Here is a 115,343-nt window from a genome sequence, read left to right on the forward strand (position 1 = left end):
GACAATATTGAAAGGAATAACGTTGCGAACAACTTCCGATATTCAATAGATAGTATTAAGACTAAATAATTTACCCGGCTACAGCAAGGCGTATTTGTTATGGGTAGCCCCCATATCGACAAAAGAGGCGAAAGCGCAATATCAATTACATCTCTAAACAGGTAAAATTTGCCTATAATAGACCAATGCATGAGTTTCCCCTTGTCACGTAAAATCGTATTAGCCACAGGCAACAAAGGCAAAGTAGCTGAGCTTAGTCAGTTGCTCAGCCCACTACACATCAACATCATTCCACAAAGTGAGTTAGACGTACCTGAGGTGGCCGAAACAGGCACCACTTTTGTCGAAAACGCCATCATCAAAGCCCGTCACGCAGCCAAAATCACAGGCTTACCCGCCATCGCTGACGATTCTGGTTTAGCGGTAGATGCCTTAGGCGGAGCACCTGGTGTATATTCAGCGCGCTATGCCGGTTGCCATGCCACCGATAGTGATAATATTGATAAGTTGCTTCACTCACTAAGTGACGTTGAGCCGGCAAAACGCCAAGGGCGCTTCTTATGTGTGTTGGTGTATATGCGCAGCAGTGAAGACCCCACCCCCATTATTTGCCAAGGCGAATGGCATGGCGAAATAACCCTTGAGCGCAGTGGTGAAAGTGGCTTTGGTTACGATCCTGTGTTTTGGGTAGAGCAAAAAAAGTGTACTTCTGCACAACTAACAAAAGAGCAAAAGAACGCCCTAAGTCATCGCGGCCAAGCGTTGCAACAATTATTAGTAAAACTGAGCGCAGATTTTGAAAAAGCAGGTGAATAGCGTAATGGCAAACACGTGCGATATGAATGACGCCGGTGAACCGGATACAACCCTCCCCCCAGTCAAAACTCTGCAGCTCCCCCCTGTTGCCTTGTATATTCACATTCCTTGGTGCGTGCAAAAGTGCCCCTATTGTGACTTTAACTCCCATGGTCAAAAGCAGGACTCGTTGCCAGAAGCTGAATATGTCAGTCATTTACTAGATGATTTAGCCCAAGACGCCAACCTGATTGGCGATCGTCCCGTGCACAGTATTTTTATCGGTGGCGGTACCCCAAGTTTGTTTTCGCCCGATGCCATAGGGCGCTTGTTAACGGGGGTGCGTGAGCGCGTCAATTTAGCAGTCGATGCCGAAATAACCCTTGAAGCTAACCCTGGCACAGTGGAAAGCGAACGTTTTAATGGCTTTGCCCAAGCTGGGGTAAACCGTATATCAATTGGCGTGCAAAGCTTTCAGCAAGAGAAATTGGAAAGACTTGGGCGTATCCACGATGAGCAACAAGCGTTAAATGCTGCCGGTTACGCGCGCAGTGCTGGCCTGAATAGCTTTAACCTTGATTTGATGCATGGCTTGCCTGAGCAGTCCATTGACGATGCCTTGTTTGATTTGCGCCAAGGCATTGCCCAGCAGCCGCCGCATCTTTCTTGGTATCAGCTGACGATTGAACCCAATACTCAGTTTCATTCGAAACCACCGACGTTGCCAGAAGATGACATATTGTGGGACATTCAAGAGCAAGGCCACGACATACTGACCGCAGCAGGGTATGAGCAGTACGAAATATCGGGCTACAGCTTGGCCGGCCAGCAATGTCAGCACAACCTTAACTATTGGCGCTTTGGTGATTATTTAGGGATTGGCTGTGGTGCCCACGGTAAAATCACACTGAAAGACTCGGGCCAGATTTTACGCACGGTTAAAGTAAAACACCCTAAGGGCTATATGGATCTCACGCGCTCTTACATGCACCAGCAACATAATGTGCAAGATGAGGAGTTACCGTTCGAGTTTTTCATGAATCGATTACGCTTACTTGAGCCTTGCCCAAAACAAGACTTTAGCGCTTTCACTGGTTTAGTCTTTGATGAGCAAACAGACTTGAAAGAAAACTTAGCCAGTGCAGTGAACAAGGGCTTACTTGCCGAATCAGACACCCATTGGCAAGTCACACCACTTGGCAGGCGCTACCTTAATTCATTGTTAGAAATGTTGGTGTAATATCCGCAAAATGGCGACACTTTACCCTTTTGTCAGTGTTGCCACCAGCTCTATTGCCCTAACATCCTAAACGTTTAGCCGCTTGAGCGCGTGCTCATGTGCCGAAGATGATAAGTCGGCACCTTGCCACTCTCGATTACAATTTTGAGCAGCCACTAGGGTCGCTCCTGAGCCAAAGAAAGGGTCGATAACCAAATCACCTTCACTCGAGCTTTGTACAATCAGCTTTTCAATCAAGGGCACGGGCTTTTCTGTAGGATAGCCTCGCCATACGCGCTTTTCTTGCAGCACATCAGGCATGCTTAAATCCTGTAATTTACGTTTGCCTTTTTCAAAAAACAGAATGAACTCGTAACGGGCGCGGTAGTGATACCCCATACCAATGGCGCACTTGTCCCACACTAAGGGTTTCCAGAACTTGAACCCCGCAGCCTCTGCTAGCGGCTTGATCACAAACATCGTTTCTTGGTCGCAGAACAAATAAAAATGGCTGTTGTGCTTTAGAACGCGATAAATCTCTGCCACCAGCTCAATGAAGCGCGTATTCGGAAAAATGGCAAACCACTCGTTGCTTGAAGATTTACTGTGTTTTAAACGAGTAGTCGTGCCTTTGGCTCTATGCTTTTCTAACGATTCATAAGGCGGGTCGGTAATGACCAAATCGACGCTGTTGGCTGGTAAGTTTTGCAACCATTCAACGGCATCTTGCTGGAATAAACGCATGGGGAATTTCTTAGGACTGAAAAAACGGCGGCTATCTTAATCGTAAAACATTGGCTAAACCAGCAACTTAATGGCTATGGCCTTGCTCACTGGTGACTACGTTATATTTCGTGAGTTGGGGTATATCACGGCGTAAGCGGTCTTCGACCCGATCTAAGCGTTTAAACTCATTACAAAACCAGTGGGCTTTTTGTTGCAGGGTTTGGCTTTTCGGGCTGATGACGGCGTCAACGGTATTCCCGATGTTGTCAATTTTCTCAGCCAGTTTTGCGATTTTTTCTTCTGTGCTGGTGCTTTCTGACACTAAGCCGCCGATGGCCGATAGAATGCCACCTAATGAGGTATTCATGGCCTCTTCAATTTGCGCTTCTAATTCGCGGTCAACTAAGTCGTCGACGTTCTCTAATGTGCCAGGGCCCATATAGAAATTACTGCCCGCATGAATGAATTTTTCTTTGACTCTGGCCTGCACTCTGGCTAAAGACGAACGCAATTTCTCGTAACTTTCGTGCTCTTCACCGACTAAGCCAATATACACGTGTTCCACAGTTTCTATCGCCAGTTCAACACCTTCACTGGCCAGTAAAATCATTTTAGGTACGACGTGATGCACACCGTCGGCCAGCTCTTTTAATTCAGCTTGTTGCTGCACAGACAAGGATATCCATTGCCCCTGAACAATAAGCTGATCGTCGTTATTAATTTGGTAAACAGTACGGCTATTATCGATAATACGTATCTGATCGTTCGTCACGACCAAACCGTAGTTTAGCTCTACATCACACTTATAATCGGCTTTCACATTCGCGGCGTAAAAACCCAGAAAAAATAACCACAAAAAACGCATATCGGATCGCTAGCTTAAAAAGACCAACACATTCTGACCAGTTAACGGGTAATTTAAAAGCTCGATACGATAATCGAATTAAAATATACGTTAATCGACTGTTCTGACCAGCCGCGTGTATACGAATAAACTTTTTTCTTTCAACGCATTACTGCTGTTGAAAAACGCTACCACCCAGGCACGATCCGCATCGACGACAGAAGGGGTAGAAGTCCAGTAATCATCAGACAAGGTATCAGGAAATACACTTTCATCTATGGCTGGTCGCACGCAAGCTCGCTCTGTTAACGTAGCCAATTCTTTTAAATTCGGTACTCTCCAACCGCTGTATCCTGCATATGTGAAACCGTGGGCTTCACTTAACGCTTGTTGCCAATTCAATTCGTTGGCTTCACCCACACAACTACCAGCGCTATAGGTTTGCCCGATGCTACAGCGCATCCACATCAAACCACTGCTGATATGCGTTGCAGTGCCATCGGTGTTGACCGTAAATTGTTCTTCGTTGGCCGTTTCAGTTACGTCCCCTAGGCATGTTTGGGCAAGGCTATTAAAACTAAGTAACGCCAAAAACAATATCTTTTTCATATTATCGTCCTGCTCTGACTAAACGAACGTTAGCCGCTGTGGATTTGTTTAGAAAGTTGTCATTCCCGCTAGAGAAATCGATCGCCCATGCATTTTGCGCTTCCTCGTTGGTACCATCGACGCTGGTTTGTGATGTCCAGTACCATATATTGCTGGTTTGCCCGTTATCTGCGTAGGGAAAATAATCGGTATCTAACATAGGGCTGGTAGATTTGCCAAAATGCATAATTGAAAGAAGTTCGTTATGACTGGGTAGCTTCCAATCGTAAAAACCACACAGGCCCTGGGCATTGACGGCTTCAACAAAATCCTGCGTATTGCAGTCGCCCAGCGAACAGCTAGGAGTGGCTGGATTCAACGGACCACTATATCCGCCATTGTTCTCTTCTGAATACCAGCTGTAGGTATGGCGTCGGCCATGTAAGTCACCATTGGTGGTTTTAATTTCCCACACTAAACCGGTCACATTATCGCGTACACAGCGCCATGGCTGGCTGGTATCGTCCACTTCATCGCCTATGTCATCTAAGCGGGTAAAGTCAAAGCCACCTTCACCCCGCCCGGCCTTGGTAAGCATATTGTTAGTCGCAATAACGTCCCGCCCCCGTTGCCCGTCTTGCGCAGGGTAATCCCCTTGATGCGAGCTGTTCACTGCGTTCACACTGCCTTGGCGCATCACCCCCGTATCGTTTATTAAACTACGAGGAAACGGTTTTACTGTTACCGAAATACTGTCGTCCACCTCATTACCGTTGGCATCATTAACCTCTAAGCTGAAGGTCAACACCTGGCTCGTGGTGACCATAGGCGCAACAGCGTATGTCTGTAACACATTGGCGTTATTAATTTGTGGCTCTAAGGTAGAGTCAGTTAACCACAAGTAGGTTAATGGCTTTGCAGAGGGAATAGCAGTATCGGCCGATCCTGAAAGTAAAATGCTCTCTCCAGAAAACACTTGATGATCGACACCAGCATCAACAGTGGGCACATTATTACTTGCACTTAATATGGTGATAGTCAGCTCTTCGGTGTCCGTTGCGCCTTCTTGATCAGTGACGGTCAACTCGAAGGTTAACGTGTTGTCTTCATCGACAATCGGTGTGGTAAAGGTAATGTTACTTGCATCTCTACTGACCCCAGAAAGCACATCAACTCCGGCAAGTTGTTGCCATTGATATGCGGCAATAGGGTTATCTGCATCCGTTGTATCGGCGTCTGTGCTGGTGTCGCCATTTAAGGTAACGTCTGTGCCAGCTGGAAAGATATTATTAGAAAAACCGTCAATCGGTTGATAGGAAATGATCGCGCTTGGCGCAGTGTTTAGCGGCAAAACGGTCACCTCTAGACTGTCAGAGCCAACGTTGCCATTACCATCAGTTGCCCGAAGGGTTAGCTGATAGGTCAATGTATCACTGGTGGTTGGCGCCACAAAAGATGCCACACCCGTGGTGGTATCATCATGGGTAATCGTTAATGCCGGCGAGGCAGACCAAGCGTAGGTCAAGGCATCGGTGGTGCCTAGCGCATCACCTTGCAAGTTGACTGTCGTCCCCTCATTAACCGTAGAGCTTGGTCCCGCATTCACAATGACATCAGGCGTGTTATCAGAGTCTGAGTCTGAAGAGCCACCACCGCCGCATGCTGTTAGCACCACACTCGTGAAGAACACGAATAACCAAATGTGAATAGAATCGCCCGCTACTTTACGCATAAATATAATAACCCGTGTGTACCGCCCCATTATAATTATCATGGGGCGTTGCTAACTTAGCGGAAAGTTTGCAGTATTCGTACCACTAGCTGATAAGGAAAAAAATAATCGGCAGAATAATGGCCGTTAGTACCCCATTTATGCACAAGCCTATGGTGGCAAATGCACCTATTTTCTGACTCATCTGAAATCCTTGAGCAGTGCCTATAGCGTGGGCTACAGTACCTAGAGCAAGTCCTTGCGCTTGAGGGGAAGTGACGTGAAATATACGATACGTTATGGAGCCAAATACAGCCCCCACTATGCCGGTAAAAATAACAATCACGACCGCAAGCCCAGGAGTACCGCCAATATGTTGACTGGTCTCAATCGCCAATGGACTTGTAATCGACTTGGTCAACAGGCTTAACTTTACGTCGCTGTCCAAAGGCACAAAATACAAACCGGCCAGAGCCAAAATAGGCGCAATGGCACCACCAATCAAAATCGGCAGCATAATGCCTAGGCCATTTCCGCGAAGACTTCTTATTTGACTGTAGAGCGGAACGGCCAACGCCACTGTCGCTGGGCCTAATAACCACGTCAGCAGGCTCGTATCTCCTTGGTATGATTCAACAGTGACGCCAGCATAGAAGAGCACAACCGCGAGCATGGCAATGCAAAAGATCATTGGATGAAATGCCGGACGTCGGCCTAATAGGCGAAAAACGGTCAATGAAAGCAAATACACGCCCACGGTAATGATCGTCCACATCAACGCAGATACGAGAGGGTATTGCTCGCTATAAGTGTTTAGCATGATGTCACTATCAATTGCATTGGTTTAGCCTTGGCTGAGATGTCAATCTTCATGAGGCGTAGACGGGTGTTGGTTGGTCGGTTGCCATAAGCGTTGGCAAATCCATGCGGTTATTCCAAGACTGAGCACGGTGCTGACAACAATACTCAATATTAGCCACAATAGATTATCCGCTAACTTTTCAGCGTAAAGCAGCACCCCCATGGTCGCCGGCACAAAGAGCACCAGCATATGCCCAAGCACAAACTGCGACACTTTGAGCAAAGCAGAAGGAATGCGCTTAAGCCACATCAAGCCCAGTAGCAATACTAACAAACCTAATAAAGATGCAGGCAAGGGTATAAATGTGCTTAGGCCTAATCCTACAAACCATAAGCCAACCAACGACAACAAAGCTAATGTGTACTTGAGCCACTGCATTTATATATGCTCAAACACAAGGCTTAGCCGAACGTCGGGTAATCCTTCACACACGTTGTTCACATTAGGAACCAGTTTTAATGTCCTCTAGATGGTACTTATCAATCAGCGAATAAAGCGTAGGGCGTGTCACCCCAAGTAATTCAGCAGTGCGCGACATATTGCGCTCGGCCACTTGAAACGCATAACGAATAGCTTTGCTCTCAGCTTCCTCGCGCACTTCACGCAGGTTAAGTGTGCGCATGGTGTTGAGTTCTTCATTTACCTGCAAACCTAAATCATCAGGTTGAATGTAAGCGGACTCAGCCATGATCACCGCAGATTTAAGCTTGTTCTGTAATTCACGAATATTACCCGGCCAGCGATGCTGCAACATGGCTTGTGCTGCGCTGTCACTGAAGCCCTTCACTTTTGTTTTGAAGTCTTCGTTGTATTGATTTAAGAAGGTTTTACCCAGCAAAATCACATCGTTACCACGCTCACGCAGTGGCGGTATCACGATGTTGATTTCCCCTATCCGGTAATACAAATCTTCGCGAAAGGTCTCTTGTGCGACCATGCTGTTTAAATCACGATGGGTCGCGCAAATAACACGAATATCGACTGGGATCTCAGTACGCCCGCCTACTCGCTCGATAACACGCTCTTGTAAAAAACGCAGCATCTTAGCTTGTAAGCCTACAGGCATATCACCGATTTCATCTAGAAAAAGTGTGCCGCCTTGAGCACTTTCAATTTTGCCCGGTGTGGTTTTATTTGCGCCTGTAAACGCGCCTTTCTCATAACCAAACAGTTCACTTTCGAGCAAATTTTCCGGGATCGAGGCACAGTTAATAGCAACGAAGGCTTTGTTTTTGCGTAAGCTGTGTTCGTGAATGCTGCGCGCAAACACTTCTTTACCCGTGCCACTCTCCCCTAATAACAGCGTACTGATGTCAGTTTGGGCAATGCGTTCAGCTTTTTTACTGACCGCTAAAATCTGTTCACTGTTACCTATAATACGATCCATTGAGGGCGCCACCGCAGACAAGTGACGATTTTCTTGCTCTAAATCGTAGAGCTGTGCTGCTCTGCTGACCAATACTTGAATGGTATCTGAATCAATGGGCTTTTGATAAAAGTCATACGCACCAAGCTCAATCGCTTTTAAGGCATTCACTTTGTCGTTGTTGCCAGTTACCACAATTACTTTGGTGTTAGGGGATAACGCAAGTATTTCTTGAAGCGCAGCTAGGCCTTCAGTGGCATTGGCAGGATCTGGCGGCAACCCTAAATCAAGGGTAATCACCTTAGGCTCATGCCGGCGTAACTGAGTGATCGCAGAGGTGCGATCATCTGCAAACACCACATCATAGCCCGAGAAGCTCCACTTCAACTGCTTTTGAATACCTAAGTCGTCATCAACGACTAAAATCTTTTCCATGCCTTTATCCTTGCAACCTATTCTATTAGTTCGCTGGTATGTTCAACGTAAAGACTGTACCAACATTCTCTTCACTTTGAACATGTAAAAAACCACCTATTTTCTCTAAAAACGTTTTAGCATCATAAGCACCTATGCCCATACCGGCATTGCCTTTAGTGGTATCAAAAGGCGTAAATAAGCGCTGCTGAATAAAACTCTTGCTCATGCCCGAGCCATTATCAGAAATAGTCACCACCATATTTTCGTTTTGTGGGGCATGGCAGACATCTACCCGCACAAAACCATCGTCGGCGGTGGCTTGTTGCGCGTTGCTGATCAAGTGATACATCACATTGGCGAACTTTTCTTGGTCAAGCACAACGTCTATTTCACTATCGACCCTCAATTCTGGCTTGGGCAAGTATGTTGCACAGCGCTGTTCAATGACGTTTTCAATACACCCCGACAAATTGACTAACCTGTGCTGACTCGCTGGCTCTGCATTCTTCTCTGACAACTGGCGTAACATTTTATCCATGCGAGCCTTGGTGTGATGCAGCGTTTCAAAGGTATCCTCGATAAATTCGGGGTTATCCTTATGCTGCTCAGCATTACATAAAATTAAGTCAATTTGTGCCAAAACATTTTTCAAATCGTGCAACACGAAAGCCGACATACGGGTGAATGCAGCGAACTGGGCATTTTCAGCCACTTCTTTTGCGGCCTCATGATGAAATAAAAAGTTAGTGATTTGCGCGGTCACCGCAGTAAGGTAATCACGTAATTCCCAATTTAAACTGCGCGATGTGTCATTGGTGTTGCCCATCAACACTAACCCCCACAGCGTATCGCCTCGATAGATAGGGATGACCAATTGGAATGCAATTTTATTCAAGGTCCCGTGATTCACTTTTAAACCCTCGTACACATAGGGCTTGGTGCGCAGCTCCGCCATATCGATGATCCAGTTTTTCTGCTCAAAAAACGCAAAAAATTGCCTCATCACTTCGAGCTGCTCTTCGCATAAAGGTTCAGCGTCTACATCTGCTAGGTATTCTACTTTGCTATCGACTCGCTTAAGTAGCAAGCCAGATTGGTAATCCATCGCCTGCAAAAAAGCGTTTAGCACAGTTTGATAAACAGCCTGCCCAGACTGATTACTTTCTAACGATTTGGTTAACTTGACCCACTCATAACGATAGTCAAACTGATTGGCAAAAAAGTGTTTGGTAATAAACACTTTGACCTTGGTGCGAAAGCTCGTTGACAAAAATACCGTGGCAAGCAACGCCAACGACAGAAATATTAGCGCGACTTGGATTGAAGTACTCCACTCTCCCCCGTAGTATTTCACCACATAGCCGATAAGCGACATGACAAACAAATAACACCCTGCCACCAGTAGCAAAGAGCTGTGCAACACCACCTCTCGACTAACAAATATGTCAACGCCCCAATGCTGTACACGGCGTATAGCAAGCACCAGTAGCGGGATCATAGCGGTATAAATAAAGCCTCTAGCGGCGATATACGTCAAGTCGATTTGCTCGACCATAAGCGCATTAGCGAAGGTGACAAATTCAAACAGGTTTGTGGCGCCTAAGTATAAAATTAGTGGTTTAAACGCCCAACGGTTTTCACCTGATTGGCGGTAGATAATCTCTAATAAAACCAACACTTGTAGTGCCAGAATGGTCTGCAGTAGAAACAACCAACTGTCGTTAACATCTAGAAACAGAGGAATAATTATGCCAGTAATTGGCAACGCCAGAATTAACCATGTTTCAGGGCGCTTAAGCACGCCCACCAAGCTGGTAAAGTTATCTTTTAAACACGCCGCCAGAAATAGCAGCCAGAACAATTGTTTGACGTTATCAAAAACGATGAGACGCTCTACGGTCAATTCGCCAATGAAAAAAGGTGAAAGGGACCACACACACGTAGCAGCGGTGGCCAATATTAATAAATATTTAGCTAAGCCCGACTTGCGCGATGTTAACAATAACAGCAGCAACAGTGCGTAACCCAAAGCACTGGCTGCATATCCCCAAACTGCTAGCATAATGGTGTTGTCCCTGACGTGATTGCTATTGTGTTTTTCAAGCGTCTTAGCGTAACAAGATTACCTTTTTCTGACTAACAAACTGCCGATTGAATATCCTGCGCCAAATGAACACAGTAACCCGTAATCCCCGGCCTGTAAGTCTTTGTGGTGTAGATTGAACGCAATGATTGAGCCAGCAGATGCCGTATTGGCGTACCTGTCTAATACAATCGGTGCTTCTTCAACAGTCGCTTCACGGCCTAGTAGTCTTTTACTAATAAGCGTGTTCATGTTGATGTTTGCTTGGTGTAACCACCAACGCTTTACATCAGCACTGGTTAACTGATGTCGCTCTAAGTGCTCGCTAATATGCTCAGCCGCCATAGGGCACACCTCTTTAAAAACTTTACGTCCTTCTTGATGAAACAGCTTATCTGCTCCATAGGGGTCAACATCGTTAGCCCGGCTAACATAACCAAAGTTTGAGCGAATATTATTTGAATATTGAGTAATCGCTTTGGTACTTAAAATATCAAACACATGCTCAGATGTCGCGGTATCTGCATGCTCCACCACCACAGCGGTTGCCACGTCTCCGAAGATAAAGTGGCTGTCACGGTCACAATAATTGACTTGTGGTGAAGTCAATTCAGGGTTTATCACTAATACCCCCTTTGCCGTTCCAGCACTGATCATTTCATAAGCACGATGCAAAGCGAATGTTGCTGCTGAACACGCCACTAGCATATCAAAACCAAAACCTTTGATCCCCAAAGCGCCTTGCACTTCGATGGCTAACGCGGGATAAGAGCGCTGCGTATATGCACAAGATACAATCACTACATCGATATCTTCAGCGGTTTTATTTGCCGCTTCAAGGGCCAGTTTAGCCGCATTGATCGCCATTTCGGCCTGATCAGATAATTCTTCTTCACCGCGCTCAGGAATGATGGGACGCATACGGTTAATATCCAGTACCCCATCTTTCATATAGCAATAACGGCTGCGTATACCGGATGCTTTTTGAATAAATTCAGCGCTAGAGAAAGGTTTCGCTGTTATCGCACCTGATTCAATCTCATCGGCATTTTGCTCATTAAACTGCTGAGCATACGCATTGTACGCATCTACTAACTCTTCGTTCGAGATGCTATGTGGTGGATTCCATAATCCTGAACCACTGATCACTACAGAATTTGTCATGTTTGTTTTTCCACTTGAAATATCCCCTTAGCTTATCGCTTTGAAGAGGAAATGTCATGAGCGTTCAAACGTTTACCTCTTCTATCATGCGTATAATCAGCTCATAAATAGATTTGTAAGCGCCCATCGCCCTTAGATTAGGGGCTCTAGAAGGTAAAGAGAACACAGGAGTTCTGTAACAATTATCGACAACGAACTGACGATATTAGGTTTTTTGGATCTTAAAGGAAGTGCCTAGTCTTGATGTATGCTTAGCAAGTTCACGCTGCGCGAGAGCTGCCTGCAAAGCTCTCCCATCTCTAGTCTCAACAGGGTTGAAACAGAGAGGGGCAGACTCTGAGCTAGTAGAAACTATAAGTTGAGTGCTAAAGGCTAGCACCCAACTAACGGCTTAAGCCTAACGCTGATGGTCTAAGGCTCTTACTATTGACTTTCTTGGAGTTGAGCGCCTTCTTCCCGCTGATGGCTTTCATGTGCGACTTCGTGTTTTAAGGTTAACGCGATAAGTAAAATAGCGCCTATGCAACCGCCAACCAATAATACAAAGCCACCGTCCCAGCCGAAATGGTCAACCGTATAGCCAAGCGCAATATTGGCTACAACGGCTCCACCTAAATAGCCAAATAACCCGGTTAAGCCAGCGGCAGTGCCAGCAGCTTTTTTAGGTACCAGCTCAAGAGCGAATAAACCGATCAGCATGACAGGCCCATAAATCAAGAAGCCAATTGCCATGAGAGCAGCGATATCGATGGTCGGATTACCTGCTGGGTTCAACCAGTAAACCACAACTGCCACCAATACCAATAACATATACAATATGGCCGCAGGTGCTCGTCGACCTTTAAACCATCGGTCGCTTATCCAGCCACATAGTAGGGTGCCGGGAATACCTGCCCACTCGTAAAGAAAGTAAGCCCATGAGCTTTTATCAAATGAAAAGTCTTTTACTTCATACAAGTAGGTAGGCGCCCAATCAAGCACGCCGTAACGTATTAAATAGACAAACGCATTCGCCACAGCGATGAACCACAACAATTTGTTATTCAGTACAAACTGCATAAATATTTGCTTTGCCGTTAATTCTTCTTCATGGCTTTGAGAATACTGAGCAGGGTAATCGTTTCGATACTCTTCTATTGGCGGCAAACCACATGACTGGGGTGTATCGCGCATTACAAAATAAATAAACACGGCAATTAAGCTTGCTGCAGCAGCTGGCATATAAAAAGCACTGTGCCAGTCATTGAACCACGCCATACCTAAAATAAATATTGGACCAATCAAGCCACCGCCAACATTGTGCGCAATATTCCAAAACGAGACCGTTCGGCCCCGTTCATTTCCTGAATACCAGTGAACCATGGTCCGCCCACATGCTGGCCATCCCATGCCTTGTGCCCAACCATTGATAAACAGCAACACAAAGATACTAGCAACACTTTGGGTAGCCCAGTCGGCGAAACCAAATAGAAACATTACGCCGGAGGATACTAGTAATCCTGTCATCAAAAAATAACGGGGGTTACTGCGGTCAGACACACTGCCCATTAAAAATTTGCTCAGGCCATAAGCAATAGAGACCGCCGATAATGCAATCCCCAACTGGCCCTTGGTAAAACCTTGTTCTTCAATCAGAAAAGGCATTGCCAAAGAAAAGTTTTTGCGCACTAAATAATAACCAGCGTAGCCCACAAAAATACCGATAAACACTTGCCAACGCAGGGCTTTGTATTCTTTGTCTATTTCTTCTTTGGGGAGTCGAGGTTGGTGTGAAGCAGGTTTAAAAATACCAAACATAGATTTACTTTTTACTTATAATTTTGCTAATTAAAACAGATGTTAAGCGTTAATGATATGTGGCGAATATGACATTTTGACGTCCCTTAGCGACACAGCAACATTTCGACGACCTCAATAGCGCCTTCATAATGTTGACGACGGGTCTTATTTTTTAGGGCTTGCAGCCGATGCCGAGCGCAGTTTCTTGACCTTTTTGGCCAATAGCAAAGCGCAAAAACAGCCAACAAACATAATCGCGGCAATAAATAAAAAATAATACGCAAAGCCATTTTGTCCGGCATCCAGCATACGACCGGAGATAGATGCAAAGAAAATATCAGGCGTAAACCCCAGTACTGAGATGACCCCGACAGCAGTGCCGGTCGCCCCCATACGAATTTGACTCTCGTCTACTAGCGCGAAGTAAATTCCACGCAAAGCGAATACTGCAAAAAAGGTAAACAGCAACATGGCTAACACCAGTGTCACTCCTGCATTGAAATGCGTCATCCACGCAATCGCCGCAAAGATCGCCCCCAGTGCGGCAAACAGTAAGTAAGTCATTTTACTCGTACGTAAGCGATCGGCGAGTAACCCTGCCCCAATCGCGGCTACGGGGCGCATATAACTGGCAAACGTAATAAACTTGGCACCTTCCACTTGTGACCAACCATAGTGCTGCACGACGAAAAGGCTGTAATTGTCCAGCGCTTTATAGCCACAATAAGCGCAAATAACGATCCCTCCTTGCAGCCATACCAAGGGATTAATAAGCGTCGAAGCGAATGACAAACCAGGTGCTTGTTGCTGCTGTTGAACGTACGCGTCAGATGGGTTATCAGCTTGAGAACTGACAAAAAACCAAGTTAACCCAGCTGCTAATGCTGTTAACGTGCTGTAGTAGATAATCAGCATGCCCATAGCATCGAACGCTTCAGTTGAGCTGTTGAAATCGCCTTGCGAGCTGAATGTCCCAAGGCTCAATAACAATATGCCTACACTGGCAAACAGACTTGCCGCTAACCCACGCCCCCCATCGAGCAAACCAAATGCGAACCCTTGACGATGGGGCGGAGCCGAAAGCCGAGTGGCTTTAATCATCGCCGCCCAAAAAACCAAAACAGTGGTTGCGCCCCAATAAGCAAAAAGCAGTGTAAGTCCCAAATGACTCGGCCTGCTGAGTAAATATAAGCCCCCCGCCGCTGTCGCCAACAGTGAAATGCTCATAAGGCGATTTGGGGGGTACTTGTCAGCAATTATGCCTCCGGGGAAGTATGACAGCATAGCCACAACGCCATAGACAGCGAAAATATCTCCTAATTGGGTGTTCGTTAGCTCGAACGCTTGTAGAAACGTTGGTCGAAAAAAGCGTGCTAGATGAAAAGGTAAAGCGAAAATCAACTCTCCCGCCAGTATAATAATGAGGATATGACCGAATACCGATGTCACCTTTTCGTCGCGCTGCATAAATTATCGAATGTCTGTCAAAGAGTTCACGGTAGGGTTCCTGCTTTGTGTATCACTGTCAAGTAAGTAGATAATTGCCCCCCTGGTAATGTGCAATTGGCACAGAGATAAATAAACCTCAAAGCACTCAAATTGAGTGTTTCTCGGTTGAGTCGATACCCGCTAAAGGGTAAACTGCGCGGCAAACACACACCCTACCCCACACCGCTCGGTTTTAAATAAACACAGAGTGACTGCCTTAGTTGGACTCTTTATGCAAAATACACATTCCAGATGGATTAAAATATTCATCGCCGTCATTCTTGTCTGTTCGGGTTGCGCGACCATTGCCAATCTTGATTTCAACAAGCTTTATGGCCACGAAGCCCCAGTGAACCGCGCACCAGCCAGTGTCACGCAAGCGTTATTAGAAAGCCCTGCCACCGCATTCTACCAAACCAAAGTAGCACCCGTAATTGAAGGGCGTTGTGTTGTGTGCCATGCCTGCTACGACGCCCCTTGCCAGCTTAAGATGAGCTCGCCAGAAGGAATAGATCGCGGCGCGAGTAAAGAAGTTGTCTACCATGGCTCGCGTATACTTGCCGCCACGCCAAATCGATTATTTTTAGACGCATTAGATTCTCCCGACTGGCGCGAGCGTGGCTTTTATCCTGTGCTAAATGAGCGAGAACAAACCCCTAATGCCAACACGCAGGCGTCAGTTTTAGCAAAAATGCTGATGCTTAAACAGCAACACCCTTTACCTGCCGACAAATTATTAGACGAACGCTTCGATGTCTCTATCGATCGCAGCCAACAATGTCCTACCATTTCGGAATTTGATGGCTATGCCACAAGCCAAGCCTTTGGTGGTATGCCCTACGCTCTCCCAGAATTAACCGGTGAGGAGCACAATATACTCATGAGTTGGATAGAGAGCGGCGCTTATATGCCTGCTCGCGCACCACTGTCTGAAGCCCAAGAGACAGCGATAAACTCGTTAGAAGACTTTTTTAATGCTGACGATTTGAAAATGCAGTTAAGCGCTCGCTACATTTATGAACACTTGTTTAGCTCTCATTTGTACTTTAGTGAGATAACCGCGCCTAATACCCAACCACAGTTTTTTAATCTTGTACGTTCAAGAACGCCATCAGGGCAAGCTATTGATATCATTCCGAGTCGCCGCCCTTTTGATGAGCCAGGGGTAAAACGCGTTTATTACCGCTTGCAGCCTGTTATGTCGACCATAGTCAACAAAACTCACCAGCCTTATGCTATTCACAAAGCACTCACCGACAAATGGCAGAAGTGGTTTGTAGACGCTGACTACACAGTGACCGAGTTACCTAGCTATCAGCCAAAAGTAGCGGCAAACCCACTAACGGCTTTCACTCAGTTACCAGAAAATGCGCGCTACCGCTTTATGCTCGAGCGTGCACAGAACACCATTATGGGTTACATCAAAGGGCCCGTTTGTCGTGGTCAGGTGGCGTTGAATGTCATCAATGATCGTTTTTGGGTTTACTTTGTAAAACCAGAAGTGGCAGATTCACCCAAGATACACGCCTTCTACGAATCACAAAAAGACAACCTTCGCCTCCCTGCGGAACACGAGAGCACCGCATTTGCGGTAACTTGGCTTGAATATGCCTCACGACAAGGTGATTACATGCGTGCACGGCATGATTTCATGGCAACCGCCTTGGAAGATGGCCAGCATTTCACTGCTAACGATATATGGGATGGTGACGGTGAAAATGACAACGCCACGCTGACGGTGTTTCGTCACTTTGACAATGCCACCGTCATTAAAGGCTTAGTGGGTAAACCTCCCAAAACCGCTTGGGTTATCGACTACGCATTACTAGAGCGTATTCACTACCTGTTAGTCGCTGGGTTTGATGTGTATGGCAATTATGGCCATCAATTGATGACGCGCCTGTACATGGACTTTCTGCGCATGGAAGGTGAATCAAACTTTTTGGCCTTTTTACCGCCTGAAACGCGTCACGAAGAGTTGGCCTCTTGGTATCAAAAGGCTGGGCCAGAGCTAACCGAATTTGTTGAGGGTAAAATCAACCCGTTCGACCAACCTAGTGGCATGCAGTTTAAAACCCAGCACCACAAGAAAGAATTATATGATATTTTTGCTGAACATGTGAAAGACGTGCAACCCAGCCGTTACCGATTACAAGACAGCGAATTAGGTCAAAATAGCAAAGCCCTGCTCGGACAATTAGCCAACATCAAAGGCCAAAGCGCCTCAATATTGCCCGAGCTGAGCATGATCATGGTTGAGCCCACAAACGGTGATAAACCAGAGATTTTCACCTTGGTAAGAAACAGTGCGCATTTCAATGTGAACAGCTTGTTTTCTGAAGATGCTAATCGCGACCATGCCAATGATGACGTGACGTTAGTACATGGGTTACTCGGTAGTTATCCCGATGTATTCTGGCGGGTAAAAGAAGCAGATCTGGCCAAATTAGTGGCGAAAGCTCAGCAAATTGAAAACGAACAAGATTATGAAGCCTTCTTGGATCTATTTGCGGTAAGGCGCACAACCAAAGATTTTTGGGCATTCAGCGATAAACTCAATCAAACCTTCATGGAGCACAATCCGATCGAAGGTGGACTGCTGGATTACAATCGATTAGAAAACCGTTAGAGATTAAATTAAGTAAAAAGGGCAGCTACCTCAATCATCTCATTGAGGTAGCTGCCCTTTTAATTAGCTTTTTAGTGACTCTTTAGCCGTTATCTATTTTGTTTTCTACGTTTGCGCATTCCTGCAAAACTAAGCGCAAATACACCTGCAAATAAGCATGCAAAAGTCGATGGTGCTGACACCGGGACACTTCCAACCACAATATCAATTGAACTGGTGGCCAATTCTCCACCATTTGCATCTAGTACCGTCAAGTTATAAGTAAACATGCCCTCAGTGGCCGCATCAAGCAGGCCAGAATAGCCAAAGCCGCGATTCTGAGAATTCTGCGCAACACTATAATTACTTAAATTAGAGGCGTAGTTAGCAACATCCACTATCCCATCACCATTCGCAGTGCCGCTATCGCCCAGTTCGTTGTCAGTCTTTAAGGTAATGATATCGAAACTGACAAAGTCAGTGCCGGCTGTGGGGTCTACATCAAACTCAAACAGATAAGTAAAATCATCTAACATCGCGCCCGATGCGTTAGCGCCCGCGTCAACATTCACCGCGTACTCGAAATTAAATACTGAACGATTTGCAGGTAATAAGCTTAAGGTAGGGTCAAATGTATAAGTACGATCGCCGTCGTAGTTAAAGGTATTTTCAGGACTTCCGGAAGCGTTATATCTTAGCTTTCCTCGCAGGGCTACTTCAACGCCATTCAATGCTTCCCCTGTCCACGAGCCGTTTGCATTACCATCGCCAAAAATGACGTCAGGCGTAATATTGCCTGTACCATTGATGGGTGTCGCTAAAGCATTAAAAGACAAACTGAGTACAGCGGTTAAACTCAGCAGTTTGGCCATCTTAGTGATCAAGTTAGAACGTATTTTTTTGCTATTATTCTTCTGCATGTGACATTCCTTTTAGTAAAATCACAGCCTTACCAGCAAGAACAACACCACTTTAATTTTAACTTATGTATCAGACATTTAAAAAATCACAAAATACGAACGGCAGGCAAATGTAAATTAATTTGACAGAAAATTAACATAAATCACTATTTATAGCTTGAAAAGCAGTGAAATGGCACTGGGTCAAAATATACTCATCCTGAACTAAAGTACAAATACTTCACCGCGCGCCACTTTAAGGTTTACTGGTTTCAAGCGTCTCTTGGCGCTCACGTTCATACTCTTCAAAACGCTTGGCCTCCACATTTTCACACTCTCTAAATTGCACGTCAGAAAGTGCTGAACGCTCGCATTCACTCTTCTGATAAGACTGCCCTGCTTTGTAGAGTTGCTTATTCGTACAGGCAGATATCATCATCAATATCGCAACTGACACTGTCACCTGAGGTAAATAGCGCGATGTATTCTTCTTTTGAGTGAGCATATAAAACCTTTTTTGATAAATTTTAAAGAATTCTATCTATTGATATACTCAATCCTATAAAAGTTCATATTTCAATATTCATCAATTTGTAACCCGCACTATATCCGCTTGCCAACGCTCGACGAGAAAATCAATAAAAGCCCGCACCACATTTTGCTGGTGGTCACGAGACAAATACACCGCCCACAGATTACTGCCAGGTGTGTTGTAATCAGGCAGCACTTGAACCAGTTCCCGGTTCAGCAAATAATGATTGGCCAAATCACTTGGTAAACACGCAATGCCTAACCCGCGCAGCGCCGCCTTTAAAATAACGCCCATTTCATTGGCTTGTATGTTGCCTGATACAGGGACTTTCTCGTCGCTTGTTGCACTGACCACCCGCCAATGAGGGTTACTACTGTGAACAAGACAATTATGCGCGAGCAAATCACTGGGTTGATTTAATTTGGCGTGCTCCGCAATATAGCCAGGAGTTGCACACAGAACGCTATCGATGTGCATTAGTCTTCTAGCAATTAACTGCTGATGTGGTTGTTCAATATAGCGCAGTGCAATATCAACTCGCTCATCCACTAGCTGTGACAGCCCATCAGATAACACCATTTGAATATGGGTTTTGGGGTGAATAGCCACAAACGCTTGAATGGCATCAAACAGCATATTTTGACCAAGGCCAATTGGGGTCGCAACTCGAATGGTCCCAACGAGTTCGTGGTTGTGACTATGAGCACGGCTTTCCAGATCCGAAACCGAACTGAGTATTTGCTTAGCAAACCCCAACGCTTCTTCGCCTTGTATAGTCAAACTTACTTTACGTGTGGTGCGATGAAACAAGCGTAAACCTAACCATTGTTCGATATCTTGAACGTGGCGAGTCACTTGCAAACGACTTAATCCAATACTATCTGCCGCCTTAGTAAAGCTGCTACAACGCGCCACTTCCATAAAGCTCTGCAATGATGTGATCCGGTCCATTAGCATCTCAAAATGAAACAATGTTAATCATTAATCTGTATTTATCACTTTTTTCAACACAAGTAAACTGGCTTCACTTTCTTAACGCAACACAGTAAACAGTTGGAGAAACAATATGAAAATCGCAGTTTTAGGTGCAACAGGTTGGGTTGGTAGCACAGTAGTCACAGAAGCGAAAAGTCGAGGACATGAAGTAGTGGCAATCGTACGTGATGCTGCAAAGTTAAACGCTCAAGACGTTACCTCCCGGATTTATGATTTACGAAGCACTGCAGATTTCGCGCCTGTCGTTGCCGATGCGGATGTGGTTATCGCGTCTGTTGGTGGGCGCGCAGCAGGTAACCATGAAATAGTCGCAAAAGCAGCTGAGCGCCTACTGGCATCTCTTGCCAATAGCAGTAAACGTTTAATATGGGTAGGCGGCGCCGGTAGTTTAGAAATAGCGCCGGGTGTAGCGCTTGTTACCTCACCTGACTTCCCTGCTGAATATAAAGATGAGGCCATCGCCCAAGGTGAAGCCCTCGATGTATTTCGCAGCACTAAATCGAAAACACCCTGGACCTTCGTTAGCCCTGCCGCTGTGCTCTACCCGGGTGATAGCGAAGGACAATTTCGTATTGGCGGTGATGCATTTTTCACCAACAGTGACGGTGAGAGTAAAATATCGGTCACTGATTACGCCAAAGCCTTAGTGGATGAAGCAGAAAATGCTGAGCATGTAAATCAGCGCATTAGCGTCGCTTACTAATTCGTACTCTGTGACTAGCAAAAATAAAATAGCTCAACGTTGTTGGCGTTGAGCTATTTTCAGGTAAATTACAGCCTCGAAGTCAAACTCGGCAGTTGAGTATATTACTCCTGTAATGTGTCTTTCTTCGGCCCTAAATTTTCTGTCACTTGCGTCGCGTCAAAACTGGTACCTGAATTAGGTTGTGCCCCCTTACCCATCTCAATATTTAAAATACTCTCAATTTCACTTTGCTCAGAGCCGCCAATAAACACGCCTGTCTCGAATTGACTGCGGGGAAAGCGAGAGGTCCGGCAGGTCAACGCCCCACAGTCGGTTACTGTGGCGTAGCGGCGGCTAAAACCAACCTGCGGGCTAAGTTGCACGTTTTCTTTATCCACTAAGGTTTCCCTGTCTGTGACTACGAACCAGTCGTAACCTTGCTCTAAGGTCAGTTCCGCGGCGCGCAACATGGCGTAATCCATTGCTTTTGATTTGTCCGTGCCTCGGCCTTTAAAGTTCACGCGATATTGAGTGTCAGTAAATTTGCTTTCGGTATAGCCAAAACCCCCTTTGGTCGCTTCACGATAGTCAGGCTGACTTTCACAGCCACCTAGCAGAATCGCAGTGAGTAATAGCACTATATTCGTTTTCATTTTTGTGTCCCTCTTTTGGCCGGAGCCACCCAGCGTCTCATGATTGCCTGATGGTTTAGTTTGATGTATTGCACGCGACGTTATGAATTACTTTACCTTGTCGTTTTCGTTTTTTCGCCTTTCTATTTACCGTTTTGGTTTGTGTTTTGTAAAATGCAAAACCAGCGTGAAACTGAGTATAACATCCAGTGAACAACAAAATGTGTACCCCAAAAAGCTGAAGTCAATTGTGTTGTTTCGAACGACCTCAATCATGCACACTCCCATTTCACAGATCCAAAACCCCTTACGGTTTAAAGCATCTACGCTCTGCGTTCCAAGGGATTTAATCGTCTAGATGCTTCGCTCTTTGAACCTTGACGCTACGGGCGAACCGGAAAATGCAGAAATTCATCAAGGATAAAATCAGCGCGATTTCGTAGTTTTGATAGGCCACTGCCACACCTATCGCCCCTGTATTCCATATGCCCGCTGCGGTTGCTGTGCCACTGGCGCCATTTTCTTGCTTAAAAATAGCGCCACCACCAATAAAGCCGATCCCCGTGACGATACCATACATCACTCTTGCTTCTGCCTCGCCGTCACCTTCAGCATAAGCATTCATAGCAATGAGCATAAACGCGCACGACGCTAGTGCCACTAAAGGAAAGGTACGCAACCCCGCGCCTTTTGAACCACTTTCTCGGTTCAAGGCAATGGGCAACGCAAATAGAAATGCCAGACCTAGCTGGAACAAGTGATACACCACCAACTGAAGATCGATTTCAAAATTAATAAGATGCTCAGGAATAATATCCATTTTAATGCCCTGCTTTGTGTATAAATGCTTGTTGTCTAATGCTTTACGTTGCAACGCCTTGTATTTCAAAGAAGCGTATTACTGTGTAGTAAAGCGTTTGTAGTAGAGAGCAAAGCAAAAGCAGCGCCAGATAAATATTAATTAAAAATCATGAGCTTATGAAAAAAAGAAGGCTTCAATCAAGCGAATAGGTAGGAGGTTGTGTAAATTTTACCGTGACATTTAACCGTATTATTTAACCATGCGTGTTCCCATGACAAGTGAATCAAGAAGGATGAGATAGAAAATGAGAAAAACGAAGAAGCAGATGAAAGCGGTAGATAAGAAGCTGAAAAAAATAGCGTTTACAGTAAACGCGGAACCACCATTGTAAACACAGCGCCGTGTTTACAATGGCAAAACAAATCTACCATCCCACTTACCAATCCATAGCGTAAGGGAGTTACTATCGTTGTTATTTTTTAGGCGCTAGGGTCTCGAAGTGCAGTCCTTTGGCCGTGCGGTTTCCAAAGCCTTTCCAATAAGTATGTTCTGGTTTGGGCTCACCTTCTTCGTCAAGGGCGTAAACACCGCCGTTTGAATCGGGCACAATATCCAAATACGCTTCTTTAGACGTATCGTTTTTCAAGTATTTATCTAGCCATGCAGTCACAAAATGCTGTGCAATATTGTTCATGCGCGCATTATCCCAAACAGCATCGATATAATGCTCACTGATATTAAACCCTAATTCTTTATCAAACATATAGGACTCTTCTGGTGCCGGCATCACCGCACCCGCATTATGATTGGCATTATCATAAGTCAGAAGTGAGCGATTCACGTTGCTAGCCCCCTGCCAGATGGCACGAACGCCGTTCTCATAACCCGATACGTCGTCCTGAGAGCCTGCAATGAGCAACATAGGTACACTGATTTCTTTAAGGGTATCATTGCTAAACATGTGGTAATTCATACCCCATGGCGCAAACGCTATAACGGTCTTTAAACGCTTGTCTGCACCTGACTTAATGCCTGACTGATGACGTTTCAGCGTACCAAACGGCGGGCTTTGCTTGCTCGCTACCACTTGTTCAGTTACCCCAGCCCCGGCGTTAATCACCGCGCCGTAGCCTCCCATTGAATACCCGATTAGACCGGTATCAGAGGTATCAACTAAACCGTACAAAAATGAATCTTTGTCTTTCGCCATGCCCTCTATTTGTGATAACACGAAAAGCTGATCCACTGGGCGATTAACTAAAGTCGAAGAAAACGCCGCTTTAGTGCGATAAGTTGAGTCGGTGTGATCGATAGACACCACTACATAACCCTTCGAAGCAATATTTTCAGCTAAGTGCGCGAGCAAAAAACGATTCCCCGGGTATCCATGTGAAATAAGCACCAACGGAAAAGCGCTGTCAGTCATTTCAGGCTTAGCATCTCGCACAGCCTTACCCTGTAAATCCACTTCGGTTTTACCATCACGTATATAAGCTCTAAGAGTAGTATTGCCCGTACTGCCTTTTTGCGCTGGGTACCAAACTTCTAATGTAAGCGGCCGATCGTAACGGGGCAACGTTGCGGGCTCTGGTTTAGTGGGGTCGAGTTTTAGCATCTCAATCTGATTCGGGTTCGCCACTTCAAGCTGGCGTACGCCAATGCTGTGCTCACCATACGCAGCAAGCTCAGGGGCATCGGGGCGCTGGGTATCAATTCTATTTTCGGCAAATGCAGTTACATTTACCCCTAACGCTAATACGACGACGGCACCTTTGAGCCATATATTTTTCGCCAAGTGACTAGTTACACCCTTAAAACCCATTACCTACTCCAAAAAATAAAAAGGCGATTATGCCCACAAAAAATGACACTTTGCAGACAATTAGCATGCTGCTGTGCAAAGCATCTACAAAAAGAAAAAACTGGCTAGGACGCCCTAGGTCGCATAATCATACAAGTCGCGGACGCATAAGCATAAACTTTCCCCGATTCATCAATTAGCTTACCTTGTGATACGCCGAGTGAATTTGACATACTGATGACCCTGCCTTCTGCTTTTAACGGTGTGTCTTTAGGCACGGCCTTAAGCATTTTCACATTCAAATCAATTGTCCCGTAACCGACGCCCGCGTCCAACATACTATGCACGGCACATCCGGTAACCGAATCCATTACTGTTGCAGCGAAGCCGCCATGAACGCCACCTAATGGATTAATATGTCTATCATCGGCGGTAGCCTCAAAAATGGCCACGCCCTTTTCCACCGAAATAAATTTCATTGGGATAGTGCTCGCCATATTGGGATGCGGCAAATCGCCCCTGGCAACGGCCTGCATCATTTCAAGACCCGTCATGTTTGCAATATTCATCTTGATACCCTTTTCAAATTAATACTTATGCTCGAATTAATAACCACATTAGCGGCTGGCGAAAATCAAGGCTCCATCATGCTTGAAAGCATCGACAGCTATAAACGAACAACAATTTATGAAACGAGCAGGACAATTACCAATAAGTGTCGGTGATAAAGGGTTATATAGGGATTGAGATAAAAAGATTATATAAAGCTATTTACAGAAAACGGCGGTCGTATTTTTAGCTATACACAGAGAGGCCGCTAAATTTAGGTTATAGCCGCCTCTTTGAAAGCATTTCATTACCGATGAAAATGAGCGAAATGCAATAACGCTCTAGTGATAATACTAAACCTAAAAAGCATACACTTGGCTATTGTTCAGCAGTGCCTCGTGATTGATTTTATCTTTTACACAAGCCTGAATGTCGCTGTGCTTGAAGACGTAGACTCGGTCTTGATTACTGTTACCAGTCGATGAAGCAAAATTGCTAAGTACAAAATTTACATGTTCTTTATCATCAAGGGCGTTAAGCCCAGCACCATAGCGGCATAACACCTGGCCTAAATTCTGTTCGAAGTTGGCTAAAAAGCGCTTACGTTCTTGTTCGGCGGCCTCTTTTCGTTGCTGTAATTGCGCTTGGCGCTCGGTCTCGATTTTAGTTTTGTATCTTTCGACTTCTGTGCGTTTTGTTTGAAGCTTTTTGAGCTCAGCGTTTAACTCACCTAACTGCTCTTCGATGCGAGCTTTACGTTCGCTGTTACTGTTGCTTTTTTCAAACTCAAGATCTCGACTACGGCGTTCATACTCGCGCTGTTCCCGTGAGAACTCCCGCAGTTTTTCACCGAGAGACCGCAATTTACTGCTGGACTCCCGGGATAAATACTTAGCTCGCTCCATGGCGTCTTCTACTGCATCCTCTATTTCATCTTCGTCCATGTGAATGTCGATATCGAGGTCTTGCATGTCAAAAACGTTAGGCGCAAGCGGCGCGACAGGCACTGACGGATGACCGTCAGTAAAGAACATTTGCCTACTACCGTAGCGATTTAAATCCAGTTTAAATACCACACCTTGATTTTGCAGATAGGTATAGCCGATATCTCGTATACTCAAACTTCCTCTCTGGTTATCTTGCTTGAGTGCGGTTTGCAAAATACTGCTCATTATTTCCAGCTCGCCAGTCAATTCCTGCTTATTCGTGTCAGCTAAAACGGGGGATGACCACATGGCGACAAGCACTGTGCTGAGAGCGAAAATACGTTTAGACATGTTCATAGGGCTACCTCTACTGTTGAATACTTTCTAATGCGACGCCTGTCGCATCATGATAAACGTCTTGTTGTAATTGATTGAGTTGGCGCGCATAAAAGAGTTGATCATCGCTGCGCTGCTGATTAACAAACTTAATCAGTTCGGCAAAGTCTTCGCGGCGCTCCTTGCGACTTGAACTCAACAAATAGTTCGTCAGTTGGCTTGCGCTTTCTAACTGCTGTTGCTGTAACGTTTGTGCATACAAAGTAAATGCGTCTTGTTGATTTTGTCTAAACGCATCTAACTTGCTATCAACTAATTTCACTAATGCCTGTTCTGACTGTCCTGAACCGAAGCGAATACGCAGTTCCCCCTCAGAAGTGGTGACTTGCGTACCCGTTAACACCAGCACAATAGCCAGCGCTGACGTCACCAAAGATACACCGGATAACCAGGACCCACTGTTATTGGCTTGCTGGGGCTCGAAGGTAGCGGCTTTATTCCACTGTGGAACCTCAGACGAGGAGTAATCATCAGCCCCTATTTTAACCATAGCGGCCGCATCTACCTGCTCAGCAAATTGACTATCTTGGATACAGCGCTGTTCAAATTCGTCCCGTTGTTTTGGGGTCAGTTTGCCCTCTAGCCACAAGGCCAGAAGTTCGGCGTTGTCATAGTTCGACATAATCCACCTCCATTAAGGTTTTCATTTTAGATAACGCGCTGTACAAACGAGACTTTGCCGTATTAACCGACATGCCCGTTTGTTCAGCGATTTCTTCAAAGGTAAAATGCCCAAAAAATTTCAGCTCTATCACTGATTTTTGTGCCAAAGGCAATTGCTGCATCGCACTGACCAATTGCGCATTACGCTGTGTGTTCTCTATATGTTGGTCAACGGGTGCGGTGTCGCAGGGTATGTCAGGTGCATCATCAAGCCCTTGCATCGGGCGCTTACGGCGATAAAACTCGATGCAACGATAGTGAGCAATTCTAAATAACCAGCCTTTAAAACTCCCATCGCCCCGGTAAGTGGCTAGATTGCGAAATACCGAAATAAACACATCTTGCAGCAGATCTAGCGCGTCAGCGTTATTCCCGGTCATGCGCAGCCCGTAATGATAAACAGGCTTTTCGTAGCGTTTGAGTAGACTAAACCAGGATTTTTTATGTCCTTTCAGTGCTTTCTCTATTAACTGTTCGTCACTCTTCTCAAACACCAAATCGATTCCCTATTGTGTTGACTATAAATAAAGTCGAAAGGCCGGTTTAAAAAGTTTGAATAAAAGAAAATTTATTTTTTCAAGGTGGGAATTGGTGTCAAAGGCGCTAGCAATTCAGCTAAATAGCGAAACAAGCGAACACGTGTGGTTGCATTGCGCCACACAAGGCCAATTTCACGATATGCACTGTCTTCTGCCGGTAGCGAGACCAATTTTGAAGTACTCAGAATATGATTCTGTATGGCTAATTCAGGCATAAAGGTAAAGCCCAGCTTACTGTTGGCAAGCTGCACTAAGGTGTACAAACTGCTGGCGGCAAGTGTATTGACTTGCTCTTTATGGCGTAAGTTGCACGCACTTACCGCGTGACCGGTCATACAATGCTCTTGCTGCAGCAAAAAGACACTTTTGGCTGGCAATGCAGAAACATCCATGGGCATTGGCAAAGTATCCACTAAATCAGAATGGGCAATCAGATGAAACGGGTCATGGCCAATCACCAACTGTTTGCAGCCTGGGGTTTCCATGGGCAAGGCTAAAATCAGTAAGTCCAAAATACCTTCATTTAACTGGCTGAGTAAATTAGTGGTGGTGTCTTCCTGAAGCTGCAACGTGATACCAGGTAAGTTTTGTTGCACTGCACTGATCAAACCCTCGAAAAAAAACGGCGCAATGGTAGGGATCACGCCTATTTTCAAATTACCAGATTGCCAATCCCCGGCCGTTTGGGCGAAATCTACCAGCTCATTGGCATCATTTAACAACCGGCGGCTGCGCTCAACTAGCTCTAATCCAAAAGGCGTAAAAACAAAGGTTTTGTGTTCACGCTCAAGTAATTGACAGCCAAACTGCTCTTCTAAATTCTGAATGGCAGTGCTTAATGTGGATTGGCTTACATGGCAATGATCAGCAGCTCGGTGAAAATGCTGCTCTTGGTGCAAGGTAACAAGATAATGCAGGTGTTTAAGATTAGGCCACTTCATGTGAGACTCATTAATAAAAACGATTGATAAGCCAAGTTTAAATCAAATATGCAGGCGTTTCTTGTTGATTTTGCATTCTTTTTTATTGCTCAAAGGTGAAAGTGAGGCGGTAAATGCTAAAGCCGCTCCTGACAACAGCATTGCCCGCGTTTGTTGACGTTAATTCGACAAGTTGCAGGCATTTCGCGAGTGCAATCTAGCGTCACAGATGACAATAGGCGGTGTCCGTATCGGCTTAAAACCCTAGTTGTCCTCTTAAGCCAATAACATTCACAGAAAAGTCGTTTGGTGCCCCTTCTGCAATATTAAGGGCATCTGAGTAGGAGAGATGAGCATAATTAAATAAGAAGCGTACTTCATTTATGGGGGTCCAAATCAGCGATGCCATGTAGGCATCCTGTGCACCGCCCACTATACCGGCATCAACCAAGTCGAGTCGGTCAAAGCGAACGTTAATCTGCCACGCCCCTGTTCCACCATTGCTAACAGGGTCGTTTACTTTCACACCTTTAAACACGCCGCCTTTGTATTCGCGCGTGTCTTGGGTTAAGTAGTAGCCAGCTTCTATAGAGCCACCAAAAAAGGTCGGGTCAGCAAATTCTGAACGAGTTACTTGAGCCCAATGAGTTTCAGCTACGACATGAAGACGCCCAGCAATGACCGCCGCTTCAAGACCATAACTGAATTCGTCCGTTGCGCCAGAAATGTCATCTGTATTAATAAAACGGGTATCAACACTGTGAACAAACGGACGCTGACGGTATCGAATACTGTCAATTTCATTACCTAAGTCGCGCACATGTACTGAGCTACCCAAGTGAATAAAAGTATCGTCGACAACGGTAGTGTAACCAACTCGACCATCCACGCTGAACGAATTATTACCATCGTTTAAATCATCTATGTTATCAGTAAACACGCCACCTTCGAGGAGAAAGTCGTTGAGCTTATAAGTAGCAGAAAGGCCCACTCGACGTTCAAAACCGAAGGCATCCGTGTAAGCTGCACGCTCTACAAAACTCGTATCATTACTGCTTGATAACTCTTCAAGCCCTTGGAAGGTATTGTGCTGACCGAGCGTAAGCTTTAAAGGACCATCTTCATAGGTAAAGTAGGCATCCGTTAGCTTTACGCCATCTAGATAATCAGCGATAAGTTTGTAACCGAAGCCCCCTGGCATCGTACCCTGAATCCCAAATCGAAGACGCCTGGCTTCACTGGAAAAACCTTCTCCTGGTATATCAATGCTTGAAGGCACAGACGAAAGGGTATTGAAATCATAAAGCACGCGCCCCTTGGGTTTTACACTCCACCCACCATCGCCTTTAATCTCAGGCGCACCTTTCCACTTAATAGAGACAGGTGCTGCATCTTCATTAGCAACCACACTAGTATTCTGGTCTTGTTTCTGTTCTTTTTGCGCTAAGTCAACCTGCTCGGAGCCAACAGAGTCCAGTTCGCTGCGCAATGAGCGTACTTCTTGCTCTAACTGATTGATGCGTTTAATGAGCGAGGCTAAATCTTCGTCACTAATAGTTTGTGCATCGGCACTAATGGGCAATAAGGCGACTAACGAAAAATAGGCAATTAGGGGAGATTTAATCTTCATATAAACGAATTCCAATTATACAGCCGTAACCTTATGCAAAGGGCAATGGTATCTAGCAATCAAATTATTAATGACTTCTTGTCTGATTGTCCCTGATTGCAACCTGCCATTGGCTAACACTATGGGTATCGAGATTACGACTTACTGTGCTTTATCAATGCTAAAAAACATACGATATTTGTTCGCATGTTCAGTATATGGTGCATTGTACTGAATTGCGCGCAATGTATGACACTTTTGTGACGATTGAATGACAAAATGACAGTTATGTGAATAATTTATGAAAAGTTGGCAGCGTGCGGAGAAAGCGACTCCAGCGAACGAAAGACAGAAACAACGTAGAACCACTGAAAAACGCGTTTCAGGCGCGCGTTTCAGCCACGATAAGAGGGATTAAGACTTGTTTAGTCTCTTTTCTATTTCATGCACACTGGTGTGACGCACGTCATACCCTTTGACCAGATATATAATGTGCTCAGCGATATTACGCGCATGATCGCCAATTCGCTCAATTGAGCGAAGCGCCCATAAAATATTCATAACGCGGCCAATCGAGCGTGGGTCTTCCATCATATAGGTGACAATTTCACGCATAGCGGATTTATATTCTCTGTCTACTTGGGTATCGGCCCGAGCGACATCTAAGGCTTTGGCCGCATCAAAACGAGCAAACGCATCCAGCACTGAATTCACCATTTTTTGTACTAGTGCGCCCATGTGACGAATTTCTTCGTAACCACCTGGCGCTGCACCATCATCACTTAACGCAATGGCCATTTGAGCGATTTTTTGCGCTTCGTCTCCCATTCTTTCTAAATCACGGGTCATTTTGGTGACCGATAGCACCATGCGTAGATCTGACGCTGCGGGTTGGCGACACGCTAAGATCATGGTGCAATTCTCATCGAGTAGTACCTCACGGCGATCGACATCGTCTTCCACTTCCAGAACGTGTTCGGCTAGCGGCCTATTAACAGATTCTATGGCTTTAACTGAATCGATAATCTGTTGCTCAACTATGCCGCCCATTTCTAGGACTTGGCTTTTCAGTGCTTCTAAATCAGAGTCAAAGCGCTGAGAAATATGGCGTTCCATATTATGCTCCTTAGGTTAACCGAATCGGCCGGTAATGTAGGCTTCGGTAAGCTCATGCTCTGGATTGGTAAATACGCGGCGTGTGTCGTTTACTTCGATAAGCCGCCCCATGTGGAAATAAGCCGTTCGACTCGACACCCTAGCGGCTTGTTGCATAGAGTGCGTGACTATGGCGATGGTAAAGTTTTGGCTTAATTCCGCCATCAGCTCTTCTATTCTAGCCGTTGCAATGGGGTCAAGCGCTGAACAGGGCTCGTCCATTAAAATAACTTCTGGGCTTACCGCTATTGTACGGGCAATACACAAACGTTGTTGTTGCCCGCCGGATAGGCCGGTGCCAGGAGAAAACAAGCGGTCTTTTACCTCATCCCACAGGCTAGCTTTACGCAAACTGTCTTCGACAATCTCATCTAACTGGGCACGTCGTGAAACCAATCCATGCACTTTTGGCCCGTAGGCCACATTTTCGTATATCGATTTAGGAAACGGATTGGGCTTTTGAAACACAATACCGACTCTCGCACGCAGCGGTACAACATCTTGCTTTTTATGATAAATATCCTGTTCATCAAGCGTGACTTCACCATTAACACTGCAGTTTTCTATGGTGTCATTCATGCGATTAAGGCAGCGCAAAAAAGTGGATTTACCGCAACCTGATGGGCCAATCATCGCCATCACTTCATTGCGATTAATATCTAAACTCACGTCGTGGATGGCCTGCTTGTCATCGTAATACACATTCAAATTACGCACCGACATTTTAGCCTTCGCTGAAAAAGGGTTACCGACGGTTTTTTGCCCCAGGCCATGCTGAGAAAAATCTAAGGCCTGGCCTGTCTCAGCCATAGGGTCAAACAAACGGTTGTATCCTGACTTTGAATTCACTACCTATTCCTACTATTGATGACTGCGACCAAGACGATGGCGCAACCAAACCGCTAAGCCATTCATCGAAATTAAAAAAGCGAGTAACACCATGATTGCCGCTGAGGTACGCTCAACAAAGGCACGCTCTGGGCTATCTGACCAAAGAAAAATCTGTACGGGTAAAGCACTAGACGGATCCAATAAATCCGCGGGCACATCCACAATAAATGCCACCATGCCTATCATGAGTAATGGGGCCGTTTCACCTAATGCTTGGGCGAAACCAATAATAGCGCCGGTTAACACGCCGGGCATCGCAAGCGGTAAAACATGATGCAGCACAACCTGCATTTTCGATGCGCCAAGTCCATAGGCTGCATCTCTTATAGAGGAGGGTACCGCTTTAATCGCCGCGCGACTTGAAATAATAATGGTTGGCAAGGTCATCAAGGTCAATACCAATCCGCCGACCAATGGAACTGAGCGCGGCATATCGAAAAACCCGATGAAAATAGCTAACCCCAACAGCCCAAAAATAATTGAGGGCACTGCGGCTAAGTTGTTGATATTCACTTCAATGAAATCAGTGGCTCTATTTTTAGGCGCGTATTCCTCTAAGTACACCGCAGCGGCAATACCTATGGGAAACGACAAGCCAATGGTGACCAGCAACATATATAAAGAGCCCATTAGTGCGCTGCGAATACCCGCTTGCTCTGGCTCTCGGGAGTCACCTGACGTAAAAAAAGTGGTATTGAACGTTTGCCTTACTTGCCCGTTTTCAATCCAGCGGTTTACCCAGCTTTGCTGCTGCTGACTCAAACGGCCAGTGTACCCCTTTCCGCCATGGGCAAGACTTTTGACGTAATTATCCACATCATCATCGACCGTTAGCCATATCCCCACGGATTGGTTAAATACGCTAGGTGAATCAGTCAAGATTTCCCTCAGGCTGTACACCGCCCCGGTACTGATCAAACTCAGCAATTGTCGCTTATCCACAGCACTCAATGATGCGGGCGATATACGTGCATTGTCTGCAAATAGCGCGTCCTGAACAATATTATCGTAGTTAGCATTATTGAATTGCTCGATAGCACCGGGCTGTGATACCTGCAAACGCTGGGGGGTAAAATGAACCTGTAAATAAATCTGGGTCTTAAAAAAAGCACCATGTCCTTTGCTGATAATATCGCTAAACAGAATGAGCAAACAGACAAAGCCAAATAGGATGGCCCCGATGCCGTACACACGAAAACGCCATTCAGCGCGCTTACGTTTAGCAAGATTCCGGTTAACTAAGTCGATGGTGCTAGGTATCTTAGTAAAGGGCAATTTGTGACTGGCTTTACCCATGATTATTCGTACTCTTCACGATATTGGCGCACCACGTACAAGGCCACATAATTGAGGGCTAACGTCACGGTAAACAGCATTAAGCCCAAAGCAAATGCAGACAAGGTTTTAGGGCTATCAAATTCTTGATCGCCTACTAATAGCGTGACGATTTGCACGGTAATAGTAGTCACTGACTCAAGTGGATTTGCCGTAAGATGCGCGGCCAAACCAGCCGCCATCACGACTATCATGGTTTCACCAATCGCCCGTGATGCCGCCAATAACACTCCACTGACGATACCCGGCAACGCCGCGGGAATCACCACCCGCTTGATGGTCTCAGACTGTGTTGCCCCTAATCCTAATGACCCATCACGTAGTGACTGAGGCACCGCTTTTAAAACATCATCGGATAAAGATGAGACAAATGGGATGATCATCACGCCCATCACTAAGCCTGCAGCCAGCGCACTTTCAGAGGATACCTCTAAGCCGAGAAAGCCTCCGGATTGACGAATAAACGGTGCCACGGTCAGTGCCGCGAAAAAACCATACACAACCGAGGGTATACCCGCCAAAATTTCAAGCATAGGTTTGACGATGGCGCGCAATCTTGGGGTAGCGTATTCTGATAGATAAATCGCTGACATCAACCCCACTGGTACGGCAATCAGCATGGCAATAAAGGAAATAAGCAGTGTTCCTACAAACAAGGGAACCGCCCCAAAAGCACCGGAGGCGCCTACTTGATCAACACGCAATGCCGTCTGAGGGCTCCAATGTGTGCCGAATATAAATTCAAAAAAGCCCACAGATTGGAAAAACCGCAAGGATTCAAATAATACCGACACCACAATACCGATCGTCGTCAAAATAGCGATGCTAGCGCACAGTAGGAGTGTCCATTTGAATATGCGCTCTACTTGTTGACGCGCCTTCACTTTGGGTTTTATTCGCGCCCAACATAACGAAAAAGCCAAAAACAAAGTAACCAACACCACGACCGATAGACTAAGCTGGCTAAGTTGCTGCCATCGCAAGTAATCTTGCCCTGCTTGAATGAGGTAATCAGGCGTGCTGCTGCTCAGTAACGCATTAGGATACAAGGCTAGATTAATCACGGTATTGACCATCAAATCAATTTCGCTTGCGGGCAAGGCTTGCACCGATTCTGGTAACAAGTTCACAATAGCGGCGTGAACTGCGTAATCATCGAGGACAGTCCAAGCAAACACGATCAACAAGCAAGGCAAGGCGCACCAAAGCGCGCTAAGCATGCCGTAGTAATAAGGTAACGAGTGGAGCGCAGGCTTTTTGCCAGCTCGATAGGCGATATCAGACGCACGATTACGCACTAAAATATAAGCGCCTGCAGCACATAGAAGGGTCAGAATGATGAGTGTCGGGGTCTTCATAGCGCGTATATCTTATCTATTGATGCATAGTTGGGTGCAAGGCGTTGATTCGATATTCGATGGCTTGGCGTTCTGATTTGGTCAGTGGGATCATACCCTTGCGCGGCAAATAGCCACTTTCGCCGGACGCATTATCACTGATAAATTCGCGTATAAACGCCTCTATTCCTGGGATCATACCAATATGTGCTTTTTTAACATAAAAGTAGAGTGGTCTTGAAATAGGGTAATCACCATTGGCAATAGAGCTAAAGCTCGGAAGAAATCCATCGATTTTAGCGCTTTTAATGCGGTCTCTATTCTGATCAAGAAAGCTGAAGCCCAATAAACCCAGCGCATTTGGATTGGCATTTAATTTTTGCACAACCAGATTATCATTCTCCCCCGCATCAATGTAAGCGCCGTCTTCCCGTAACATCCGGCATAAGCGTCTTTGCTGGCTTTTTCGGATTCTGGCTTCTTTTGACGTTGCCTGTGCCTGGCTTTGTGGCTCACTCATCTGAGCTAACCAAGTAAAGGTATGACAGCCATAATCGAGTACCAATTCAGAAAAAGCATCTCTTGTGCCTGAAGTCGGGGGAGGACCAAACACTTCGATTTCGATGTTCGGCAATCTAGGGTTGATGTCTTGCCACGTTATGAACGGATTATCGATGGTGGTTGCACTACCATCTGGATTTGGCACGCTTTTAGCCAATGCTAGGTAGAGTTCGCGGCGTGTTAGCGGGATACTTTCAGCCAATTTACTTTGCGCAAGCACGATCCCATCAAAGCCGATCAAGATTTCAATCACTTCGTGAACACCGTTTCGCTGGCATAGATCAATTTCTGATGGTTTGATCCGCCGGGATGAATTGGCAATATCAGGAAACTTCATTCCCACACCTTGGCAGAATAATTTCAACCCTCCACCAGAGCCAGTCGATTCAATTTTGGGTGTATGAAACGGTGAGGTTTTGCCGAAACGTTCAGCAACGACCGTGGAGAAGGCATACACAGTTGAAGAGCCGACAACATCGATATAGTCGCGCATAGCGTTAGCTGGAGCGCTGATTAGCGTCCACACACATGCACAAATTATCGATAAAGTACTTGGTTTCATTCAACTATTTTCATAAGAGACTCAAATTAGCTGCCCATAATATGACAGTTTTATAACGGTTATATTACAGTCGCGCCAAAGGGCTAAATTTTCTTCGATACCAACGCCATTAGGTGAATTTCACATATAAAAAAACAGAACCTGTACCTAGCCCTAAGGCTGAGAGTACACGGGTTCTGTTTTTATTTGGCGGCTGCCCGCCAACTTGTGTCCCTATGGAGCGAAAATACCTTTAAGGACAAAGAAGAACAATATTGACAAGCCAGCGCCTGCGGGCAAGGTTACCACCCAAGACACCACTATGTTGCGCACTACACCTAAGTTAATCGCGGCGATACCACGCGCCATGCCTACACCTAATACGGCCCCCACTAAGGTTTGCGTGGTTGAAATAGGCAAGCCAGTACCAGACGCTATTACCACGGTGCATGCTGCAGCAAGCTCTGCCGCAAAACCACGACTAGGAGTAAGGTGAGTAATACCATTTCCTATGGTAGCGATAACTCGGTGACCGAAAAGCGCTAAACCTGCAACAATACCTAAGCCACCTAACGGTAAAATCCACCAGACCAACCCGGCTTTGCTGGTTATTTCACCATCATTGTGAATGATACTAACGACGGCAGCCAGGGGCCCAATCGCATTGGCTACATCGTTTGAACCATGGGCAAATGCCATGCAGCATGCCGTCACGACCATCAGAATAGCAAACACTTTTTCAACGTTAGCGAAATGGGTACGCTTGTCTGCTTTCTCATCGTATTTAATGCGATTTATTGCGTACTTACCGACAATCCCTACCAAAATAGCGATGGCGATAGAGACGTAATATCCCTCGGCGGCTCCAATTTCAAAACCAATATGCTTCAAGCCTTTTTTGATCGTCACCAACGACATTACAAAGCCCGCTGCGGCCATGTAAAAAGGCACATAACGTTTAGCGTTGTTAAATGGCTTATCAGTATCAAAAATGAGTTTTTGCGCACTTTGGAAAATAAGGAAAGCAATGAAACCCGATATAGCAGGGGTTATCACCCAACTCCCCACTATGCCACCGACTTTATTCCAAGCAACAGCATCAGCACTTACTCCTACAGCGGCGAAGCCCACTAGTGCGCCCACAATTGAATGTGTAGTCGACACCGGCCAGCCTAGATAAGAAGCAAAGCCCAACCAAATACCAGCCGCAAGTAACGCGGATATCATTCCGTATACTAATAACTCGGGACTTTCAATAAAGTAGGACGAATCTAAAATACCTTTACGAATGGTGGACGTTACCTCACCGCCCGCCAAATAAGCCCCGGCAAACTCAAATACCATAGCAATCAAAATCGCTTGCTTGATAGTCAAAGCTTTAGAGCCAACAGATGTGCCCATGGCATTTGCTACATCATTTGCACCAATACCCCATGCCATGAGGAAACCGACCAAAGCAGCTACAACAATGAGTGTGAAGCCGTATGTTTGTAAAATATCCATTAATGCTTTCTCTTAATTGGCTAACATGAGTTCGAGTCTTGAACCAACTCGCTCTGAAATATCAGCCAACTCCCCAACCCATTCGATGATGCTGTATAAAAACATGACATCAATCGGGTTAAGCTGTGACTCTAATTCCAATAACTCCCTACGTACAGCAACTTGCATGACGTCGGTATCATCTTCAATTTTATCTAGATCGACGATCATATCTTCCACTAGGCGCACTTCACGTCCACGAAACCCAGTTTCAAGTAAATCCTCTAGCTCGTTTATCACACGTTTTGCTTGTTTCGTTGCATCTAGGCAACGCTCCAAGTAAGCCATGAAGCTTTCACGCATGATCACTGGAATATCCATGTGTCGACCTAACACACGACCAGAAATATCTTTCGCTTTGTTAGCAATTTTGTCCTGCTGGGTTAACAACTCAAGAACGTCTTGACGCTGAATGGGCATAAAAATACCGCGAGGCAAACTGATGCGAAGATCTCGCTTAAGCGTGTCAGCTTGCTTTTCTAAATTAGAAATTTCTTTCTGAAATAGTGCTGCTTTTTCCCAATCGCCGGCGAAAACAGAATTAAAAAATGGAAGCAGCCCTTGGCTACATTTGTTCACCACTTTAATGTGATCTTCAAGCGGCTTCAGGGGAGATTTTGCGAAAACCCCAAGAAATGTGTTTGTTGGCATACGTTAAGTATCTCTATGGTTTAAATACTACAATTCGAATTTAATCGTCGCGCATGATACCTGAAGAAAAATGACAGTAACATGACAGTGACGTGCTTTTCGTATCAGTTTTACAACACATGGTAATAATAGCGCTCAATTGGCATTTCAATAAACTGTCACATTTGCTCGGCAATCAGAGCTAAATTTGGAAGGTCTATATTATACTATCAATTGATTATTAAGGAAAAATTACACACATTCAGCATGATTCTACGCTATGCTGAATCTCAATACCTAGAGCATCACTTTAACGCGAGGTTCATTAATATGAAATCATTGATTTTTACACTTGTTGGTAAGGATAAGCGTGGCTTGGTCGACTCACTTGCTCAATCAGTGTTCAAATTGGGCGGAAATTGGCTTGGCAGTAACTTGTCGTATATGGCAGGTCACTTCGCTGGCTTTGTTGAAATTCAATTGCCTGAGGAGAAAAAAGCAGCATTAATAGAGCAATTCTCTACCCATCCGGATCTCTCTATCAATTTGGTCGAAGGGGATAACAACCTTGCCGCCCACACTCAAACAGTTCAAATAGATATAATGGGCAATGACAAGCCTGGGATCGTGCAAGAACTTACAACGATTTTGAATCGCTTTAACCTCAACATTGTTAAATTTGACTCCACCTGCGACAGCGCACCTAATTGGGGTGGTTTACTGTTTAAAGCTAACGCATTAGTCGCCATAGAAGAGGGTTTCGATTTAGATGAGTTGAGTGATGCATTAGAGTCCATCGCCGACGACTTGGTGGTTGATATCAGCTCAACACCAGCAAAATAGATTTACATCTGGCTTGGCTGTTTTGTAAAGCCTAAGTCTACGATGAGCAAGGCGTACAAGGCTGCGATATAGCTGTCATAAATTCGTCATACACAATTGACACTATATCGCTCAAATTTTGTTTATTTTGACAATTAAGACGTAATGACTTCTCAACCCAATATCTACTTTTCTCGTGAAATCAGTTGGCTGGCGTTTAATCAACGCGTTCTTCAAGAAGCAGCAGATCGCAAAAATCCTATCGTTGAACGAATTCGATTTCTAGGTATTTACTCAAGTAATATGGACGAGTTCTATCGCGTTCGTGTCGCTGATGTTAAACGTAAAATCTATATTCACTTGGACGAAGGTGATAATGAAAAGGCTGAGCAAACTAAAATACTCATGGAGCAGATCCAAGAGAAAGTCTTAGGCATGACAGAAGACTTTGAACGTGTGCGCGAAGACGTTGTGGCCCGACTCGCTCGCTATAATATTTTCTTACTTGATAATGAAAAGTTGTCCGATTACCAAACTACTTGGCTAAAGAACTACTTCAAAAATAAAATATTACGTCACATTGCCCCCATTTTATTACATGGCAAAGTAAACCTTGTATCTCGCTTAAATGACTCAGCCACCTATTTATATGTAGCGATTAACAATAGCGGCAAGAATACTCAGTACGCCACAATTGAAGTGCCCAGCAAGGCGCTGTCACGTTTTGTGGTGATCCCTCCTGAGAATAGCCGTAAAAAGAAATACATCATATTGCTCGATGACATTATACGGCTCAATCTTGAAAGCATATTTAAAGGTTTTGTTGATTTTGAATCAGGTGAAGCCTACTCCTTCAAAATGACTCGAGATTCTGAATACTCTATAAATGATGAAATTGAAGAAAGTTACGTTGAAAAAATGTCAGAAAGCATGAAACAACGTTTGATTGCCGAGCCGGTGCGCGTGGTGTATGACGAGCAAATGCCCAGTGACATGGTACGTAACCTGAAGAAACGCTTAAAGATATCGTCTTACGATAGCCTCATTGCTGGCGGTACTTACCGAAACTTTAAAGATTTTATTGGCTTTCCAAATGTCGGCCGTGACTACTTAGAAAATCCAAAACTACCGGCCATAACCTCGAGCGATTTCGCCCGCCACAACACGGTGTTTGATGCGATCAGCGAAAAAGATATTCTGCTTTACTATCCTTACCATCGCTTCTTGCATGTGACTGAGTTTGTCCGCCAAGCTGCATTCGATCCCAAGGTGAAACAGATAAAGCTCAATATCTATCGAGTAGCAAAGAACTCGCGCATCATAGACTCGCTTATTGATGCAGTCGATAACGGAAAAAAAGTCACTGTGGTGGTTGAGTTAAGAGCGCGTTTTGACGAAGAAGCCAACATTGGCTGGTCAAAAACCATGACCGATGCGGGTATTAAAGTCGTATTTGGTATGCATGCGCTGAAAATTCACAGCAAACTGTGTTTGGTTAGCCGTGAAGAGAAAGGGGAATTAATCCACTATGCACATTTCGGCACGGGGAACTTCAACGAGAAAACCGCAAAAATCTATACCGATTTTAGTTTGTTTACCCGTAATCAAGAGCTTGCCCTGGAGGCAGAAAACGTTTTTAACTTTATTCAGCAACCCTATCGACGCCAAAAGTTTCAACATTTACAGATCTCGCCAATTAACGCACGTACCAAAATACAACTGTTGATCAGGCAAGAAATACAAAACGTCAAAGAAGGCTTAAGTGCGGGCATTACCCTTAAACTGAATAACTTGGATGACCAACTGCTTATCGACGACCTGTATAAAGCCAGTCAGGCAGGGGTAGAAGTACGTTTAATCATTCGCGGGATGTGCTCACTGGTTCCTGGCGTAAAAGGGTTGAGCGAAAATATATCGGTTATCAGCATCGTCGATCGATTCTTGGAGCATCCTCGGGTGATGGTATTTGAGAATGCCGGCGAGAAACGCGTGTTTATCTCATCCGCGGATTGGATGACCCGCAACATGGATTTTCGTATCGAAGTGGGTTGCCCCATATACGAACCCAAGCTCATCAAGCAAATTTTGGATATTCTCGAAATTCAATTTCAAGATACCCTCAAAGCCCGTATTATTGACCAACACCAATCGAACAAATACGTACGTCGTGGTAATCGCAAAAAGCTGCGCTCCCAAATAGAGACGTATGAGTACATTAAACAGCAGGAAAAAAAGAACGATGCCCAATGACAATGCGCCATTTGATGGTGTAGAAGTAAGAGACACCAGCAAAATTGCCGCATTAGACATTGGCTCTAACAGCTTTCATTTAGTGGTCGCCCGGGTAGTCGCAGGATCAGTTCAGATCCTGCACAGGGTTAAACAAAAAGTGCGTTTAGCTCAAGGCTTAAGCAGTGATTATCACCTTGATGACGAGGCCCAACAACGCGGCTTAGATGCCCTCAACGTCGTAGCAGAAAGCCTGCGAGACTTTCCACCAGAGAATGTGCGCATCGTCGCCACATATACCTTACGCAAAGCCAGCAACGCCAAAACATTTATCCGCGCAGCACGTAATATTCTTCCCTACCCGATTGAAGTCATAGGAGGCGCCGAAGAGGCTCGCTTAATTTATTTGGGCGTCGCTCATACTAACCACGACAACGGTCAACGGTTAGTGGTCGATATCGGTGGCGGCTCAACTGAATTTATTATTGGCCAAGGGTTTGAGCCTAAAATGTTGCGCAGCTTACAAATGGGCTGTGTCAGTTACACTAAGAAGTTTTTCAAAAACAATGAGCTGAAAAACAAGTCTTTCGAGCGTGCTATTACCGCCGCTCAGCAAGAACTAGAAATGATCGACAAAGCGTACTTACGCGCGGGCTGGAAAAGCTGTATTGGCACCTCTGGCACCATCCGCAACATCATTCAGATCGCGCAAAATGACAGTGTGAAATCCACCGAAGGTAAAGTTACCTTGTCACAACTTACCCGTTTAGTGAAAATCAGCTGTGATGCAGGCACGCTAGATAAACTTAACATCAGCCAAATGAGTGAAGATCGTAAGCCTGTTTTTGCGGCGGGTTTGGCAATCTTGATTGCCATATTCAAGAGCTTGAATATAGACCATATGGTGTTCTCTTCAGCGGCATTGCGCGAAGGGGTCTTATATGAAATGGAAACCCAGTTGACCCACCCTGACGTACGCCAGCGCTCTGCTGAGAGTCTTGCGACGCGTTACGATGTTGATATTGAACAAGCTAGACGAGTTCACAGTGTCACTATGGACATTTATCAACAATGTAAAGACAGCTGGAATATTGCCACCAAAGAGCTCAAAAGCATGTTAGGTTGGTCGGCACTGCTTCACGAAGTGGGCCTGCAAATCAACACTCACGGTACCCAGCGCCATTCTGCCTATATTTTGCAGCACATAGACCTACCTGGCTTTAATCAAGAGCAACAAACATTGATAGCCACATTAGTGCGTTACTACCGTAAAAAAATTCGCCCAAGCGAGATTGCAGATTTCACCCAACATCCAGCAGAGCAAGTGCACAAATTAATCGCCATTTTACGCTTAGCAGTGCTGCTAAACATTAAGCGTCAAGACGACATACTTCCCCCCATTAACGTAAAAGTGAAAGCAAACAGCATACGGCTAACCTTCCCCGAAGGTTGGCTTGAGAATAAGCCTATTTTTAGTGCGGATCTGGCAACCGAAGAGCGCTATCTACACGCTGTAGACCTACAATTGCGCTACGAATAACACCTGCTTGAATATCAGTGGTTTAGGTAAGATGCTGACCTATCAGGCATAACCTATTGTATTAGTTAATAAAAATATCTTATAGTATTGCTGTCACATTGTGAGAGCAATGTGGAACTTCGCAGTTGAACTGCGTTTCTAATATACATAACAAGGAAGCTATACAATGAAAGATCTTTTTTTCTTCGACTCCATGCTCACCCCAAAAATCATCACCGTTGTTTACTGGTTGATGCTGCTTGCAGCTGTAGTATCAGGCGTAGGCACCATGTTTAATTCTTACGGCGGTGGTTTTTTCGCTGGTGCTGGGATACTCATCGCGGGCGCAGTGGGTGCCCGAATCTGGTGCGAACTACTGATCGTGCTGTTTAAAATTCACGAAAACTTGAAAAAAATCGCAGATCGAAACGACACCAGCGAACTTTAAGTACCAACAAGGCAACACGCATTTCGCTGTTGCCGCTTTCCATATTTAGGATCTCCCAAAACATGCACGACCTTTCTGCTCAAATCTCTTTTATGCTCGAAATAGACAAACTTAAAGCGGTGTATCGCAAGACGGTTGTTGAAGCCGACGATAATCGTCAAGAAAATAGCGCCGAGCACAGTTGGCACATTGCACTGTTAGCAAACGTTATGGTGGAATACGCGGACGAGCCCGTAGATATATTACGCGTGACTAAAATGCTGCTTATTCACGATATTGTTGAAATAGACGCTGGGGATTTATTTGCCTTTGCAGACGAGCAAGATCATCAAGCGCAAGAACAAAAAGAACAGGAAGCTGCCAAACGTATCTTCGGCCTGTTACCCAAGCATATAGGGCAAAGCATGTTAGATATGTGGCTCGAATTTGAGCAAGCCCAAACCGCAGATGCAAGATTCGCCAAAGGCATGGACAGAGTCTTGCCTGTGTTGCAGAACATGAGTAATCAAGGTGGCAGTTGGAAGGTAAATCACGTTAAGAAAAGCCAAGTGCTTAAACGAAATACCTATTTGCAAGATATTGCGCCTAAGCTATGGGAGTATGTATTAAGCCAAGTGGATATAGCGGTGGAAAAACAGTGGCTACTGGACGCTTAACGCCCCAAATATTGATCAATCAACTCGGCTAGTTTGTCGTGAAAGTGCTCTTCAAACGTCTCTAACTCTTGCTCAAAAACCCGTAAATATTGGGTCGCTTTTTTGTGATCAAGACGCTTATTATTGGTTTTATATTCGGTTTCAGGCAAACTTTTGTCGTATCGAGGTATGATACGCCAGCGCACAAAGTCACTATGCAATTTAGCCACTTGCTGCTTAGCAAACTGACAAAAACCCTCAATATGCTCAACCCCATCAGGCCCTAAACAACCAGGCTCTACCCTGAATGTAACTGACAATTTTTTATATAATGGCAGAGGCAACGTTACTTGCATATAACGCGCACCATTTTCTGTAAGCGGTTGATAAACATAATTTTATCTTTAATTAACAAAACGAAGATAGGCTACCCATATAATAGCAAGTGTAGAGGGTAAATCTACTAGGCAAAGGTATAGACACTATTTTGCTATATAGAAACAATTCAAATACAAAAAAACCAAGCACTAAGCTTGGTTTTCATAAACACATTCAGCACGTTATCAGCTAACTGATGCTTGATAAATACCTTCAATAGCGTCATCTAGCGTCGCGTTAAACTCTTCGTCTGATTGCTTAGCACTCACGCCTTCTGTTAGTGCGCGCGAGAAGCTAGCAATAATGCCTTTATTCTCTGACAAACGACGGTTGGCTTCTTGACGATTGTAACCACCTGAGAGGGCTACCACTTTCAACACTTTAGGGTGCTCAACTAACTCACTGTAAAAATTAGTTTCTTCAGGTAGAGTCAGCTTGAGCATCACCGTTTGATCGGCATTCAAGCCATCAAGTTCGGCTAAGATAGCCGCTTTCAACAATGCTTCTGCTTGTGCTTTTTCTGGGCTGTTAATATCAACTTCTGGTTCGATTATCGGCATTAACCCGGCAGCTAAAATTTGCTTACCCACTTCAAACTGTTGAGCAACAATGGCATCAATACCTGCTTTGTTAGCCAGCTTGACCACTGAGCGCATTTTGGTGCCAAACACATCTTGTGCATTTGCTTTAGCCAACAAGTTGTCTAAATCAGCGATAGGCTTCATTAACTGAACGCCGTTCTCTTCATCCAGTAAGCCTTTATCTACTTTCAAAAACGGAACAACGTTCTTTTCCTGCCATAAAAAATGCGCAGATGATTTACCGTCAATTTCACGATCTAATGTATTTTCAAATAATATAGCGCCCAGTACACGCTTACCATTAAAGGCAGGGCTCGTGACTATGCGAGTTCGCATCAAGTGAACTTGAGTGAACATCTCATCATCATTGCTATATTCAGTTTCTTCAACACCATATAAACGCAAAGCTTTAGGCGTACTGCCTCCACTTTGGTCAAGGGCCGCGATAAATCCATTGTCGCTTTTTATTTTTTTTAGCATATCCAATTGTGCTTGTGATGCCATGAGCAACACTCCTTAATTGTGTTGTGAGCCGGGGGTAAACCGGCTAGTAGGTTACAAAGGTTAATGAAAGCTTTTGCTTTTCTTATTATTGAATTTCTTGCTCTTAAATTTCTTGTTCGCGCTCTTTGTTTACGCGCTGATCAAATTATCAAGTAAATTACGCGCCGCGCGCTTCTAACATAGTCACAGCCGGTAGCGCTTTACCTTCTAAAAATTCTAAAAATGCGCCACCACCGGTAGAGATATACGATATCTTATCTTCGATACCATATTTGTCTACTGCTGCTAACGTATCACCACCGCCAGCAATAGAAAATGCATTACTTTGTGCAATTGCCATAGCAATGGCTTTTGTGCCCTCTCCAAACTGGTCAAATTCGAATACCCCTACAGGGCCATTCCAGACGATTGTTCCGGCGTTTTTGATCAACTCTGCCAGCTCAGTGGCAGTCTGTGGCCCGATATCAAAAATCATATCATCGTCTGCTACGTCACTAACGGCCTTGAGTGTTGCTTGTGCTTGCTCTGAGAACTCCTTGCCCGTGACAACATCAACAGGCACAGGGATATTCCCACCTGCATCTTTTGCCGCCGCTAATAAACGATTCGCTTCAGGGATTAAATCAGCTTCATACAAGGATTTACCCACGTTGTTGCCAGTGGCGGCAATAAAGGTATTGGCGATGCCGCCACCCACAATAAGCTGGTCCACTTTATTAGATAAAGATTCAAGTACGGTTAACTTGGTTGACACTTTAGAGCCGCCAACAATCGCCAGCATTGGACGCGCAGGATTGTGCAATGCTTTACCTAGTGCTTCTAGTTCACCCGCTAGTAGCGGGCCAGCGCAGGCAACAGGAGCGAATTTGCCCGCGCCATGAGTTGAGGCTTGTGCACGATGCGCAGTGCCAAAAGCGTCCATTACGTATACATCACATAACGCGGCGTATTGCTTAGAAAGCGCTTCATCGTCTTTCTTTTCGCCTACATTGAAACGTACATTTTCAAGAACGACCAGTTCGCCGGCTTTCACATCAACACCGTTTAAATAATCAGTCGCTAGGCTTACTGAGCACTCTAGAACGTCATTAAGATAATCAACCACGGGCTGCAATGAGAATGCACTGTCGTACTCACCTTCTGTGGGGCGACCTAAATGAGACATAACCATGACCTTGGCACCGGCTTCAAGTGCATGTTTAAGTGTGCCTAAAGACGCCTTAATACGCGCATCGGAAGTGACTTTTCCGCCCTTGACAGGTACGTTCAGATCCTGACGAATAAGTACGCGCTTTCCTGCTAAATCTAAATCAGTCATGTTAATTATTGACATATTTTCCCCATTTGATGTGTTAAACGTGAATTGCTAATTAAAAAATGTAATCTGTAAACTCGTTGTGTTCCGGGTTACGCGTGCTAGGTGCAAAAATGCACTCTCAATTGCCGCGACCAAAATCATTTGCCCGTCTTGCCCAGCGATAAGGTGTTCATGACGAGTACAATATCAATCATTCGGTTTGAAAACCCCCATTCGTTATCACACCACACCAGTAATTTAACCAGTTGCTTGTGGCTCACTCGCGTTTGAGTGCCATCCACGATGCAAGAATGTGCGTCGTGGTTGAAATCCACTGACACCAAAGGCTCTTCAGTAAAATCTAAAATACCATTCAAACGCCCATTTTTTACCGTTTTTAACGCTTGGTTCACGTCATCGATAGTCACTTTGGCATCAAGGGTTACGCTTAAATCCATTGCAGAAACGTTAATGGTCGGCACGCGCACAGCGATTGCTTCGAATTTGCCTGCAAACTTAGGTAAAACCCGCTCTATTCCCCGGGCTAATTTGGTGTCCACTGGGATAATTGATTGGCTAGCGGCACGAGTTCGGCGTAAATCTGGGTGGTAAGCATCTATCACTTGTTGATCGTGCATGGATGAATGGATAGTCGTGATGGTGCCACTTGAAACTGAAAATGCTTCATCGAGTACTTGAATGACAGGGACGATGCAGTTGGTCGTACATGAACCCGCAGATACTATGCTGTCGCTAGCTTTAAGAGATTCCTCGTTGATCCCCATAATAATCGTTGCATCAACATCTGGGCCACAGGGCTGAGAAAACAACACTTTTTTCGCCCCTTGAGCGATATGTTGTTCGCCGTGAACCCGCTCATTATTGACACCGGTACACTCAAGAACTACATCAATATCAAGTTGCGCCCAAGGCAGGTCGTGAATATTTTCTTGCTGCAATAAAGTGATATGGTCACCAGCAACCACAAGCTGTTGGTTGTCTAGCACCACAGGAAAACGGAAACGCCCATGCGCAGTATCATATTTTAATAGATGTGCGACGCCCTCGGGCTCGGCGAGTTCATTGATCGCCACAATTTGTATTTGCTTGTTTTGCCCTGTTTCGTATAACGCACGTAATACGTTGCGACCAACACGACCAAAACCGTTAATTGCTACTCGTATCATTTGGCTCTTACTGAAATTTAAAACACTATTTGCAACATGATTTAAAACGCAATTTAAAACGCAATTTAAAACGTAAAAAGTGCGTCACTAAAATAGCTAAGGCGCTCGAAAGCGCCTTAGATTATAGTTTTATTGTTTCAACTGGAAGCCATTTCCTAAGAATTCAATAAACCTTGTGCTTTCTCAGCCACGGCATCAGCTGTGATACCGAAGTGCTTGAGTAGTACGCCACCCGGTGCAGACTCACCAAAAGTAGACATTCCGACGACTGCACCATCAAGACCAACATACTTGCTCCAGTAATCGACGTGAGCAGCTTCAACGGCTACACGTGCAGTCACTGCGCGCGGCAATACAGATTCGCGATAAGCCGCATCTTGTTGGTCAAACACCGAGGTACTTGGCATAGACACAACGCGCACAGCAACGCCTTTGGCAGCTAATTGCTCAGCTGCATCCATAGCAACACCGACTTCAGAACCGGTACCAATCAAAATGACTTGAGGCTCGCCATCGCTATCTTTGAGGATGTAACCCCCTTTAGCTACGTTAGCGAGTTGTTCAGCGTTACGCGTTTGACCAGGCAAACCTTGACGGCTAAACACCAATGCACTTGGGCCATCTTTACGCTCTAGCGCAGATTTCCATGCAACGGCTGTTTCAGCACCGTCACAAGGGCGCCATGTGGCTAAATTAGGCGTTAAACGCAAGTTTGCTAATTGCTCGATAGGCTGGTGAGTTGGGCCATCTTCGCCCTGACCAATCGAGTCATGGGTATAAACAAAGATATTTGGAATCCCCATCAAAGAAGCCATACGCACTGCATTGCGTGCATATTCCATAAACATCAGGAAGGTGGCACCAAATGGACGGAAACCACCGTGCAAACCAATACCATTCATGATGCCGCTCATGCCGAATTCGCGCACACCGTAGTATAAATAGTTACCGCTGGCATCGTCCGCTGTGACGCCTTTAGATTTTGACCAAAGCGTTAGATTTGAACCAGCCAAATCTGCCGAGCCACCTAAAATTTCAGGCATGATCCCAGCGAATGCTTCGATAGAGTTTTGTGACGACTTACGACTCGCTACGTTTTCAGCTTTCTCTTGAGATTGCTCAACGAATGCTTGGGCTTTTTCAGCGAAATCAGCTGGTAAATCACCGTTTAGACGACGTGTTAATTCAGCGGCTAATTCAGGATGGGCTTTCCCGTAAGCAGCGAATTTTTCATTCCATGCTTGCTCTAAATCAGAACCTGACGCTTTTGCATCCCAACCTGCGTAGATGTCTGCCGGAATTTCAAATGCCCCATATGGCCATTTTAAGAATTCGCGGGTCGCAGTGATTTCATCTGCACCTAATGGTGAGCCGTGTGAATCATGGCTACCTGATTTATTTGGAGAACCGAAACCGATAACGGTTTTACAGCATATCAACGTCGGTTGAGTGGTATTGGCTTTCGCCGTTTCAACTGCCGCTTTAATCGCTTGTGGGTCGTGGCCATCAACATCGGCAATAACATGCCAACCATAAGCTTCAAAACGTGCAGGGGTATTATCAGTAAACCAACCCTCTACGTGACCATCGATAGAAATACCGTTGTCATCCCAAAATGCCACTAACTTGCCAAGACCTAATGTTCCAGCAAGTGAGCAGGCTTCATGAGAAATACCTTCCATCAAACAGCCATCACCTAAGAAGCAATAAGTGAAATGGTCAACGATATCGAATTTTTCTTGGTTGAATTGCGCTGCCAACATTTTCTCAGCAATCGCCATACCGACTGCATTACTGATGCCTTGACCTAGTGGGCCAGTGGTTGTTTCAACGCCTGGCGCGTAGCCATACTCTGGGTGGCCTGGTGTTTTAGAATGCAATTGACGGAAGTTTTTCAACTCTTCAATGGGTAACTCATAACCGGTCAAATGCAACAATGAGTAAACTAACATCGAACCGTGGCCGTTAGACATAATAAAGCGATCGCGGTTAGCCCAGTTTGGATTCGCCGGATTGTGCTTTAAAAAATCGTTCCACAATACTTCGGCTATATCCGCCATGCCCATTGGGGCGCCTGGGTGTCCTGAATTAGCCTGTTGTACTGCATCCATACTAAGCGCACGTATTGCGTTAGCGAGTTGTTGACGTGAAGGCATGTGGTCTCCTGATTATTAATGACTGGTTGACGCTCGCTGTTAAAAACTCATCGAAAATGTAAAATAGCGACCGATATAGCGCTACATTCTGGCTTACGCCTCGCCTAACTGCAACGACAAAACCTAACGAAACTCCATTTGCGGTTGACTTTTTTTACTGGAACGGTTCGTTTACGCCCAGCCGTTTGGACGTCTAGAAGTAAAGACTGGTATTTTTGATCTTAATCAGTAAAATGTCACTATATTCGTTAAACCATTTTCATTTGATAAGGATCCAACATGGCTAAGCATCTTTTTACCTCCGAGTCGGTTTCCGAAGGGCACCCAGATAAAATCGCGGATCAAATCTCTGACGCGGTACTCGATGCAATTCTAAAGCAAGACCCGAAGGCTCGCGTAGCCTGTGAAACCTACGTAAAAACCGGCATGGTCATGGTGGGCGGTGAAGTCACCACTAATGCTTGGGTGGATATTGAAGAGCTAACACGCAATACCGTTCGTGAAATAGGCTACACCCATTCAGATATGGGTTTTGACGCCGACTCATGTGCGGTATTGAACGCTATTGGTAAACAATCACCTGATATTAATCAAGGTGTTGACCGCATTCGCCCAGAAGATCAAGGCGCTGGCGACCAAGGACTTATGTTTGGTTACGCCAGTGATGAAACTGACGTACTGATGCCAGCTCCAGTCACTTACGCTCATCGTTTAGTGAAACGCCAAGCTGAAATTCGTAAAAGCGGCCAATTGGATTGGCTACGCCCTGATGCAAAAAGCCAAGTTACTTTCGTGTACGAAGATAACGTCCCCGTGGGTATAGATGCCGTTGTGCTATCAACCCAGCACTGTGATTCCGTGACCACTGAGCAATTACGTGAAGCGGTGATGGAAGAGATCATTAAGCCGGTTTTACCTGCTAAATGGTTAACAGCGCAAACTAAATACTTTATTAACCCAACAGGCCGTTTTGTGATTGGTGGCCCAATGGGTGATTGTGGGCTAACAGGACGTAAAATTATCGTTGATACCTACGGCGGTATGGCACGTCACGGTGGCGGTGCGTTCTCTGGTAAAGATCCGTCAAAAGTTGACCGCAGTGCTGCATACGCCGGGCGCTACGTGGCCAAAAACATAGTGGCGGCTGGTTTAGCAAAGCGTTGTGAAATTCAAATTTCTTACGCAATTGGTGTTGCCGAGCCAACATCCATTAATGTTGAAACCTTTGGAACAGGGCAAGTCTCTGATGAAGTGTTAACCTCCTTGGTGCGCGAACACTTTGAACTTCGCCCATACGGCCTAATTAAAATGCTTGATTTGGAACGTCCAATTTATCAAGCCACCGCCGCCTACGGTCACTTTGGCCGTGAAGAGTTCCCTTGGGAGAAAACAGATAAAGCGAACGCTTTGCGCGCTGCTGCAAACCTATAATTGAAAAGATCAGGTGCTGACTAGCATCTTGAGGACTAATCCAGTGACACAAAAAACGTATCGGCAAGTGCTTGATACGTTTTTTTTTGGCTATCGTCGCCCTAAACTAGGGACATCTATTAACCCTGTCGATATAACAAGGTAGTATCACCCTATTCCCTTTACATTACTTTACAGGAAGTACGCCATGACATTTTCACTTAGCAAAGTGTTCACCGCCGTCTGTGTATCCACGTTACTATTGACGAGCTGTGCTAAATCACCATTAGGGCGCAACCAACTTAAGCTTTATTCCTCTGATCAGCTAGCTAACATGGGCCAGCAGACATTTGATGGCATGAAATCAGAGCAGAAAGTCTCTAATACCCAAGTCACCAATAAATTTGTGTCTTGCGTAGCGGATGCCATCACCAAGCATGTACCGAAATCAGTATTCTCTGGTGAATGGGAATTGGTGGTTTTCGATGACCCGCAAGTCAACGCATTCGCGCTTCCAGGGGGCAAGATTGGTGTGTACACGGGATTACTTGATGTCGCTGAAAATCAAGATCAGTTAGCTGCGGTAATTGGCCATGAAGTGGGACACGTTATCGCTGACCATGGTAATGAGCGGATGTCGAGCAGTACCTTGATAGGTATTGGCATGGAAGCAACCAATCAATTATTGCAAGCCAATCAAATCGCCAATAACAATATGATAATGGCCGCTATCGGTATGGGCGTGCAAGTAGGCGTACAACTGCCTTTTAGCCGCACACATGAAACCGAAGCGGACTTAATTGGCTTACAGTTAATGGCACAATCAGGCTTTGACCCAAAGCAATCGGTTAACCTATGGCAGAACATGGATAAAGCGAGTGGTGATAATCGTCAGGCAGAGATGCTGTCTACCCACCCTGCCCCGCAAAGCAGAATCGAAAAGTTAGGTGAAAATATGGGACCGGCCCTTGCGTTATATCAGCAGGCTAAAGACCGTCCCCAATGTAAGACGTAATCAACTTAGTCATACAAATAACAGACAAAAAAAATGCCGCTTTAAAGCGGCATTTTTGTAAGACTTTAGAAATTATTCTGCGTCTTTGTGAAGGTGTACATCCATTTGTGGGAATGGAATTGAAATACCTTCTTGGTCGAAACGTAATTTAACCGCTTCGGTAAAATCGAATTTAACACCCCAGAAATCAGCAGATTTCACCCAAGGACGTACCACAAAGTTAACGCTGCTATCAGCAAGTTCAGCGACAGCAATAGTCGGCGCTGGATCTTGAAGAATGCGTGGGTCAGCAGCTGCTAGCTCTTTCAATACTTCTTTAGCGCGCTTAAGGTCAGCGTCATAGCCGATACCAACAACCATATCTACACGGCGCGTTTCTTTTGCAGAGTAGTTAGTGATGGTGCCACTGTATATTTGGCCGTTAGGTACGATAATTTCTTTGTTATCACCACTGGTCATGATGGTAGTGAAAATACTGATGCTCTTAACCACACCTGCAGCTCCACCCGCTTCAACAAAGTCACCCGCTTTAAATGGACGAAATACAAGTAACATTACGCCTGCAGCAAAGTTTTGTAGTGAACCTTGTAAAGATAAACCAATGGCTAAACCAGCAGCACCTAAAATCGCGACAAGCGAGGTAGTATCAACACCTAGTTCGTTCAATGATGCGATGATAACGAACAACATCAGAATGGCGTTCAATATCGCTTTGATGAAATTTACTAACATATCGTCGTATTTAGAGCGCTTCATTACCTTGCCAAACAAGTTAACGATGATGCCAACAACTATTTTACCAACGATGTAGATCAAGATAGCCATTACGATATTAATTCCCCAAGGAATAACGTAAGTGTCCATCATTTGTGACATTTGTTCTGAGTCGAATTCAAACATGTATTTCTCCATTTATTTCATTATTTTTCGATGGTTACTCCGAATCCTCTACCATCACGCCCAGCATATCTGTGCAGGTACTATTTAATATTACATATTGATTAAATAATACAAAGCCAGTGCTTTTTTACGCTGGCTTAATATACCTGTAATTTTTAATAAATATATTGTTTTTGCTTACAACTTTCGGCTACTACCCTTTAGTTGTAAGACATAAAGGCGAAAAGTTTATTCTTTGAACACACTTTGCTGTTGGTGGTATACTGGCCTCGTCGACTTAATCGATTTGGCATAATATTTTTAAAGGAATTGAAAATGTTGCTACTCGTAATACTCGCGACTATCGTAGCAGTTCTATTTGCTTATTCGTTATTTAAAGACACGGGTAAGAATACTAAATATGCACGCAAGGGGGCTAACGCCATAGCTCAGGCGTCATCAATAGATACTGGTAAGGTAGCAGAAGTAAACTAAATCTAATACTCGATAGGCTTGAACCCCCTATCGAGTATTGTTCTATATGTTAGACACGATTTAATGACCCCAAACTAACTTTACTTCACATTTGTGTTTCCCTCTTCTAGTTCACGTTTCTAATACACTTTCCTAATTCCAAGAGACCTTGATACCATAGCTGCAAACCGACTAATTGTTTGAACTATGCGAATCTCCAGAATTTATCATCCTGATACCCTTCATCCAGACCAAGAATTGTCATTAACCCCTGACGCCAGTAATCATGTCGCCAACGTATTGCGTTCCAAGGTTGGCCAGCCTGTCGTCCTGTTTAACGGTGATGGCAATGAGTACAGCGGTGAATTTATCGATGTTTCCAAGCGTAAGGTGCGTGTACAAATCGACGCTAAGCTCAGCATGAGTCTTGAATCACCTTTAAGCATTCACTTAGGCCAAGGCGTATCACGTGGCGACAGAATGGATTGGGTGCTGCAAAAGTCGGTTGAGTTAGGCGTCACAGAAATAACACCACTCATCACAGAGCGCTGCGGTGTGAAGCTCGATGAGCAACGTTGGCAGAAGAAACATGCACAGTGGCAAAAAATTATTATTGCGGCGTGTGAACAGTGCGGCCGTAACGTCTTGCCCGTTTTGCATATGCCGGTGGATTTTCAAAGCTGGGTTAACCAATCTACGCAAGCATTGCGCTTAACCCTGCACCCTAGAGCCGAGAAAAGCTTTCGTCATACCAGCGTTGGCAAAGATGGCGTACGTTTGCTAATAGGTCCGGAAGGTGGGTTTTCCGATCAGGAGCTTTATCAGACCGAACAAGGCGGGTTTCAAACCGTTCAATTAGGCCCAAGGGTACTGCGTACTGAAACCGCCGCAATCACTGCTATCAGTGCCTTACAAGCAATTTACGGCGATCTATAAACCTGACAACTATATATACTTGGCCAACTTTTGTTGCTATTTTGAGCATCTCAGTTAGGCAAATATTGACTGAAGCTTGAGGCTAAGCAAAAGTCAACGTGACTGTTCCCCCATAATAAAGAGGCTTAAGCCGCCAACATTAAATTGAAGGTGTGCGATAAAAAGCCCAAACGTCGAGGTATGACCCAGTGCATGACAGCACATTTTGCAGAGCGCACACGCTTGAGCATTGATAGCTTTAAGTCAGATGTACTAGCAGCGTTGCTTGGTGAAACATCAAGTGCTGTACATACCCTGGGGACGTTATTTCAAGAAACCTTGAACAGCCAATATCTAGTTCTGTGGCGCACAGAGCTGAACAACAGCGTATCTGTGGCATTGAACTTGTCCACACCTGATACGTTATTAAATGCCATATTAGCCCTAAATGGTACCCAAGCTAAAAGCTTGCCCCACAGCGTATTATCCCACGTGCAGACAGAACTCATCGCTAATATAAGTGCAGATGCGAATTGGGCAGCCTTGCATCAGGATACACAGAAGCTATCAATCGATAATTGCATTGCCCTTCCAGTTGTCACCCATTCAAATGAACTCTTAGCTGTGGTGAGTGCATTTAATATTGCCAATACAACAGTGTCGAAAATGCAACAAGCGCGCATAGATATACTCTGCTCAGCGCTTTGCCAGCTTATGCACAATGAAGCCAATACACGCCAGCTACGCTCACTTAAAAAAACCCAAGCCATGCAAATCGCTCAGCAACAACAAGAGATAGATGAATCGAAGCTCGTGCTACAAAAAGCGCTGTATCAACGGGATCATGTTCAAGAGCAACTCGTCGAAATGGAGAGCGCGACTGCGTTGACCACTATGCTTTCAAGCCTCGCTCATGAAATGAACACCCCTTTAGGCGCTGCTTTGACGGCCGCATCGCATGTGGAAACGGGCAATGAGCGTTGTGAGCAGAAATTAGCAAACAATTTACTGAAAAAATCTGAGCTAAAGCAGTTTCATCAAGACTCTCGCACCGCACTCGGTATCATCAAGCGCAATGTGCTGCGAGCTGACCAACTGATGGGGAGTTTTACCCAATTGGTGCAAGACCAGCACCAACGCAGTAAGCGTGAAATCAACTTTTGTCATTATTTGACTGAAGTATTGCTATCACTCAAGCCCAGATTAAAAACCACCCGCCACAGAGTATGTTTGGATATACCGAGTGATTTGTCTGTTGTTTGTCATGCCGGCGCAATTGGGCAAGTACTGACCCACCTCATTATCAACTCAGTGGAACATGCTTATACAGATAATCAGGCTGGAAAGATTACCATTCATGCGAGCAACACATATATCGAGGATCGGCCATGCTTGCATATTGTCTACATTGATGACGGTCAGGGCATGGAGCCAACGAGCGTTAGCAATTTATACAAGCCCTATTTCAGCCTTGTTGATAAAAATAGTGAAAACGGCCTTGGCATGCATATTTGCTACAACTTAGTCGTCAAGTTTTTAAAAGGGACAATCGATTGCCACACCAGTGTCAACGGCGGCGTGCGCTTTGAATTAACTATTCCTATATAACGCCAAATTGACTCAGGGCTGTGCCAGTTTATGACTATAGCTAAAAAACAGCCCAGCAACCCATCATTAGACTTGTACAGCTCACTCAATCTTAGGCAAAAACCAACTTATTATGCTCCATCGTCACCATGTCTTTCACTGTCATCTGCAGATAGTTATCAGCTTTTACACTCGCTAAAAAAACGTTGACGTTTTCTTTTTCCGAAGCGCTTAACTGCTGGTATGTGTTTAGCACTCTTTGTAACTTGTATTGATGAAAACTTGATATCGCACGGCTTTCCGACACTTGGTTAATTGAAAAACTATGTTGACCAATACTGCGCGGAATAAAATGCTCATGGGGATTAGCCTCTCGCCATTCACTGAGTGCTGAAACCGTGCTCTTAAGTACAGGCCACTGCTGTTCAAACATGTTCTGGATCAGGGGCAGCAAGGTTTTAGGAATGTCATCATCCGGCAGAAACTCACCAAGCTCTACTTCTGGTTTGTTCATTCGCTCTACCCATGCGGCCACATTCGGTGCAATTTTTCTCATTAATTTACCTGGGGCTGGGTCGCGATATAAGTGGGCGTATAATGGCCCCATCAACCCAAAATCTCCCACACATGGGCGAGAGCCGAGCAGGTATTTATGCGTGGCGAAATGCTCATTCAAATGATGCAACACTGTTTTTTCATACCACGCTTCGATACTGGGAATAGAATGAGGTGTAATTCCCAGAACCGGCACAAAACCACTGAACTTTTTAGCCAGTTTTTTACCGAAATACGCTCTAATGAAGCCAGGGGCTTTAGGAGCAACGACCCGCCCGAACTCTTGGTAAATAAAAGGAAAGTTGTCTTTATTCCAACGATAATGCATAGCTGGGATCACTAACCAATCATCTCCCCACAACGCGAACAACTCACTGACCAAGTGCTGTTTTGGTGCTGTAGGTGTAATAGAACGCTCGCTATGCTGCCCCTCTAGATGATCGATAATACGTGCGGTATCTTGTAAGTACTGCCCTTGCGGTGTTTTTACAACAGGAATATACGCCACTTTTGTCTGAGGGCGAATGATATTTTTGTACACCTTGACGGTGGATAGCTCTTCGGTAAAAGGTAATTGCTTAAATTTAAGATACGCGCGAATTTTGCCCGTATACAATGAGACTTCTGAACCATATAAGGTGTACATAATAAGATATCCGCAAGTAAGACCTGTGCTTAGATTAATACGCAGTGTGCTGGCGGATCATTTTGTTCATTGATATTGGGATATAAGCGCGCGAAAGCTATCAATTTATTTTGCTAGCGGCTTTCAGGCCTCATTATCCATAAGGCCTACACTGCGCTATTGTTTGCTTATGAACGCTTGAAGGGCTCCAAGCATTTTTTGGTGTTTCGGATTTGCTTTTGGCACACTGCACGGCAGAATTTCAGTCACTTGGCTTTCATCAAAGTCCATTTGCTGGATTTGCTCGTTATTTACCACCAAATCCGCGTGACAAACATCTAAATCATTCTCAATGGAAAATAAAATGCTCTTACCTTTATTGTATGCTATCAGGTCTTTCACGCCGGAGATGGGCGTGGTGTTATCCGCCTCAGAGTGCGCCGCAAAAAGAGCAATATCCAGCGGCTTTTGTTGTTCTATCAAGTCGCGAACTGAGAATATAACGTCCGTTAACTGAAACGCCGAATAACGCGCCACACTAGGGTATTTAAAAGGATTCGGCCCAACGCTTTGATAATCACCATCTAGCGTTTTGGCCAACCACTTTATGCCCCAAATATTGGCCATGGTCTCAACACTTGGATCTAGCGCTAACGCCCCAGAAAACAGCAGTAATCCTGTTGCTTCATTTGGGTTTTCCAGCACATATTGCGCAGCCAGCGCACCACCAGTAGAGAATCCGCCGATATATAAATCAGTGCCAAACTCCGGTGCTAAGCCAATCATATTTTGTACATTATCATGCCAACGCGCCGCCAATTCAGGATCTTGCATGTCTGCATCAGCCTCTTTTTTACCATGACCAGGCAGTAGAGCAACCAACACGTTGTAGCCCTGATCGTATAGCGACTGGGCAATCGTCGTTAAGAAAAAAGGTGAATCACTGAGTCCATGAAAAAGCACAAACACCTTTTGGGTTTTGTCACCGTGATGCAAAACGAACGGGGCGTTACCTTCATTTTTTAGCAGCGAAGAGCACACCTTATGACGATGCGATGGCTGACTTGAACAAGATATTATCTGGCCTAGTTGGTTTTGATAAAGCTGATCAAACTTGGCTAAACCAGCGGTGACGGTAGCGTTAGCTTGCGATACAGTTAGTAATATAAGAGTGAGAGTTAATAATGGTCTAAATACCAATCGCTTAAATGACATAAAATAGGTGTCTGTCTAATAAATTTTGACCTTATCATAGCTGGCAGTGCCATCGATTACCACGGGTGGCATTTTTCTCGCCCATAAAAAAGGGCTAACATGGTTAGCCCTTACAGTATTTATATTGCGATAAGTTTATTTGTTAAAAAATTCTGCCAATTCATCGCTACCACCGATGTGCTGACCATTGATGAACACCTGCGGCCAAGTATCGTTACCTGAAATAGCTTTCATACCAGTGAAAGTAATTTCTTTGCCCATCACAAGTTCTTCAAACTCGTAACCTTTTTCTGTTAACAAAGCTTTTGCTTTGGTACAGAAAGGACAACCAGGTTTAGTGAAAATTGCTGCAGGAGCGGGTTTAGCCGCATTTGGAGCAATGTACTCAAGCATGGTATCAGCATCAGATACTTCAAACGGGTCGCCTGGTAAATCCGGTTCGATGAACATCTTGTCTACCACACCGTCTTTTACCAGCATAGAGTAACGCCAGCTGCGTTTGCCAAACCCAAGGTCTGCTTTATCAACAAGCAAGCCCATGCCGTCAGTAAATTCACAGTTACCATCTGGTAATAAGCTGATGTTTTGCGCTTCTTGGTCTTGCGCCCATGCGTTCATCACGAATGTATCGTTTACAGAAACACATACTATTTCATCTACACCGTTGGCTTTAAACACTTTCGCCAGTTCGTTGTAACGCGGTAAGTGAGTAGATGAACAAGTCGGCGTAAATGCACCAGGTAAAGAGAACACGACGACGGTTTTTCCTGAGAATATTTCATCTGTAGTACGTTTTTCCCATTCGTCGTTCACACGTACAGGGAAAGTCACATCAGGAACACGTTGGCCTGTTTTATCTGCAAAATTTGGATTAGACATAATATCTCCAGTTAGTTATTGGGTTAATCAATTTGATGTAGCTACTATAGCCCACCACCAAGAACATAAAAAACAATTAAAATCTATCAGCTAAATCTAATTAATCGATTAAAGAAAGAGGTTTTGCCTAAATGCTCCTGCGTTGAAACTCACGCTTTGAAAAAGTCGTCTCCTTGCTGACTCAGCATCGCCTCAATCTCTTCTATATCAGGTAATTGTGACGTTTCTGCGTCTTTTGAGGGGCCGCAGGGTATCGCTTTTTGTTCGTCTGCCCATTCACCTAAATCAATTAGCTGACACTTCTTACTGCAAAAGGGTCGAAATGGACTACTTTCATGCCACTCGACCGATGTCTTACATGACGGACAATTCACCTTCATGACCGGCTCCTCTTTCAAATCGTAAATCGTTGCTGGTCAACAACAGGCCAACTTGCACGTTACGTGTTCGTCCACTGTTGTTGAGCCCTGCATATTCGGTGTGAACAACATAAACCGGATCGCATAGCGATATTTATTGCCGCTTAACATGGGGTAGTAACCTTGATCAGTTGCACTGATAACCCGGATAAGCTCATTTTTATCATCCGCAATGCCTTGGTAAAAACCTTTCGCCGCTTCTATTGGTACAAATCGGCCGCGTTCGCGCAAAAATGCCAGAATGACTTGTAAGCCGCGATCGATTAGATCGATGTCAGACATCCATCCTTTGATATCTCCTTGAATTCGCTCAAAAGGCTGTTGCAGCCAATAATGTAGGCTTGGCAAATCGAAACTGCAGGTGCCTCCAGGTATGGAAAAACGTTGGCGTATCGCTGCAAGAAAGCGGTCTTCTTTTAAATCTGAACCGAATTTTTTGGCACTTTTAAGCTCTTCACGCAAACGCAATATCTGCTGCAAAGCAGACTGTAAAGCGTCGTTATCAATGTTGGGGTGTTGTGACCATAGAACAAGGTTTTTTTCTTGTATTTCAATATCTTTTAGCACGTCTGTGCGAAGATCCAAACGCTCAAGTAAATCTAACAAAGTGAATAATGAAGATAGAAACTGAATATATTGCCAACTCTTGGTGGCTTCTTTCACTTGATTTAATTGTTGAAAAAGTTGCTCTAGGCGCAGATAAGTTCTGACCTTTTCATTGAGCGGAAATTCGTAAATGGCTTGGGGCATTACTCTCTCAAAGTTATGTGAATGTAGGTATGAAAAAAAGCGTAAACAGTTGGACAGCAAAAAGTCCAATTTGTTTATCATTCGATTTAATGCATCGACACAGCTATACAACGTCGATAATCAGCTTAAATCAAGACTGGTCGATAGCGCCAGCGTACTTAAGGTAGCTATGATGAAGATTAGCAACCTGTTTTACCAGCGCGATTTCGTTGCCACTATTATCTATCACGTCATCAGCAACCTCAAGCCGTTGTTGCCTAGTCGCCTGAGACGCCATAATGGACTTGATCAACGTCTCACCTGCTTTATCCCGCGCCATGCTTCGCTGCAATTGCATTTCCTCGGGCACATCGACGATCAGAACCCTATCGACAGTTTTGTAACTACCGTTTTCAACCAGTAGCGGGACGCTTAACATACAGTAGGCTGACGTCGCTTCGATTGTTTGACGCAAGGTTTCTTGTCTTATTAGGGGGTGTAGTAACGCATTGAGCCACGCTTTAGCCTGCTCATCACTGAAAATTATCTCCCGTAGTGCGCGCCGATTAAGGCATTGCCCTTGATCTAAAATCCCTGTACCAAATTTAGTAATTATGGCGCGCAAACCTTTGGTACCCGGGGCTACCACATCTCTGGCAATCACATCCGCATCAATAATATCAACGTCTAACTTGGCGAACTCGTTGGTAACAGTCGTTTTACCGCTGCCAATTCCCCCACTGATCCCAACAACATAGTTACTCATAGCGCTTTCTCGTATCTTTTTATCATGATGTTGCTCATCGTATGCCAACCCACTGCCAGTAATAGTCAGAAATCCAATCTCCGTATAACAAGGTTAGCCAACCAGCAATGGCCAAATACGGTCCAAAGGGAATCGCTTGACCTTTGTCCTTGCCCTGAATCGTCAATATGCTAATTCCAATAACAGCGCCAACCAATGAAGACATGAGGATAACGATAGGCAAATACTGCCATCCTAACCAAGCACCAAGCGCAGCCAGTAGTTTGAAGTCTCCATACCCCATACCTTCCTTACCTGTGAGTAACTTGAATGCCCAATACACAGACCAAAGACTTAAATAGCCTGTGGTCGCCCCTATGATCGAATCTGTGGGTGTTACGTCAGGGTTAATAATACTGAACAGTAATCCCATCCACAGTAACGGTAGCGTGAGCTGGTCAGGCAACAACATGGTATCAATATCGATAAAAATCAGCGCAACTAAGACCCAAGTCAGCACCACGGCTGCAAGCGCTGACCAAGAATAACCAAAATGCCAGGCTATCCACACGGAGCAAAATGCAGTGCCTAGCTCAACAAGAGGGTAACGAACTGAAATAGCGTTTTGACATTGGCTGCATTTCCCTCTAAGCAACAACCAGCTTAGCACCGGGATATTTTCCCACGCCCGAATTTTATGCTGGCAGTTTGGACAGGTCGAATCAGGTTTCACAAGGTTAAAATTTGCAAGCTCAGCAGGTGTCTTGCTAGGCGTATTTTCGAGCGCTGTGTCAGTATCAAAGTGCGCGTGAAAATCCGCTTTCCAGCTGCGCTCCATCATAATGGGTAAGCGATAAATAACCACATTCAAGAAGCTACCTATCATCAAGCTAATGATAAAAACAAAACCGAGGAAAAAAATGAGAGAGTCAGCCATCAGCTGAAAAATTGCATCCATTGTACAGAGCTTTTAAAGGCGATTAATGGTCGCTAGCTTGCCAGAAAAGGCAAGGCGAAACTAGGCCTCAGGACAGATTGTACGGCTGTTGCAGCCTTTTTACTCCTTAAACGACATTACCCATTTCGAATATCGGTAAATACATGGCAACAATCAAACCACCAATCACCACCCCAAGCACGGCCATTATCATAGGCTCTAGTAAGCTGGTTAGGCCATCCACCATATCGTCGACTTCTGCTTCGTATATCGTCGCGATTTTACTCAGCATATCATCTACTGCGCCGGCCTCTTCACCAATAGCAACCATTTGTGTCACCATATCAGGAAATACAGCCGTGGCGCGCATGGCCGTATTCATTTGCGTACCGCCAGCGACTTCTTTTTTAACGAATAAAATAGCATCCCGAAACACCGCATTACCCGACGCTCCTGCGGCAGAATCAAGGGCACCGATTAAGGGAACGCCCGCAGCAAAAGTCGTGGCTAAGGTGCGACTAAAGCGCGCCACCGCGGCTTTTTTTAATATTTCTCCAATCACAGGGATTTTAAGCATTTTGCCATCTAGGCTGTCTCGTAATCGTTTTGATTTTTTATAAGTCTTACTGAATACAATACTCGCTACCACTAAGCCAGCCCCCACGAACAGACCGTAGTCTTGCAAAAAGCGGGAAATAGCCAACACAAACTGAGTAAATGCCGGCAACTCAGCACCAAAGCTACTGAAAATTTCTTCAAATTGCGGTACCACGAATATGAGCAATATGGTGGTGACAATAAAGGCCACTACAATAACGGCCACCGGATAAAACATGGCTTTTTTAATTTTTGATTTTAACGCTTCAGCCTTTTCTTTGTACGTGGCGATCCTGTCGTAAATGGTTTCAAGGGCACCCGATTGCTCTCCGGTCGACACTAAATCGCAATACAAATCATCAAATTGCTCTGGATGTTTGCGCAGCGCACTTGAAAAAGGATTACCCGCTTTTACTTCGCCGCCTATTTCCCCCAACATTTTGCGCATATTCGGGTTGTTATGCCCACCCGCTATCATATCTATGGTCTGAATTAAGGTGACCCCAGCGCTTAACATCGTCGCGATTTGCCGAGAGATAATACTGATGTCCACGGGTTTGATTTTCTGAGCACCAAAGAAAGGCTTTGAGAGCTTTTTGACTTTCTTAGCCGATACGCCTTGGCGACGTAACAGGTTTTTTGCCTCTAATACCGATACCGCACTGATCTCCCCTTTCACAGTTTGACCTTTACGGTTGGCTCCGCTCCATACAAAGGTAGTGGTGGCTTTTGGCATAGGGCGCTCTCTTAAATGAAAAAGCCCAGCAAGAGGCTGGGCAGAAATTCGTTTTATTAGCTAATTAACATAAGTTAGCAGCAATACAACCACCTGAAGTAGCCCAGTTGACCGAGCCAGCAGCAACGGTGCCGGTTAACACATAAGTTTGAGCGGCGGTAACACCAGACTGCACATCAGCGTTAGGAGTGACAGTTACAACGTATCCAGCTGCTTCTGTTCCTGAGATCACCACGGTGTTTACTAGCTCACCTGACGCCCAGCCAGCTTGATCGGCAAGATCATCACAGTTTGCCGGAATACCGGTTTGCACACAGATTTCAACAGCCGTTTTAGCTGGGCCAGCGGCTGACACCACTTCACTGAAGCCGGCTTTTGCGGTGTAAGTTTGATAGGCAGGTAGAGCTATCATGGCTAAGATGCCGATGATGGCCACCACGATCATTAATTCGATTAAGGTAAAACCGCTTTGTTTTTTTGTCGCGACTGTATTGATGTCAGTTGTGTTCATGGAGCTCTCCTGCACTTGCTCGGTGCATGTTTTGTAAGTTGGGCCCTAGTCACAATTTTGTAACAAGGCGTGTTGTTAATTCCAGTTCAGTATAGAACGCCCCGACCAACTGACAAGTATGCAGGGCTATACCTAGGTTTATGAAATTAGTAACTTAACTCATTACCAACCAGATCCTATTGAAAAATAAGGCAGTATCAAAAATTAACCGACCACGCGCAATGATAAATCAATGGCTTGCACATGTTTGGTGAGTGCACCACTTGAAATGTAATCCACTCCCACTTGTGCAAGTTCAGCAATACGCTCTTTGGTGATATTACCGGACACTTCCAATTTACTCGCACCTTGGGTCAATGCGACGGCTTGACGCGTGTCCTGTAATGAGAAATTATCCAGCATAATAATATCCGCTTTCGCATCTAATGCCTGTTTGAGTTCTTCTAGGTTTTCTACTTCCACCTCAACAGGAATATCAGGGTGCATTTCACGCGCTTTTCCTATCGCATTAGCGATAGAGCCACAGGCCAAAATGTGGTTCTCTTTAATCAAATATGCATCAAACAAACCGATACGATGGTTTTTGCCACCGCCACAGGTCACGGCATATTTTTGCGCTAGGCGCATGCCTGGAAGGGTTTTGCGGGTATCCAGCAGCTTGGTGTTACTGTCCCCTAAAGCTTGTACATAATCAGCTACAACGGTGGCAGTACCAGACAAGGTTTGTAAGAAGTTTAACGCTGTTCGCTCGCCGGTCAAAATCACCCGGGCGTTACCGCTGATCTGACACAATACGGTATCTGCTTTAACGTGCTGCGCATCCTCTACATGCCAATTGATGTCAACATTGTCGTCCAACTGCATGAATGTCGCATTCACCCATTCCTTACCCGCAAGCACGCAATCTTCACGCGTGATAATGTTCACCACGATTTGCTGAGGTTCAGGGATGAGGTTGGCAGTAATGTCGCCCATGGTGCAGTCTGGACCGCCTAAATCTTCGAGTAATGCGGCTTTAACGGCCTCTTGAATTGCGTGTTGTAACATGTTGACTCTTTATTTATGAATAGGAAAATTTAACGATGAGCAAAGCGTTAATCGCTTCGCAGTATTAGCTGGTCGCCTCTTTGCGCGAATTCTACTTGTTTCAACGCGCTCATCCCAAGCAATATCTCATTGCCCATCATACCGGGATTTAAATGCGCCGTGACATTGCGTAAAACAATACCGCCAATTTGCAGTTCATCAATACTGGTTTGTGAGACGCGTAAACGCCCATTGGCTGTTTGCACCCAAGCTTGACGACCGGGCGTTAGCCCAAGCGACGGACCGAGCGCGCTGGGGATTGACACATTAGTCGCGCCAGTGTCCAACATAAATACAACCGGCTGAGCATTGATTAAACCACTAGTGACGTAATGCCCGTATCGATTTTGCTGCAGTTGTACCTCGATACGCTCACCTCGGGTTTGGCTTTGTGGCGTCATATTAGGATTAAGTTGCTGAGCAAGTTGTTTATGAAACAATAAGGTCAAAAGGCCCAACCCTGCGGCCCAAGCCAATATTAGCATCCATTTACCCATTGGGCTTTGGTCAGTCTGTGCGGCCTGCAATGGCCCATCTTTTGGCATATTCGATTCGACTTTTATCTTGTGACGTTAAATAATACCAACCTCACTGAGATTTAACAGGGTTGCTGTGTTGTCCTCATTATCACCATCTGATATTTCCACTCGATTAACCATCAAGCAGCATAGCGTTGTGCAAGCGCGGCACATCACAACGACTCACAAAGATGAACGCCCAGACCCACAAGATATTTCCGTTTTGGTTATCCATAATATATCGCTGCCGCCAAATCAGTTCGATAATAGCTACATTGAAGACTTCTTTGTCGGCAAGCTCGACCCAGCTGCACACCCTTTCTTTGAAGAGATCCACCAAATGCGTGTGTCAGCCCATTGCGTGATTAAGCGTGAGGGTGAAGTCATTCAGTTTGTGCCCTTTGATGAACGAGCTTGGCACGCTGGGGTGTCCAGTTTTCAAGGACGTGAGCGTTGTAACGACTATTCCATCGGCATTGAGCTTGAGGGAACTGATGACAGCGACTATACGACAAAGCAGTATGACGCATTAGAGCAACTCGCCAAGGCTATCATGCTGGCTTACCCAAAAATCACACTTGGCCGAATAGTAGGGCATAATGATATTGCCCCTGGCCGAAAAACGGACCCAGGAAGGTCATTCAACTGGCAACGCCTAAGACAAGGTTTGTGTCTTTAACAAAATATAAAAATAATGATAAAAATAAGAGTGAGGAATAAGACATGACCTTGATCAGTTTATTACTAGTGCTTTTTGTGGAGCGCGTGACGACTAAATCCAGATACTGGCAGGCCGACTTTTATAGCACTAAATACTTAGCTGCGTGGCAAAAGCGCGATGGGTTATCGAGTGACACGTCATTGCTATTTTTACTTGTAGCGATTGTCATTCCCCCTGTGATTATTTTTTGTTTTTTAAGCTTTGCTGTTGGTCAGATTATCGCGTTTATCATCAGCACGACCATACTCATGGTGTGCATGGGCTGCCCTAGCGTTCGTGCAACCTACAAATGCTATTTACAAGCCGCTAATCGCGGTGACATGGAAGCGTGTAGCTTATACGAAGACCAAATCTGTGAGAGCGAACAGATCTCGGCCACATTCGGGCAAAATTTAGTCTGGCAAAATTATCGCCACTATGCCGCTGTCATTTTATTCTTTGTACTACTTGGCGCACCAGGCGCTGTTTTTTACGTATTGGCGCGGGCGGTTCAATCTCAAATGGCCTTTGAGAATAAAACCGCCAATCAACTCATGCATGTTCTTGATTGGTTGCCTGTACGCATCACCTCTTTAGGCTTTTTGTTGGTTGGGCATTTCTCTCGTGCGCTACCTATTTGGCTGGGACACTTTCTCACGCCGAGCATTTCCGCTAAGAAATTACTGGTGGATGTGTCTAGAGCGGCAGAAGATATCGAGCCAAATGAACGCAATTGCACTGAAGAGCCTTGTACTCTCGTCAAGCTAGCAAAACGAAATATTCTATTCTTAATGGCCGTTATCGCTGGATTAACCCTTGGTGGTTGGCTCAGTTGACACATCAGACCAGCCGGGCTAAATCCCCTTAATCTCCCGCAATTTGGGTTATCTGTTCACTTTTTTTTACTTTATTCAGCTCCTTTTAAGCAAATAGACATTTACCCAATGGCGATACTGCTCTAAGCTATTGGGTTAATTGGTCTTACCAATTGTCCAATTTGCATGTTTTACGTCCCGAGCGTGCGATTTTAAAAGACAGGAGTGGTTACACGACATGCAGCATGTTCGTACAAAAAAATTGTCCGATGAAATAATGGAGCGAATTGAATCCATGTTGATTGACGGCACTTTTCTTTCTGGACAAAAAATGCCGTCTGAACGTGAGCTGGCATTAAAGTTTGCGGTGTCTCGCCCTTCCGTTCGTGAAGCAATACAAAAATTGGAAGCCAAAGGATTAGTTGAACGCAAGCAAGGCGGCGGAACATTTGTAAAACGTCGGATGAACACGTTGCTCACCGACCCGTTAATGGCCTTGTTGACCACGCGGCCTGAAACGCAATTTGATTTATTGGAATTTCGCCACGCGCTCGAAGGAATGGCAGCTTATTACGCTGCGTTGCGGGGACAACAGAGTGATTACGACGCCTTGCAAAATGCACTGTCAAACTTACCCAGTGCAACGCAGCAAAGTGATCACAATAAAGAAGCCGAAGCATTGGTTGAATTTTATCTAACAATGGCTATTGCAGCCCATAACGTGGTGTTATTACATGTTATGCGCAGCTTCGAAGCCCTTTTAAAAGATAATATTTATCGAAATTTAGTTTTTTTATCTGCCTACCCTGACGCTCAGCTGATGATTAATTCTCAACGTAAAAATATTGTACAAGCCATTATTAACCGTGACCCTGAATTGGCTCGCGAGGCAAGTAACGAACACCTTGGATACATAGAAAAAACCTTGTTAGATATTAATCGTCAAGACATGCGTATACAAAGAGCGTTGCGAAGAATAGAAGTAAAAGAGTAGTCGTTTTAAGTAAACAATGAATCGCTTTTATGACCGGTATGCACTACATAAGTGCTACTGAAATAAAAGTAAATTTGATAAACAACTTTAAATATAGGAGAGCACCATGGCTGATATGATGCATCCGGATGTGGATCCACAAGAAACGCAAGAATGGTTAGATGCCTTAGACGCAGTATTAGAAGAAGAAGGCATTGACCGTGCGCATTATTTGCTAGAAAGCTTAGTAGAAAAAGCCCGTCGCAATGGTGCGTATTTGCCTTATGATGCGACCACAGCATATATCAATACGATCCCTGCAGGCCAAGAGCCTACCATGCCAGGTGACCAAACCATTGAAGCCAACATCCGCAGAGCCATTCGCTGGAACGCGATGATGATGGTGCTTCGCGGCTCTAAGAAAGACTTAGAGCTAGGCGGCCATATTTCAAGTTTTGCCTCTTCTGCCATGTTGTACGATGTAGGCTTTAACCACTTTTTCCGCGCACCTAACGAGAAAGATGGCGGTGATTACTTGTTCGTACAAGGTCACGTGTCACCTGGAATATACTCACGTGCATTTATTGAAGGGCGTCTAAGCGAAGACCAACTTGACGGCTTCCGTCAGGAAGTAGACGGCAAAGGTGTTTCATCTTATCCGCACCCTAAATTAATGCCTGATTTCTGGCAGTTCCCAACTGTATCTATGGGCTTAGGCCCGATGCAGGCGATTTACTTAGCGCGCTTCTTAAAATACCTAACCAGCCGAGGCCTGAAAGACTGTTCAGATCAACGCGTATGGTGCTTTATGGGTGACGGTGAAGTCGATGAGCCAGAAAGCTTGGGGGCTATTGGTCTTGCATCACGCGAAGGCCTAGACAACCTAACATTTGTCATTAACTGTAACCTACAGCGCCTAGATGGCCCGGTACGTGGTAATGGTAAGATTATCCAAGAACTAGAAGGCACGTTCCGCGGCGCAGGCTGGGAAGTATTGAAAGTTATTTGGGGCCGTTACTGGGATCCACTATTGGCCCGCGACTCATCAGGCAAATTGCTTGATGTGATGAACGAAACGGTTGATGGTGAATACCAAAACTACAAAGCGAAAGGCGGTGCTTACACACGTGAGAACTTCTTTGGCAAATACCCTGAGTTAAAAGAAATGGTGTCAAATATGTCAGACGATGACATTTGGCGCTTGAACCGTGGCGGTCACGATCCGGTTAAAGTTTACGCTGCGTACAAGCGCGCAACTGAAACCAAAGGTCGTCCACAGGTTATCCTAGCCAAAACCGTTAAAGGTTACGGCATGGGCTCAGCAGGTGAAGGTAAAAATATCGCTCACAACGTGAAGAAAATGGACGTGGATTCGGTACGTGAATACCGTGACCGTTTTAATATTCCTGTTGCAGACGAAGATATTGCAAACTTGCCGTATTTCAAATTTGCTGAAGACAGTGAGGAAATGAAATACATGCGTGCCCGCCGTGAGTCGCTACATGGTTATATGCCAGTACGTCTTGCAAAAAGCACTGAAGACTTACCTGCTCCTCCTCTTAAAGCGTTTGAAGCGATTACTAAAGGATCGGGTGATCGTGAAATCTCGACCACTATGGCCTTCGTTCGTGTACTCACCGTTATGTTGAAAGACAAAAAAGTCGGTTCTCGCGTCGTGCCCATCATTCCTGATGAAGCTCGTACGTTTGGTATGGAAGGCTTATTCCGTCAAGTTGGTATCTATTCCAATGGCGGTCAAAAGTACGTCCCTCAAGATAAAGATCAAGTGGCTTACTATCGTGAAGACGAAAAGGGCCAAGTACTGCAAGAAGGTATTAACGAGCTAGGCGCAATGGCCTCGTTTGTTGCGGCTGGTACGTCATATTCGACCAACGATTTGCCTATGATCCCTGTTTATATTTACTACTCAATGTTCGGTTTCCAACGTGTTGGTGACATGGCGTGGGCAGCGGGTGACAGTCAAACACGCGGTTTCTTAGTCGGCGGTACAGCGGGTAGAACAACCCTCAACGGCGAAGGTTTACAGCACCAAGATGGTCACAGCCACATTCAAGCTGGCTTAATTCCTAACTGTGTGTCTTATGACCCAACCTATGGTTACGAAATTGCCGTTATCGTTCAAGACGGTATGCGCCGGATGTTTGAAGAGCAAGAGAACGTGTTCTATTACCTGACCGTAATGAATGAAAACTACGTTCAACCAGCTATGCCTGATAACGTTAGCGAAGGTATCGTCAAAGGTATTTATAAACTTGAGCATCAAGGTAACGCCAGCAACAAGACCAAGGTGAAACTGCTTGGCTCTGGCACCATCTTAGAGCAAGTACGTGAAGCTGCTAAGATTTTGCATGACAAGTACTCTGTTGCATCAGAAGTCTACAGCGTGACCTCATTCAATGAGTTGGGTCGTGACGGCTTGGATTGCGAGCACTTTAACTTGTTGAATCCTGAAAAAGAGCAACGCGTTCCTTACATCACGACAGTATTAAACGACGGTTTTGATGGCCCAACTATCGCAGCAACGGATTACATCAAAACTTATGTAGACCAAGTACGTGCGTTTGTTCCTGGTCAATACAAAGTGCTAGGCACAGACGGTTTCGGCCGCTCAGATAGCCGGGCTAACTTGCGTCATCATTTTGAAGTAGATGCTAAATTCGTGGTCATTGCTGCCCTTCGTGAATTAGTTACAGCGGGTAACATCGATAAGAAAGTATTGGTAGATGCGATTGCAGAATATGGCATTGATCAAAATAAAATTAACCCGCTTTACGCATAACCATTGAGGATTAAATCAAAATGTCAGATATAAAAGATGTATTGGTACCCGATGTGGGTGGCGACGAAGTAGAAGTCATTGAAGTACTTGTTGCTGTTGGCGACGACGTTGACGCAGAAGCATCCCTTATCACGGTAGAAAGCGATAAAGCGAGCATGGATATCCCTGCCCCTTTCGCTGGTAAAATCAGTGATATTTCGGTCAAGGTCGGTGACAAAATCAGCCAAGACCAACTGATCATGAAAATGTCCAGTGGTGACAGCGCACCCGCAGCTCAAGAGTCTCAAGAGCAAGCCCCTGAGCCTGCTAAGACTGAAGCTGCCAGCCCTGCGAAAGAAGAAGCACCAGCGGCTTCTTCAGCAGCACAAGTGATTGAAGTGACCGTACCCGACATCGGTGGTGACACCGATGTTGAGGTCATTGAAATCCTTGTCGCCGCCGGCGATAGCATCGAAGAAGAAACAGGCCTTGTCACCCTTGAAACAGACAAAGCCACTATGGACGTTCCTTCACCTAAAGCAGGTGTTGTTAAAGAAGTGAAGCTCAGTACTGGTGATAAAGTATCTGAAGGCTCATTAGTGATTTTGCTTGAAGTCGCAGGTAGTGCGCCAGCGCAAGCTGACTCTGCACCTCAAGCACAAGCAGCGCCGGCTCAAAAGCAAACTCAAGCCGAAAGTGCCCCTGCAGCACAAGAAGAACAAACCTCTGGCGAACCTGAAACGATTGAAGTGACTGTACCGGATATCGGTGGCGACACTGATGTCGATGTCATTGAAGTCTTAGTTGCAGTTGGTGATGAAGTCGAAGAAGAAACCGGTTTAATCACACTTGAAACAGACAAAGCGACCATGGACGTCCCCGCACCTAAAGCGGGTGTGGTTAAAGAGCTTAAAATCAACGTTGGTGATAAGGTTTCAGAAGGTTCAGTCGTGCTTCTGCTTGAAGTCGCTGGTAGCGCTGTGAAAGCAGCGCCTAAGGCTGCACCTAAAGCACCTGAGCCACAAGCATCACAAGCATCAGCGCCTGCGCAACAAGCCCCTAAATCAGCCCCTGTGCCTCATCATCCTTCAGCGGGTGAGCGCGGTAAAGCAGGGAAAGTACATGCCTCACCTTCGGTACGTCGTGTAGCTCGTGAATTTGGTGTTGATTTAACCCAAGTCAAAGGCACTGGCCCTAAAAACCGTGTGTTAAAAGAAGATGTTCAATCTTACGTTAAGTATGAATTGTCTCGTCCTAAGATGACCTCAGGTTCTTCGGTTAATGCTGGCGGTGGCGGTTTACAAGTGCTTGCGCCACCTAAAGTTGATTTCAGCAAATTCGGCGAAATAGAAGAAATTCCATTGACTCGTATCCAGAAGATTTCTGGACCGAACTTGCATCGCAACTGGGTCACTATCCCACACGTCACTCAGTTTGAAGAAGCTGATATCACAGACTTAGAAGCGTTCCGTAAGCAGCAAAATGTGGTTGCTGAGAAGAAAAAGCTTGGCTTTAAAATAACGCCATTGGTCTTCATGATGAAAGCCGTAGCGGATGCCCTTCAAGCGTACCCCGTGTTTAATTCTTCTTTGTCTGAATCAGGTGAAAGCTTGATCCAGAAGAAGTATTTCCACGTGGGTATTGCGGTAGAAACACCAAACGGTTTAGTTGTACCTGTGGTACGTGATGTTGATAAGAAAGGCATTTACGAGCTATCGAAAGAATTGATGGATATAAGCATCAAGGCGCGAGACGGCAAACTGAAGGCGGCTGACATGCAAGGTAGTTGTTTTACCATTTCCAGCCTAGGCGGAATTGGCGGAACCGCGTTTACCCCTATTGTAAATGCGCCAGATGTCGCCATATTAGGTGTGTCTAAAAGTGAAATGAAGCCGAAATGGAACGGTAAAGACTTCGAACCAAGGCTAATGTTGCCTTTATCTTTGTCTTACGATCACCGAGTCATTGATGGCGCAGTTGCCGCACGCTTCGCTGTACACTTGGGCAAAGTCCTAGGTGACTTGCGCGAAATGTTACTGTAACGAACAGCTAGGCGATAATGTACAAAAAGTTATCGCCTTTTCTTTGCTAACCAGACATCGGCTAGGTAGAATTTCCTAGAGTCTGGAAGAAAATCAATAGATTGAGGTCAAAATGAGTGAAATTAAAACTCAGTTGGTAGTGCTTGGTGCGGGCCCTGGTGGTTATTCCGCGGCTTTCCGTGCTGCTGACTTAGGAATCGAAACAGTAATTGTTGACGTAAACAGCAAGCTAGGTGGTGTGTGCTTAAACGTAGGGTGTATCCCTTCAAAAGCTCTGCTTCATGTAGCAAAGGTAATCGAAGAAGCTAAAGCGTTATCGGCTCATGGTGTCGATTTTGGCGCGCCAAAATTTGATTTAGACAAAATTCGTGACTGGAAAGACAGTGTAGTTGACAAACTCACTGGTGGTCTCGCTGGCATGTCTAAAATGCGTAAAGTGAAACACGTGCAAGGTTACGGCAAATTCACAGGCAGTAACACCCTTGAAGTGAAAGGCGACGACGGCACGACCACAATTTCTTTTGACAACGCTATTATTGCCGCCGGCTCTGAGCCTGTTAGCTTGCCATTTATCCCTCAAGATGACCCCCGGGTAATCGACTCAACTGGCGCCCTAGAGATGAAAGACATCCCTGGTAAAATGCTAGTTCTAGGCGGTGGTATCATCGGTCTTGAAATGGGTACGGTATACAGTGCGTTAGGTTCACAAATTGACGTGGTTGAGTTCTTGGATCAATTGGTGCCAGCAGCTGATAAAGACATCGTTAAGATTTACCAAAAAACCGTTAAAGATAAATTCAACATCATGCTTGAAACCAAAGTGACTGCGGTTGAAGCGAAAGATGACGGTTTGTACGTGACGTTTGAAGGCAAACAAGCACCGGCAGAACCGGTTAAATACGACAAAGTATTGGTTGCAGTGGGTCGTCGTCCTAACGGTAAGTTAGTTGATGCTGACAAAGCTGGTGTAACCGTTGATGAGCGCGGGTTTATCAATGTTGATAAGCAAATGCGCACCAACGTTAGCAGCATTTTTGCTATCGGTGACCTAGTAGGTCAACCTATGCTTGCTCACAAAGCCGTACATGAAGGCCATGTAGCGGCTGAAGTTATTTCTGGTATGAAGCATTACTTTGACCCGAAATGCATTCCTTCTGTTGCCTACACTGAGCCAGAAATGGCTTGGGTGGGGTTAACTGAAAAAGAAGCAAAAGAGCAAGGTATAAGCTTTGAAACAGCTAACTTCCCTTGGGCAGCTTCCGGTCGAGCAATCGCTTCTGCTGCTACCAACGGTATGACTAAGCTTATTTTTGATAAAGACACTCACCGTATCATCGGTGGTGCCATTGTGGGTACCAACGCAGGCGAAATGCTAGGCGAAATCGGTCTAGCGATCGAGATGGGAGCTGATGCTGAAGACATCGCATTGACTATCCATGCTCACCCTACCTTGAATGAGTCTATTGGTCTGGCTGCTGAAATGTACGAAGGTAGCATTACAGATTTGCCTAACCCGAAAGCGAAAAAGAAAAAGTAATATTTTTTAACCGCTTGCACGTTAGATTTTAAAAGGGCCTCAGGGCCCTTTTTTATTGCTCCCGATATGCTCTAGCTCTTATTTCCAACAGCGATGACTCGATGAATAACCTTTATAACGTGAAATACGCTGGAGTTATCTGAAATTCAGCTAAATGCAGTGTGTTACAAATTATCACACTTATTATGCGATTCTTAGAGTTAAGGATTTTGCACTTAACGGTTGTTGACATTAGACTGCTCGCTGCCTAAACGACAGAATAAAAGTGAGTGCACTGCCCGTTCTCGTGACGTATCACGAACTTTAGGCATAATGGTGTAACATCACTTCACAAGGAAAAATATGAAAAAGCTATCTTTAGTAGCAATGAGTGTATGCATTGCATTGGGTTTGAGCGCGTGTAGTCCTAGCCCTGAAAAAGAGTCAGAAACAAAACAAGAAATCACAAAAGTCGCTGAGAAAAAGGCCCCTGAACTATCAGGTATCGACTTAACGGCAATTGATAAAACCGTTCGTCCTCAAGACGACTTGTTTCGTTACGTAAATGGTACATGGCTTGAAACCACAGAGATTCCAGGAGACAAGTCTCGTTATGGTGTATTCAACGTGTTATATGATGATACCCAAGATCATCTTAAAACCATCATCCAAGAAGCTGCTGACAGCAACGCCAAGAAAGGCACCAATACGCAAAAATTAGGCGACATGTATAACAGTTACATGAACGTTGAATTAGCCAACTCGTTAGGCCTTTCACCACTTAAAGCTGAGCTTGATAGTATTAACGATATCAGTGATATGAAGCAAATATCGGCTAAATTTGGTGAGCTTTACACCAAAGGTATTGGCGGGATCTTCAACTTCTATGTGTCACCTGATGCCAAGAAACCTGAAGTTGTTGGTATGTACTTAGTGCAAGGCGGCTTGACCCTGCCTGATCGTGACTATTACAGTAAAGACGAAGAAAAATTTGTTAACTTCCGTAATGCAACGCAAACATACATGGCAGCTCTACTAGAAAAAGCTGGCTTAAGTGACCCTGAGCAAGCCGCTTCAGAGTTAATGGATTTAGAAAAAGACATAGCCTCCAAGCACATCTCGCGCGTAGAAAGCCGTGATGCAGAAAAAAACTACAACAAACGCAGCGTGCAAGAAGTAACCAGCTTAATGGGCGATAGCTTTGACTGGCAGGCTTATGCTGCTGCTAGCGGTATCAGCAGTGTGGATGAAATTATCGTGCGCAACATGCCTTACTTTGAAGCCGTAGGCGAGATATACGCAAACCATGACGTGCAAGTTTGGAAGAACTATCTCACTTATAATTTGCTCGATGCTTACGCCTCTCGTTTAGATGAAGAACTGGTGAATCTGCATTTTGATTTCCATTCAAAAACTCTCAATGGTATCCCCGAGCAGCAACCCCGTTGGAAACGTGCCGTCGCCGCAACCAGTAGCGTGTTAGGTGAAGTATTAGGCCAACAATATGTTGAGCGTCACTTTACCCCAGAAGCAAAAGCAAAAATGGATGAGTTAGTTAAAAACTTGACCAAAGCGTACGGTGAAAGCATTGATCAACTCGAGTGGATGACGCCTGAAACGAAGAAAGCAGCACGTGAAAAACTCGCAAAATTTACACCTAAAATCGGTTATCCAGATAAATGGTTGAATTACGATGATTTAACCATTGCCGCAGACGACTTGGTTGGCAATTATCTGCGTTATTTCGAATTTGATCACGCCGTAGATGTCGCTAGAATTGGCAATCCTGTCGATAAAGCTGATTGGGGCATGACACCGCAAACAATCAACGCTTACTACAGCCCAGTGCGTAATGAGATCGTCTTTCCAGCGGGTATTTTGCAATCACCGTTTTTTGATATGACCGCTGACGATGCCGTCAACTATGGCGCAATCGGTGCAGTCATTGGTCATGAAATCGGCCATGGCTTTGATGATCAAGGCTCAAAGTACGATGGTGAAGGCAATCTACGTAGTTGGTGGAGCGACGAAGATCGCGTCGCTTTCGATGTGCTTGGCAAAAAACTTGTTGCCCAATTTGATGCTTTCGAGCCTATCCCTGGTCAGAACGTTAACGGCGAGTTGACCCTTGGCGAAAACATTGGTGATTTAGCCGGTGTAACCATAGGTTACAAGGCATATCACATGTCATTAGGTGATAAAGAGGGCAAAATAATTGATGGCTTAACAGGCGATCAACGCTTCTTTATGGGTTACGCCCAAGTGTGGCGCAGCAAGATGCGTGAAGATGCTCTTCGCGCACGTTTGCTTAGCGATCCCCACTCACCTGGTGAGTACCGCGTGAATGGTATCGTTAGCAATGTGGATGCATTCTATAAAGCGTTTGACGTGAAAGAAGGCGACAATATGTATTTGAAACCGGAAGATCGTGTAAAAATCTGGTAGGTCAAGCACCTCAGTTCTACACAATCTGATATAAAAAAGCCAACTAGGGTTTCGCACCCTAGTTGGCTTTCTAGTATTTTGCCAACCGGTTTGTGTCACCTAAACAGTACCAATTGTCCCTCGCTCGACGTAAACTTTATGTTATCCCTCAAATAGGAACATCCTGTTGCAGCAACTTGAAATATTCCACATTGAAAGTCCTTGTATTGGCGTTTGCCAAGCAGGCCCGCGTGGATATTGCTTAGGCTGTTATCGCTCTAGAGAAGAACGGTTGCACTGGATCAACTTAGACGATCAAGTAAAAAGTAAGATTGTGAAGGCTTGTGCTCTGCGTAAAAAACGTGCTTTTGCGCGTAAGCGTAGCCAAGACGCGCCTCCCCCACACCTGCCTATTCAGGGCGACTTACTAGACTAAACCGCGGCTTTTAGTCGCTCACTGACCTTTCTTAAATCTGCACTGTGTGCGATGTTTGCTATATCGCTAACGATAGACTGCCACAATTCAATGGGCAACGTATGCCCCATTCCAGCATAAATTTTCAATATCGCGTTATCAATTGCGCTCGCGGTTGCTTGGCCGTTATTCACTGGAAGCAAGGGGTCACCCTCACCGTGAATAACCAATGTTGGTAAAGATAAGCGATTCAGATCGCTGGTGCGATCCTTAGCCGTTAAAATAGCAGCAAACTGGCGTAGTACTCCATCTGTGCTAACCCCTATTTCATAAGCTCGCCGCACTAGATTTTGCGTTCGAGGTAAGTCGAAGGTATAAAAATGACCATGCAGTAATCGCCAAAATTCAACACCACTTTCGATGCATTTTTCACGCTCTTTAGGCATCGGTTTCAACAGCTTAAGTAATACCATTTTGTCAGGCTTATAGAGGTTTTTATCACCGGTACTAGACATAATAGATGTCAAGCTCAGGACGTTTTGCGGATGATGTATGGCCAATAGCTGAGCTATCATTCCTCCCATTGATGCGCCCACTATATGGGCTTTAGTGATCCCTAATTGCGCCATCAAACTGACCACATCATCTGCCATATCTTTTAATGAATATGGGGTAGAAACTGTTGCGTCAAACAATCCACTTGCCGCCAACTGCAATAAATTCGGAGGCAAGCTATCAGCCAGTACTGTGCTCTCTCCCACATCTCGATTATCGAAGCGGATCACCCAGAAGCCTTGTTCGGCGAGCATGTTACAGAACCCATCTTCCCAGAAAATGCGCTGGGCCCCTAGCCCCATGATTAGCATGATTGGGGGGTTTTCGCGCTTACCAAAAGCATCAAAAGCAAGGCGAACAGCGCCGGCGTGATTTCTCAATTCTACAGGTAGAGCATGGGGCATAAATAAGGACCTAAATGAAGACACTCCGTTTTGGCCTGTAAAAGCGCCTTTAGTTCAATGTCAATATTGCAACAATGAGGGCTATACTGAGCGACTAATAATAATAAAAATCAAAGAGCCAGCTTATGTTCACTGCTGATGAATACGCAAACCGTGCCACTGAGTCATTCGCTTTACCTAAAATTTGTATACAAATTCGCACGCTGCTGGACAGCAACAATGCCAGCACGGACGATATCGCCAGACTTGTCTCTACCGACCCTGCCCTTAGCTCCAAACTTCTGAAGCTGGCCAACAGTGCCTTGTTTCGTTTTGAATCTCAGGTGGATAACATTAATAAAGCCGTTAATGTGGTGGGCGGTGAAGCGCTGTATAACTTAGTGATGGCCGAGACGGCTGGCTCTGCGTTTGAACATTTCAGCAACGACGTCATTGATTTAAAGCGTTTCTGGTTACAGAGTATCTACGCTGCATTGGTGGCTAAACATTTAGCAAAAATGACGCAAACCCGCACCAGTGCTCGGTATTTTGTTATCGGCTTATTGCACAATATTGGTGAACTCATCGTGGCTGTGCAAACCCCTGAATTGGCAATTGCCTGTAACGATTACGACCAACATGTACCACCTTGGAAACGCCAAAAGTCAGTACTGGGATTCTATTATACGGATTGTACTCATGCGTTGTTAAAACAATGGGGACTCCCTGCGCATTTGTACCAAGTGTTGCCAGATGCCAACAATGAAACGGCAGCAAACTCGAGCCGTGAAGCAAGCCTAATGTTTATAATTTGCCGCGTGGCTGTTGCTATGGTTTCTCCTGATAAGTTTAGTGCTTTGAGTGTGATTCACCCGATGATTTTGCGCAAAGCGGGTTTAGAAGAACAAGACATAACGGACGGTATAAAATTCGCTCACATGGAAGCACAAACGATGATTGAACTTCTTAGCCCCTAATGTTCTAGTAGTAGCCTAAAGTAGAAGGCTTCAGCCATGTTTATGGATGCATTTACTATCCCGTTTAGCTATACTGCACGGCATTGTCTTTTAGCTACCTATCATGTTTCGAAGAATAATGCTTAGATACCTCATCTTGCTGGCACTATGTTTCCCCTGCCACGCTCAAATAAACATTATGCGCTCGCTCTACATGTCCGACAGCGGTGGAAACCTTCCAGCCTCTGGAAGCAACATCACGGCCACCGGTGAATTAGGTTTACTGTATAACAAGGGCAACACCAACTCTTCTAGTGTCAATGCTAAATTTAATATCAGTCACGAACTCGAGAAATGGAGCTATCAAGCGATTGCCAACACTCGGTATAAGACCTCAAAAGAAGCAGATGATGGGGGGGATGAATATGATGTCACTACGGCTCAGAAGAACTTTATCTCCACCCAAATAGACTTTAAGCTCGCCTCGCCGGATGAACGGATCTTTATTTACGCCGAATATGAAAATGATCGGTTCGATATTTATGACTACCAAACTTTAGTCGCCAGCGGTTGGAGCGAACGCCTTTGGCGTGACGAGTTTAGCGAGTTCAAATACAGTGTAGGACCGGGTTATGCTATCGCTGAAGCCAAAAACGACGAAGAAAATGATGACTTACAAGGCGTCATTCTACGTACTGCTTTGGAATACACCTTAGAAATATCTAAATCAGCGCAGTTTCGCCAGTTTATCAGCACAGAAACCGATCCCGAATACACCAAAACAAAATCAGAAACGTCACTTTCCACTAAAATATTTGGTTCATTAGCCATGAAGCTGTCCTTCATTATGGAACACAACAGCAACGCCGAAGTGAGCCAAGAGAGCCTAGATACGGAAACCGCTGTTACGCTTGTTTATCAATTTTTCTGATGCGCCATCGCCCTAACAAATTTACTTTTCAACTTAAGGATATTTTTAAATGAAAAAAACGCTTATCGCCACTGGATTACTCCTTGCGGGAAATGCCTTCGCCCAAGAAGAAGTTAAACCATTTTCTATGGATGGCGAGCTGGGTTTTATCGCTACCTCAGGTAACACAGAAACCACGTCTTTGAATGCTAAGTTATCTGCTCATCAAGAGTTAGAGCAATGGAGTAATGATTTCTTATTCGAGGGTTTATATAAGAAAGATGATGTCACCCTTGATGATGATACTAGTGAAAGCCAAACTACAGCGCAGAAATTCTTTATCTCTGGTCAAGGTAACTACAAGTTAGCCAACCCTGATCACCGTTTATTCGCGTTCGGTTCATACGAAGATGACCGTTTCAGCAGCTTTAATTATCAATCAACCGTTGCCGCGGGTTGGAGCCAAAAGTTGTGGGACAACGAAACCACCAAGTTTGAATACAGTGTGGGTCCTGGTTACTCTTTTGCTGAAACCTCTGAAGGCGAAGACGCTGACAGCTTCATCGTCCGTGGGGCATTGGGCTTCAATTGGAAAATTTCTGATACCGCAACGTTCAAACAAACAATGAGTACGGAAGTCGGTGAAGATAACACTAAGTCTAAGTCCATTAGCTCTATCTCAGCCAAAATAAACAGTTCATTATCAATGAAACTAACCTTAACGTTCGATCACAACTCGAGTGTGTCTGAAGGAATAGAAAAGCTAGATACGCAAACAGCAGCAACCATCGTTTACACTTTCTTCTAAACAACGGTCAAGCTTAAAAAGAAACGGCAACCATGGGTTGCCGTTTTTGTATCTATATATTTATACTGCTAGCGCCATCTGTACTGCGCCACGGCAAGGGTTTGTTGCTGATTTTGTCTTTGTTGTTCGCCGAGCGTCGAACGAATATCAGCGCGATTACGATTAAAATGTTGCTCTAGCCCCACTTGCCAATTTTTATCAATAGTATAGCGCCATGCCAAGGTCATAGCCTGCCCGTCGCTGTTGTTTGGATCATCTGGGAATATGTCATCTTCCCTCACCTCAAAGTCATCGTAGCGAGCGCTGAATCGATGTGAGCCGACTTTATGGCTGTACATCACGTAGTATGCGTCGAAATTAATGTATACGAACCGCTGCCCCATGTGGCTGCTGCCTGTTAACCATTGGGCAATGAATCGTCCATTTGCCGTGACGTCATGTGAGAACGCTAACGAATGAAACTTAGTACGCCAAGCGTATAAACGCTGAGAATTCACGACGTTTGGATTGGCTTGATTGTCGTAAAAATAATAACGGACTTTGCTTCTGTGATAGTAATTCAGATGTGCACCTAGGTAATACCCCACTCTGCTATCAAGCTCATGAAATGGCTCCACATAAGATGGATGAAAAATTCCGTTAGGATCCACAACCGTAGGGTAATTAGCGAAAACAACTCTATCATTGTGCAAGCTTTGTCTATCGTGCATTGCAAAGCCTCGCCAGCTAAGCACGGTACCCAAGGTATCGTTGCCTTTAAATGCCCCTGCTGTTACTTCCCAAGTCAATGGACTGCGACGACTGCGCCCGGAACTAAATAACGATCCCTCGATACCCGCAACCCTGAGTTCTTCACCAATCCAACTGTTGATAGCAGATTGCGTATAGGTATAGGGCGATAACCATCCTAAATCAACATTCTCAAGAGACAAACGCGGGTAAAAAAAACCTGCTCGCCCTTTAAACCGGACCTGGCGATGAGACAAAGGCTTATAGTGTATGGTGGCTTGTGAGATACCCAAGCGCTGTTCACCTAACTGATACAGGTTAGCACTGACGTCATAGGAAAAACTCGATGATAACCGATCCGTTATTCTCAATACGCCTTGCTGTAAATGCACTGCATTATCTTCATACGCAAGAATACCGGTCCCTTTATCAAGCCACGGCGCATGCTCATCACCGTGCACAATATTCGCCTGAATGAGGCCGCTGAGTTGCTGGGCACTTACAGGGATTTGCCAACCGACTATTACATAAAAGCCGAGTAACATCACAGACACAAAACGCGATAACCTCATTGTGAGCACGAAGCCAATCCCTGGTCGGTAAACATTTCATACCAAGAGATTAATTCATCAGCGCGCAATGCCTTAGTCATATAGTAGCCTTGCGCCTTGGTGCAACCGACTTCTCTTAAAAATTCTAACGTTTCAAGGTCTTCAACTCCCTCAGCCACGGTTGTAAGCCCTAGATTTTGCGCTAAGCTGACTAGCGTTTTCACCATCACTCTGTCTTCTTGGTTTGTGGCTAGCGCAAGTACAAATGCCTTATCAATTTTGAGTTCATCTACCGGCATTTTTTTCAATTGAGCCATCGAAGAATACCCTGTACCAAAGTCATCGATAGACAAGGTAACCCCCATATCTCGGAGCAGGTTTAATGCCTTAAGGGCATTTTCTGGATCGCCCATAACCGCGCTTTCAGTCACTTCCATTGTCAATGCACTGGGGGGTAAATCAAACTCATTGAGCAAAGATTCAATGCTCGCTGGTAACGATAAATCAACTAAATCGATCGCTGAAATATTCACTGCCACGGAAAAACATATGTTCTTATCACGCCATCGTTTGACTTGCTCACACGCTGTTCTTAATGCCCATTGGGTAACGTGGCGAATAGCGCCTGTTTGCTCGGCTAGTGGAATAAAATCATCAGGGGGAACGAAGCCATGTTCAGGGTGAAACCAGCGTATTAGGCATTCCAGCGTCTCTATTTTGTCGCTCGCGATGGTTAACTTCGGTTGGTAATACAGCTCTAATTGTCCCTCGCCTAACGCGCCTTTAAGCTGTGACATCAGGCTCAACCGAACCACTGAGTGCTTGTTAAGTGCATCATTATAAAGGGCGAATGGATTATGCTGATCTTTACAACTGTACATCGCAATATCAGCACATTGCATAAGCCCTTGCAGCGACGAAGCGTGTTGTGGATAAAGGGCAATCCCCATTGAGCAGTCCACATCTAGTACTAGATTTTCTATCTTAAAGGGCTGCTCGAAGACGCTCAGGAGATTTTGAGCCACATCTTGCGGGCGTGTATTGGCCTCTTGAAGGCCGACCCAAGCATATTCATCTCCCCCTAATCGCGCACAGAAACCCTTGTTTTGCGTATGACTATGTAAACGCTTGGCGATGGCAATAAGCAGTTCGTCGCCTAAATCATGACCTAGGGTATCGTTTATCTCTTTGAATCGGTCTACATCTATCATCAACACGATCAACTCGCATTCTGGTGCTTGCCTGATCATGTCGCTGATATGGTTAGAAAACTGGATGCGGTTTGGGATATGAGTTAGCTCGTCAAAATATGCCAGTTGGTGAATTTGCGCTTCACGATCTTGGATACCTAGTTGCATATCACTAAAGGCGCTGGAAAGCGTTTCTACTTCTCGAGTGTTTGCACTAGGAAAACTATCAACATTCTCACCGGCACGCATTCTGCGCGCGGCATCTATCAATTGCTTCAATGGTTTGGTGATTTCGCGTGATAGCAGTGTCGCACCTAACAAACCCAGCGCGGCAGCGGCCAACAAAATGAAGATTAATTGACCAATTAAACTTTCATTAGAAAGAAACGCATCATCTTCGTCCATCGACAATACAATAAAAGCCGATTCCCCTTGCCAAGTGCCAAGCTCAAAAGCACTGTAAATGATGCTGGTAGAATTTAATGGTAACCTGTGAAGCCCTTGCGATTTAGCGATTTCGCCTTGCTTTTGGCCCGCGACGAAATGCGCTTCAGGGGTCGCTCCCAACAGCACACTGGCATTGCCACCGAACAGTGATATTTGCATATCGGTTAAATCCACTAGATGTGGTGTGAACAATTTCTTTGCATCAATCCCCATCACGACCCAAGCATTGATATGGCCTGACGTTTCGACAAAGCGCACTGGTGTTGAGCGCATAAGGTAGTTACGCCCTTGGTAAGTAAACCAATGTAACGCTGCTTTGGAGAAAGCAGGAACGACTTGCTTGCTATTTTCAAACGGCGATTGCGCTTCAATAAGTGGTGTGAAGTCCTTACTCAAAACCCAGTAGATATCTGCTCCTAAACGGCTTTGGTAGTTTGACATAGCGGAGCTTAATGAGCGTTGATCATTTTTAGCTGTTGCTATGAGTTGCTTCATGCTGAAATCTTTGGCGAGTGTGGCCATTCCGTTATCTAGCGCACTGGCTCGTCCCTCCACATTGTCCTGAACGACTGCAGCAGAAGTTTGAATATGATTCATTAGTTGAGCACTAGCGTGTTTGAACGTGGCTTGCTGAACGAAATAAATGGTTACCACGACGATAATACTAAGCAAAAGCAAAAATATGAAAGACATCCGCATTTGCAAAGATGGTTTAATCAATACGCTTTTGTTACTCATATTCACCGAATTCATCTGCCGCATCTTCAAAAGCATTTACATCAGGTAACAGAGCAGAAGGCACACTCATACTCACGTGAGTATCACCTTGTATTGATAACATCATTTGAAATGACTCTGGGCTATCGCTAATACGTGGATGCCATGCTTTAAGAGTATATTCACCGTCAGGCACGCTGATTGTCACCTCGCCTGCGTGGTCCGATTTTTTAAAATACGGTGTATCCACTACATAGATGTAACCCAGCATCCAGTCATGCACGTTACACCCCATTTCCACCACTCCAAGGTTGTCGAACAATAACGGATCCGCCCGTAAGCCCTTATATAACTCTAACTCAAACACCTTGGCGCTAGAGAACGAGTATACGTGATGCTGAATCGAGTCAGAATTAGGAAAACTCACTTGAGTGTTACGCTGAACAGCAAGAATATGCGGGTAAAACTGGGTGTCGACTTGATCCATGATCGCCATGTTTTCAATAGGCTCGACAGATACCGTTTTCGGTATAAGATAAACCACAGCATTCGCCAATGGTTTTTGCTGATTATCCAAAAGGGTAACCGCAATGTTGCCAGCAAAACTGACTGAATTTGCCATGATTAGCAATAGAAAGAGAATGAACCTGGTCACAGCCGCCTCAATTTTTTGAATAATACTAACTTATTTTTTGTTGATGTATTATATAAAGACGCTTCTTTACGACATTTAATGGGGCAGAGACAACGAAATCACGTCGTCTTTGTCATAGTTTCTTACTTAGTCATTTTCGGATAGGCTAGCCAGCACACGCTTAGCTTCATCTGATTGCGGGGGGTGTCCGTTTTCGATGATTTCTTCAAGTAGCTCCGTAGCTGATTCTGTCTCACCTATTTCGATATAGGCATGCGCCAAATCAAGCTTAGCGCCAAAGCCGTCGTCACTGTCCACGTCAATATGATCAACGTCGTCTTGTGCCCCTGAAAACTCCCCCATCACAGACTCTAAATCTAGCGCTTTTTCCGGTGAGGGATCCGCCGTGATACTGTCATTAAGCAAGTCGTCAACGTCCAGAAAATCGCGCTCTTGTTCATGGGGATCGCTTTCTTCCAGTAAGGTTGCGATGTCCACCGCATCGTCAATATCCTGTCCGGCTTGATTGGTATTGCTGGGTGACGGCGTGTTTTCGGTCGTTGCAGAAATGGCGTCGCCCAAATCTTCATCTAAACTTTGCAACATGTCATCGAATGAGGCGGATTCTAGGTTCTCGATGGCCCCTTTGTCGTCTTCATCTACTTCGTTTAACCAGTCCCCTAGTTCAGGGAATTCATCTAACTCTTCACTGTCTTTATCAAAGGACGGTGCTAATGATTCGTTATCAGATAACGCTGCGCTATTGCTAGAGTTATCGTCTAGAACAAAGTTATCTAGCGCACGCTCTAACTCATCATCATCAAAATCACCTATGGCATCTATGTCGTCTAAATCCATTGCATCAGATGACAGCTCACTTTCCTCAGACTGAGATGGCACTACACTGGTTTCAGGCCCATCGTCGTCAAAATCTGCAAGTGCTTTTTCTAATTCACCGTCATCGAAATCACTCAAGCCATCTATATCATCCAAATCCATAGGATCAGACAAGGTGTCGCTTTCACCCGCTTGAGAGGGTTCGTCATTTGCCTTAGCTGTCGATTCATCGAAATCAGCAAGTGCTTGCTCTAACGCATTATCTTCATCGAGAACATCTGATTCAGTATCTGATTCCAGCTCTTCATCTTCTGCCTCGTCGACTGATTCGTCAGCGGCTGTCGCCTTAGATGCTGTTTCCTCTGTTAACGGCTGTGATTCCTCTGTCACAAACTCGTCGGTCTGCTCAGCTATCGGCGCTGATGCTTCATTACCTTTCCCAGGCTCTTCTTCTGCAGGTTCGTCTATTAATTCGTCAGCAATTGCTGCCTCAGGCAATGTGCCCTCTTCTAACAACTCTGATTTATCTGCTGCAAGCTCTTCAAGCGGCTCGTCCTCTGTCGCCGGCTTTTCATCTACTGAGTCATCTACTAACTGATCAACATCTGCTGCTTCTGGGGTTAGACTTTCTTCTAAAGGCTGTGATTCCTCTGTTACAAACTCGTCGAGCTCCTCAACCGTCTGCGTTGATTCTTTATGGTCTGTCCCAGTCTCTTCAAGCGGCGCATCTTCTGTTGTCCGTTTTTCATCTATGGAGTCATCTACGGAGTCGTCTACTGACTCGTTAGCGTCTGCTACTTCTGGGGTTAAATCTTCTTCTAGAGGCTGTGATCCCTCTGTTACAAACTGGTCGACTTGCTCAACCGTCTGCGTCGACTCTTCATCTTCTGATTCTTCAGTGTTTGCCGCCTCTGGGGTTAAATCCTCTTCTAGAGGCTGTGATTCCTCTGGTAAATTTTCCTCTTCTGAGAGCGCTGATTCTTCTGTTTCGAACTCGTCGGCCTGCTCATCGGTCAGCGTTGGCTCTTCAACTTCAGTCCCGAACTCTTCATCTGCTGGCTTCAAATCTTCTACTGACAGATTTTCAACATCATGTTCAATTTTTACAGACTCATGGCTATCAGCTTCAGCAAAGATATCGCCTAGCCCTTCTGTAATCTTGTCTAATTCCTGAATATCATGTTGCGGCGTACCGGTAAATTCTGGCTCGGATGCATCCTCTTCGTCGGGGAGCATATCCTGCATCATCTCGACTTGTTCAAGTTCATCAATCAAGTTGCTGGTGATGTTGTCTAGCTCTTCACTTTGCGATGCAATTTCTTTATCGAGTTGCTCGAGCATATCTTCATTGATAGGATCATCTGCATTTACTTCAGATGATTCTGGTAATTCAGGTTTAGGCTCAACGAGTAAATCATCAATACTGATCTCAGGTTGCTCATCACTGTCATCTACCTGGGAGACTGCACTAGCCTCGCTTGATGTTTCCTGTAATAGCTCGTTAGATGCATCACCAGTGGCTTCGACGTCCGGATCATCCGACTCGTTATCGTCTAAATCTAAGTCTTCATCCCCTAGCTCTTCAACAATTTCGGCTTCGGTTGCGCTCTCTACTTTCGCCGACTCGTCGAGATCTATATCAAAGTCAAACTCTTCGTCGTCTGAGGCGCTCGACTCCTCAGTGTTTTCAGGTTCAGGAGTTTGTGCTTGCGTGTCGTCTATTTCGACCTTATCAGTTTCGGCTTCTTGCGCGTCAGCCTGAATTTCTTCCTTATCTTCATCAGACAGGCTGATGTTATCCATTTCTTCATCAATTTCAGCCAACAGATCGTCTTCATCTTCGAATAGGTTGTCTAAATCATCTTGGTCAAGTTCGTCACTCCCTGCTTCAAACTCTTCTGTCGGGTTGAGTTCGCTATCTGGCACCAACATATCATCGCCAAGATCATCGAATTCTTCCTTTCCAGCAAGTTCTGATGTGTCATCTAACTCTTGCGTGTCTTCAAATGAGTCTTTCAGCTCTTCTGCTAATACATCGTCGGGAGCATCTTGTTCGCCAAATAAATTATCGTCATCTAATTCCGAAGTTAATTCTTCGCTCAATGCATCAGACAGATCATCCATCTCACTGGCCACGTAAGTATCAGCCGGCTCATCTTTTGTCGCCAATAAGTCTAGATCCATCTCCTGCGGCTTTTTACGCTTCATTAGCCAGAAAGCAAAACCACCTAAGATAAGCAAAGAAATTAAGATAGAGGAGATAATCAAGGTCAGTGGTTTCATCAGCCAGTCTGTGAAACCGCCTTCTTGCTGCTGTGCCAACGCTTTGGCCTCAGCATCACGTGATTTAGCAAGAAGCTCTTCAATGCTCTTGCCCATTTGCGACATTTGTTCGTCTCGGATTTCTTCTTGACTGCGAATTTCTGCTAAGTCTTTGTTAACCGAATCAAGGCTTTCGAAAACGCGCTGGTTTTCATTGAGAATAGTTTGAACGCTGAGAATAGACTCGGCAAATTGTTGCCGAATTTCTTGAAATTGACGATTTTGTTCCTCATCGATAGCACCTAAACGTTTTTCAATTATGTCTTTGGTTTCGTCTAAATCGTCTTTACTGGCTAATTTTTTATTGACGTTACCTGTTGCGCCATCGCCAAGAGTTTCGCCACCTAAATTAAGTAGCTGATTGTCGTAGCGCACTTTTGAAATAGCCTGAGCTTCGTTTACCCTATTCACATACTGAGACGCTGGTAGGCGCAAAATAGCCCCGTCTCTCATCAGGTTTATGTTATTGCGTTCAAAAGCATCGGGGTTAAGCTCGTAGGTCGCGAGCATCACTTGATATATGGAGTGATTGGTATTCTGTCTTGCATCGCTTGCAATACGCCAAAGTGTGTCAGCGGCCGTTATTGGGCCATATGTTTGACCTGAATAATCGGAATCGCTGCTTTTGGGACCTTTAATACGGATTTGCTGAAAATCGGCTGCGTGTAAACCAATAGAGAAGTTTAAGGTGAGGCTCGCTACAAATAAGAGGGCTAGCGTTCGCAAATTCATTGATCCTTTATGCCTCGAAATTAGGGTAAATAAGCCGCCATCAGGTTATTTACAATATCATTTATTATTATCGTTACGCGTACTTGCATACGACGAATCACAGCAAAAAATATTCCACAAATTCATAAACTAAGTGGATTACATCTTCACGTCTTACTATAAACCAGAAGATTCAGATGATCTAGAATGGCCTAGTCGCCACTTTCCTATCAATTCATCTAAGACCGGAACAACTCAAACATCACATGATTTATGATAAGGCTACGTCTTATTATCGACACATGCAGTAAAAATATGAATATATAAACCATCAAACTATAAGCGATTATTAGCACTATCGGCTGCACAAATAATTAACCCACGGCCGTAAAGTACGCACCGTGGGTCAACATTAGTCTATTCGGTGATTACATGTAATCGCGAATAAGCACCTCTGCAATTTGAACACTGTTAGTAGCAGCGCCCTTGCGCACGTTATCAGAAACAACCCACATATTCAGGCCATTGGGGTGGCTAATGTCGTTACGAACGCGCCCAACGTGAACATCATCGTTTCCGCTCGCATCACTTACTTGAGTAGGAAAGTCGGCTGGGTCTGCTTTTAGAACAATACCCGGCGCTTCAGCCAATAAGTTTTTCGCATCTTGTGCATCAATCGGAGTACGCGTTTCTATGTGTATCGCTTCACCGTGACCATAAAATACCGGAACACGCACTGCGGTGGCATTCACACGAATGCTTTCGTCACCCAAGATTTTCTGGGTTTCCCACACCATCTTCATTTCTTCTTTGGTGTAATCGTTATCTAAAAACACATCTATTTGCGGAATTACGTTAAACGCGATTTGACGACTAAACGCTTCAGGCTTTGCTTCTTGCCCGTTTAGGAGCGCGGCAGTTTGCTTCGCCAATTCATCCATAGATTCTTTCCCGCCACCTGATACAGACTGGTAAGTGCACACGTTAATGCGCTCAATACCCACTGCGTCGTGGATTGGTTTAAGTGCTACCATCATTTGGATTGTTGAACAGTTAGGGTTAGCGATGATGTTGCGGTTACGAAAATCAGCCAATGCATGAGCATTCACTTCCGGCACCACTAGAGGGATATCCGGTTCATAACGGTAGTGCGATGTATTATCGATAACCACGCAACCTGCTTCTGCAGCGATAGGTGCAAATTTCTCAGAAACACTGCCGCCTGCTGAAAAGAAACCTAATTGCACTAGGCTCCAATCAAAAGTATCTGCGTCTAGCACAGTTACTTCTTCACCCTTAAACGTCACCGTACCACCAGCAGAACGTGAACTTGCCAATGGGTAAAGTTTATTGACTGGAAATCCTCTTTGTTCAAGAATTTCAATCATGTGTTGTCCTACTAAACCAGTAGCACCCAACACGGCGACATCAAAAGACCGAGACATGTAGCATAACTCCTAAAATGTGATTGTTTATTTAAGTAACTTATTTACGGTTGAATCCGAGGGCGTAGATTGCCTCTGATCCGCTATAATTTCCAGTATTTACGCTAAGTGCAGCGAATTCTCTTCGAATAGAATAGTTTTTTCGGATATATCTAAACTGATCCGGCTGTTCAATGGTCTCTTTAAACTGCTTAGAGTCCTTTCGAATGTCGTAAACACTAAGCACTAACGCACTTAGTTGCGCTTGCCCGCTTAATGTTTCATCAAGCGTGATAATGCTTGGCTGGGGTGCCGGCAAATAATCGCTAAGCTTTTTTGTCGCATTAAAGCCAAATTGTTCGCACACCTGCTGATAAAGCATTTCAGTACCGCGCGCCTTTCCCTCAACAGTGTGCCCAGCGATGTGCGCCGTAGCTAATGCGATATAGGGTACGAGCGCTTGGTCGATATCTGGTTCGTTTTCCCACACATCTAACACAACATTTAGCTTGTACCCTGATTCAAAACTCTTTAACAACGCTTTATTATCAATGACTTCACCGCGACAGGCGTTAATCAAAAGCTGGTCTTCACGCAATTGCCCAATACGTTTAGCATCAAACATATGCCCTGTATTGTATTGACCGCCTTCAATTAAAGGCACATGCAAGCTAATGATATCGCACTGCATGATGGTATCCATATCGACAAAATCTCTGGTGTCGCCAGCATCGGCCAACGGGGGATCGCACAAATGGTAGCGAATACCCAGCGCTGTCAGTTTCTCAGTTAATCGAGTGCCTACATGGCCCGCCCCGACAATACCAACCGTTTTAGTCGTTAACTGCCAATCAAGCTTTTCAGCCATAACGAATAATGCACTAAGGACATATTCGGCAACGGCTACGGCATTGCAGCCCGCTGCAGAGTGAATATCTAATCCGCGGCTGCGCAAGTAATCCTTATCGAGATGATTAGTGCCTGCGGTAGCAGTACCCACATATTTGATGTTTTGATTAGCTTTAAGAAGCTCAGCATTGACCTTTGTCGTCGAGCGCACCAATAACACGTCGGCATCTGCGACAAGCTCACCATTAACGTCTTTGTGGGAAAAAACCTGACTGTCACCTAACCCTGCAAAAAATTCAGCAGCATAAGGCAGACTGTCTTCATAATAAATTTTCAACTAATAAGACCTCATAGCACGCCAGCGAATTTCCGCTACGCCTGAAAAAAGAGCGCAAGTATGCCACGCTGAATCAATAAGCTAAATGCCCACAAGGGTTTTTCTAAGGTGTTTAGGCAATGGTCTAATCACTTGCGTCTCTGAAAGTAGACCAAACCCGCGATACAATAGATGCACACCCTATAGGTTTATCAAAGCAACCCAGGTTATTGATCTATCAACGGTGTCATTAGCAATGTAGAGCCACAAATGCTTGATATAATTCTGTGACTTGCTGGGGCGCTTCAAGTTGAGGATAGTGACCCACATCCAGTTTATAGGTTTGAGCGCCAGGCAGTAATTTTTCAAATTGATGTAACATGTGCTGACCCGATATCGGATCGTGTATGCCGTTCACAAAGCACTGGGCAACGGGTGTATGCTGCATGGCAGTGAGCCATCGAGCCCCATGCACTTTGCGCTCATCTATATAGCCCAATAAGCTTGGCAGTACTCGTTTTCCTTGCTTCCATTCAAGTAACTCATACAAAATTGCAACGTGTTGTACTTCAGGCTGGCTTCGCGGGCCAAAGATTTTCGCAAAGCTGTTGTGCAAACTTCCTAAGCTCATCAATCTTGCCACCAAGGATCCTAAAGGGCTTTTAAGTAACGTTTGTGTGAGCAGCGGACGATGGTGATCCGCAAACAACCCTCCATTTAAATAACAAAGGCTTTTGATGTTCAAGCCCATTCTTTTTTCATGTTGGCGAGCCAATAACTCTTGGGCTACTGAGTCTCCATAATCATGAGCAAGAATATGGCATTGGCCAATTTGTAAATAGGTCATCAGTTCTTCAACAATATCCGCTTGCTCGAGCAAACTATAATCGTATTTGTGCGGCTTATCTGATAACCCAAGACCCAGTAAGTCCAAGCACACTAACCGGTATTTTTGACGTAAAACCTGCCATTGATCGTGCCAATCCCATGCTGCGCTGGGAAAGCCATGGATCAGTAAGATCCACGGTGCGTCATTTGTTACAGCTTCCTTGTCTTGTGCTGTCCAGTAGGCAATTTGGTGCTCACAAATTTGTGCGTAACTCGCACTTGATTGGTATTGCGCAAGACTAGAAAAATCACGCATTATTCGTCGTAGCCTGGATTGGTGCGATCAAGTTTACGTAAAATGCCCGGCCAAGCGAGAGCACCACCTGCTGAGCGTGTCACTTGTTTTGCTTGCGCTCTGATACCCGCCAAAATTTGCTCTGGAATGGAAATAAGTTCTTGTCCTGATGCTTGCGCTTGCAGCTGGATTTCACAAGAGCGTTGCAACAAGAACATCCCTAAAAATGCATCCGCGATAGAGTCTGCGCAGGTTAACAAGCCATGGTTACGCAAAATCATAAAGTTGGTGTTGCCAAGATCGGCCACCAATCGTTTTTTCTCCTCTGGGTTTAACGCAACCCCTTCATACTCGTGATAAGACATAGAGGATAATGCAAATAAAGACTGTTGGCTCAGAGGCTGTAGCCCTTCCTTTTGAGTGGAGACTGCAATGCCGGCAGTCGTGTGCAAATGCATGACACACTGGGCATCCTCGCGAGCTTCATGCACAGCACTGTGAATAACAAAACCGGCTGGGTTGATGTTGTAATCAGACGCCATCACCTTTTCGCCCTGTAAGTTAACTTTCACTAAACTCGATGCGGTCACTTCGTCAAACATCATTCCGTATGGATTGATTAAAAAGTGATGCTCAGGCCCAGGCACTCGCGCTGATATATGGGTAAAGACCAAATCATCCCAACCATAATGAGCGACCATACGGTAGGCAGCAGCCAAGTCGACTCTGGCTTTCCATTCTTGTTCACTGACATGTTGCTTTACTGATGACATTTATTTACTTCTTTTCGATTGTTAAATTTGTGTTCACAACTTAATCTACCGATACCATTCAAACTGTCGCCTATACGACAATCAAAGATAAATCCCATGTTATTAGACTCGATCAGGCCCATTCTTAGTCAAAGCTCTTGGTTCAAATCACTTCCTCAAGACGCGATTGAACAACTTGTCACTGCGGCAAAATTAAAGCGCCTAGACACAGGTCAATTGGTCTATCAAAAGCATGATTTAGGCGACGGCTTGTATTGCGTTATGTCAGGTAAGGTGCGTTTAAGCAATGTCACACTCGAAGGAAAAGAACTCATTTTAACCTGGATGCAACCCGGCAATTGGTTTGGGGAGATTTCACTGTTTGACGGATTACCACGGGCTCACGATGCTCATGCAGATGAGCCCTGTGAGTTACTGAAGATATCCAGTCAGGATTTTAAAGCGCTGCTGATTGAGCGCCCAGCACTTTACCCACATTTCATGCGTTTGCTGTGTCAGCGTATTCGCACCACATTTTCCTTCATCGATGAAACCGGAAGCTTGTCTCTAAAAGGGAAATTATGCGGTCGCATTTTACTGCTCGCTGAAGGCTTAGAGCATCAAGCTCCTATCGAAAACGGGTCGAGCTTGCGCATTTCTCAAGAATCTCTCGCCTTGATGCTGCACAGTTCAAGGCAAACAGTGAATAAGCTATTGCAAGAATTACAGCAGCAAGGCGTTATTAAAGTCCACTATGGGAAAATAACCATTTTGCAGCATGCAATGCTCAAAACCCTATGTCAGATTTAGTGCTCACTGCACCCGCACTAAATACTTACGACCATTACTGCTGTGCAGGCTTGCTTGGTGCGACAATTTGCCGCGTTTTCAGCGCCTATCGCCCTTTATATAATGGTGCTCCAATCAAGTCACATAAGACAGATAATGAAACCGTCATCTCCTCGCTCATCCTATATATGCTGTTTATCCCCCGTCGCTCTGGCCATCAGCAGCATCTTTTCTCATGCAATACATGCTGAAGAAACCATTGAAATAGTCGAAATCAATGGTCATCAACAAAATAATGCGAGTCAACTAGGGTCAGTGGACGAATTGTTAAAGCGTCAAGGTGTCGACTTTTCTGCTGCAGGTGGCATGTCGAGCTTACCGGTATTAAATGGCATGATGGGCGACAGAGTAAAAGTGTTAATTGATGGTGCTGATATTACCGCCTCTTGTGCTAATCACATGAATCCGCCTTTATCATATATATCCGCTAACCAAGTTCAGGTACTGAACGTTGTTGCTGGGATAAGCCCTGTCAGCGCAGGTGGTGATAACATTGCCGGCGTTATTAGCGTCAATGAGATTGCTCCACTGTACTTGGAAGGTAACGATGTGCGTTGGCATTCAGGTTACGGCTCAATGCAATACAACAGTAATAATCAAGCAAAATCAATAGGGCTAGGGGCCCGTATGGCAAGCCAAAATTTTAGTCTTGATTACCAAGGGGCTTTTGAGGATGCAAAAAGTTACGAAGACGGTCATGGTGACACAGTATTGGACACGTTATACAGGGCACAAAACCATGCATTAACTGCCGCGATAAAAGACAATAAACAGCAGCTCGCTGTTAAACTTACCCACCAGAATATCCCATTTCAGGGATTCCCTAATCAGTATATGGATATGACCGACAACAAGAGTTATGGCATGACTAGCTTGTATCGGCGTCAGCTTGATGAGGGAGATTTTGAAGTTCAAGTAAATTGGCACGGTGTTAAGCATGAGATGGGATTTTTCAGTGATGAAAAAACGGGCATGATGCCCATGAAAACGTCGGCAGATGATTATAGTTATCGATTGAACTGGCAATTTATCACCAGCACAAACAATACCGTCAATTTTGGACATGAGTACTTTGAGTATCATCTAGATGATTGGTGGCCTGCAGTTGAAGACTCTATGATGATGGGGCCAAACGATTACATCAATATTAATGACGGTAAGCGTCAGCGAATAGCTGTTTTTGCTGAAACATCTCAGTCACTCAATACCAATTGGTGGCTATCTGCTGGTATACGCCTTGAGCAGGTGACGACCAATACCGGTGAGGTTCAGCCTTATACCAATGACACATTGATGGACATGAGCTCAATGCATATGTCAATGGAGCCCAGCATGTCTATTAGTGCGTTAAACAATAACGATGCTGCAGATATTTTCAACGCAATGAACAGAAAACGTAGCAATACGTTAATAGATGCGACGCTCAGCACGCGCTACTTATTTAATGCCAGCCAGCAACTAGAATTGGCTATTGCCCGTAAAAGTCGAGCACCCAATTTATACGAACGTTACAGCTGGGGCGTCAGTACCATGGCGACCACAATGATAGGTTGGTTCGGTGACGGTAACGGTTATATAGGCAACCCCAACCTAGCACCAGAAACCGCCCACACTTTGAGCGTCAACTATAGCGATTCGCCAGTGGATAATGAATGGAAATTTAGTGCCAATGCTTGGTATACGTCTGTAAAAGATTACATTGATGCTGAAATAGTGAGTTCGTTTAATCATGCCTCGTCCGGTGCTGGCAACAGGAATATTCTGCAATTCACAAATTTAGATGCAACCTTATATGGGGTTAAGTTGAATGGGTCAATTCAGTTCTTAGATTCTGAAAAATGGGGGCTATGGCAACTGAACGCTAATCTATCCACCACTCGCGGCAAGAGGGATGACAACGAAGGTGACTTGTATCAAATAGTGCCACTTAAATCTGAATTGAAAGCCGAGCAAAAAATGGGGAACTGGCAAAACGCAATTGAATGGCAATGGGTAGCAAGTAAGAAAGATACAGATGAACGACGTTTAGAAAATAGCACCAAAAGCTATCATCTCATTAATGTGAGCAGCAAATTAACTTGGCAAGACGTTACCCTATCATTCGCAGTTAATAACTTATTTGACACTTACTATGCGTTACCTATGGGTGGTGTAAGCATCGCCGAATATAAAATGGATACCAGTCAAGGCTTCAGCCAATTAGCGGGCGCGGGGCGGTCTGTTAATATTGGCCTGAGTTACGCGTTCTAGTATTCTTGTGCGCTTTAGTTAAGAGCAAATAGCAAATGTTGTTACTGATGGCAATGGCGTGTAAACGTCAAATACGCCTAATCCCCTGGTTAATGCTGTGTTTGTTGATGTTGGAAGTCATTAGCATTAATACCTTAATAGCGCTTAATGGTGCCGCAAGTAATCCATTCAACGCGATACTGCTGGTTCCATTAGTATTGGCCTTTATGTTACTCCCCTTAGCGCATGCAGGGAGCTTGTTAATATTGAGTATCATTGCGCAATTTGTTCAAGTGCTATTGCTACCCGAACACGTCCATCATCAAGGCATGATGCAAGAGCACTCATATGCCATGGTTGGAAGTTTTGTTTTAACCAGTTTACTTATTGCCATCGTAGTGTGTTACTTCCGTTATCAAATTGCGGATCGTGAACGTATCTTACAGAAACTACGAGAGCGCCAACTGCGAGACGAGCAACTACTGGCGATTGGAACCGCTGCAGCGCAATTAACACACGATGTAGCGACGCCAGCTCAATCTATACGTTTATTATTAGAAGAAGGCGCCGAGCAGCAACGTTCAACAGGATGGTTACATGCGTTAGAGCAACAATTCCAGCGTATCGAACAACAGTTGCGCAATTGGCGAGTGGTTGCTGATGATGTAAGAGAACAGCGGATGCATAGATACAAGTTGGATGAATTAACCGATTCATTACGTCAGCTAATGCAAATATCTAGGCCAGAAGCAGAAATCCAGTGGCAGTCACAACGCAATGATAAGCAGCAGTTTATATTGGCAGATCGAACGCTACTGCCAGCGCTTACAAGTGTCATCATCAATGCATGTGAAGCGGCACTCAAAAGCCATAACCAGCGTGTATTGGTGAGCACTAACATAAGCAAAAGCGGTTGGCATTTGCAAATAGAGAACGAAGGGAGAGCCATGCCAGAGGAGGCTATCGCATCATTGGGCAGGCGGTTTTTCCCTAGTCACGAAGGCCACGGCATTGGTGCAGTTTTGACTAACGCGACCATCGAAAAATTTGCAGGGAAAGTAAATTGGCAGTTCAAAAACGACACCATGATAACCACGATTTATTTGCCTTTGGACTATACGCATGCGTAGCCTAATACTGATTGACGATGATGAGGCATTCTTAACCGTCATTAAGCGACGATTTCTGCAAACAGGCTTATTTACCGTCACCACTCACACCAGTGTTAGCGAAGCCTTACTGCAACCTGTTTCACCAACTCACGGAATATTACTCGATATGATGCTCGGCTCCGATTCAGGATTAGACGGCATCGAGGCATTAAAACGACATTTTCATCCTACCCATCTCATTATGCTTACTGGCTATGCCAGCATAGCGACTTCTGTGGAGGCCATGCGCCGTGGTGCAACTGACTACATTACCAAGCCGATTAGCTTTCAAGAGCTTGTACTGCGCTTCCAAGAAATCCCCGGTTCAAAGGAGCCTCCTCAAGCAAAACCTATGACGCCTGCTCAAGTTGAATGGGAACACATACAGCGAATTTTACTCAGCCACAATGGCAATATTAGTGTGACTGCCCATGCTCTGGGTATGCACAGAAGAACCTTACAACGAAAGTTGCAGAAATTTTCACCAAGCAAAAGTTAATACCAATATGGCGCGCTAAAACAATAAACGGCAAATATAAAAATAATGTGATGCTAATGTGCATATGCTAATACGGATGAAACCAACTTCATTGAATATGATTAGCCATACGCCCGCTGAAAATTCCAAATGAAATCCAATACTAAACAGCATGGCTTTAATCAAACACGCTTTTTTTAATATTCGAATGCCACAAAAATATACATTTATGTCTACTATCATTCATGTTGTCGCCCGTTAAACTCGCTTGGATTGATACCCAAAGATATAAAATGCCTAAAGACACCCATGTAGCCACCTTTAAGTTACGCAAGCAAACACGTATGAAGCAACGATACTGATGAAGTAAGGTCTAACAGGGATAGCTAAATAGCATGAAAAATGTTTACTTGCAGAAACGAACGTTAATCGCCCTAAGCGCATGTTCATCAACTTTTTTTGTAAATGCAGTCCCCCTAAACAGCCAATGGCTAATACAAAACAGCCGCTGGACAATCGACGCTTCCGCGCAGGTAAATCGTAATACCGACACCCAAAAAAATGCACAAAGCTATGCGCTAGGAGTGGATTTTCACAAAGTATTTAGCGATGACACTCACGATATCGGCACCCTTACCTTTCAACCTTACTTAGTAAAAATCAATAATGTAGGTCGCCCCCCATTTACGTTTGATGATGGAGATGACACGGAACTGACCTGGCGAATTGCAAATTTTAACTACACCGCGTTAGCGCAAGGTAAATTCAATGTTCGGCTAGGACACTTTGAAATACCCTATGGCTTAGAGTATGCCGAAGACACCAATGGTACATTGAGACAAATGACGGCCAGTGATCGTGGCATAAAAGCAGATTGGGGTATTTCTTTTAATGGCATTTTACCCTACCTAGAATATGAAGTGGCCTTTACGCGGGGCTCAGGGAACGAGATAAAAAGCACTGGCAACCCTCATGTAATTTCAGGTCGAATTGGTTCACCGAGCCAGCGTAACCTGATCACTGGTATTTCGTGGTTCAAAGGTGACGTTCTGACCAGAGATGGCTTGGTAGAGCGAGAAAGATATGGTATTGACGTGTCGTACTTCTATTACCAGTGGCAGTTTATGCTTGAATCATCTTGGGGTGAAACACAAGACAATGACACACGTCATAGCTTTGCCGAGGTTGCCTGGATGAGCCCTCAAGAGCACTGGAAAAGTTACCTTCAATTGGTTTATCAAGATATTGACGTTGAACGAAGGAACGACTTTGCAAGCTATTGGATATTCGGTCTAAGATGGCAAAATAACGATGGCTTCGATTTAAGTGCCCAGTTTAAACACGATCTTCATTCAGCGTCTACAATTGAGACAGCGCCAAATTTAAGCCTGCAAGTAAGGTATAGATTATAATGAAGAACAAATACCCACGTTTCATCGCCCCCACCATACGCTTAGGTTTGCTCGTTTTAGCCTTAGTAGCACCAACCGCCTACGCAGCTTTTTGTTCGTTACGAGACCCAATTTCAGCTATTCAAACCTTGTTCGATGAAGATAATCAATTTCGCTCCGTGGTCACCGATGTGACACACAAAGACAGAGAGCAACTTAAACAATTACTGCCATTTACAATACATCAAAGTGAAGTGGCCAAGCACACCTTGTACGTCGTGTACGACGGCGAAATACCTCTGGGGTTCTTACAGGCTCGCTCTGAATGGGCGAAATGGGGACTGGTGGAAATTGCTTGGGCAATGAATCTAGATAGAAGTATAAAAGGGTTTTATTTTCAGCGTTGCCGAAGCCCCCAATGCAATGACACCGTTGTAGCAAGTATATCTGAGGCGTTGAAAGGAAAGCACTTTTCTGATTTAAAAAGCCTACTCAGTAACGATGGAAACGCCTTGTCTGCTGCTGGTGAAGCGGCCTTCCCTATTGCCCCTAATTTAGCCCTTCTGACCTTGCATTCAGCGTTAAAAACACTGGCGATTACCGATATTAGTTGGCAGCACGAAATCCACAATATCACTCAGCGAGACTAAGGAAGTTAATGAGAATACGCAGTTACCTGGCTTTACTTGTTTGTGCCTGCTTGCTGGGTGCATATGTTTTAGAGCAGGTGCTCGCTTATCGTTTTAACAATGTACAGACCTTAGCCGAAGAGCATAGTAAAAGCCTACTTTGGGAGAAAGATTTACAGCGAATTGAAAGTACAGCCTCCCAGTTTTTAGTGTCATCTGATTTAGTGATTGGCTCCGGCAATACCTACCTTATATTCGGCGCCAAAAACATGGGGCAGTACCTCGTAGATGAGCTAGAGGTAATGCAATCCGATGTGCGATTCCCTGAGCTCACTTCCAAAATATATGAATCTCAATCTTTTGTTAAAAATATTATCGGTACACTGGATATAGTTTCAGATCTTCCGCCGAGTAATTTACAACTGAGCTTGAGTAAATTGCTCAATCAATATGACCCCGTGAGTTTGACGCTATCCCGCAACATTCAGTTTTTAACCCAAAAAACCGCCGAACTGATTAAACTGGAGGCAGTACAGTTAGAAAACGAAAAACAGCGTATGGTAGAAGTAAGCTGGGTGACGCGCATTGGCTTTTTTCTGCTAATAATCGGTCTATGGTGGTGGGCTAACAATCGTATCTGTAAACCCCTGAACGGCCTAATTTATTCATCGCACCGCGCCCTTTCAGGTCATGATTTTGAAGCTTCTAAAAAGGCACCTACAGAAATTTTAGAGCTGAGCAACGACTTTAAGCATTTAACCGAGACGCTGTTTCATCAAGCGTCTCACGACCCTCTCACCGAGCTACAAAACCGAAGGGCGTTTGAGCGTAATCTCCATGAGATAATGGATGACAGAAGGCTTAGCTACTTTTTGTGTTTTATAGACCTAGATTACTTTAAGACGATCAATGATACATGCGGTCATGCTGCTGGAGACGAAATTCTGGTTAAGGTCGCCCGTATTTTAAAAGCCAATGTGAGAAGCAACGACATAGTGGCGCGCTTAGGAGGCGATGAGTTTTCAATTTTAATTAAAGACTGTCCGTTTGATAACGCATTGCAAATTGCCAATAATATAAAAGAGAATATTCGGGGCTTAACATATCACTGGGAAGGTGAAACCTTTCACCTCAGCGCCAGTATCGGCGTAGCACCTAAAGTGCATGGTAGTACGACCACTGAGCTGCTCAATTCAGCTGACGTTGCTTGCGGGATAGCGAAAAATACTGGGCGTAATACGGTGCATTTATACGATGTGAGCAATGAAACGGGCGTCAACAAGCGCCAAGACATATTATCCGTTCATCAAATCAACAACGCTCTCAAAAACGATCTTTTTGTCCTATATAGGCAAGACATTATACCGCTACAACATACTCAGCAGGATCAGCACTTTGAGGTATTGCTGCGCATGAAGGGCCCAGATGACACCATTATCAGCCCTGCACGTTTTTTCCCCATTGCTGAGCGTTACCGCCTTACCAGCAAGATAGATCGCTGGGTGATTAACGCTTTATTTACCCATTAAGCCGATAACAAAAAGCAGCTCGACAGTATCCATACGATTTCAATTAATCTGTCAGGTCACTCAATGAATGAATGACAGAGAGTTAGAGCAGTTTATTATGACTAAAGTAAAAAGCGGGCTTATCCCAGCGACAAAAATATGTTTTGAAATAACAGAAACGGTCGCAATCACTAATGTTAAGCGAGCAAGATTGTTTATGGATAACATCAAGGCACTTGGGTGCAGTTTTGCTCTGGATGATTTCGGCAGCGGACACACTTCTTATACCTACGTAAGGGAACTTCCCACCGAAAAAATTAAAATCGACGGCTCTTTCGTTTCATGCATGATGGAAAACCCTCTTGATTACACAGCGGTTAAATCTATTTGTGATATTGCTAAAGCGGCAAAACAGGACGTTATCGCTGAATGTGTTGAAGATAAAAAAACGATGGAAGCACTGAAGAAGCTCGGTGTGGATTACGGGCAAGGTTATTATTTTTGCCATCCTTACGCTCTTGTTTAGGGGGGGGGACCTCGCTGCGCCGGTGTGACGGCCATTAAAAAGCCGCAACATGAAACATGAAGCGGCCCAGGGATACTACGACAGTTCACTACGCTGTCATTAAGTTAGTCGCCAAATACAGGTAAAAAGTTTAATGAAGAAAAAAATAAAAATTTCTTTTTTTCCTGTGTGTCTTATACCTTAGGTAGTATACGGTATTATTTTTACTCAAAAATATAACTGAGCATATTGTGCTTAGACTAAATATCAATACTTATCAGAGATTTACTTTTTGAATAATACTTTGTTACGTTTTAGACTCAATTAACACTCGGCGATAATGGTTAGCTTGATTTTTCCTATTCAGAGCACTAAAAACGTTTGAGTTTCAATCCACAACCAAGAGAGCATTATGTCAAACAGTACTTTTCGACTTATCACCCGCAGCGACTTCGACGGCTTAGTCTGTGCAGCTTTGCTTAAAAACATGAACATGATTGACGACATTAAGTTTGTTCATCCTAAAGACATGCAAGATGGAAAAATTGAGGTTGGGCCGCAAGATATTTTAACTAACTTACCTTATGTCGAAGGCTGTCATATGTGCTTCGACCACCATCACAGTGAAACCATGCGTAACAAAGCGCACGATAATCACGTTATCGACCCATCTGCCCCTTCTGCCGCGCGAGTGGTTTACGATTATTATGGTGGCAAAAGCAAATTCCCTAAAATCTCTGACGAGCTAATGGATGCCGTAGATAAAGGTGATTCAGCCAATTTTAATCAACAAGAAGTCCTCGACCCACAGGGATGGGATTTAATGAATTTCTTGATGGACGCACGCACTGGATTAGGCCGGTTCCGTGAGTTTACTATCTCAAACTACAATTTAATGATGAAGCTTATCGATTGCTGTTTAGATCTCAGCGTAGATGAAATTATTCAGCTTCCCGACGTGCAAGAAAGGATCAAAATCTATCAAGAGCACCGCCCGCTAGCGATTGAACAAATTAAACGCTGCGCCACAATCAAAGACAACTTAGTGATTTTAGATTTAAAGGATGAAGATCCCATCTATGCCACCAATCGTTTTATGATTTATGCCTTGTTCCCCCAATGCAATATCTCTATTCATAAAATGTGGGGCTTTCAGAAACAGAATGTGGTGCTTGCTATTGGTAAATCCATTCTGAATAAGTCGTCTAATACTAATATTGGTGAAGTGTGCTTGAAACATGGGGGCGGCGGACATGAAAATGCAGGTACCTGCCAAATTGCCACCGAGCAAGCCGAAGCGGTATTGCAAGAAATCACCCAGAAGATTAATCAAGACGGCTAAACTACATTAGCTTAATAAGAACCTTTATGTTGATTCAGCGTTTTTCAGGCCTGCATTTGCAGGCCTATTTCTTCCAGTAAATCAAAGATACCGGTCTCATCCACTTTAATTTCATTAACCGAACCATTGTCTGCCATGGCGTCTTGGCTGCCAGCAACATGTTGTGCATAACGGCTTTGGGTGTGTATATCGCAATTCTCGAAAATATCTTCATCAATATGAAAAGCATCATTGTGCAATGACAGAGGTTGTGGGTGCATTGCCAACCATAGCTGAGCACTGCGAATACCATCGCTGTGAAGTAATTGCGAGGTTGTATCCGCTAACGGCCAGTCTTGGGCAATTGCTTGCAAGGGAGCTTCGGGGTAATCAGATCGAACGCCATAAGCTTGCTGCGTGACAGCTTCGTTTGGGGCGCCAATGTGGGGGCGAGCCAATACGTCTTGTTGCAGCATCGATAACAACAGGGCAAATTTCGCTCCTTGGCTTGACGCGCGATTAAGCGACCCGCCGAATTCAAGATCCTGCGCAGCCTTATTGACCGTTTGATTATGTTGTGCTGATTGAGTTTCCTGCAAGCCTAGCTCACCAATAAATATCGTTCGAAAAACGGTAGATAGTAAAATAATTGATTAACTAGGTTATCGCTCGAATAGACTGAAGCTTGAGAGTTTGCTTGGTAAAATTAGCAGCAGAGTTAGCTTGACCATGAACGCCGGCATTCAAAATAGGCGCCCACGGGCAGACTTAAGAGTTATCGTCTAGGTACAAGTAACGCGGGATCAATGCGCACGTTCATCCAATTCATTCGCCAGTCAAGGTGCGCACCAGTCACCCGCCCTGTGGCACCAATTTCAGCAACCAATTGACCTTGCTTCACTTCATCACCCGCTTTCGCTGATCCCTTGCTTAAGTGCAAGAACGTAGATGACACACCAAGCCCGTGATCGATAATCATAGTGCCCCCCGAGTAATACATATCAGGGACAAATAGCGTGACTACACCATCAGCTGGCGCATAAACAGGAGTGCCTGTAGGCGCTGCGACATCCACACCATAGTGAGGGCGTTTAGGCTGACCATTAAGTACCCGCTGGCTACCGTAAACACCGCTTATCGGCCCTTCTGCCGGCCATACAAAATCTTGAGCGAAGTCGGTGCGCTCATCACGACGTGCGCGAGCTGCAGCCACTTGCACGTTATCCTGACGGATTTTATCTAGCACCTCCTGTGGAGGAGAGACCATTTTACTGGGCAGGCCTTCAATACGCTGAATGTCGTATTCTCGCGAGGTTAACGTGATACGCTTTTCATGTGTTTTACCTTCAGGGTCGCGCCATGTCAGTTGATGCTCCAACGTATCGTCTCTGCTAAAACCAAAAGCAAATTTGCCATCATTGCCCACTAAAATAGACTTATCATCAAGCCAAATTTCACTGCCCGCTGGCACGCTGCCCCGCAGCAAACTGCCTTGAGTTAGCTCTCCTCGCAGCTCGAGCATCTCGGCGTGGGCCCCCACCATAAACAGTAAATTGATAAACGCCCCAAAAATAAGTTTATGCATAAGCGATAGCGCCTTTGCCGACACCTTCAAAAGCAAATATTTTAAATTCGCTCTCAGGTACTAAGCGCTTTTGCTCATCAGCAATGTACTGCGCTAGGCACTCTACTGTGGTATCTGTATCAACCATTTCCGTTTCAGCCTTGGGAATGGCCAATTCAAACCAACCCTGTGACGATTCGTAGCCAAACAAATAATGTTCAGTGAAATCCGTTTGGTTTTTTACGAAGTTCACCTTATCAGCGCTCACTAAATCTTCGTTAGAGCCTACATAAATATCGCACCAGCGCTCGGCCCAATACTGCTGCCACTCTAGGCTTTCATGTTGGTTTTCAACAATGGTAATTTTTGAGCGATGCCCATGGGCGATGCGCTGACAGTTACCGTCGTGCTTTTTCAAACCATGGGTATAGTGGTAATACGGAGTATTGATCACTTCAGCGCGCAGAGTTAGCTCTAGTCCTGCCACGTTGTCAGGTAAATGCGTTGCGATCACCTGCTTTAAATATTGGCTAACCGATGACATAGTTACATGCTTAGAGTACACGAAAGCATACGCCTCAGAGGGGCAATTAAGATGGATAGAGCGACCTTCTGGGCGCATAAAGTCCACGCTTACTCTGTCGTTCTTTTCATCCCGCCATATATGGCTGTATTCATGTTCAACGGGGATCAGCAATTTATGATCGACATATTCATCGATCAAATGCTTGAGCTGCTTTTTAACCTTAGAGAAATCGAGCACCATGCTCTCTTCATTCAAATCGCCGTCTAATACGACATCGACTATCCAACTTTCTCCAACCATGCCGCGCTTGGGGCACAAATACGAGAAATCCATAACGGTTAAATCGTTAACGAATAATTGCATAAAACAGACTGAATACCTTTGTTGAGAGCATAATTTTGGGGCAATGGTTAGTATATTACGAGCGCAGTATATCGCGGGTGTGCAACTTTATCATGTGTTTACACCAGCCTGAATCATCAGACTGGTGCGCTTTAATCGCTATATCACCGTTACTTTTGAGTCTTGAGCAACTGATCTTTCAAATTCGGCGGAATGCCCTTGATCATCAGCGTGTCAGAACCCGCATCATAATGCACGCGTTCACCGTACAAATTACGCTCAAAACTTAAGCTTATACCGCCGCCTTGACCACTAAATTTTGCCAAGGTTTTCAAAGCGCTACGGTCTGCTTGAAAGTTTTCTTCAATCGGCGTTTCACTCTTAGCTACGAACTGATAGAAGTCTTCGCCTTCAGGCTCTTTAGGTAGTTTATCCGCCAATTCTTTTAACTGAATATCCTCACCTGCATCGAGTTTTTCTTTGTAATACTCAGAAACAGTTTTACGGGTCGCTTGCTTCTCACTGGCATCCATTTGTTCTGACGCCAAATAATCATCAACTGAGCTGAGTAATTGCTTATTTTGCTGCTTGATATCGACCAATTCTTCACAGCCCAAAAAGTGCATGAAGAAGTCAGAGACCTTGCGGCCCATTCTGCCTTTAATAAAGCTGATATAGCGATTCTGCTCCGGTGTAGTTGAAAGCTGAGTAATATCAATGCGTACCGCAAGTTGCATTTTGGCTAAATCTAAGTGATCGCTGCTGCTTAGTTCTAATTCACGATTAATTTCCACGTGCTGCTTGGTGTTTAATATCGCGATCATTAAATATTCAGTAGCCAGAAATTCATAATGGCTGAACACCACAAACCCCGTTTCAATACTCGCCATGTCCGCCATGGTCTTTTTCAACATCTCGCTGCTCTGAATACTGAAATCGACGAACTGTTCAGGGTCGCCAAGCATCGCATTCAGTTTGTCTTGGAACTGACTCACCGGTACCTCTTCACCATCTTCATCTTGGGGAGGCGCTGAGCCTTGCTCAAGGAACCCACCCACCCCTTTACCTGGCTTTGTATTAAACGCATGATTAATCTGCTGGGCGAGATCTTCAATCTCAGGGGTAACTGAAAAACAGCTATCGCGTGGAACAAGTGTCAGTTGTTGCTGATCATTTATCGCTAATTGATGTACCACAAAGTGACGAATGAGTGCGCTCACGTTGGCTCCTTTAGTATTGTTAATGGTTTACGCTGTTACAGCACAAACCTAAAATGGATCTTGTTGGACGAATAACTAGACAACTACCGCCCTTTTCGCCGACTATTTATCTGCCTACAGTGCGCATTACTCGCATTTTGAGCAGACCATTGTTACTATCTCGCCATCACTATTGAGAGAAAAAACATGCCTCAAAATTCTAAATATTCGGACACCCAATTCGAAAACGTTATGCACGACATCATCATCGCACTGGAAAAGCATCAAGCCAGTCGAGATTTATCATTGATGGCGTTGGGTAATGTCATCACTAATATTTTTATGCAACAGGTCAATGAAAGTCAGCGAAGTGAAATGGCTGATAAGTTTACACAAGTACTTTTAAAAAGTATCAATGCTAAATAGATAAATTCATGATTTTAACAGAAACGCCTAGACGCAAATTAGTCACGCAGTTAGTTACTTGGGGCCATTGGTTTGCGCTTTCAAATATGATCCTGGCCATCGCGATTGCCAGTGTCTATATTTTTAGCTCACCCGCCCCTGAAACGCCATTGGGGATCACTTATTTACTGACTAACTGGATCAGTCATATAGGGTTTCTGACTTTCTTCGGGTTTATCATTCTGATATTACCCTTGTGCTATCTAGTACCTAACGCGCGAACGGTCAAAGTGGTGAGCGCTGTTTTAGCTGCGGTGGCACTCGCCATGCTCGGGTTTGATGCATTGCTGTATAACAAATACGGTGTGCATCTGAGCTTTTCTACCGCTGAAATGCTAAGAAGTGAAGCCAACACCAGTATGTCGTTGTTTGGTTGGCAAAGGTGGGCGTTTTTCTTTCTCATCTTTATATTCTGGTTGTCTGCTCAATTAGTCATCGCTAATGCGCTTTGGAAGCGTGTTGCGCGCTTGCAAAAACGTAAATTGGCCTTGCCAATCAGCAGTTTTTTTGTGGTTTGTTTTGTGTCTAGCCATGCTCTGCATATATGGGCTGACGCGAACTTGTACCACCCTATTGTGCAGCAAGATGATTTATTTCCGTTATCTTACCCAGCCACAGCGAAAACCTTGATGTCTCGTTATGACCTGCTTGACAGAGACAACTATGAGCAACGTCTTGAGCTGCAATTTGATGATCGGATCAGCCAAATTAACTATCCTTTGTCGCCTTTGTATTGCTCGGTGTCTGTACAGAAGAAAGTGTTATTATTGGTCAATACGGACACACAGGCGAGCACGCTTGAAACAACCTTAAGCCATCGCATTCCGCTATACGCTGATCAATCATCCGCAAGCGATAGCCAGCGCAGTTACCTGTTTGGTCTTCCTGAGCTATATCATTCAGCGCTTAGCAAGAAAACGCCTATTTTGCTGGAGTTACCTGCCGCTTTAGGATTACAGGTGGGTATTTTTGCGAATGAACTTGAGGCTGGTAAACAAACACAGAAATTCAGCCAACAATGGTCTGATTTCGAGCAAGGCGTTACCTCCGCCAAGACGAACCTTGCCATAGGCTTTGTCAGCAATGAGCAACTCAGCGACATACTTGCTACCTCGCAAGTGATGCAGGATTACCAAGTATTAGTTGTGAACACAACTGAAGCTGGCGAGTATGCTCTTTATAGCACGAACACGCTTTTCGCTGACTTTGCCAGCAGTGAAGACTTAGCGCCTACCATACTGAATTTGTTGGGTTGTAACGCCCCTACGCAAAATTACAGTACCGGGCGGGACTTGAGCAAGCCAGGGCGTGACTGGTTAGTAACCACCCAAGAGCGTATGGTTATTGTGATGCAAGATAACAAGCGCATTGAGGTCTCCAGTAACGGTAACAGTAAAGTGTATAACTTATTAACTGCTAAAGAGTTACCGGATGACGCTGATACACGCTTGCTCAGCCAAGCAATTAAACGTCTCAGCAGTTTCGCCGCGCCACGTTAAATTGAATATCGAAAGATCATAAAGCCTGCTTCTGCAGGCTTTTTTGTGCCCGCTAGTCAACTTTACGCAGCAATCGTAATGAGAAATGCGCACTGACGTGAGTCAATAATTCTTTGATCCGCTGCGTGTTTTCTACCGACGTAGACCAATAATAGGGCGTCATCATCAGCAAGTTCATGCGCATCTCAGGCTGGGCTAGCTCAAAATCAAAAGCCAGTGTTTCTTCATGCGCCAATTCAAATCCCGGTGGCACGGGCGGAGACGCTTTGTGCTCTGCAGGGGCTGCGTATACACAAGCCTTTAGCTCAGCTAAGTGTTCAGGAGCCGGGTTCACTTGTAACCAGATCCCGGCTTCATCCAAAATACGCAAAATTTCTTGCTCGCTACTCGGGGCAAATACTTGGATAACGCCTTGTTGACTCGCATCGGGTACAGGAATAGCAAAGCTGCTGGCAACGCAGAATTCGCTCTCAGGGTATTTCTTAGCAGCCTTTTGCACCGCAATTTTTGAAATATCTAAACCCGCGCCAATGACTTTAGTACTTTGGGACTGTTCATTCATTATCGTTAAAATACGATGTAAATAGTAACCTTCACCACAACCTGCATCGAATACATTTGAGCTTGCACCGGCTTCGTCATTTTGCTGCTGTGAGCGAACATACTCACTCAACAATTCAGCCATTCTAGTGGCCAGTGGTTGGTAATACCCTTGCTCCAAAAAGGAGCGCCTAGCATTGACCATCTGTTTGTTATCACCGGGCTCTTTACTGTTTTTATGATGAGCGAGCAGTAAATTAACGTAACCTTCTTTAGCCACATCATAAGTATGCCCCGCGGCGCATTTATAGGTGCGTTTAGATAAAAGTAAAGGCGACTGACAGGCAGGGCAAATCCACATGGCGTATTCCGGATAATAAAAAAGCGCAGTGTAGCAGAATTTACGCTGCGCTTGAGGCTCATTAAGCCCCGCGATTAATTAACATCAACCTTGCTTGATGCGATATGTCTTTTTATGAAACGGCTATAAGCCCACGCCATACACCATAGCCAAGCACCACCGATAGGGATAACCCAAAAGGCGGTGGTTAAAGGGGCGAAATGTGCCCACAAGCCTGTACTGAAAGATGCTACCTGTACGCCAATAGAAGAGCCAATAACGCATAAACCTGAAATAATTGGCCCTTTATCGCTGTCCACATCCATTGCAGCGGACAGCATAAGCGGGAATAAGCCGCCTAAACCTAATCCCAGCATGAAATTCCCCCACGACATCACTACAGGGTCAACCGCGAGCTTAATCATAAAGCAGCCAGCGACCATGATAGTCGCCAAAATCAGCATCAATCTGTGTGAGGTTAACCACTTTAGTAACAGCGCAAATACAAGGCGGCTCACCACCATACCCGCGGTAAAAAAAGCGAACACTAAACGTGATTGCTCACCGCTAAAGCCATGGCCATTCTGTGCGTAACTTACAAACCAATTAGCGTTACCAAACTCCACCATGCCATAGCCAAATGCAGCAAGGGCTAGAAATATAAAGACGGGGCGACGAATAATGTCGCCATAAGACAGGCTTTTGCGATTCTTTTTAGCCTCTTCAGGCGCCACCAGTTTTTTGCCTTGATGTGCTACGCGCCAGGTATATCCGGCTAACAAAAGTAAACCAGCAGCTAGAATACGTAGTGGCCAGCGCCAATCGTGTTCTATTAAGTACAAGCCAGAGACATAAAATGGTGCGGCCAATGTGCCTAGGCTAAACATGAAGTCCATAAAGCCCATCATCGCTGAGCGCTTATGAGCATGTAAGCGAGCAATAACTGTATGACCTATGGTAAATAGACTCGAAGCAAACATGCCCAGCACTAGCGCTCCTACTAACAACCAGAACCAATGCTGCACAAATGAGATAGCAAGCAGTAGTACCAAAACGCACACGAGTAATACGGCAAAGAGCGACATAAAATCAAACTTCTGCGCGTATTTACCACCCAAGATAGCACCGAGGATCATACCGATAGAGATTAAGGTAAAAAAGGCACCACTTATCACCTCGCTCATCGCCAGACTCTCAGCCAAGTCTGGCAACAATACTCCCCATAAAATAAACACCATGCCAAGAAAGAAAAACCCAGCAAAGATGACAGACGTAGCTGCGCGGCGATCCATATATACTCCAAAGAAATAATTTGATGCAGATAAAATGTGGTGACTGGAATCTTAAAACAATAGACTCAGGGTAAAGTGCCTAATAGCAAAACAGTTACCGCAAGAAACTGCAATCACCTTTTTCACTAACGAGGCTAATTTTCCGACTATTAATGCACAGCTAAAATACTGCTAACACCAACATTACAAACCTTACATAACATCAATATGCTCAGCCTGCCAAAAAAACCGTTATAGCAATTCCATTCACCGTGGCAGTAAAAATATGCACACGCTTAGGACACGTTGAGCAAAAAAATTCACTTACAAAAAAGCCCGCTAAATAGCGGGCCTTTTCATGATTGATGCGCTGAACTACTAGCCTTTGTAGCGCTGCATCACCAAAGTACAGTTTGTACCGCCAAAGCCGAAGCTGTTTGACATCACCGTATTTAGTTTAGCGTCACGGGTTTGAGTCACTACATCCATCCCGTTCGCCGCTTCATCTAATGTTTCGATGTTGATAGAAGGCGCAATAAAATCGTTTTCCATCATCAACAAGCTGTAAATCGCTTCGTTAACGCCAGCGGCACCCAGTGCATGGCCGGTCATCGCTTTTGTAGCGCTCAGTGGTGGTACTTTATCGCCGAACACTTCACCGATAGCCCATAGCTCTTTGACATCGCCCACTGGGGTAGAGGTACCATGAGTATTAATATAATCAATTGGCTCATCAATACCGTTCATCGCTTGCTGCATGCAACGAATAGCACCTTCGCCTGATGGTGCTACCATGTCGGCACCGTCTGATGTCGCGCCGTAACCCACGATTTCGCCGTATATTTTAGCGCCGCGTGCCAGTGCATGCTCTAGCTCTTCAACTACAACCATACCGCCGCCACCAGCACCAACGAAACCATCACGGTTGGCATCATAGGTACGTGACGCCTTGCTTGGCTCATCGTTGTATTTAGTAGAAAGTGCGCCCATGGCGTCAAATTCCATTGATAGCGTCCAGTGCAGCTCTTCACCGCCACCAGCAAAAATAATATCTTGCTTGCCTAACTGAATTTGCTCTAGGGCGTTGCCAATACAGTGAGCACTGGTGGAACATGCTGAACTAATCGAATAGTTAACACCTTTGATTTTAAAGGGAGTAGCTAAGCAGGCGGATACGGTGCTGCCCATGCAGCGCGTTACCATGTATGGCCCTACACGGCGTAAGCCTTTTTCGCGCAATATGTCTACCGCTTCCACTTGATGTTGAGAAGACGCACCGCCAGATCCCGCAATAATGCCCGTTCGCACGTTTGATACCATCTCTGGGGTCAAACCTGAATCTTCAACAGCCTGCTGCATCGCAATATAGGCGTAACCTGCGGCATCCCCCATAAAACGCAATGTTTTACGGTCAATGTGGTCAGCTAAGTTGATATCAACTTTGCCCCAAACATGACTGCGCATGCCATTTTCGGCAAATTGTTCAGAATAAGTGATGCCAGAACGCCCTTCTCTAAGAGATTTCGTGACTTCAGTTTTGTTGTTACCAATACTAGAAACAATGCCTAGCCCGGTGATAACCGCTCTTCTCATGATAAACCCTTCAAGCAAAAAATTGCTGCTTTTAAAATTGCCGCATATGGTAACGATTTTCGCGATGCAACTGGTCTGCTCTTTAGCGTATAAAAATCGCGCATCTCAGCCTGCGTACTACAAATCATTACCGGTTATAAATAGCATCCCTATTTACTTAACACTGTTTGGTTTGTATAGACCGTTTGGATTGTCCAAGCAGTTACCTTAAACTATCGTGCTTTTGAAGACTAGCCCAAGCATACGTGGAGACCCAAACGATTGACCATTAAAACAGCAGATATTCAGTTTAACGCTGATGGCACGCCAATCGCCACGAATTTTGATGACGTGTATTTTTCATCTTTTGACGGCGCCGCAGAAACCGAATATGTTTTTTTACACAATAATCTGTTGCCTCAGCGTTGGCAGCAATGGTCAAAGCCTACCTTTGTTATTGCTGAAACAGGCTTCGGTACTGGGCTTAACTTATTAGTGACACTGGCTGCATTTAAACAGCATTTGGCTCAACACCCTGCCAGTACATTTACCTTGCACTATATCAGTACGGAAAAATTCCCCCTCACCCATACAGACTTAGTCCAAGCGCTTAATGCTTTTGTTCAATTTGAAGATGACGCTAAGGCATTAATTGCTCAATATCCTATGCCACTCGATGGTTGCCATCGTATGTCTTTTCTAAACAACCGCGTCATTGTCGATCTATGGCTAGGTGATATACATGACTCATTACCCCAATGGTACACCAATGAAAACGGTTTAGTGGACGCCTGGTATTTAGATGGGTTTGCCCCCAGCAAAAACCCACAAATGTGGTCCCCCCAGCTGTTTGAACAAATGGCCCGCTTAGCCAGTGACGACTGCACCTTCGCTACCTTTACCGCTGCTGGTTTTGTTAAGCGTGGCTTACGTGATGCAGGCTTCGAAGTAGAGAAACGCAAAGGACACGGCCGCAAGCGAGAAATGCTTGCAGGCATTATCGCCAGAGAGCCTGAAACGAAAGTCAATCGTCAGCTAGCCCGTTATTATCAACGCGGCGCTTATGTGAATCCTACGTCTGTAAATACTCGCTGTGCAGAAAATCACGCGCAAACGGCTTTAGCGAGTAAGCCCAAAGTCGCGATTATAGGGGCCGGTATTGCAGGGGCTAGCATGGCCTATGCCATGGCGAAAAAAGGCTATGACTGTGATATTTATTTTAACGATGCGACCCCTGCACAAGGCGCATCGGGAAATCCTCAAGCTGGGTTTTATCCACAACTCAATGTGGATGCGAGCCATGCCAGTCAGATTAATGCTCACAGTTTTGTGTATGCCGCCAACCAATATCGACAGCTTCAGTCCCAAGGTTTTCACTTCGCGCACCAATGGTGCGGTGTGTTGCAATTGGGTTTTAAGCCTGCGCTAGCAGAGCGTTATGCAAAACTGACCGAAAGCCAGTTATGGCCCGGTGAGCTAGTAAGGTATGTTAAGCCTAGCGAAGCCGCACAATTAGCCAACTGCGAGATGCCATACAGTGGTTTGTTTATGCCACTCGGCGGTTGGATAGATCCAGCACAACTGGTCGATGCCCTATTCGATGCTGCAGCGAAATTGAGTCAGGTGAGGTTATATAGCCATCATGCACTCAACGGCATAGAGCAAAAAAATGTCTCAATTACCGCGCAAGAGAACACACGCTGGCAATTACATTTTGAAGCGTCAGAGGCCACTTCTGGAACGAATAAAAATACTAGCTTAGCCCAGGCTGACATTGTGATTTATGCCACCGGTGCACAAAGTCATGACATAGCAGCGCTCGCGGATTTTCCTCTGCGCATGGTGCGAGGCCAAGTTGAAGCGGTGCAGGCTCAAACGGCGCTTAATAAATTAAATACCGTGCTATGTCATAAAGGCTATTTAACCCCGGAATATAACGGCCAGCATGCGCTAGGCTCAACCTATGTGAAAAATGATTTAAGCACTGATTACCGCCTAAGCGAGCAAGACAAAAATTTAGCCACCCATTATCAATCACTGTCAGACTGCCAATGGGCGCAAGAAGTGGTGGGGAACGCACAAGGCCGAGCAGCAGTGCGTTGCAGTTCACCGGATCACTTACCTTTGGTGGGGGCATTAGCAGATATTGAGAAGCAAAAGAAAGAATTAAGCGATTTGTACAAAGCCCTGCCCTTAAGCTATTACCCAAAAGGCAGCGATATTAATAATGTGTTTATGCTAACAGGGCTAGGCTCTCGTGGGTTAACTACGGCGCCGTTAATGGCTGAAGTACTCGCCAGTCAAATCAGCGGACAGCCACTGCCAATGGCAAATGATTTACTAAACACCCTAAACCCGAATCGTTTTTTAATTCGCCAGCTGATCCGCCGAGAAGTTTAAGCGAGCACCCTTAGTGATTATTCAGCGACTCGCTTTTGCAAATAGGCTTTGCCATAACGCCGAGACTTGAACTTGATCTTGGCCTTCGACTTCATTGTTGGCGTAGGCTTTTTCTAAACTGGTTTGCATATAGGTATCAATCGCTTTTAGCGAATAGTCATCTAATGCCAATGCATTACTCGTTACTAGGGAGAAGTGTCCCGTCAAGTAGCTGGCAATAAACAACTCTTGGTCGCTGCCATCAACGACCACACCATCAAGGTAGATTTGCGTTGAATCGACAAATTCATCGAATCTTTGTTTTGCTGCATCACTGTTTACTGATCCACTCATATAATCTGTTCAAGTCCTGTCGTTAGCTAGTCATTAAAATTTAGCGATGGGGTATAACACCTGATCTTTGTAACCTGTAGTCACGCTGATCACGCCCGCCAACTGAGCATCAAGCGTCATATCCCCAGTGTCTGCGATTAAAGGCTTACCCTTTAGGCCTTGTAATTTGCTTTT

The 115,343-nt window shown here is 45.0% G+C and carries 102 protein-coding genes (1 of these 102 only partly in view); 37 read left to right on the forward strand and 65 right to left on the reverse strand.

All coding sequences use genetic code 11. From position 1 onward, the window contains the following. Positions 1–201: 201 nt before the first annotated feature. A complete protein-coding gene (locus AC0VYA_RS16570; RefSeq protein ID WP_475488990.1) occupies positions 202–816 on the forward strand; it encodes an XTP/dITP diphosphatase in 615 nt (204 codons plus the stop codon). Between the two features lie 70 nt (positions 817–886). Continuing rightward, complete coding sequence (hemW, locus tag AC0VYA_RS16575; protein WP_475491083.1) at positions 887–2,035, forward strand: radical SAM family heme chaperone HemW; 1,149 nt, start codon at positions 887–889, stop codon at positions 2,033–2,035. A 66-nt stretch (positions 2,036–2,101) separates the two neighbouring features. Here hemW and AC0VYA_RS16580 read toward each other — a convergent pair whose 3' ends face one another. The 11 genes from AC0VYA_RS16580 to AC0VYA_RS16630 all read right to left on the reverse strand — a co-directional run bounded on the left by AC0VYA_RS16580 (position 2,102) and on the right by AC0VYA_RS16630 (position 15,021). Next, positions 2,102–2,758: a DNA-methyltransferase gene (locus AC0VYA_RS16580; RefSeq protein WP_475488991.1), complete on the reverse strand. Its 657-nt coding sequence runs from the start codon at positions 2,756–2,758 to the stop codon at positions 2,102–2,104. 67 nt (positions 2,759–2,825) lie between these two features. After that, positions 2,826–3,605, reverse strand: coding sequence for a YggN family protein (locus AC0VYA_RS16585; RefSeq protein WP_475488992.1), 780 nt, complete (start codon positions 3,603–3,605; stop codon positions 2,826–2,828). A gap of 90 nt (positions 3,606–3,695) precedes the next feature. Next, on the reverse strand, positions 3,696–4,193 hold the full coding sequence (locus AC0VYA_RS16590) for an Lcl C-terminal domain-containing protein (protein WP_475488993.1): 498 nt from the start codon (positions 4,191–4,193) through the stop codon (positions 3,696–3,698). Position 4,194: 1 nt separating this feature from the next. Next, complete coding sequence (locus AC0VYA_RS16595) at positions 4,195–5,904, reverse strand: Lcl C-terminal domain-containing protein (RefSeq protein ID WP_475488994.1); 1,710 nt, start codon at positions 5,902–5,904, stop codon at positions 4,195–4,197. Positions 5,905–5,989: 85 nt separating this feature from the next. Beyond that, positions 5,990–6,703: an LrgB family protein gene (locus AC0VYA_RS16600; protein WP_475488995.1), complete on the reverse strand. Its 714-nt coding sequence runs from the start codon at positions 6,701–6,703 to the stop codon at positions 5,990–5,992. A 42-nt stretch (positions 6,704–6,745) separates the two neighbouring features. Further along, a complete protein-coding gene (locus tag AC0VYA_RS16605; protein WP_475488996.1) occupies positions 6,746–7,123 on the reverse strand; it encodes a CidA/LrgA family protein in 378 nt (125 codons plus the stop codon). 64 nt (positions 7,124–7,187) lie between these two features. Further along, the gene (gene prsR / locus AC0VYA_RS16610; protein WP_011576031.1) at positions 7,188–8,546 is read right to left on the reverse strand and encodes a PEP-CTERM-box response regulator transcription factor; all 1,359 of its coding nucleotides are present in this window, start codon (positions 8,544–8,546) and stop codon (positions 7,188–7,190) included. Positions 8,547–8,571: 25 nt separating this feature from the next. Next, entirely contained in the window at positions 8,572–10,590 is a 2,019-nt protein-coding gene (prsK, locus tag AC0VYA_RS16615; RefSeq protein ID WP_475488997.1) for an XrtA/PEP-CTERM system histidine kinase PrsK, read from the reverse strand. Positions 10,591–10,650: 60 nt separating this feature from the next. Next, a complete protein-coding gene (locus AC0VYA_RS16620; protein WP_475488998.1) occupies positions 10,651–11,775 on the reverse strand; it encodes a beta-ketoacyl-ACP synthase III in 1,125 nt (374 codons plus the stop codon). Positions 11,776–12,198: 423 nt separating this feature from the next. Then, positions 12,199–13,572 carry a glycerol-3-phosphate transporter gene (glpT, locus tag AC0VYA_RS16625; RefSeq protein WP_011576034.1) on the reverse strand — a complete coding sequence of 458 codons (1,374 nt, stop codon included), beginning with the start codon at positions 13,570–13,572 and terminating at the stop codon, positions 12,199–12,201. A gap of 147 nt (positions 13,573–13,719) precedes the next feature. Further along, positions 13,720–15,021, reverse strand: coding sequence for an MFS transporter (locus tag AC0VYA_RS16630; protein WP_475488999.1), 1,302 nt, complete (start codon positions 15,019–15,021; stop codon positions 13,720–13,722). A gap of 253 nt (positions 15,022–15,274) precedes the next feature. Here AC0VYA_RS16630 and AC0VYA_RS16635 point away from each other — a divergent pair, with 253 nt between their 5' ends. Then, positions 15,275–17,671 (forward strand): fatty acid cis/trans isomerase, encoded by a 2,397-nt coding sequence (locus tag AC0VYA_RS16635; RefSeq protein ID WP_475489000.1) that lies wholly within the window; start codon positions 15,275–15,277, stop codon positions 17,669–17,671. Between the two features lie 89 nt (positions 17,672–17,760). Here AC0VYA_RS16635 and AC0VYA_RS16640 read toward each other — a convergent pair whose 3' ends face one another. From AC0VYA_RS16640 to AC0VYA_RS16650, 3 genes are all read right to left on the reverse strand, one after another. After that, positions 17,761–18,570, reverse strand: coding sequence for a PEP-CTERM sorting domain-containing protein (locus tag AC0VYA_RS16640; protein ID WP_475489001.1), 810 nt, complete (start codon positions 18,568–18,570; stop codon positions 17,761–17,763). 235 nt (positions 18,571–18,805) lie between these two features. Beyond that, positions 18,806–19,054, reverse strand: a complete 249-nt coding sequence (locus AC0VYA_RS16645) for a hypothetical protein (RefSeq protein ID WP_475489002.1) — start codon at positions 19,052–19,054, stop codon at positions 18,806–18,808. 81 nt (positions 19,055–19,135) lie between these two features. Further along, entirely contained in the window at positions 19,136–20,032 is an 897-nt protein-coding gene (locus AC0VYA_RS16650) for a LysR family transcriptional regulator (protein WP_475489003.1), read from the reverse strand. 115 nt (positions 20,033–20,147) lie between these two features. Between AC0VYA_RS16650 and AC0VYA_RS16655 the strand changes: the two genes are divergently transcribed. Continuing rightward, a complete protein-coding gene (locus tag AC0VYA_RS16655; protein WP_475489004.1) occupies positions 20,148–20,780 on the forward strand; it encodes an NAD(P)-dependent oxidoreductase in 633 nt (210 codons plus the stop codon). Positions 20,781–20,884: 104 nt separating this feature from the next. Here the strand turns inward: AC0VYA_RS16655 and AC0VYA_RS16660 are convergent, their stop codons facing one another. The 16 genes from AC0VYA_RS16660 to AC0VYA_RS16735 form a co-directional block, all read right to left on the reverse strand. Continuing rightward, a complete protein-coding gene (locus AC0VYA_RS16660; RefSeq protein WP_011576041.1) occupies positions 20,885–21,415 on the reverse strand; it encodes a CC0125/CC1285 family lipoprotein in 531 nt (176 codons plus the stop codon). A 325-nt stretch (positions 21,416–21,740) separates the two neighbouring features. Beyond that, positions 21,741–22,214: an MgtC/SapB family protein gene (locus tag AC0VYA_RS16665; RefSeq protein WP_011576042.1), complete on the reverse strand. Its 474-nt coding sequence runs from the start codon at positions 22,212–22,214 to the stop codon at positions 21,741–21,743. Between the two features lie 454 nt (positions 22,215–22,668). After that, positions 22,669–24,018 carry an alpha/beta hydrolase family protein gene (locus tag AC0VYA_RS16670; RefSeq protein ID WP_475489005.1) on the reverse strand — a complete coding sequence of 450 codons (1,350 nt, stop codon included), beginning with the start codon at positions 24,016–24,018 and terminating at the stop codon, positions 22,669–22,671. 104 nt (positions 24,019–24,122) lie between these two features. Beyond that, a complete protein-coding gene (locus tag AC0VYA_RS16675) occupies positions 24,123–24,566 on the reverse strand; it encodes a PaaI family thioesterase (protein WP_475489006.1) in 444 nt (147 codons plus the stop codon). A 339-nt stretch (positions 24,567–24,905) separates the two neighbouring features. After that, positions 24,906–25,829 carry a hypothetical protein gene (locus tag AC0VYA_RS16680; RefSeq protein ID WP_475489007.1) on the reverse strand — a complete coding sequence of 308 codons (924 nt, stop codon included), beginning with the start codon at positions 25,827–25,829 and terminating at the stop codon, positions 24,906–24,908. 10 nt (positions 25,830–25,839) lie between these two features. After that, entirely contained in the window at positions 25,840–26,490 is a 651-nt protein-coding gene (locus AC0VYA_RS16685; protein WP_475489008.1) for a hypothetical protein, read from the reverse strand. Next, positions 26,477–27,025: an RNA polymerase sigma factor gene (locus AC0VYA_RS16690; protein WP_475489009.1), complete on the reverse strand. Its 549-nt coding sequence runs from the start codon at positions 27,023–27,025 to the stop codon at positions 26,477–26,479. The genes AC0VYA_RS16685 and AC0VYA_RS16690 overlap by 14 nt, the downstream gene beginning before the upstream one ends. Positions 27,026–27,099: 74 nt before the next feature. Further along, positions 27,100–28,011, reverse strand: coding sequence for a LysR substrate-binding domain-containing protein (locus AC0VYA_RS16695; RefSeq protein WP_475489010.1), 912 nt, complete (start codon positions 28,009–28,011; stop codon positions 27,100–27,102). A gap of 235 nt (positions 28,012–28,246) precedes the next feature. Beyond that, complete coding sequence (locus AC0VYA_RS16700) at positions 28,247–29,620, reverse strand: porin (RefSeq protein WP_475489011.1); 1,374 nt, start codon at positions 29,618–29,620, stop codon at positions 28,247–28,249. Positions 29,621–30,013: 393 nt separating this feature from the next. Beyond that, positions 30,014–30,715: a phosphate signaling complex protein PhoU gene (phoU, locus tag AC0VYA_RS16705; RefSeq protein WP_475489012.1), complete on the reverse strand. Its 702-nt coding sequence runs from the start codon at positions 30,713–30,715 to the stop codon at positions 30,014–30,016. Between the two features lie 15 nt (positions 30,716–30,730). Next, a complete protein-coding gene (gene pstB / locus AC0VYA_RS16710) occupies positions 30,731–31,603 on the reverse strand; it encodes a phosphate ABC transporter ATP-binding protein PstB (protein WP_011576051.1) in 873 nt (290 codons plus the stop codon). Between the two features lie 12 nt (positions 31,604–31,615). After that, positions 31,616–32,941 carry a phosphate ABC transporter permease PstA gene (pstA, locus tag AC0VYA_RS16715; RefSeq protein WP_475489013.1) on the reverse strand — a complete coding sequence of 442 codons (1,326 nt, stop codon included), beginning with the start codon at positions 32,939–32,941 and terminating at the stop codon, positions 31,616–31,618. Positions 32,942–32,943: 2 nt separating this feature from the next. Further along, the gene (pstC, locus tag AC0VYA_RS16720) at positions 32,944–34,338 is read right to left on the reverse strand and encodes a phosphate ABC transporter permease subunit PstC (protein ID WP_473475500.1); all 1,395 of its coding nucleotides are present in this window, start codon (positions 34,336–34,338) and stop codon (positions 32,944–32,946) included. Positions 34,339–34,354: 16 nt separating this feature from the next. After that, complete coding sequence (locus AC0VYA_RS16725; RefSeq protein ID WP_475489014.1) at positions 34,355–35,440, reverse strand: PstS family phosphate ABC transporter substrate-binding protein; 1,086 nt, start codon at positions 35,438–35,440, stop codon at positions 34,355–34,357. 213 nt (positions 35,441–35,653) lie between these two features. Then, positions 35,654–36,922: an inorganic phosphate transporter gene (locus AC0VYA_RS16730; protein WP_011576055.1), complete on the reverse strand. Its 1,269-nt coding sequence runs from the start codon at positions 36,920–36,922 to the stop codon at positions 35,654–35,656. A gap of 12 nt (positions 36,923–36,934) precedes the next feature. Further along, positions 36,935–37,612: a TIGR00153 family protein gene (locus AC0VYA_RS16735; protein WP_011576056.1), complete on the reverse strand. Its 678-nt coding sequence runs from the start codon at positions 37,610–37,612 to the stop codon at positions 36,935–36,937. A gap of 309 nt (positions 37,613–37,921) precedes the next feature. Between AC0VYA_RS16735 and AC0VYA_RS16740 the strand changes: the two genes are divergently transcribed. The 5 genes from AC0VYA_RS16740 to AC0VYA_RS16760 all read left to right on the forward strand — a co-directional run bounded on the left by AC0VYA_RS16740 (position 37,922) and on the right by AC0VYA_RS16760 (position 43,265). Next, positions 37,922–38,434, forward strand: a complete 513-nt coding sequence (locus AC0VYA_RS16740; RefSeq protein ID WP_475489015.1) for a glycine cleavage system transcriptional repressor — start codon at positions 37,922–37,924, stop codon at positions 38,432–38,434. Between the two features lie 144 nt (positions 38,435–38,578). After that, positions 38,579–40,663, forward strand: coding sequence for a polyphosphate kinase 1 (gene ppk1, locus AC0VYA_RS16745; protein WP_475489016.1), 2,085 nt, complete (start codon positions 38,579–38,581; stop codon positions 40,661–40,663). Beyond that, a complete protein-coding gene (ppx, locus tag AC0VYA_RS16750; protein ID WP_475489017.1) occupies positions 40,653–42,182 on the forward strand; it encodes an exopolyphosphatase in 1,530 nt (509 codons plus the stop codon). The genes ppk1 and ppx overlap by 11 nt, the downstream gene beginning before the upstream one ends. A 166-nt stretch (positions 42,183–42,348) precedes the next feature. Continuing rightward, a complete protein-coding gene (locus AC0VYA_RS16755; protein ID WP_011576060.1) occupies positions 42,349–42,609 on the forward strand; it encodes a DUF4282 domain-containing protein in 261 nt (86 codons plus the stop codon). Between the two features lie 62 nt (positions 42,610–42,671). After that, complete coding sequence (locus AC0VYA_RS16760; RefSeq protein ID WP_475489018.1) at positions 42,672–43,265, forward strand: HD domain-containing protein; 594 nt, start codon at positions 42,672–42,674, stop codon at positions 43,263–43,265. On the opposite strand, the gene AC0VYA_RS16765 is transcribed toward AC0VYA_RS16760, so the two are convergent. From AC0VYA_RS16765 to tkt, 5 genes are all read right to left on the reverse strand, one after another. Further along, positions 43,262–43,600, reverse strand: a complete 339-nt coding sequence (locus AC0VYA_RS16765; RefSeq protein WP_473475509.1) for a hypothetical protein — start codon at positions 43,598–43,600, stop codon at positions 43,262–43,264. The two genes, AC0VYA_RS16760 and AC0VYA_RS16765, sit on opposite strands and share 4 nt — an antisense overlap. 207 nt (positions 43,601–43,807) lie before the next feature. Continuing rightward, a complete protein-coding gene (locus AC0VYA_RS16770; protein WP_011576063.1) occupies positions 43,808–44,707 on the reverse strand; it encodes a fructose bisphosphate aldolase in 900 nt (299 codons plus the stop codon). A gap of 157 nt (positions 44,708–44,864) precedes the next feature. After that, the gene (locus AC0VYA_RS16775) at positions 44,865–46,040 is read right to left on the reverse strand and encodes a phosphoglycerate kinase (RefSeq protein WP_475489019.1); all 1,176 of its coding nucleotides are present in this window, start codon (positions 46,038–46,040) and stop codon (positions 44,865–44,867) included. A gap of 122 nt (positions 46,041–46,162) precedes the next feature. Then, positions 46,163–47,191 carry an erythrose-4-phosphate dehydrogenase gene (epd, locus tag AC0VYA_RS16780; protein WP_475489020.1) on the reverse strand — a complete coding sequence of 343 codons (1,029 nt, stop codon included), beginning with the start codon at positions 47,189–47,191 and terminating at the stop codon, positions 46,163–46,165. Between the two features lie 155 nt (positions 47,192–47,346). Beyond that, positions 47,347–49,347 carry a transketolase gene (gene tkt / locus AC0VYA_RS16785; RefSeq protein WP_011576066.1) on the reverse strand — a complete coding sequence of 667 codons (2,001 nt, stop codon included), beginning with the start codon at positions 49,345–49,347 and terminating at the stop codon, positions 47,347–47,349. Between the two features lie 279 nt (positions 49,348–49,626). On the opposite strand from tkt, the gene metK reads away from it, so the two are divergent. Together metK and AC0VYA_RS16795 are read left to right on the forward strand one after the other, a co-directional pair. Then, positions 49,627–50,778 carry a methionine adenosyltransferase gene (metK, locus tag AC0VYA_RS16790; protein WP_473475515.1) on the forward strand — a complete coding sequence of 384 codons (1,152 nt, stop codon included), beginning with the start codon at positions 49,627–49,629 and terminating at the stop codon, positions 50,776–50,778. 187 nt (positions 50,779–50,965) lie between these two features. After that, positions 50,966–51,772 carry a M48 family metallopeptidase gene (locus tag AC0VYA_RS16795; RefSeq protein WP_011576068.1) on the forward strand — a complete coding sequence of 269 codons (807 nt, stop codon included), beginning with the start codon at positions 50,966–50,968 and terminating at the stop codon, positions 51,770–51,772. A 72-nt stretch (positions 51,773–51,844) separates the two neighbouring features. Here the strand turns inward: AC0VYA_RS16795 and AC0VYA_RS16800 are convergent, their stop codons facing one another. Beyond that, on the reverse strand, positions 51,845–52,672 hold the full coding sequence (locus AC0VYA_RS16800) for a mechanosensitive ion channel family protein (RefSeq protein WP_011576069.1): 828 nt from the start codon (positions 52,670–52,672) through the stop codon (positions 51,845–51,847). A 315-nt stretch (positions 52,673–52,987) separates the two neighbouring features. On the opposite strand from AC0VYA_RS16800, the gene AC0VYA_RS16805 reads away from it, so the two are divergent. The 3 genes from AC0VYA_RS16805 to AC0VYA_RS16815 all read left to right on the forward strand — a co-directional run bounded on the left by AC0VYA_RS16805 (position 52,988) and on the right by AC0VYA_RS16815 (position 55,648). Continuing rightward, positions 52,988–53,146 (forward strand): hypothetical protein, encoded by a 159-nt coding sequence (locus tag AC0VYA_RS16805; RefSeq protein ID WP_473475519.1) that lies wholly within the window; start codon positions 52,988–52,990, stop codon positions 53,144–53,146. Positions 53,147–53,332: 186 nt separating this feature from the next. Then, the gene (locus tag AC0VYA_RS16810; RefSeq protein ID WP_475489021.1) at positions 53,333–54,061 is read left to right on the forward strand and encodes a 16S rRNA (uracil(1498)-N(3))-methyltransferase; all 729 of its coding nucleotides are present in this window, start codon (positions 53,333–53,335) and stop codon (positions 54,059–54,061) included. A 192-nt stretch (positions 54,062–54,253) separates the two neighbouring features. Next, entirely contained in the window at positions 54,254–55,648 is a 1,395-nt protein-coding gene (locus AC0VYA_RS16815; protein ID WP_475489022.1) for a sensor histidine kinase, read from the forward strand. Positions 55,649–55,739: 91 nt separating this feature from the next. Here the strand turns inward: AC0VYA_RS16815 and AC0VYA_RS16820 are convergent, their stop codons facing one another. The 11 genes from AC0VYA_RS16820 to AC0VYA_RS16870 form a co-directional block, all read right to left on the reverse strand. Further along, a complete protein-coding gene (locus AC0VYA_RS16820) occupies positions 55,740–56,828 on the reverse strand; it encodes a glutathione S-transferase family protein (protein ID WP_475489023.1) in 1,089 nt (362 codons plus the stop codon). Positions 56,829–56,984: 156 nt separating this feature from the next. Beyond that, positions 56,985–58,022 (reverse strand): alpha/beta hydrolase, encoded by a 1,038-nt coding sequence (locus tag AC0VYA_RS16825; RefSeq protein ID WP_475489024.1) that lies wholly within the window; start codon positions 58,020–58,022, stop codon positions 56,985–56,987. Between the two features lie 135 nt (positions 58,023–58,157). Further along, entirely contained in the window at positions 58,158–58,901 is a 744-nt protein-coding gene (locus AC0VYA_RS16830) for a redoxin family protein (RefSeq protein WP_473475529.1), read from the reverse strand. Between the two features lie 149 nt (positions 58,902–59,050). Next, positions 59,051–59,281 (reverse strand): DNA gyrase inhibitor YacG, encoded by a 231-nt coding sequence (gene yacG / locus AC0VYA_RS16835; protein WP_011576075.1) that lies wholly within the window; start codon positions 59,279–59,281, stop codon positions 59,051–59,053. A gap of 36 nt (positions 59,282–59,317) precedes the next feature. Then, positions 59,318–60,070 carry a cell division protein ZapD gene (gene zapD / locus AC0VYA_RS16840; RefSeq protein WP_475489025.1) on the reverse strand — a complete coding sequence of 251 codons (753 nt, stop codon included), beginning with the start codon at positions 60,068–60,070 and terminating at the stop codon, positions 59,318–59,320. 130 nt (positions 60,071–60,200) lie between these two features. Continuing rightward, positions 60,201–60,815, reverse strand: a complete 615-nt coding sequence (coaE, locus tag AC0VYA_RS16845; protein WP_475489026.1) for a dephospho-CoA kinase — start codon at positions 60,813–60,815, stop codon at positions 60,201–60,203. A gap of 34 nt (positions 60,816–60,849) precedes the next feature. Continuing rightward, positions 60,850–61,752, reverse strand: coding sequence for a prepilin peptidase (locus AC0VYA_RS16850; RefSeq protein ID WP_475489027.1), 903 nt, complete (start codon positions 61,750–61,752; stop codon positions 60,850–60,852). A 106-nt stretch (positions 61,753–61,858) separates the two neighbouring features. Then, positions 61,859–63,064 (reverse strand): type II secretion system F family protein, encoded by a 1,206-nt coding sequence (locus AC0VYA_RS16855; RefSeq protein WP_473475534.1) that lies wholly within the window; start codon positions 63,062–63,064, stop codon positions 61,859–61,861. A gap of 64 nt (positions 63,065–63,128) precedes the next feature. Then, positions 63,129–63,575 carry a pilin gene (locus tag AC0VYA_RS16860; protein ID WP_475489028.1) on the reverse strand — a complete coding sequence of 149 codons (447 nt, stop codon included), beginning with the start codon at positions 63,573–63,575 and terminating at the stop codon, positions 63,129–63,131. Between the two features lie 204 nt (positions 63,576–63,779). Beyond that, positions 63,780–64,622 carry a carboxylating nicotinate-nucleotide diphosphorylase gene (gene nadC, locus AC0VYA_RS16865; RefSeq protein WP_475489029.1) on the reverse strand — a complete coding sequence of 281 codons (843 nt, stop codon included), beginning with the start codon at positions 64,620–64,622 and terminating at the stop codon, positions 63,780–63,782. A 47-nt stretch (positions 64,623–64,669) separates the two neighbouring features. Beyond that, complete coding sequence (locus AC0VYA_RS16870) at positions 64,670–65,206, reverse strand: retropepsin-like aspartic protease family protein (protein WP_475489030.1); 537 nt, start codon at positions 65,204–65,206, stop codon at positions 64,670–64,672. 67 nt (positions 65,207–65,273) lie between these two features. On the opposite strand from AC0VYA_RS16870, the gene ampD reads away from it, so the two are divergent. The 8 genes from ampD to AC0VYA_RS16910 all read left to right on the forward strand — a co-directional run bounded on the left by ampD (position 65,274) and on the right by AC0VYA_RS16910 (position 76,864). After that, complete coding sequence (ampD, locus tag AC0VYA_RS16875) at positions 65,274–65,858, forward strand: 1,6-anhydro-N-acetylmuramyl-L-alanine amidase AmpD (RefSeq protein ID WP_473475539.1); 585 nt, start codon at positions 65,274–65,276, stop codon at positions 65,856–65,858. Positions 65,859–65,902: 44 nt separating this feature from the next. After that, positions 65,903–66,715, forward strand: coding sequence for a beta-lactamase regulator AmpE (gene ampE, locus AC0VYA_RS16880; RefSeq protein WP_473475540.1), 813 nt, complete (start codon positions 65,903–65,905; stop codon positions 66,713–66,715). 217 nt (positions 66,716–66,932) lie between these two features. After that, the gene (locus AC0VYA_RS16885; protein ID WP_475489031.1) at positions 66,933–67,688 is read left to right on the forward strand and encodes a GntR family transcriptional regulator; all 756 of its coding nucleotides are present in this window, start codon (positions 66,933–66,935) and stop codon (positions 67,686–67,688) included. A 106-nt stretch (positions 67,689–67,794) separates the two neighbouring features. Continuing rightward, on the forward strand, positions 67,795–70,467 hold the full coding sequence (gene aceE, locus AC0VYA_RS16890; protein ID WP_011576086.1) for a pyruvate dehydrogenase (acetyl-transferring), homodimeric type: 2,673 nt from the start codon (positions 67,795–67,797) through the stop codon (positions 70,465–70,467). Between the two features lie 20 nt (positions 70,468–70,487). Continuing rightward, positions 70,488–72,488: a dihydrolipoyllysine-residue acetyltransferase gene (gene aceF / locus AC0VYA_RS16895; RefSeq protein WP_475489032.1), complete on the forward strand. Its 2,001-nt coding sequence runs from the start codon at positions 70,488–70,490 to the stop codon at positions 72,486–72,488. Between the two features lie 112 nt (positions 72,489–72,600). Further along, on the forward strand, positions 72,601–74,025 hold the full coding sequence (lpdA, locus tag AC0VYA_RS16900) for a dihydrolipoyl dehydrogenase (RefSeq protein ID WP_011576088.1): 1,425 nt from the start codon (positions 72,601–72,603) through the stop codon (positions 74,023–74,025). 342 nt (positions 74,026–74,367) lie between these two features. Further along, positions 74,368–76,449, forward strand: coding sequence for a M13 family metallopeptidase (locus tag AC0VYA_RS16905; RefSeq protein ID WP_475489033.1), 2,082 nt, complete (start codon positions 74,368–74,370; stop codon positions 76,447–76,449). A 166-nt stretch (positions 76,450–76,615) separates the two neighbouring features. Further along, the gene (locus AC0VYA_RS16910) at positions 76,616–76,864 is read left to right on the forward strand and encodes a DUF1289 domain-containing protein (protein ID WP_475489034.1); all 249 of its coding nucleotides are present in this window, start codon (positions 76,616–76,618) and stop codon (positions 76,862–76,864) included. Here the strand turns inward: AC0VYA_RS16910 and AC0VYA_RS16915 are convergent. Then, complete coding sequence (locus tag AC0VYA_RS16915) at positions 76,861–77,802, reverse strand: alpha/beta fold hydrolase (RefSeq protein WP_475489035.1); 942 nt, start codon at positions 77,800–77,802, stop codon at positions 76,861–76,863. The genes AC0VYA_RS16910 and AC0VYA_RS16915 overlap by 4 nt on opposite strands. A gap of 125 nt (positions 77,803–77,927) precedes the next feature. Here AC0VYA_RS16915 and AC0VYA_RS16920 point away from each other — a divergent pair, with 125 nt between their 5' ends. From AC0VYA_RS16920 to AC0VYA_RS16930, 3 genes are all read left to right on the forward strand, one after another. After that, positions 77,928–78,758 (forward strand): HDOD domain-containing protein, encoded by an 831-nt coding sequence (locus tag AC0VYA_RS16920; RefSeq protein ID WP_475489036.1) that lies wholly within the window; start codon positions 77,928–77,930, stop codon positions 78,756–78,758. Between the two features lie 193 nt (positions 78,759–78,951). Continuing rightward, positions 78,952–79,668, forward strand: a complete 717-nt coding sequence (locus tag AC0VYA_RS16925; protein WP_041714558.1) for a DUF481 domain-containing protein — start codon at positions 78,952–78,954, stop codon at positions 79,666–79,668. 49 nt (positions 79,669–79,717) lie between these two features. Further along, positions 79,718–80,455: a DUF481 domain-containing protein gene (locus AC0VYA_RS16930; protein WP_011576094.1), complete on the forward strand. Its 738-nt coding sequence runs from the start codon at positions 79,718–79,720 to the stop codon at positions 80,453–80,455. A gap of 68 nt (positions 80,456–80,523) precedes the next feature. On the opposite strand, the gene AC0VYA_RS16935 is transcribed toward AC0VYA_RS16930, so the two are convergent. From AC0VYA_RS16935 to AC0VYA_RS16970, 8 genes are all read right to left on the reverse strand, one after another. After that, positions 80,524–81,729 carry a hypothetical protein gene (locus AC0VYA_RS16935; RefSeq protein ID WP_475491084.1) on the reverse strand — a complete coding sequence of 402 codons (1,206 nt, stop codon included), beginning with the start codon at positions 81,727–81,729 and terminating at the stop codon, positions 80,524–80,526. Positions 81,730–81,752: 23 nt separating this feature from the next. After that, positions 81,753–84,110 carry a putative bifunctional diguanylate cyclase/phosphodiesterase gene (locus AC0VYA_RS16940; protein WP_475489037.1) on the reverse strand — a complete coding sequence of 786 codons (2,358 nt, stop codon included), beginning with the start codon at positions 84,108–84,110 and terminating at the stop codon, positions 81,753–81,755. Continuing rightward, positions 84,103–84,711, reverse strand: a complete 609-nt coding sequence (locus AC0VYA_RS16945; RefSeq protein ID WP_475489038.1) for a methylamine utilization protein — start codon at positions 84,709–84,711, stop codon at positions 84,103–84,105. Before AC0VYA_RS16945 ends, AC0VYA_RS16940 begins: the two co-directional genes overlap by 8 nt. Positions 84,712–84,870: 159 nt before the next feature. Beyond that, positions 84,871–88,614, reverse strand: coding sequence for a FimV/HubP family polar landmark protein (locus AC0VYA_RS16950; RefSeq protein ID WP_475489039.1), 3,744 nt, complete (start codon positions 88,612–88,614; stop codon positions 84,871–84,873). 407 nt (positions 88,615–89,021) lie between these two features. Then, positions 89,022–90,038 (reverse strand): aspartate-semialdehyde dehydrogenase, encoded by a 1,017-nt coding sequence (locus AC0VYA_RS16955; protein WP_011576099.1) that lies wholly within the window; start codon positions 90,036–90,038, stop codon positions 89,022–89,024. 40 nt (positions 90,039–90,078) lie between these two features. Continuing rightward, positions 90,079–91,203 carry a 4-phosphoerythronate dehydrogenase gene (locus AC0VYA_RS16960; RefSeq protein ID WP_475489040.1) on the reverse strand — a complete coding sequence of 375 codons (1,125 nt, stop codon included), beginning with the start codon at positions 91,201–91,203 and terminating at the stop codon, positions 90,079–90,081. A gap of 229 nt (positions 91,204–91,432) precedes the next feature. After that, complete coding sequence (locus tag AC0VYA_RS16965; protein ID WP_475489041.1) at positions 91,433–92,326, reverse strand: alpha/beta fold hydrolase; 894 nt, start codon at positions 92,324–92,326, stop codon at positions 91,433–91,435. Continuing rightward, positions 92,326–93,078, reverse strand: a complete 753-nt coding sequence (locus tag AC0VYA_RS16970) for a class II aldolase/adducin family protein (protein ID WP_475489042.1) — start codon at positions 93,076–93,078, stop codon at positions 92,326–92,328. The genes AC0VYA_RS16965 and AC0VYA_RS16970 overlap by 1 nt, the downstream gene beginning before the upstream one ends. A gap of 96 nt (positions 93,079–93,174) precedes the next feature. On the opposite strand from AC0VYA_RS16970, the gene AC0VYA_RS16975 reads away from it, so the two are divergent. The 9 genes from AC0VYA_RS16975 (at position 93,175) to AC0VYA_RS17015 (ending at position 103,139) form a co-directional block, all read left to right on the forward strand. Further along, entirely contained in the window at positions 93,175–93,867 is a 693-nt protein-coding gene (locus AC0VYA_RS16975) for a Crp/Fnr family transcriptional regulator (protein ID WP_475489043.1), read from the forward strand. A gap of 135 nt (positions 93,868–94,002) precedes the next feature. Continuing rightward, positions 94,003–96,156 carry a TonB-dependent receptor gene (locus AC0VYA_RS16980; protein ID WP_475489044.1) on the forward strand — a complete coding sequence of 718 codons (2,154 nt, stop codon included), beginning with the start codon at positions 94,003–94,005 and terminating at the stop codon, positions 96,154–96,156. Positions 96,157–96,191: 35 nt separating this feature from the next. Then, positions 96,192–97,265, forward strand: coding sequence for a sensor histidine kinase (locus AC0VYA_RS16985; protein ID WP_475489045.1), 1,074 nt, complete (start codon positions 96,192–96,194; stop codon positions 97,263–97,265). Next, the gene (locus AC0VYA_RS16990; protein ID WP_011576106.1) at positions 97,258–97,785 is read left to right on the forward strand and encodes a response regulator transcription factor; all 528 of its coding nucleotides are present in this window, start codon (positions 97,258–97,260) and stop codon (positions 97,783–97,785) included. The genes AC0VYA_RS16985 and AC0VYA_RS16990 overlap by 8 nt, the downstream gene beginning before the upstream one ends. Before the next feature lie 374 nt (positions 97,786–98,159). After that, positions 98,160–99,176, forward strand: coding sequence for a hypothetical protein (locus AC0VYA_RS16995; RefSeq protein WP_475489046.1), 1,017 nt, complete (start codon positions 98,160–98,162; stop codon positions 99,174–99,176). Continuing rightward, positions 99,176–99,805, forward strand: a complete 630-nt coding sequence (locus AC0VYA_RS17000; protein ID WP_011576108.1) for a hypothetical protein — start codon at positions 99,176–99,178, stop codon at positions 99,803–99,805. Before AC0VYA_RS16995 ends, AC0VYA_RS17000 begins: the two co-directional genes overlap by 1 nt. 8 nt (positions 99,806–99,813) lie before the next feature. After that, positions 99,814–101,313, forward strand: a complete 1,500-nt coding sequence (locus AC0VYA_RS17005) for a diguanylate cyclase (RefSeq protein ID WP_475489047.1) — start codon at positions 99,814–99,816, stop codon at positions 101,311–101,313. Between the two features lie 97 nt (positions 101,314–101,410). Next, the gene (locus tag AC0VYA_RS17010; protein WP_475489048.1) at positions 101,411–101,818 is read left to right on the forward strand and encodes an EAL domain-containing protein; all 408 of its coding nucleotides are present in this window, start codon (positions 101,411–101,413) and stop codon (positions 101,816–101,818) included. Positions 101,819–102,209: 391 nt separating this feature from the next. Continuing rightward, positions 102,210–103,139, forward strand: coding sequence for an exopolyphosphatase (locus AC0VYA_RS17015; RefSeq protein WP_011576110.1), 930 nt, complete (start codon positions 102,210–102,212; stop codon positions 103,137–103,139). Between the two features lie 44 nt (positions 103,140–103,183). On the opposite strand, the gene AC0VYA_RS17020 is transcribed toward AC0VYA_RS17015, so the two are convergent. The 4 genes from AC0VYA_RS17020 to yejK form a co-directional block, all read right to left on the reverse strand. Then, positions 103,184–103,717, reverse strand: coding sequence for a VC2046/SO_2500 family protein (locus AC0VYA_RS17020; RefSeq protein WP_475489049.1), 534 nt, complete (start codon positions 103,715–103,717; stop codon positions 103,184–103,186). 176 nt (positions 103,718–103,893) lie between these two features. Continuing rightward, on the reverse strand, positions 103,894–104,703 hold the full coding sequence (locus AC0VYA_RS17025; RefSeq protein WP_475489050.1) for a M23 family metallopeptidase: 810 nt from the start codon (positions 104,701–104,703) through the stop codon (positions 103,894–103,896). Then, positions 104,696–105,571 carry a 6-carboxytetrahydropterin synthase gene (locus AC0VYA_RS17030; protein ID WP_011576113.1) on the reverse strand — a complete coding sequence of 292 codons (876 nt, stop codon included), beginning with the start codon at positions 105,569–105,571 and terminating at the stop codon, positions 104,696–104,698. The genes AC0VYA_RS17025 and AC0VYA_RS17030 overlap by 8 nt, the downstream gene beginning before the upstream one ends. A gap of 149 nt (positions 105,572–105,720) precedes the next feature. Then, the gene (yejK, locus tag AC0VYA_RS17035) at positions 105,721–106,770 is read right to left on the reverse strand and encodes a nucleoid-associated protein YejK (protein WP_475489051.1); all 1,050 of its coding nucleotides are present in this window, start codon (positions 106,768–106,770) and stop codon (positions 105,721–105,723) included. Positions 106,771–106,956: 186 nt separating this feature from the next. Here yejK and AC0VYA_RS17040 point away from each other — a divergent pair, with 186 nt between their 5' ends. Continuing rightward, positions 106,957–107,175: a YejL family protein gene (locus AC0VYA_RS17040; protein WP_006994434.1), complete on the forward strand. Its 219-nt coding sequence runs from the start codon at positions 106,957–106,959 to the stop codon at positions 107,173–107,175. An 8-nt stretch (positions 107,176–107,183) separates the two neighbouring features. Then, positions 107,184–108,713 (forward strand): DUF3413 domain-containing protein, encoded by a 1,530-nt coding sequence (locus AC0VYA_RS17045; protein WP_475489052.1) that lies wholly within the window; start codon positions 107,184–107,186, stop codon positions 108,711–108,713. Positions 108,714–108,765: 52 nt separating this feature from the next. Here the strand turns inward: AC0VYA_RS17045 and AC0VYA_RS17050 are convergent, their stop codons facing one another. The 3 genes from AC0VYA_RS17050 to fabB form a co-directional block, all read right to left on the reverse strand. Next, positions 108,766–109,614 carry a putative RNA methyltransferase gene (locus AC0VYA_RS17050; protein WP_475489053.1) on the reverse strand — a complete coding sequence of 283 codons (849 nt, stop codon included), beginning with the start codon at positions 109,612–109,614 and terminating at the stop codon, positions 108,766–108,768. 74 nt (positions 109,615–109,688) lie between these two features. Continuing rightward, positions 109,689–110,885 (reverse strand): MFS transporter, encoded by a 1,197-nt coding sequence (locus AC0VYA_RS17055; RefSeq protein ID WP_011576117.1) that lies wholly within the window; start codon positions 110,883–110,885, stop codon positions 109,689–109,691. Positions 110,886–111,242: 357 nt separating this feature from the next. Beyond that, positions 111,243–112,457: a beta-ketoacyl-ACP synthase I gene (gene fabB, locus AC0VYA_RS17060; protein ID WP_011576118.1), complete on the reverse strand. Its 1,215-nt coding sequence runs from the start codon at positions 112,455–112,457 to the stop codon at positions 111,243–111,245. A 261-nt stretch (positions 112,458–112,718) separates the two neighbouring features. Between fabB and mnmC the strand changes: the two genes are divergently transcribed. Beyond that, positions 112,719–114,836: a bifunctional tRNA (5-methylaminomethyl-2-thiouridine)(34)-methyltransferase MnmC2/FAD-dependent 5-carboxymethylaminomethyl-2-thiouridine(34) oxidoreductase MnmC1 gene (mnmC, locus tag AC0VYA_RS17065; protein WP_475489054.1), complete on the forward strand. Its 2,118-nt coding sequence runs from the start codon at positions 112,719–112,721 to the stop codon at positions 114,834–114,836. Between the two features lie 21 nt (positions 114,837–114,857). On the opposite strand, the gene AC0VYA_RS17070 is transcribed toward mnmC, so the two are convergent. Together AC0VYA_RS17070 and AC0VYA_RS17075 are read right to left on the reverse strand one after the other, a co-directional pair. Further along, positions 114,858–115,169, reverse strand: coding sequence for a YfcL family protein (locus AC0VYA_RS17070; RefSeq protein WP_475489055.1), 312 nt, complete (start codon positions 115,167–115,169; stop codon positions 114,858–114,860). A 33-nt stretch (positions 115,170–115,202) separates the two neighbouring features. Continuing rightward, a protein-coding gene (locus tag AC0VYA_RS17075; protein ID WP_475489056.1) for an ATP-NAD kinase family protein crosses the window boundary here: on the reverse strand, positions 115,203–115,343 show its 3' portion. Its footprint extends 996 nt past the window's final position; only the last 141 of its 1,137 coding nucleotides appear in the window; its start codon lies beyond the right edge, outside the window; it ends in the stop codon at positions 115,203–115,205.

It is taken from the genome of Paraglaciecola sp. QJM3NY_14, assembly GCF_056173245.1.

What these genes read in the sequence shown, in the direction of transcription:
- AC0VYA_RS16825 (WP_475489024.1), bottom strand. Translation starts at nt 58,022, where the DNA reads ATGTCATTTAAGCGATTGGTATTTAGACCATTATTAACTCTCACTCTT.
- AC0VYA_RS17015 (WP_011576110.1), top strand. Translation starts at nt 102,210, where the DNA reads ATGTCAAACAGTACTTTTCGACTTATCACCCGCAGCGACTTCGACGGC.
- nadC (WP_475489029.1), bottom strand. Translation starts at nt 64,622, where the DNA reads ATGTTACAACACGCAATTCAAGAGGCCGTTAAAGCCGCATTACTCGAA.
- AC0VYA_RS16940 (WP_475489037.1), bottom strand. Translation starts at nt 84,110, where the DNA reads ATGAGTAACAAAAGCGTATTGATTAAACCATCTTTGCAAATGCGGATG.
- tkt (WP_011576066.1), bottom strand. Translation starts at nt 49,347, where the DNA reads ATGCCTTCACGTCAACAACTCGCTAACGCAATACGTGCGCTTAGTATG.
- AC0VYA_RS16860 (WP_475489028.1), bottom strand. Translation starts at nt 63,575, where the DNA reads ATGAACACAACTGACATCAATACAGTCGCGACAAAAAAACAAAGCGGT.
- AC0VYA_RS16620 (WP_475488998.1), bottom strand. Translation starts at nt 11,775, where the DNA reads ATGACAAATTCTGTAGTGATCAGTGGTTCAGGATTATGGAATCCACCA.
- AC0VYA_RS16630 (WP_475488999.1), bottom strand. Translation starts at nt 15,021, where the DNA reads ATGCAGCGCGACGAAAAGGTGACATCGGTATTCGGTCATATCCTCATT.
- AC0VYA_RS16850 (WP_475489027.1), bottom strand. Translation starts at nt 61,752, where the DNA reads ATGGATGCAATTTTTCAGCTGATGGCTGACTCTCTCATTTTTTTCCTC.
- AC0VYA_RS16580 (WP_475488991.1), bottom strand. Translation starts at nt 2,758, where the DNA reads ATGCGTTTATTCCAGCAAGATGCCGTTGAATGGTTGCAAAACTTACCA.
- AC0VYA_RS16670 (WP_475489005.1), bottom strand. Translation starts at nt 24,018, where the DNA reads ATGGGTTTTAAGGGTGTAACTAGTCACTTGGCGAAAAATATATGGCTC.
- lpdA (WP_011576088.1), top strand. Translation starts at nt 72,601, where the DNA reads ATGAGTGAAATTAAAACTCAGTTGGTAGTGCTTGGTGCGGGCCCTGGT.
- AC0VYA_RS16855 (WP_473475534.1), bottom strand. Translation starts at nt 63,064, where the DNA reads ATGCCAAAAGCCACCACTACCTTTGTATGGAGCGGAGCCAACCGTAAA.
- prsK (WP_475488997.1), bottom strand. Translation starts at nt 10,590, where the DNA reads ATGCTAGCAGTTTGGGGATATGCAGCCAGTGCTTTGGGTTACGCACTG.
- ampE (WP_473475540.1), top strand. Translation starts at nt 65,903, where the DNA reads ATGACCTTGATCAGTTTATTACTAGTGCTTTTTGTGGAGCGCGTGACG.
- AC0VYA_RS17045 (WP_475489052.1), top strand. Translation starts at nt 107,184, where the DNA reads ATGATTTTAACAGAAACGCCTAGACGCAAATTAGTCACGCAGTTAGTT.
- AC0VYA_RS16820 (WP_475489023.1), bottom strand. Translation starts at nt 56,828, where the DNA reads ATGTACACCTTATATGGTTCAGAAGTCTCATTGTATACGGGCAAAATT.
- AC0VYA_RS16645 (WP_475489002.1), bottom strand. Translation starts at nt 19,054, where the DNA reads ATGCTCACTCAAAAGAAGAATACATCGCGCTATTTACCTCAGGTGACA.
- AC0VYA_RS16990 (WP_011576106.1), top strand. Translation starts at nt 97,258, where the DNA reads ATGCGTAGCCTAATACTGATTGACGATGATGAGGCATTCTTAACCGTC.
- AC0VYA_RS16915 (WP_475489035.1), bottom strand. Translation starts at nt 77,802, where the DNA reads ATGCCCCATGCTCTACCTGTAGAATTGAGAAATCACGCCGGCGCTGTT.
- AC0VYA_RS16800 (WP_011576069.1), bottom strand. Translation starts at nt 52,672, where the DNA reads ATGTTTGAATTCGACTCAGAACAAATGTCACAAATGATGGACACTTAC.
- AC0VYA_RS16980 (WP_475489044.1), top strand. Translation starts at nt 94,003, where the DNA reads ATGAAACCGTCATCTCCTCGCTCATCCTATATATGCTGTTTATCCCCC.
- AC0VYA_RS17030 (WP_011576113.1), bottom strand. Translation starts at nt 105,571, where the DNA reads ATGCAATTATTCGTTAACGATTTAACCGTTATGGATTTCTCGTATTTG.
- AC0VYA_RS16635 (WP_475489000.1), top strand. Translation starts at nt 15,275, where the DNA reads ATGCAAAATACACATTCCAGATGGATTAAAATATTCATCGCCGTCATT.
- AC0VYA_RS17025 (WP_475489050.1), bottom strand. Translation starts at nt 104,703, where the DNA reads ATGCATAAACTTATTTTTGGGGCGTTTATCAATTTACTGTTTATGGTG.
- fabB (WP_011576118.1), bottom strand. Translation starts at nt 112,457, where the DNA reads ATGAGAAGAGCGGTTATCACCGGGCTAGGCATTGTTTCTAGTATTGGT.
- AC0VYA_RS16595 (WP_475488994.1), bottom strand. Translation starts at nt 5,904, where the DNA reads ATGCGTAAAGTAGCGGGCGATTCTATTCACATTTGGTTATTCGTGTTC.
- yacG (WP_011576075.1), bottom strand. Translation starts at nt 59,281, where the DNA reads ATGAAGGTGAATTGTCCGTCATGTAAGACATCGGTCGAGTGGCATGAA.
- AC0VYA_RS16765 (WP_473475509.1), bottom strand. Translation starts at nt 43,600, where the DNA reads ATGCAAGTAACGTTGCCTCTGCCATTATATAAAAAATTGTCAGTTACA.
- AC0VYA_RS16760 (WP_475489018.1), top strand. Translation starts at nt 42,672, where the DNA reads ATGCACGACCTTTCTGCTCAAATCTCTTTTATGCTCGAAATAGACAAA.
- AC0VYA_RS17070 (WP_475489055.1), bottom strand. Translation starts at nt 115,169, where the DNA reads ATGAGTGGATCAGTAAACAGTGATGCAGCAAAACAAAGATTCGATGAA.
- AC0VYA_RS16795 (WP_011576068.1), top strand. Translation starts at nt 50,966, where the DNA reads ATGACATTTTCACTTAGCAAAGTGTTCACCGCCGTCTGTGTATCCACG.
- AC0VYA_RS16675 (WP_475489006.1), bottom strand. Translation starts at nt 24,566, where the DNA reads ATGAATATTGCAAACATGACGGGTCTTGAAATGATGCAGGCCGTTGCC.
- AC0VYA_RS17000 (WP_011576108.1), top strand. Translation starts at nt 99,176, where the DNA reads ATGAAGAACAAATACCCACGTTTCATCGCCCCCACCATACGCTTAGGT.
- AC0VYA_RS16995 (WP_475489046.1), top strand. Translation starts at nt 98,160, where the DNA reads ATGAAAAATGTTTACTTGCAGAAACGAACGTTAATCGCCCTAAGCGCA.
- AC0VYA_RS16975 (WP_475489043.1), top strand. Translation starts at nt 93,175, where the DNA reads ATGTTATTAGACTCGATCAGGCCCATTCTTAGTCAAAGCTCTTGGTTC.
- AC0VYA_RS16930 (WP_011576094.1), top strand. Translation starts at nt 79,718, where the DNA reads ATGAAAAAAACGCTTATCGCCACTGGATTACTCCTTGCGGGAAATGCC.
- AC0VYA_RS16665 (WP_011576042.1), bottom strand. Translation starts at nt 22,214, where the DNA reads ATGGATATTATTCCTGAGCATCTTATTAATTTTGAAATCGATCTTCAG.
- AC0VYA_RS16775 (WP_475489019.1), bottom strand. Translation starts at nt 46,040, where the DNA reads ATGTCAATAATTAACATGACTGATTTAGATTTAGCAGGAAAGCGCGTA.
- AC0VYA_RS16885 (WP_475489031.1), top strand. Translation starts at nt 66,933, where the DNA reads ATGCAGCATGTTCGTACAAAAAAATTGTCCGATGAAATAATGGAGCGA.
- aceF (WP_475489032.1), top strand. Translation starts at nt 70,488, where the DNA reads ATGTCAGATATAAAAGATGTATTGGTACCCGATGTGGGTGGCGACGAA.
- AC0VYA_RS16935 (WP_475491084.1), bottom strand. Translation starts at nt 81,729, where the DNA reads ATGTTACTCGGCTTTTATGTAATAGTCGGTTGGCAAATCCCTGTAAGT.
- AC0VYA_RS16755 (WP_011576060.1), top strand. Translation starts at nt 42,349, where the DNA reads ATGAAAGATCTTTTTTTCTTCGACTCCATGCTCACCCCAAAAATCATC.
- coaE (WP_475489026.1), bottom strand. Translation starts at nt 60,815, where the DNA reads ATGAGTAACTATGTTGTTGGGATCAGTGGGGGAATTGGCAGCGGTAAA.
- AC0VYA_RS16905 (WP_475489033.1), top strand. Translation starts at nt 74,368, where the DNA reads ATGAAAAAGCTATCTTTAGTAGCAATGAGTGTATGCATTGCATTGGGT.
- AC0VYA_RS16725 (WP_475489014.1), bottom strand. Translation starts at nt 35,440, where the DNA reads ATGAAACCAAGTACTTTATCGATAATTTGTGCATGTGTGTGGACGCTA.
- glpT (WP_011576034.1), bottom strand. Translation starts at nt 13,572, where the DNA reads ATGTTTGGTATTTTTAAACCTGCTTCACACCAACCTCGACTCCCCAAA.
- AC0VYA_RS16585 (WP_475488992.1), bottom strand. Translation starts at nt 3,605, where the DNA reads ATGCGTTTTTTGTGGTTATTTTTTCTGGGTTTTTACGCCGCGAATGTG.
- AC0VYA_RS16700 (WP_475489011.1), bottom strand. Translation starts at nt 29,620, where the DNA reads ATGAAGATTAAATCTCCCCTAATTGCCTATTTTTCGTTAGTCGCCTTA.
- pstA (WP_475489013.1), bottom strand. Translation starts at nt 32,941, where the DNA reads ATGGGTAAAGCCAGTCACAAATTGCCCTTTACTAAGATACCTAGCACC.
- AC0VYA_RS16695 (WP_475489010.1), bottom strand. Translation starts at nt 28,011, where the DNA reads ATGAAGTGGCCTAATCTTAAACACCTGCATTATCTTGTTACCTTGCAC.
- pstC (WP_473475500.1), bottom strand. Translation starts at nt 34,338, where the DNA reads ATGAAGACCCCGACACTCATCATTCTGACCCTTCTATGTGCTGCAGGC.
- AC0VYA_RS16965 (WP_475489041.1), bottom strand. Translation starts at nt 92,326, where the DNA reads ATGCGTGATTTTTCTAGTCTTGCGCAATACCAATCAAGTGCGAGTTAC.
- AC0VYA_RS16950 (WP_475489039.1), bottom strand. Translation starts at nt 88,614, where the DNA reads ATGAATTTGCGAACGCTAGCCCTCTTATTTGTAGCGAGCCTCACCTTA.
- AC0VYA_RS17010 (WP_475489048.1), top strand. Translation starts at nt 101,411, where the DNA reads ATGACTAAAGTAAAAAGCGGGCTTATCCCAGCGACAAAAATATGTTTT.
- AC0VYA_RS16685 (WP_475489008.1), bottom strand. Translation starts at nt 26,490, where the DNA reads ATGTCGAACTATGACAACGCCGAACTTCTGGCCTTGTGGCTAGAGGGC.
- AC0VYA_RS17005 (WP_475489047.1), top strand. Translation starts at nt 99,814, where the DNA reads ATGAGAATACGCAGTTACCTGGCTTTACTTGTTTGTGCCTGCTTGCTG.
- AC0VYA_RS16830 (WP_473475529.1), bottom strand. Translation starts at nt 58,901, where the DNA reads ATGTCTAATCCAAATTTTGCAGATAAAACAGGCCAACGTGTTCCTGAT.
- AC0VYA_RS16925 (WP_041714558.1), top strand. Translation starts at nt 78,952, where the DNA reads ATGTCCGACAGCGGTGGAAACCTTCCAGCCTCTGGAAGCAACATCACG.
- AC0VYA_RS16655 (WP_475489004.1), top strand. Translation starts at nt 20,148, where the DNA reads ATGAAAATCGCAGTTTTAGGTGCAACAGGTTGGGTTGGTAGCACAGTA.
- AC0VYA_RS16730 (WP_011576055.1), bottom strand. Translation starts at nt 36,922, where the DNA reads ATGGATATTTTACAAACATACGGCTTCACACTCATTGTTGTAGCTGCT.
- AC0VYA_RS16955 (WP_011576099.1), bottom strand. Translation starts at nt 90,038, where the DNA reads ATGTCTCGGTCTTTTGATGTCGCCGTGTTGGGTGCTACTGGTTTAGTA.
- ppx (WP_475489017.1), top strand. Translation starts at nt 40,653, where the DNA reads ATGCCCAATGACAATGCGCCATTTGATGGTGTAGAAGTAAGAGACACC.
- phoU (WP_475489012.1), bottom strand. Translation starts at nt 30,715, where the DNA reads ATGGAACGCCATATTTCTCAGCGCTTTGACTCTGATTTAGAAGCACTG.
- AC0VYA_RS16945 (WP_475489038.1), bottom strand. Translation starts at nt 84,711, where the DNA reads ATGGCAAATTCAGTCAGTTTTGCTGGCAACATTGCGGTTACCCTTTTG.
- AC0VYA_RS16970 (WP_475489042.1), bottom strand. Translation starts at nt 93,078, where the DNA reads ATGTCATCAGTAAAGCAACATGTCAGTGAACAAGAATGGAAAGCCAGA.
- AC0VYA_RS16815 (WP_475489022.1), top strand. Translation starts at nt 54,254, where the DNA reads ATGACAGCACATTTTGCAGAGCGCACACGCTTGAGCATTGATAGCTTT.
- aceE (WP_011576086.1), top strand. Translation starts at nt 67,795, where the DNA reads ATGGCTGATATGATGCATCCGGATGTGGATCCACAAGAAACGCAAGAA.
- AC0VYA_RS16770 (WP_011576063.1), bottom strand. Translation starts at nt 44,707, where the DNA reads ATGGCATCACAAGCACAATTGGATATGCTAAAAAAAATAAAAAGCGAC.
- AC0VYA_RS16605 (WP_475488996.1), bottom strand. Translation starts at nt 7,123, where the DNA reads ATGCAGTGGCTCAAGTACACATTAGCTTTGTTGTCGTTGGTTGGCTTA.
- AC0VYA_RS16920 (WP_475489036.1), top strand. Translation starts at nt 77,928, where the DNA reads ATGTTCACTGCTGATGAATACGCAAACCGTGCCACTGAGTCATTCGCT.
- AC0VYA_RS16985 (WP_475489045.1), top strand. Translation starts at nt 96,192, where the DNA reads ATGTTGTTACTGATGGCAATGGCGTGTAAACGTCAAATACGCCTAATC.
- metK (WP_473475515.1), top strand. Translation starts at nt 49,627, where the DNA reads ATGGCTAAGCATCTTTTTACCTCCGAGTCGGTTTCCGAAGGGCACCCA.
- AC0VYA_RS16590 (WP_475488993.1), bottom strand. Translation starts at nt 4,193, where the DNA reads ATGAAAAAGATATTGTTTTTGGCGTTACTTAGTTTTAATAGCCTTGCC.
- AC0VYA_RS16640 (WP_475489001.1), bottom strand. Translation starts at nt 18,570, where the DNA reads ATGCAGAAGAATAATAGCAAAAAAATACGTTCTAACTTGATCACTAAG.
- zapD (WP_475489025.1), bottom strand. Translation starts at nt 60,070, where the DNA reads ATGCCCCAAGCCATTTACGAATTTCCGCTCAATGAAAAGGTCAGAACT.
- AC0VYA_RS16735 (WP_011576056.1), bottom strand. Translation starts at nt 37,612, where the DNA reads ATGCCAACAAACACATTTCTTGGGGTTTTCGCAAAATCTCCCCTGAAG.
- AC0VYA_RS17050 (WP_475489053.1), bottom strand. Translation starts at nt 109,614, where the DNA reads ATGTGGATTTGCCCTGCCTGTCAGTCGCCTTTACTTTTATCTAAACGC.
- AC0VYA_RS16650 (WP_475489003.1), bottom strand. Translation starts at nt 20,032, where the DNA reads ATGGACCGGATCACATCATTGCAGAGCTTTATGGAAGTGGCGCGTTGT.
- AC0VYA_RS16810 (WP_475489021.1), top strand. Translation starts at nt 53,333, where the DNA reads ATGCGAATCTCCAGAATTTATCATCCTGATACCCTTCATCCAGACCAA.
- AC0VYA_RS16740 (WP_475489015.1), top strand. Translation starts at nt 37,922, where the DNA reads ATGAAATCATTGATTTTTACACTTGTTGGTAAGGATAAGCGTGGCTTG.
- ppk1 (WP_475489016.1), top strand. Translation starts at nt 38,579, where the DNA reads ATGACTTCTCAACCCAATATCTACTTTTCTCGTGAAATCAGTTGGCTG.
- AC0VYA_RS16660 (WP_011576041.1), bottom strand. Translation starts at nt 21,415, where the DNA reads ATGAAAACGAATATAGTGCTATTACTCACTGCGATTCTGCTAGGTGGC.
- AC0VYA_RS17040 (WP_006994434.1), top strand. Translation starts at nt 106,957, where the DNA reads ATGCCTCAAAATTCTAAATATTCGGACACCCAATTCGAAAACGTTATG.
- AC0VYA_RS16870 (WP_475489030.1), bottom strand. Translation starts at nt 65,206, where the DNA reads ATGCCAAAAGATGGGCCATTGCAGGCCGCACAGACTGACCAAAGCCCA.
- epd (WP_475489020.1), bottom strand. Translation starts at nt 47,191, where the DNA reads ATGATACGAGTAGCAATTAACGGTTTTGGTCGTGTTGGTCGCAACGTA.
- prsR (WP_011576031.1), bottom strand. Translation starts at nt 8,546, where the DNA reads ATGGAAAAGATTTTAGTCGTTGATGACGACTTAGGTATTCAAAAGCAG.
- AC0VYA_RS16805 (WP_473475519.1), top strand. Translation starts at nt 52,988, where the DNA reads ATGTTGCTACTCGTAATACTCGCGACTATCGTAGCAGTTCTATTTGCT.
- AC0VYA_RS16600 (WP_475488995.1), bottom strand. Translation starts at nt 6,703, where the DNA reads ATGCTAAACACTTATAGCGAGCAATACCCTCTCGTATCTGCGTTGATG.
- AC0VYA_RS16680 (WP_475489007.1), bottom strand. Translation starts at nt 25,829, where the DNA reads ATGAACATGTCTAAACGTATTTTCGCTCTCAGCACAGTGCTTGTCGCC.
- AC0VYA_RS17055 (WP_011576117.1), bottom strand. Translation starts at nt 110,885, where the DNA reads ATGGATCGCCGCGCAGCTACGTCTGTCATCTTTGCTGGGTTTTTCTTT.